The 115343-nt window shown below is 35.5% G+C and carries 116 protein-coding genes and 3 tRNA genes (2 of these 119 running past the window's edge); 50 read left to right on the top strand and 69 right to left on the bottom strand.

Annotated features, from left to right (window positions below; all coding sequences use genetic code 11):
• The 5 genes in view from QWY91_RS10820 to QWY91_RS10800 are tightly spaced (at most 18 nt apart) and all read right to left on the bottom strand, a layout consistent with a single transcriptional unit that may run on beyond the window.
• Window positions 1-286: the 5' portion of a TPM domain-containing protein gene (locus tag QWY91_RS10820; RefSeq protein ID WP_290234854.1), read on the bottom strand. Its footprint begins 521 nt before the window's first position; only the first 286 of its 807 coding nucleotides appear in the window; it begins with the start codon at window positions 284-286; the stop codon falls past the left edge of the window.
• Window positions 287-727 (bottom strand): TPM domain-containing protein, encoded by a 441-nt coding sequence (locus QWY91_RS10815; protein WP_290234851.1) that lies wholly within the window; start codon window positions 725-727, stop codon window positions 287-289.
• An 18-nt stretch (window positions 728-745) separates the two neighbouring features.
• A complete protein-coding gene (locus QWY91_RS10810; RefSeq protein ID WP_290234849.1) occupies window positions 746-1345 on the bottom strand; it encodes a LemA family protein in 600 nt (199 codons plus the stop codon).
• A gap of 3 nt (window positions 1346-1348) precedes the next feature.
• The gene (locus tag QWY91_RS10805; RefSeq protein ID WP_290234846.1) at window positions 1349-1678 is read right to left on the bottom strand and encodes a MerR family transcriptional regulator; all 330 of its coding nucleotides are present in this window, start codon (window positions 1676-1678) and stop codon (window positions 1349-1351) included.
• Window positions 1678-2655, bottom strand: a complete 978-nt coding sequence (locus tag QWY91_RS10800) for a M23 family metallopeptidase (protein WP_290234844.1) — start codon at window positions 2653-2655, stop codon at window positions 1678-1680. Before QWY91_RS10800 ends, QWY91_RS10805 begins: the two co-directional genes overlap by 1 nt.
• Window positions 2656-2786: 131 nt before the next feature.
• Here QWY91_RS10800 and alaS point away from each other — a divergent pair, with 131 nt between their 5' ends.
• The 3 genes from alaS to QWY91_RS10785 all read left to right on the top strand — a co-directional run bounded on the left by alaS (window position 2787) and on the right by QWY91_RS10785 (window position 7359).
• Window positions 2787-5396 (top strand): alanine--tRNA ligase, encoded by a 2610-nt coding sequence (gene alaS / locus QWY91_RS10795; RefSeq protein WP_290234840.1) that lies wholly within the window; start codon window positions 2787-2789, stop codon window positions 5394-5396.
• 92 nt (window positions 5397-5488) lie between these two features.
• Window positions 5489-6451 (top strand): GSCFA domain-containing protein, encoded by a 963-nt coding sequence (locus tag QWY91_RS10790; protein ID WP_290234837.1) that lies wholly within the window; start codon window positions 5489-5491, stop codon window positions 6449-6451.
• Between the two features lie 293 nt (window positions 6452-6744).
• The gene (locus QWY91_RS10785) at window positions 6745-7359 is read left to right on the top strand and encodes a DUF4230 domain-containing protein (protein WP_290234835.1); all 615 of its coding nucleotides are present in this window, start codon (window positions 6745-6747) and stop codon (window positions 7357-7359) included.
• Here QWY91_RS10785 and QWY91_RS10780 read toward each other — a convergent pair.
• The 3 genes from QWY91_RS10780 to QWY91_RS10770 form a co-directional block, all read right to left on the bottom strand.
• Window positions 7356-9116: an aromatic amino acid hydroxylase gene (locus QWY91_RS10780; protein ID WP_290234832.1), complete on the bottom strand. Its 1761-nt coding sequence runs from the start codon at window positions 9114-9116 to the stop codon at window positions 7356-7358. The two genes, QWY91_RS10785 and QWY91_RS10780, sit on opposite strands and share 4 nt — an antisense overlap.
• A 110-nt stretch (window positions 9117-9226) precedes the next feature.
• Window positions 9227-9766 carry a DUF4136 domain-containing protein gene (locus QWY91_RS10775; RefSeq protein ID WP_290234829.1) on the bottom strand — a complete coding sequence of 180 codons (540 nt, stop codon included), beginning with the start codon at window positions 9764-9766 and terminating at the stop codon, window positions 9227-9229.
• Window positions 9767-9945: 179 nt separating this feature from the next.
• Window positions 9946-10113 carry a C1orf53 family protein gene (locus tag QWY91_RS10770; protein WP_290234828.1) on the bottom strand — a complete coding sequence of 56 codons (168 nt, stop codon included), beginning with the start codon at window positions 10111-10113 and terminating at the stop codon, window positions 9946-9948.
• A 33-nt stretch (window positions 10114-10146) separates the two neighbouring features.
• Between QWY91_RS10770 and QWY91_RS10765 the strand changes: the two genes are divergently transcribed.
• From QWY91_RS10765 to hemL, 4 genes are read left to right on the top strand one after another with little or no spacing between them, the layout of a single operon-like run.
• The gene (locus QWY91_RS10765; protein WP_290234825.1) at window positions 10147-10473 is read left to right on the top strand and encodes a hypothetical protein; all 327 of its coding nucleotides are present in this window, start codon (window positions 10147-10149) and stop codon (window positions 10471-10473) included.
• A gap of 38 nt (window positions 10474-10511) precedes the next feature.
• Window positions 10512-11471, top strand: a complete 960-nt coding sequence (locus QWY91_RS10760) for a 1-aminocyclopropane-1-carboxylate deaminase/D-cysteine desulfhydrase (RefSeq protein WP_290234823.1) — start codon at window positions 10512-10514, stop codon at window positions 11469-11471.
• A gap of 1 nt (window position 11472) precedes the next feature.
• Window positions 11473-12306: a glucosaminidase domain-containing protein gene (locus QWY91_RS10755; RefSeq protein ID WP_290234821.1), complete on the top strand. Its 834-nt coding sequence runs from the start codon at window positions 11473-11475 to the stop codon at window positions 12304-12306.
• 15 nt (window positions 12307-12321) lie between these two features.
• Window positions 12322-13614 carry a glutamate-1-semialdehyde 2,1-aminomutase gene (hemL, locus tag QWY91_RS10750; RefSeq protein ID WP_290234818.1) on the top strand — a complete coding sequence of 431 codons (1293 nt, stop codon included), beginning with the start codon at window positions 12322-12324 and terminating at the stop codon, window positions 13612-13614.
• 76 nt (window positions 13615-13690) lie between these two features.
• Here hemL and QWY91_RS10745 read toward each other — a convergent pair whose 3' ends face one another.
• Together QWY91_RS10745 and QWY91_RS10740 are read right to left on the bottom strand one after the other, a co-directional pair.
• A complete protein-coding gene (locus tag QWY91_RS10745) occupies window positions 13691-14182 on the bottom strand; it encodes a PLDc N-terminal domain-containing protein (RefSeq protein ID WP_290234815.1) in 492 nt (163 codons plus the stop codon).
• Window positions 14183-14685: 503 nt separating this feature from the next.
• The gene (locus tag QWY91_RS10740) at window positions 14686-16197 is read right to left on the bottom strand and encodes a GH3 auxin-responsive promoter family protein (protein WP_290234813.1); all 1512 of its coding nucleotides are present in this window, start codon (window positions 16195-16197) and stop codon (window positions 14686-14688) included.
• A 112-nt stretch (window positions 16198-16309) separates the two neighbouring features.
• Between QWY91_RS10740 and QWY91_RS10735 the strand changes: the two genes are divergently transcribed.
• From QWY91_RS10735 to QWY91_RS10725, 3 genes are read left to right on the top strand one after another with little or no spacing between them, the layout of a single operon-like run.
• Window positions 16310-17104 (top strand): DUF2797 domain-containing protein, encoded by a 795-nt coding sequence (locus QWY91_RS10735; protein WP_290234810.1) that lies wholly within the window; start codon window positions 16310-16312, stop codon window positions 17102-17104.
• A 9-nt stretch (window positions 17105-17113) separates the two neighbouring features.
• The gene (locus QWY91_RS10730) at window positions 17114-17674 is read left to right on the top strand and encodes a sugar O-acetyltransferase (RefSeq protein ID WP_290234807.1); all 561 of its coding nucleotides are present in this window, start codon (window positions 17114-17116) and stop codon (window positions 17672-17674) included.
• Between the two features lie 31 nt (window positions 17675-17705).
• Window positions 17706-18263, top strand: coding sequence for a hypothetical protein (locus tag QWY91_RS10725; RefSeq protein WP_290234805.1), 558 nt, complete (start codon window positions 17706-17708; stop codon window positions 18261-18263).
• An 88-nt stretch (window positions 18264-18351) separates the two neighbouring features.
• Here the strand turns inward: QWY91_RS10725 and QWY91_RS10720 are convergent, their stop codons facing one another.
• Together QWY91_RS10720 and QWY91_RS10715 are read right to left on the bottom strand one after the other, a co-directional pair.
• Complete coding sequence (locus tag QWY91_RS10720) at window positions 18352-21054, bottom strand: AsmA family protein (RefSeq protein WP_290234803.1); 2703 nt, start codon at window positions 21052-21054, stop codon at window positions 18352-18354.
• A gap of 52 nt (window positions 21055-21106) precedes the next feature.
• Window positions 21107-21811 (bottom strand): queuosine precursor transporter, encoded by a 705-nt coding sequence (locus QWY91_RS10715; protein WP_290234801.1) that lies wholly within the window; start codon window positions 21809-21811, stop codon window positions 21107-21109.
• A gap of 110 nt (window positions 21812-21921) precedes the next feature.
• Between QWY91_RS10715 and folK the strand changes: the two genes are divergently transcribed.
• A complete protein-coding gene (folK, locus tag QWY91_RS10710) occupies window positions 21922-23049 on the top strand; it encodes a 2-amino-4-hydroxy-6-hydroxymethyldihydropteridine diphosphokinase (protein WP_290234798.1) in 1128 nt (375 codons plus the stop codon).
• Between the two features lie 407 nt (window positions 23050-23456).
• On the opposite strand, the gene QWY91_RS10705 is transcribed toward folK, so the two are convergent.
• Complete coding sequence (locus QWY91_RS10705) at window positions 23457-23999, bottom strand: RNA methyltransferase (RefSeq protein WP_290234794.1); 543 nt, start codon at window positions 23997-23999, stop codon at window positions 23457-23459.
• Between the two features lie 254 nt (window positions 24000-24253).
• On the opposite strand from QWY91_RS10705, the gene QWY91_RS10700 reads away from it, so the two are divergent.
• From QWY91_RS10700 to QWY91_RS10665, 8 genes are all read left to right on the top strand, one after another.
• A complete protein-coding gene (locus QWY91_RS10700; protein WP_290234791.1) occupies window positions 24254-27496 on the top strand; it encodes a S41 family peptidase in 3243 nt (1080 codons plus the stop codon).
• A gap of 125 nt (window positions 27497-27621) precedes the next feature.
• Window positions 27622-29451, top strand: a complete 1830-nt coding sequence (locus QWY91_RS10695; RefSeq protein ID WP_290234788.1) for an ABC transporter ATP-binding protein — start codon at window positions 27622-27624, stop codon at window positions 29449-29451.
• An 896-nt stretch (window positions 29452-30347) separates the two neighbouring features.
• Window positions 30348-31259, top strand: a complete 912-nt coding sequence (locus tag QWY91_RS10690) for an alpha/beta hydrolase (RefSeq protein ID WP_290234786.1) — start codon at window positions 30348-30350, stop codon at window positions 31257-31259.
• A 3-nt stretch (window positions 31260-31262) separates the two neighbouring features.
• Complete coding sequence (locus QWY91_RS10685) at window positions 31263-32501, top strand: ATP-binding cassette domain-containing protein (protein WP_290234782.1); 1239 nt, start codon at window positions 31263-31265, stop codon at window positions 32499-32501.
• A gap of 268 nt (window positions 32502-32769) precedes the next feature.
• The gene (gene mutS / locus QWY91_RS10680) at window positions 32770-35370 is read left to right on the top strand and encodes a DNA mismatch repair protein MutS (RefSeq protein WP_290237087.1); all 2601 of its coding nucleotides are present in this window, start codon (window positions 32770-32772) and stop codon (window positions 35368-35370) included.
• A gap of 90 nt (window positions 35371-35460) precedes the next feature.
• A tRNA-Gly gene (locus QWY91_RS10675) sits at window positions 35461-35533 on the top strand.
• Window positions 35534-35551: 18 nt separating this feature from the next.
• Window positions 35552-35637, top strand: a tRNA-Leu gene (locus tag QWY91_RS10670).
• A gap of 58 nt (window positions 35638-35695) precedes the next feature.
• Window positions 35696-37003 (top strand): tyrosine-type recombinase/integrase, encoded by a 1308-nt coding sequence (locus tag QWY91_RS10665; protein WP_290234779.1) that lies wholly within the window; start codon window positions 35696-35698, stop codon window positions 37001-37003.
• A 1-nt stretch (window position 37004) separates the two neighbouring features.
• Here the strand turns inward: QWY91_RS10665 and QWY91_RS10660 are convergent, their stop codons facing one another.
• The 20 genes from QWY91_RS10660 to QWY91_RS10565 all read right to left on the bottom strand — a co-directional run bounded on the left by QWY91_RS10660 (window position 37005) and on the right by QWY91_RS10565 (window position 54579).
• The gene (locus tag QWY91_RS10660; protein ID WP_290234776.1) at window positions 37005-37544 is read right to left on the bottom strand and encodes a hypothetical protein; all 540 of its coding nucleotides are present in this window, start codon (window positions 37542-37544) and stop codon (window positions 37005-37007) included.
• Complete coding sequence (locus QWY91_RS10655; protein WP_290234773.1) at window positions 37522-38268, bottom strand: ImmA/IrrE family metallo-endopeptidase; 747 nt, start codon at window positions 38266-38268, stop codon at window positions 37522-37524. The genes QWY91_RS10660 and QWY91_RS10655 overlap by 23 nt, the downstream gene beginning before the upstream one ends.
• Window positions 38261-38602: a helix-turn-helix domain-containing protein gene (locus QWY91_RS10650; protein WP_290234771.1), complete on the bottom strand. Its 342-nt coding sequence runs from the start codon at window positions 38600-38602 to the stop codon at window positions 38261-38263. Before QWY91_RS10650 ends, QWY91_RS10655 begins: the two co-directional genes overlap by 8 nt.
• 111 nt (window positions 38603-38713) lie before the next feature.
• Window positions 38714-40498, bottom strand: coding sequence for a hypothetical protein (locus QWY91_RS10645; protein ID WP_290234768.1), 1785 nt, complete (start codon window positions 40496-40498; stop codon window positions 38714-38716).
• Window positions 40495-42435 carry a BACON domain-containing protein gene (locus QWY91_RS10640; protein ID WP_290234765.1) on the bottom strand — a complete coding sequence of 647 codons (1941 nt, stop codon included), beginning with the start codon at window positions 42433-42435 and terminating at the stop codon, window positions 40495-40497. The genes QWY91_RS10645 and QWY91_RS10640 overlap by 4 nt, the downstream gene beginning before the upstream one ends.
• A 2-nt stretch (window positions 42436-42437) precedes the next feature.
• Window positions 42438-44954 (bottom strand): phage tail tape measure protein, encoded by a 2517-nt coding sequence (locus tag QWY91_RS10635; RefSeq protein WP_290234763.1) that lies wholly within the window; start codon window positions 44952-44954, stop codon window positions 42438-42440.
• Window positions 44954-45421, bottom strand: coding sequence for a hypothetical protein (locus tag QWY91_RS10630; RefSeq protein WP_290234760.1), 468 nt, complete (start codon window positions 45419-45421; stop codon window positions 44954-44956). Before QWY91_RS10630 ends, QWY91_RS10635 begins: the two co-directional genes overlap by 1 nt.
• A 45-nt stretch (window positions 45422-45466) precedes the next feature.
• Window positions 45467-45976, bottom strand: a complete 510-nt coding sequence (locus QWY91_RS10625) for a hypothetical protein (protein ID WP_290234758.1) — start codon at window positions 45974-45976, stop codon at window positions 45467-45469.
• Window positions 45957-46787: a hypothetical protein gene (locus QWY91_RS10620; protein ID WP_290234755.1), complete on the bottom strand. Its 831-nt coding sequence runs from the start codon at window positions 46785-46787 to the stop codon at window positions 45957-45959. The genes QWY91_RS10625 and QWY91_RS10620 overlap by 20 nt, the downstream gene beginning before the upstream one ends.
• 92 nt (window positions 46788-46879) lie before the next feature.
• Entirely contained in the window at window positions 46880-47305 is a 426-nt protein-coding gene (locus tag QWY91_RS10615; RefSeq protein ID WP_290234753.1) for a hypothetical protein, read from the bottom strand.
• Window positions 47306-47349: 44 nt separating this feature from the next.
• Window positions 47350-48006 (bottom strand): glycoside hydrolase family 19 protein, encoded by a 657-nt coding sequence (locus tag QWY91_RS10610; RefSeq protein ID WP_290234751.1) that lies wholly within the window; start codon window positions 48004-48006, stop codon window positions 47350-47352.
• Window positions 48003-48362 carry a hypothetical protein gene (locus tag QWY91_RS10605; RefSeq protein WP_290234748.1) on the bottom strand — a complete coding sequence of 120 codons (360 nt, stop codon included), beginning with the start codon at window positions 48360-48362 and terminating at the stop codon, window positions 48003-48005. Before QWY91_RS10605 ends, QWY91_RS10610 begins: the two co-directional genes overlap by 4 nt.
• Window positions 48363-48374: 12 nt before the next feature.
• Complete coding sequence (locus QWY91_RS10600) at window positions 48375-48776, bottom strand: hypothetical protein (RefSeq protein WP_290234746.1); 402 nt, start codon at window positions 48774-48776, stop codon at window positions 48375-48377.
• Window positions 48776-49291, bottom strand: coding sequence for a hypothetical protein (locus QWY91_RS10595; RefSeq protein ID WP_290234743.1), 516 nt, complete (start codon window positions 49289-49291; stop codon window positions 48776-48778). The genes QWY91_RS10600 and QWY91_RS10595 overlap by 1 nt, the downstream gene beginning before the upstream one ends.
• Before the next feature lie 61 nt (window positions 49292-49352).
• Window positions 49353-49913 carry a hypothetical protein gene (locus tag QWY91_RS10590; RefSeq protein WP_290234741.1) on the bottom strand — a complete coding sequence of 187 codons (561 nt, stop codon included), beginning with the start codon at window positions 49911-49913 and terminating at the stop codon, window positions 49353-49355.
• A gap of 2 nt (window positions 49914-49915) precedes the next feature.
• Complete coding sequence (locus QWY91_RS10585) at window positions 49916-50734, bottom strand: IPT/TIG domain-containing protein (protein ID WP_290234738.1); 819 nt, start codon at window positions 50732-50734, stop codon at window positions 49916-49918.
• 2 nt (window positions 50735-50736) lie between these two features.
• Window positions 50737-51942 (bottom strand): hypothetical protein, encoded by a 1206-nt coding sequence (locus tag QWY91_RS10580; RefSeq protein WP_290234736.1) that lies wholly within the window; start codon window positions 51940-51942, stop codon window positions 50737-50739.
• Window positions 51943-51944: 2 nt separating this feature from the next.
• Window positions 51945-52880, bottom strand: a complete 936-nt coding sequence (locus tag QWY91_RS10575) for a DUF6712 family protein (protein WP_290234734.1) — start codon at window positions 52878-52880, stop codon at window positions 51945-51947.
• A gap of 2 nt (window positions 52881-52882) precedes the next feature.
• Complete coding sequence (locus QWY91_RS10570; RefSeq protein ID WP_290234731.1) at window positions 52883-54226, bottom strand: hypothetical protein; 1344 nt, start codon at window positions 54224-54226, stop codon at window positions 52883-52885.
• Window positions 54226-54579: a hypothetical protein gene (locus QWY91_RS10565; RefSeq protein ID WP_290234728.1), complete on the bottom strand. Its 354-nt coding sequence runs from the start codon at window positions 54577-54579 to the stop codon at window positions 54226-54228. Before QWY91_RS10565 ends, QWY91_RS10570 begins: the two co-directional genes overlap by 1 nt.
• 104 nt (window positions 54580-54683) lie before the next feature.
• Between QWY91_RS10565 and QWY91_RS10560 the strand changes: the two genes are divergently transcribed.
• From QWY91_RS10560 to QWY91_RS10550, 3 genes are all read left to right on the top strand, one after another.
• Window positions 54684-55244, top strand: coding sequence for a hypothetical protein (locus QWY91_RS10560; protein ID WP_290234725.1), 561 nt, complete (start codon window positions 54684-54686; stop codon window positions 55242-55244).
• Window positions 55234-56736, top strand: a complete 1503-nt coding sequence (locus QWY91_RS10555) for a terminase large subunit domain-containing protein (protein ID WP_290234722.1) — start codon at window positions 55234-55236, stop codon at window positions 56734-56736. The genes QWY91_RS10560 and QWY91_RS10555 overlap by 11 nt, the downstream gene beginning before the upstream one ends.
• A 161-nt stretch (window positions 56737-56897) precedes the next feature.
• Window positions 56898-57200: a hypothetical protein gene (locus QWY91_RS10550; protein WP_290234721.1), complete on the top strand. Its 303-nt coding sequence runs from the start codon at window positions 56898-56900 to the stop codon at window positions 57198-57200.
• 15 nt (window positions 57201-57215) lie between these two features.
• Here QWY91_RS10550 and QWY91_RS10545 read toward each other — a convergent pair whose 3' ends face one another.
• The 9 genes from QWY91_RS10545 to QWY91_RS10505 form a co-directional block, all read right to left on the bottom strand.
• A complete protein-coding gene (locus tag QWY91_RS10545) occupies window positions 57216-58070 on the bottom strand; it encodes a DNA adenine methylase (protein ID WP_290234717.1) in 855 nt (284 codons plus the stop codon).
• A gap of 125 nt (window positions 58071-58195) precedes the next feature.
• Window positions 58196-58951, bottom strand: coding sequence for a hypothetical protein (locus QWY91_RS10540; protein WP_290234716.1), 756 nt, complete (start codon window positions 58949-58951; stop codon window positions 58196-58198).
• Between the two features lie 107 nt (window positions 58952-59058).
• On the bottom strand, window positions 59059-59382 hold the full coding sequence (locus tag QWY91_RS10535; RefSeq protein ID WP_290234713.1) for a hypothetical protein: 324 nt from the start codon (window positions 59380-59382) through the stop codon (window positions 59059-59061).
• A complete protein-coding gene (locus QWY91_RS10530) occupies window positions 59382-59963 on the bottom strand; it encodes a hypothetical protein (protein WP_290234712.1) in 582 nt (193 codons plus the stop codon). Before QWY91_RS10530 ends, QWY91_RS10535 begins: the two co-directional genes overlap by 1 nt.
• Window position 59964: 1 nt before the next feature.
• The gene (locus tag QWY91_RS10525) at window positions 59965-60447 is read right to left on the bottom strand and encodes a hypothetical protein (RefSeq protein WP_290234709.1); all 483 of its coding nucleotides are present in this window, start codon (window positions 60445-60447) and stop codon (window positions 59965-59967) included.
• 10 nt (window positions 60448-60457) lie between these two features.
• Window positions 60458-61480, bottom strand: a complete 1023-nt coding sequence (locus tag QWY91_RS10520) for a hypothetical protein (RefSeq protein WP_290234708.1) — start codon at window positions 61478-61480, stop codon at window positions 60458-60460.
• Between the two features lie 6 nt (window positions 61481-61486).
• Window positions 61487-62632, bottom strand: coding sequence for a head maturation protease, ClpP-related (locus QWY91_RS10515; RefSeq protein WP_290234705.1), 1146 nt, complete (start codon window positions 62630-62632; stop codon window positions 61487-61489).
• 71 nt (window positions 62633-62703) lie between these two features.
• Window positions 62704-63246 (bottom strand): hypothetical protein, encoded by a 543-nt coding sequence (locus QWY91_RS10510; protein WP_290234702.1) that lies wholly within the window; start codon window positions 63244-63246, stop codon window positions 62704-62706.
• Between the two features lie 11 nt (window positions 63247-63257).
• A complete protein-coding gene (locus tag QWY91_RS10505) occupies window positions 63258-63779 on the bottom strand; it encodes a hypothetical protein (RefSeq protein WP_290234699.1) in 522 nt (173 codons plus the stop codon).
• Between the two features lie 101 nt (window positions 63780-63880).
• Here QWY91_RS10505 and QWY91_RS10500 point away from each other — a divergent pair, with 101 nt between their 5' ends.
• Window positions 63881-64966, top strand: a complete 1086-nt coding sequence (locus tag QWY91_RS10500; protein ID WP_290234698.1) for an AbiH family protein — start codon at window positions 63881-63883, stop codon at window positions 64964-64966.
• A gap of 8 nt (window positions 64967-64974) precedes the next feature.
• Here the strand turns inward: QWY91_RS10500 and QWY91_RS10495 are convergent, their stop codons facing one another.
• On the bottom strand, window positions 64975-65703 hold the full coding sequence (locus QWY91_RS10495) for an SOS response-associated peptidase (RefSeq protein WP_290234694.1): 729 nt from the start codon (window positions 65701-65703) through the stop codon (window positions 64975-64977).
• Window positions 65704-65792: 89 nt separating this feature from the next.
• On the opposite strand from QWY91_RS10495, the gene QWY91_RS10490 reads away from it, so the two are divergent.
• The 6 genes from QWY91_RS10490 to QWY91_RS10465 all read left to right on the top strand — a co-directional run bounded on the left by QWY91_RS10490 (window position 65793) and on the right by QWY91_RS10465 (window position 69430).
• Window positions 65793-66227 carry a hypothetical protein gene (locus QWY91_RS10490; RefSeq protein WP_290234691.1) on the top strand — a complete coding sequence of 145 codons (435 nt, stop codon included), beginning with the start codon at window positions 65793-65795 and terminating at the stop codon, window positions 66225-66227.
• On the top strand, window positions 66224-66607 hold the full coding sequence (locus QWY91_RS10485; RefSeq protein WP_290234689.1) for a hypothetical protein: 384 nt from the start codon (window positions 66224-66226) through the stop codon (window positions 66605-66607). The genes QWY91_RS10490 and QWY91_RS10485 overlap by 4 nt, the downstream gene beginning before the upstream one ends.
• 106 nt (window positions 66608-66713) lie before the next feature.
• The gene (locus QWY91_RS10480) at window positions 66714-66905 is read left to right on the top strand and encodes a hypothetical protein (protein ID WP_290234686.1); all 192 of its coding nucleotides are present in this window, start codon (window positions 66714-66716) and stop codon (window positions 66903-66905) included.
• Window positions 66906-66910: 5 nt separating this feature from the next.
• Window positions 66911-67444: a hypothetical protein gene (locus tag QWY91_RS10475; RefSeq protein ID WP_290234684.1), complete on the top strand. Its 534-nt coding sequence runs from the start codon at window positions 66911-66913 to the stop codon at window positions 67442-67444.
• Window positions 67441-67674: an ABC-three component system middle component 6 gene (locus QWY91_RS10470; protein ID WP_290234681.1), complete on the top strand. Its 234-nt coding sequence runs from the start codon at window positions 67441-67443 to the stop codon at window positions 67672-67674. The genes QWY91_RS10475 and QWY91_RS10470 overlap by 4 nt, the downstream gene beginning before the upstream one ends.
• Window positions 67664-69430 carry a DUF2326 domain-containing protein gene (locus QWY91_RS10465; RefSeq protein ID WP_290234678.1) on the top strand — a complete coding sequence of 589 codons (1767 nt, stop codon included), beginning with the start codon at window positions 67664-67666 and terminating at the stop codon, window positions 69428-69430. The genes QWY91_RS10470 and QWY91_RS10465 overlap by 11 nt, the downstream gene beginning before the upstream one ends.
• 20 nt (window positions 69431-69450) lie before the next feature.
• On the opposite strand, the gene QWY91_RS10460 is transcribed toward QWY91_RS10465, so the two are convergent.
• From QWY91_RS10460 to QWY91_RS10415, 10 genes are all read right to left on the bottom strand, one after another.
• Window positions 69451-69954 carry a hypothetical protein gene (locus QWY91_RS10460; protein WP_290234675.1) on the bottom strand — a complete coding sequence of 168 codons (504 nt, stop codon included), beginning with the start codon at window positions 69952-69954 and terminating at the stop codon, window positions 69451-69453.
• 69 nt (window positions 69955-70023) lie between these two features.
• Window positions 70024-70416, bottom strand: coding sequence for a hypothetical protein (locus QWY91_RS10455; RefSeq protein WP_290234672.1), 393 nt, complete (start codon window positions 70414-70416; stop codon window positions 70024-70026).
• A complete protein-coding gene (locus tag QWY91_RS10450; RefSeq protein WP_290234668.1) occupies window positions 70413-70718 on the bottom strand; it encodes a hypothetical protein in 306 nt (101 codons plus the stop codon). Before QWY91_RS10450 ends, QWY91_RS10455 begins: the two co-directional genes overlap by 4 nt.
• On the bottom strand, window positions 70715-70909 hold the full coding sequence (locus QWY91_RS10445; RefSeq protein WP_290234665.1) for a hypothetical protein: 195 nt from the start codon (window positions 70907-70909) through the stop codon (window positions 70715-70717). The genes QWY91_RS10450 and QWY91_RS10445 overlap by 4 nt, the downstream gene beginning before the upstream one ends.
• 27 nt (window positions 70910-70936) lie before the next feature.
• Window positions 70937-72634 (bottom strand): hypothetical protein, encoded by a 1698-nt coding sequence (locus tag QWY91_RS10440; protein ID WP_290234662.1) that lies wholly within the window; start codon window positions 72632-72634, stop codon window positions 70937-70939.
• 214 nt (window positions 72635-72848) lie between these two features.
• Window positions 72849-72922, bottom strand: a tRNA-OTHER gene (locus QWY91_RS10435).
• 12 nt (window positions 72923-72934) lie between these two features.
• The gene (locus tag QWY91_RS10430) at window positions 72935-73165 is read right to left on the bottom strand and encodes a hypothetical protein (protein ID WP_290234661.1); all 231 of its coding nucleotides are present in this window, start codon (window positions 73163-73165) and stop codon (window positions 72935-72937) included.
• Window positions 73166-73167: 2 nt separating this feature from the next.
• Window positions 73168-73365 carry a hypothetical protein gene (locus QWY91_RS10425; protein ID WP_290234659.1) on the bottom strand — a complete coding sequence of 66 codons (198 nt, stop codon included), beginning with the start codon at window positions 73363-73365 and terminating at the stop codon, window positions 73168-73170.
• Between the two features lie 2 nt (window positions 73366-73367).
• Entirely contained in the window at window positions 73368-74183 is an 816-nt protein-coding gene (locus tag QWY91_RS10420) for a helix-turn-helix transcriptional regulator (protein WP_290234656.1), read from the bottom strand.
• Window positions 74173-74457, bottom strand: a complete 285-nt coding sequence (locus QWY91_RS10415) for a hypothetical protein (protein WP_290234654.1) — start codon at window positions 74455-74457, stop codon at window positions 74173-74175. Before QWY91_RS10415 ends, QWY91_RS10420 begins: the two co-directional genes overlap by 11 nt.
• A 125-nt stretch (window positions 74458-74582) precedes the next feature.
• Here QWY91_RS10415 and QWY91_RS10410 point away from each other — a divergent pair, with 125 nt between their 5' ends.
• The 5 genes from QWY91_RS10410 (at window position 74583) to QWY91_RS10390 (ending at window position 77984) form a co-directional block, all read left to right on the top strand.
• On the top strand, window positions 74583-75050 hold the full coding sequence (locus tag QWY91_RS10410) for a hypothetical protein (RefSeq protein WP_290234652.1): 468 nt from the start codon (window positions 74583-74585) through the stop codon (window positions 75048-75050).
• Window positions 75051-75105: 55 nt separating this feature from the next.
• The gene (locus QWY91_RS10405) at window positions 75106-75522 is read left to right on the top strand and encodes a hypothetical protein (RefSeq protein WP_290234649.1); all 417 of its coding nucleotides are present in this window, start codon (window positions 75106-75108) and stop codon (window positions 75520-75522) included.
• 18 nt (window positions 75523-75540) lie between these two features.
• The gene (locus tag QWY91_RS10400) at window positions 75541-76368 is read left to right on the top strand and encodes a hypothetical protein (protein WP_290234646.1); all 828 of its coding nucleotides are present in this window, start codon (window positions 75541-75543) and stop codon (window positions 76366-76368) included.
• Between the two features lie 212 nt (window positions 76369-76580).
• Complete coding sequence (locus tag QWY91_RS10395) at window positions 76581-77219, top strand: hypothetical protein (protein WP_290234643.1); 639 nt, start codon at window positions 76581-76583, stop codon at window positions 77217-77219.
• A 15-nt stretch (window positions 77220-77234) separates the two neighbouring features.
• Window positions 77235-77984 (top strand): hypothetical protein, encoded by a 750-nt coding sequence (locus QWY91_RS10390; RefSeq protein ID WP_290234640.1) that lies wholly within the window; start codon window positions 77235-77237, stop codon window positions 77982-77984.
• Window positions 77985-78230: 246 nt separating this feature from the next.
• Here the strand turns inward: QWY91_RS10390 and QWY91_RS10385 are convergent, their stop codons facing one another.
• Genes QWY91_RS10385 through QWY91_RS10375 form a run of 3 tightly spaced genes read right to left on the bottom strand, consistent with a single transcriptional unit; the run spans window position 78231 to window position 80687 of the window.
• Window positions 78231-79244 (bottom strand): type II CBASS E2 protein, encoded by a 1014-nt coding sequence (locus QWY91_RS10385; protein ID WP_290234638.1) that lies wholly within the window; start codon window positions 79242-79244, stop codon window positions 78231-78233.
• Entirely contained in the window at window positions 79186-79860 is a 675-nt protein-coding gene (locus tag QWY91_RS10380) for a nucleotidyltransferase domain-containing protein (protein WP_290234636.1), read from the bottom strand. The genes QWY91_RS10385 and QWY91_RS10380 overlap by 59 nt, the downstream gene beginning before the upstream one ends.
• Window positions 79860-80687, bottom strand: coding sequence for an SMODS-associated NUDIX domain-containing protein (locus tag QWY91_RS10375; RefSeq protein WP_290234633.1), 828 nt, complete (start codon window positions 80685-80687; stop codon window positions 79860-79862). The genes QWY91_RS10380 and QWY91_RS10375 overlap by 1 nt, the downstream gene beginning before the upstream one ends.
• Before the next feature lie 160 nt (window positions 80688-80847).
• Between QWY91_RS10375 and QWY91_RS10370 the strand changes: the two genes are divergently transcribed.
• The 3 genes from QWY91_RS10370 to QWY91_RS10360 are packed head-to-tail and all read left to right on the top strand — an operon-like array spanning window position 80848 to window position 82634.
• Window positions 80848-81441 carry a sigma-70 RNA polymerase sigma factor region 4 domain-containing protein gene (locus QWY91_RS10370; protein WP_290234630.1) on the top strand — a complete coding sequence of 198 codons (594 nt, stop codon included), beginning with the start codon at window positions 80848-80850 and terminating at the stop codon, window positions 81439-81441.
• Complete coding sequence (locus QWY91_RS10365; RefSeq protein WP_290234626.1) at window positions 81434-81844, top strand: hypothetical protein; 411 nt, start codon at window positions 81434-81436, stop codon at window positions 81842-81844. Before QWY91_RS10370 ends, QWY91_RS10365 begins: the two co-directional genes overlap by 8 nt.
• Entirely contained in the window at window positions 81822-82634 is an 813-nt protein-coding gene (locus tag QWY91_RS10360) for an ImmA/IrrE family metallo-endopeptidase (protein ID WP_290234623.1), read from the top strand. The genes QWY91_RS10365 and QWY91_RS10360 overlap by 23 nt, the downstream gene beginning before the upstream one ends.
• Before the next feature lie 176 nt (window positions 82635-82810).
• Here QWY91_RS10360 and katG read toward each other — a convergent pair whose 3' ends face one another.
• Window positions 82811-85063 carry a catalase/peroxidase HPI gene (gene katG / locus QWY91_RS10355; protein WP_290234619.1) on the bottom strand — a complete coding sequence of 751 codons (2253 nt, stop codon included), beginning with the start codon at window positions 85061-85063 and terminating at the stop codon, window positions 82811-82813.
• 303 nt (window positions 85064-85366) lie between these two features.
• On the opposite strand from katG, the gene QWY91_RS10350 reads away from it, so the two are divergent.
• The 3 genes from QWY91_RS10350 (at window position 85367) to QWY91_RS10340 (ending at window position 89858) form a co-directional block, all read left to right on the top strand.
• A complete protein-coding gene (locus QWY91_RS10350; RefSeq protein ID WP_290234617.1) occupies window positions 85367-86524 on the top strand; it encodes a peptidase associated/transthyretin-like domain-containing protein in 1158 nt (385 codons plus the stop codon).
• Window positions 86525-86630: 106 nt separating this feature from the next.
• Window positions 86631-89054, top strand: a complete 2424-nt coding sequence (locus QWY91_RS10345) for a zinc-dependent metalloprotease (protein WP_290234615.1) — start codon at window positions 86631-86633, stop codon at window positions 89052-89054.
• A gap of 321 nt (window positions 89055-89375) precedes the next feature.
• Window positions 89376-89858, top strand: a complete 483-nt coding sequence (locus tag QWY91_RS10340; protein ID WP_290234612.1) for a hypothetical protein — start codon at window positions 89376-89378, stop codon at window positions 89856-89858.
• 65 nt (window positions 89859-89923) lie between these two features.
• Here QWY91_RS10340 and QWY91_RS10335 read toward each other — a convergent pair whose 3' ends face one another.
• The 3 genes from QWY91_RS10335 to QWY91_RS10325 form a co-directional block, all read right to left on the bottom strand.
• Entirely contained in the window at window positions 89924-91039 is a 1116-nt protein-coding gene (locus tag QWY91_RS10335) for a GAF domain-containing protein (RefSeq protein WP_290234609.1), read from the bottom strand.
• Window positions 91040-91150: 111 nt separating this feature from the next.
• A complete protein-coding gene (locus tag QWY91_RS10330) occupies window positions 91151-91477 on the bottom strand; it encodes a hypothetical protein (protein WP_290234606.1) in 327 nt (108 codons plus the stop codon).
• Between the two features lie 108 nt (window positions 91478-91585).
• Window positions 91586-92257 carry a M15 family metallopeptidase gene (locus tag QWY91_RS10325; RefSeq protein ID WP_290234603.1) on the bottom strand — a complete coding sequence of 224 codons (672 nt, stop codon included), beginning with the start codon at window positions 92255-92257 and terminating at the stop codon, window positions 91586-91588.
• A 75-nt stretch (window positions 92258-92332) separates the two neighbouring features.
• On the opposite strand from QWY91_RS10325, the gene QWY91_RS10320 reads away from it, so the two are divergent.
• The 8 genes from QWY91_RS10320 (at window position 92333) to QWY91_RS10285 (ending at window position 107153) form a co-directional block, all read left to right on the top strand.
• Window positions 92333-93118 carry an XRE family transcriptional regulator gene (locus QWY91_RS10320; RefSeq protein WP_290234600.1) on the top strand — a complete coding sequence of 262 codons (786 nt, stop codon included), beginning with the start codon at window positions 92333-92335 and terminating at the stop codon, window positions 93116-93118.
• A 169-nt stretch (window positions 93119-93287) separates the two neighbouring features.
• A complete protein-coding gene (locus QWY91_RS10315) occupies window positions 93288-95945 on the top strand; it encodes a helix-turn-helix and ligand-binding sensor domain-containing protein (protein WP_290234597.1) in 2658 nt (885 codons plus the stop codon).
• A gap of 240 nt (window positions 95946-96185) precedes the next feature.
• Entirely contained in the window at window positions 96186-99224 is a 3039-nt protein-coding gene (locus QWY91_RS10310) for a SusC/RagA family TonB-linked outer membrane protein (RefSeq protein ID WP_290234594.1), read from the top strand.
• A gap of 4 nt (window positions 99225-99228) precedes the next feature.
• Window positions 99229-100731: a RagB/SusD family nutrient uptake outer membrane protein gene (locus QWY91_RS10305; RefSeq protein ID WP_290234591.1), complete on the top strand. Its 1503-nt coding sequence runs from the start codon at window positions 99229-99231 to the stop codon at window positions 100729-100731.
• Window positions 100732-100741: 10 nt separating this feature from the next.
• Window positions 100742-102373 carry a hypothetical protein gene (locus tag QWY91_RS10300; protein ID WP_290234589.1) on the top strand — a complete coding sequence of 544 codons (1632 nt, stop codon included), beginning with the start codon at window positions 100742-100744 and terminating at the stop codon, window positions 102371-102373.
• 3 nt (window positions 102374-102376) lie between these two features.
• On the top strand, window positions 102377-104023 hold the full coding sequence (locus QWY91_RS10295; RefSeq protein WP_290234587.1) for a family 16 glycosylhydrolase: 1647 nt from the start codon (window positions 102377-102379) through the stop codon (window positions 104021-104023).
• Between the two features lie 75 nt (window positions 104024-104098).
• The gene (bglX, locus tag QWY91_RS10290) at window positions 104099-106387 is read left to right on the top strand and encodes a beta-glucosidase BglX (protein ID WP_290234585.1); all 2289 of its coding nucleotides are present in this window, start codon (window positions 104099-104101) and stop codon (window positions 106385-106387) included.
• Window position 106388: 1 nt separating this feature from the next.
• The gene (locus tag QWY91_RS10285; protein ID WP_290234584.1) at window positions 106389-107153 is read left to right on the top strand and encodes a glycoside hydrolase family 16 protein; all 765 of its coding nucleotides are present in this window, start codon (window positions 106389-106391) and stop codon (window positions 107151-107153) included.
• Between the two features lie 71 nt (window positions 107154-107224).
• On the opposite strand, the gene QWY91_RS10280 is transcribed toward QWY91_RS10285, so the two are convergent.
• The 4 genes from QWY91_RS10280 to QWY91_RS10265 form a co-directional block, all read right to left on the bottom strand.
• Window positions 107225-107377, bottom strand: a complete 153-nt coding sequence (locus QWY91_RS10280; RefSeq protein ID WP_290234582.1) for a hypothetical protein — start codon at window positions 107375-107377, stop codon at window positions 107225-107227.
• A gap of 23 nt (window positions 107378-107400) precedes the next feature.
• Window positions 107401-107754 (bottom strand): hypothetical protein, encoded by a 354-nt coding sequence (locus QWY91_RS10275; RefSeq protein WP_290234580.1) that lies wholly within the window; start codon window positions 107752-107754, stop codon window positions 107401-107403.
• Window positions 107755-107880: 126 nt separating this feature from the next.
• Window positions 107881-108093: a hypothetical protein gene (locus tag QWY91_RS10270; RefSeq protein WP_290234579.1), complete on the bottom strand. Its 213-nt coding sequence runs from the start codon at window positions 108091-108093 to the stop codon at window positions 107881-107883.
• Between the two features lie 97 nt (window positions 108094-108190).
• Complete coding sequence (locus QWY91_RS10265) at window positions 108191-109429, bottom strand: 3-deoxy-D-manno-octulosonic acid transferase (protein WP_290234577.1); 1239 nt, start codon at window positions 109427-109429, stop codon at window positions 108191-108193.
• A 95-nt stretch (window positions 109430-109524) separates the two neighbouring features.
• On the opposite strand from QWY91_RS10265, the gene QWY91_RS10260 reads away from it, so the two are divergent.
• The gene (locus QWY91_RS10260; protein ID WP_290234575.1) at window positions 109525-110658 is read left to right on the top strand and encodes a DegT/DnrJ/EryC1/StrS family aminotransferase; all 1134 of its coding nucleotides are present in this window, start codon (window positions 109525-109527) and stop codon (window positions 110656-110658) included.
• Between the two features lie 102 nt (window positions 110659-110760).
• Here QWY91_RS10260 and fabD read toward each other — a convergent pair whose 3' ends face one another.
• The 5 genes from fabD to QWY91_RS10235 all read right to left on the bottom strand — a co-directional run bounded on the left by fabD (window position 110761) and on the right by QWY91_RS10235 (window position 114244).
• A complete protein-coding gene (gene fabD, locus QWY91_RS10255) occupies window positions 110761-111642 on the bottom strand; it encodes an ACP S-malonyltransferase (RefSeq protein WP_290234573.1) in 882 nt (293 codons plus the stop codon).
• A gap of 189 nt (window positions 111643-111831) precedes the next feature.
• Window positions 111832-112332, bottom strand: coding sequence for a pyridoxamine 5'-phosphate oxidase family protein (locus QWY91_RS10250; RefSeq protein WP_290234571.1), 501 nt, complete (start codon window positions 112330-112332; stop codon window positions 111832-111834).
• 93 nt (window positions 112333-112425) lie between these two features.
• Complete coding sequence (locus QWY91_RS10245; RefSeq protein WP_290234569.1) at window positions 112426-113325, bottom strand: fructosamine kinase family protein; 900 nt, start codon at window positions 113323-113325, stop codon at window positions 112426-112428.
• Window positions 113276-113767 (bottom strand): dihydrofolate reductase, encoded by a 492-nt coding sequence (locus QWY91_RS10240; protein ID WP_290234567.1) that lies wholly within the window; start codon window positions 113765-113767, stop codon window positions 113276-113278. The genes QWY91_RS10245 and QWY91_RS10240 overlap by 50 nt, the downstream gene beginning before the upstream one ends.
• 3 nt (window positions 113768-113770) lie before the next feature.
• The gene (locus QWY91_RS10235) at window positions 113771-114244 is read right to left on the bottom strand and encodes a 2TM domain-containing protein (protein WP_290234565.1); all 474 of its coding nucleotides are present in this window, start codon (window positions 114242-114244) and stop codon (window positions 113771-113773) included.
• Between the two features lie 63 nt (window positions 114245-114307).
• On the opposite strand from QWY91_RS10235, the gene QWY91_RS10230 reads away from it, so the two are divergent.
• On the top strand, window positions 114308-115343 hold the 5' portion of the coding sequence (locus tag QWY91_RS10230) for an aminotransferase class V-fold PLP-dependent enzyme (protein WP_290234563.1). 50 nt of this gene lie beyond the right edge of the window; 1036 of the gene's 1086 nt are visible here — the first part of the coding sequence; its start codon is at window positions 114308-114310; its stop codon lies off the right edge, out of view.

Here is a 115343-nt window from a genome sequence, read left to right as displayed (position 1 = left end):
TTCCGATTCCCCATTCTTCAGCCCAGTGTGTTGCATAGGTTCCTGCGTATTCTCCCTGAAGAGAAGCAATGGTTGCAACTACAATCTGCGTCGAAGTTGTATCGGCATAATTAATAAGCTTTTGGGTAAGACGTTGTTCTTCCGAAGTATTTAAAAGATCAGCTTCGTCGTAAACTGCTGTTTGTTTACTTGGTTTTGGTGGTATATCACGCTGTGCGAATCCAACAAAACTAATAAGTAACAATAACAGGCTTAATAGGCCAATCTTTTTATTGAGTTGTAACATTTATCCTCTTGAAATTTGATCTGAAAGTTCATTTTCGTCATCTTCCTGCCATGGAAAATGTCTTTTCAATTGTTCACCGGCTTTTAATATGCCGTCAACAAGACCTTGTTTAAAGTTTCCTTTTTTGAAGTGTTCCAGGATTACATCTTTTGTGCTTTCCCAAAAATCATCTTCTACTTTATCGTTAATCCCTTTGTCTCCGTAGATCACAAAATTACGATCCTCTACAGCAACGTAGATTAGCACACCATTTTCTTCCTTAGTATTGTCCATCTTTAATTTGTGGAAAACATCCATCGCACGTTCAAAAATATCCTGTGCGCCAGAAGATTTTTCAAGATGAACCCGAATTTCACCAGAAGTGCTTTTTTCGGCAATTCTAATCGCCTCTACGATCTCATTTTCATCTTCGGTCTTTAGTGAAAATTCTTTGCGGCTCATAGTTTATATTTTAAAGGTTTACTTAAAGTCGAAATCTACTTCCGGAGCATTTTCAGCACCAGCATCGGCCTGGTAGCGCTCCATACGCTCAAAGCCAAACATTCCCGCAAATATATTATTCGGGAATTTTCTAATGAAGGTATTAAAGTCGGTTACCGCAGCATTGTAGCGGTCACGCGCTACATTGATACGATTCTCTGTACCTTCAATTTGTGCTTGTAATTGCAGAAAGTTTTGATTTGCTTTAATATCCGGATATCGCTCTACACTTACTAATAATTTGGATAATGCAGAAGATAAACCAGTTTGTGCTTGTTGAAATTGCTGAATTTGAGAGGCGCTTAAATTTGAAGCGTCCACGTTTACAGAAGTTGCTTTTGCACGAGCTTCTATCACATCCGTTAAAGTTCCTCTTTCAAAATCGGCAGCACCTTGTACAGTTTTAACCAGATTTCCAATAAGGTCGCTTCTTCGCTGATACGAACTTTCTACGTTAGACCATGCTTCTTTTGCGTTTTCTTCAAGTTCTACTCCCGTGTTGTTTACTCCGGCAGTCATACTATAAACTATTATTCCAAGAACAACTAGGACTATTACGGGGATTAACCATTTTTTCATTTTCTATAATTGATTTTTAATATTGATTAGGCTTGATTTAATTTTTTCTAATTTACGAACAATATCAAAATTGCTCAGTGTTTTTTGCTTTTCTTCTTTAAGATGAGTTTTGGCTCCTTCAAGCGTAAAACCGCGTTCTTTTACAAGATGATATATAAGTTCCAGGTTCTTAATGTCTTCTGGGGTAAATTTGCGATTTCCTTTCGCATTTTTCTTCGGCTGAATAACATCAAACTCCTTTTCCCAAAATCGTATTAGGGAAGTATTTACTTTAAAAGCCGTGGCTACTTCGCCAATGCTATAATATCTTTTTTCAGGTAGGTCAACTTGCATTAATCCAGAGATTGGTTTTCCTGTTGTGATTTTCTAAGTACTTCGTCAAATTCTTCAGGAGATAGATTTCCGTAGTAAAAATTGATAGGATTTATATGCTCATCATCTTTGTAAACTTCATAATGTAAATGTGGCGCTTCAGATCTACCCGTGCTTCCCACAAATCCTATGACATCACCACGCTTCACCTTTTGCCCTCTTCTTATATTGTATTTGTATAAGTGGGCGTAAAGGCTGGTATAGCCATAGCCATGATCGATTCTTATATGGTTTCCGTAACCTGTGCTATGATTATCGGCCCTTGTTACACGGCCGTCACCTGTAGCATAAACCGGTGTTCCTCTTGGCGAAGTAAAATCCATCCCATAATGAAATTTTCTCACCTTGGTAAAAGGGTCGGTTCTCCAACCATAACCTGATGCGATTCTGGTTAGATTTTCATTTTTTACAGGTTGGATGGCGGGAATTGCTGCTAGTAGATCTTCTTTTTCTTTTGCTAAATCAGCAATTTCATCTAAAGATTTAGATTGTACTACCAGTTGTTTGGTAAGCACATCCATTCTTTTTGTGGTTTCCAAAATTAGCTTCGAGTTGTCGAAACCTTCTAGATCTTTATATCGATTAATCCCTCCAAAACCGGCTTTACGTGTTTCTTCAGGGATAGGATTTGCTTCAAAATATAAACGGTAAATGTTGTTGTCACGATCTTCAATATTGCCAAGCACGTTTTGGATTTGATCCATTTTTTTATTCAGCAAGCCATATTGCAACTGCATATTTTGCAGTTCTCGCTTAAGTGCCTTTTCTTTGGGCGTTTCGATCTGCGGAATATTCAGGTAGACTAATAATAGAAGAAAACCGGCAAGAAAACTTCCGAAGATGCTAAGCAAAACAATCCCAAATCGACGACCTTTTTTTCGTTCGATTTTTTGGTAGGAAAGAGTATCGCTATCGTAATAATATTTAACCTTCGACATGAGGTAAATTTATAGTATTTTTGTTGCCGTTGTATGCACAAAAAGCGTGCAAGTTTATACGGTAACGAACAAAGATAGCAATTGTTTTATAGCCTGCATAATTTAATAATTTTTAGAAGAAATTACAGTACATGAAATCTCAGGAAATTCGCAAAAGCTTTTTAGAATTTTTTAAAGCAAAATCGCATAGCATTGTCCCTTCAGCACCAATGGTGCTTAAGAATGATCCAAGCCTGATGTTTACCAACGCCGGGATGGTTCAGTTTAAAGAATTTTTTCTTGGGAATTCGGTACCAAAAAATACTCGGGTAACCGATTCACAAAAATGTCTTCGTGTTAGCGGTAAGCATAATGATTTGGAAGAAGTAGGTCACGATACTTATCATCACACCATGTTCGAAATGCTAGGGAACTGGAGTTTTGGAGACTATTTTAAAGAAGAGGCCATTAATTGGTCCTGGGAATTATTAACCCAGAAGTTCAATATCGATAAAGAAAGTCTATACGTTTCTGTTTTCGAGGGCAGTAAAGAAGACGGTGTTGGTTTAGATACCGAAGCTTTAGAATTTTGGAAAAAAATTGTTCCTGAAGACCGAATTATCTACGGAAATAAAAAAGATAACTTTTGGGAAATGGGCGATCAGGGGCCATGTGGGCCTTGTTCAGAAATTCATGTAGATATACGTTCTGCTGAAGAGAAAGCCAAAAAATCGGGTAGAGAATTGGTAAATGCCGATCATCCGCAGGTTGTAGAAATATGGAACCTGGTTTTTATGCAATTTAACCGAAAAGCAGATGGTTCTTTAGAAGAATTACCTGCTAAGCATATCGATACCGGTATGGGATTCGAGCGTCTTTGTATGGTCATGCAAGGAAAACAATCCAACTACGATACCGATGTTTTTACACCACTTATCGCCGAGATAGAAAAGATCACTAATTCAACTTACGGTAAATCTGAAGAAATTAATATCGCCATTCGTGTGATTGCTGATCACGTTCGTGCCGTAGCTTTTAGTATAGCAGATGGGCAATTGCCAAGTAATACGGGAGCCGGTTATGTGATTCGTAGAATTTTGCGTCGTGCGATTCGGTACGGTTTCACCTTTTTAAATACTAAAGAACCTTTTATCTACAAATTAGTAGATAGACTTAAAACTCAAATGGGAGAAGCTTTCCCAGAGTTGGTAAAACAAGAACAGCTTATCCAAAATGTGATTAAAGAAGAAGAGCTTTCTTTTCTTCGAACTTTAGAACAGGGATTGGTGATGTTAGACAATATTGTAACCGAATCTAAAGGCAAAGAAATTTCAGGAGTGAAAGCTTTTGAATTATATGATACTTTTGGATTTCCGATCGACTTGACTGCGCTTATTTTAAAAGAAAAAGGACTTAGTTTAAATATTGCTGAATTTGAAGCAGAACTTAAAAAGCAAAAAGAACGCTCTAGAGCTGCAACCCAGGTAACCTCTGGAGATTGGGAAGAAATTACTGAGGTAGATGAAGATGCTTTTGTAGGTTATGATGAATTAGAAACTAAGGTCAAAATCGCCAAATACCGTAAAGTAGAAACGAAAAAGCAAGGAGCGCTTTATCAAATAGTATTTACTAAAACACCTTTTTATCCAGAAGGTGGTGGGCAGGTTGGCGATAAAGGATATTTGAAACTTGGTGAGGAAAAAATAAGCATTCTCGATACTAAGAAAGAAAGTAACCAGATTATCCATTTTGCTAAGAAATTGCCTAAAGATGTTTCAGCAGAGTTTACCGCAATAGTAGATGCAGCTGCTCGTGCAAAAACAGCGGCAAATCATACCGCCACACACTTACTGCATCAGGCGTTACGACAAATACTGGGAGCGCACGTAGAGCAAAAAGGTTCTATGGTGCAACCTAATTATTTGCGTTTCGATTTTAGTCATTTTAGCAAACTTTCTTCCGAAGAAATAGAGCATGTAGAGCAGTTTGTAAACGAGCGTATTCAGCAACACTTAAAACTTGAAGAACAACGAAATATCGCTCACCAAGAAGCTTTAGATCAAGGTGCGATTGCACTTTTTGGAGAGAAGTATGGCGATAGTGTTCGTGCGATTCGTTTTGGAGAATCTATGGAACTTTGTGGTGGTACGCACGTAAATAATACCGCCGATATCTGGTATTTTAAAATTACCGGAGAAAGTGCAGTAGCTTCAGGGATTCGTAGGATCGAAGCGATCACCGGGGAAGCAGTAAGAGACTATTTTAATACTAAAACTGAAATATTAGAAGAGGTTCAGGGATTGTTGAAAAATGCCAAAGATCCAGTAAAAGCAATTTCAGTATTACAAGATGAAAATGCTGAGCTTAAAAAGCAAGTAGAAGCTTTACTGAAAGAAAAAGCCAAAAACCTAAAATCTGAGATCAAAAATGAGATTCAGGAAATAAACGGAGTTCACTTTTTAGCAAAACAAGTAGATTTAGATGCCGGCGGAATTAAAGATCTAGCCTTTCAATTGGGTGGAGAGATCGATAATTTATTCCTTCTTTTTGGAACCGAGCAAAAAGGAAAAGCATTACTTTCTTGCTATGTTTCTAAAGAGTTAGTTGCTAGCAAAGACTTAAATGCGGGAACAATTGTTCGTGAGCTTGGTAAGCATATCCAGGGAGGTGGCGGTGGCCAGCCTTTCTTTGCAACTGCAGGTGGTAAAAAACCTGCAGGAATACCAGAAGCTTTAGCTGAAGCTAAAAAATATATCGAATAACAAGATTCTAAGAAATTTAGTATCTTTCTTTTATGAAAAAGATAGGCGTACGGAAGGATTAATTCTGTACGCCTTTATTATTTACAATAGTTATGGATTTTAGGACAATTGTACCGATTAAAAATCAGTCTCCAAAGATCGATTACGAAGCTAAAATATCTTTATTTGGTTCTTGTTTTGTAGAAAATATTGGAGATAAACTTCAGTATTATAAGTTTCGTGTCATTCAGAATCCGTTTGGGATCATTTTTAATCCTTTAGCATTACTTCAGCTCTTCCAAAGAATAGATGAAAATTATGAATATTCAGAGAAAGACATTTTTCAGCTAAATAATCAATGTTCGTGTTTTGATGTTCACTCTCAAATGAATCATTCTGATCGTTCAGAGATGATTTATAATTTGAATAATACCTTAGCATCCACTCGAGCTTTTCTGCAAGAAAGTTCACATGTGATAATTACTTTAGGGACGTCTTGGGGCTATATTTTAAACTCTGATAATCGTTTGGTCGCGAATTGCCATAAAGTAGCGCAATCTAATTTCAGTAAAAAGATTTTTTCTGCGGAAGAAATTAAAGAAAGTCTTACTGAAATTTCGAAAATCATCTGGAAGCTTAATCCTAAAGCTAAAGTGATCTTTACCGTTTCACCGGTCCGGCATTTGAAGGATGGTTTTGTAGAAAATCAGCGTAGCAAGGCGAATCTTATTTCGGGTTTGCATTCATATCGCGAAGAAATGAAATTGAAATTCGATAAAAAAACGACATATTTTCCGAGTTACGAGATTGTAATGGACGAGTTGCGGGATTATCGTTTTTATGGAAAAGACATGATTCATCTTTCTGAAATAGCAATAGATTATGTTTGGGATAAATTCAAAGAAGCGTGGATAGATGCGAAAGTTTATCCAATAATGAAAGAAATAAATACTATTCAGAAAGGTTTAAGTCATCGCCCGTTTGATGAAACTAGCCCGAAACATCGCGAATTTCTTGACAAACTTCAGCTAAAAATTAAAAAATTACAGGATAAAAATCCAACTATTAAATTCTGAATTTATTATTTTAAAAGCCAATTATACTGCTATGTAATAAAATTAAACGATATATATTTTGAATATTACAAAATAATCGTAAATTACGCACTGTAAATTAATTCTAATTTATTGATTGAAGTATTCGCCATAAAGAATACGATGATTAATTAAACTTTCTTTTCTAAAATTTGTTTGGGGTAGATTTTAGAAATTTTACTCTTATGGACGGGTGGGGCCGTCCATAAGTTTTTTATAACACTTTCCTATTTTTAAATCCTTATCTTTAATTTCCTAATTCTAACTTTTATTAAATGAAAAAGTTCTTAATCGCTGTTGTAGTGATTGTGCTTATATTCTTTGGTTATCGATCTTACAAAGATTATCAAGATGAAAAAGCGCAGTTAACCCAAAACTCACAGTTAATACAGGAACAGATTAAGAATGTGGGAAAACTGGTCGTTACCGAAGGTGATTTCTCTCAGGTTTGGTCATATAAAGATTCCAAAAAGTTTTATTTAGATGTCTTTTCGGCAAGAAAGAAAGCGCTAATTGTAGTTAATGCGAAAGTAACGGTAAGCTATGATCTAAGTCAGCTTGAAACTGAAATCGATGAGGAAAACAAGCGTGTCATTATAAAGAGTATCCCAAAAGAAGAGCTTAATATTTATCCGGATATTCAATATTACGATGTTACCCAGGATTATCTAAATCAATTTGAAGCTTCAGATCACAATAAGATCAAAAAGAAAGTGACCGCTTCTTTAAAGAAAAAAATAGAGGCTTCCAGTATTAAAACGAACGCTCAAAACAGGTTGGTAAGCGAATTGTCAAAAATCTATATCCTAACAAGTACCATGGGCTGGACCTTAGAATATAATGACATGCCGGTAACCTCTCAAAACGATCTACAGGATATCAAACTTTAGATTTTAGGAGCCAGTTTATGCCTAGCCATAGCGAATCCGTCTTCGATTAGATGCGCTATTTTTGGTCTTTTTTGCTGAAGGTCTTTTAGATGCTCTTTTGTTCTTTCAGCCAAATCTTCATCATGTTCTAAAGCAAGTTCATAAATTTCAGTGCTTAGTAACCAATCTTCCTGATGATCTTTTTTCAGAATATCAAAAACTGCCTGAATACTGAATTTTGTATTTTTTCCTTCTCTAACATTACGAACGGCTTCATATAAATCTTCTAACTCTTTGCGTTCCGATGTTTTCTCAGATTTAATTGCACTAGAACTTGTTTTGTGGGTAACTAAATCGAACGAGTGATGATCTGCAGGTCCTGCAAATGCAGAGACTACTTCTTTACCTACGGCCATATCGTATCGCCCCCATTCCGGTTTAAATAAAACTTGATCTTCGTATTTTACAGTGCAATTTTTAAAGCTTATGAGTACTATTTTTCCTTGTAGGTTTCTGGTTCCGGTAATTATTTCGCCGTTTACGTTGACGCCACCTTCAAATTCTAGCTCAATATTTTCTCCTTCGTAAATTTTATAGGCCTTTAAGTCACGCGGACTCATATCTTCAATGGCTAAATTGATCCCTTTTAATTTTCCGATGGGCGAGCCAAGACCTTTGGGATGTGATTTTGTTCCATGTCCTACCAATTCTTTTTCTCTGGAAGCAAGTGCTGTTTTTCCTTTCGTTTGAATATAAATCGGTTTTCCTTCAAATTCGATCACATTTTCAAAATTCCCAGAAACCTGCAAACCGGTACTAAATTCGATTGTGCCTAAACCTTTAGAATCAATCAATTTTTTAATTCCGCTTAAACCACCTTTTCTAAGCGCCATTTTATTGGCGAATTCCTCTAAAACCAAACTCAAATGTGCAAAATCTGGAGTTACATACAATTGAGGTTGAGGTTTTGTAATATCAAACTCCTGATGCATAGCTTCGATAGAATAAGGTATTTTCTTTACATTATCGGTCATGCAAGATTTACTTTCGCCAATAGAAGATAACAAACCGGCGCCATAAATCTTAGGATTTTCGGGAGTTCCTATCAATCCGTATTCTACCGTCCACCAATGTAAATTTCTTATGAGCGCCATTTCACTAGGCTTAACATTTTTATCTTGCAGTTCTCCAACAAGTTTTTCAATAGCAGCAATTTCTTTTAGCGGCGTTCCTTCAGCTTCTTTTAAGATAGAAAGTTTTCGAATAGCTTCGTAAACCTCATAGTCGTGCGAGCTGGAAATCGCTTTGCAGCCAATTTCCCCGAATCTACGCAGGTATTCCGCATACTCAGGATTTGCGATAATTGGTGCATGGCCGGCGCCTTCATGAATAATATCTGGTGCCGGTGTATATTCAATATTTTCAAGTTGTCTGATATCGCTCGCGATCACCAAAACATTAAACGCCTGAAATTCCATAAAAGCAGCCGGCGGAATAAAACCATCTACAGCCACCGCCGCCCATCCAATAGATTTTAAAATGCGGTTCATCCCGTACATATTAGGAATATGATCTATAGAAATCCCCGTTTGCTTGAGTCCGTCTAAATATGAATTGTGCGCAACCTTGCTAAGATAAGCCACATTCTTCTGCATTACATATCGCCATACGGCTTGATTGATAGGCGTGTAATCTTCGTAGTTTTGTGGTTTAATATATTGCTGAAGATGCGCAGGTAAGCGTTCTAAAATTTCGTTAGACTCAATTGAATTAAGCATAAAGTTGTGGCTTATTTGAGTACTGAATATACGAAATTTTAAAAGAAATAAGCGAAGTGTAAAAAATATGGCAATAAAAAAGCCTCTCGAGAGAGAGGCTTAGAAATCTTTTAATCTTCAGATCCCGGAGGATATTTTTCTAATATTTTGGATACAATTTCATTAATGCGTTCTTGTTTTTTACTCACTTTTTCAGCAAGAGCAGCAGTACCCATTCCCTGCCATACTAATTCTTTAGTTTCTGCATCAATAAGATCGATATATAAAGTTCCGTCGCTAGTTCTATTCACTGTATTGAATCCTGTATTCCAATACCATGGTGACCAACCCCAACCATAACCCCATCCTGGGTTATTCTGGTAAATATTTATATTCTCGTGTGTTTTGGTGAAAATGCTTACTAAAAGATCTGGACTTTGGGATTTCTCGAATCCTTTTTCCTTCATAGAAGCTTCAATAGCTCGCATGATTCGTTTCTTATCAAGATCAGATATTTCAGCTTTATCAACTCCCGGCTTAAAAAAAGCGAAAGAGCTGTAAGAATTAAAATTGGCTTCACGATCATAATCAGAGGCTACTCTCACACTGCTACAAGAAGTGACGAAAATGGCCAAAAGCAACAACACAGGAGTAAATTTTAGAACTTTCATAGGTGTTATATTTTATAATTTATAAAATCCTAAGCAAGGATGCTAATCACTTGTTAGACTGTTTGATAATCTCAAATATCATGCCGAATTAAACTATTTTAACTATTCTGAAAAGCACTATTTCTATACGAATAACCTTAAATCTCCTATAATTACAGCAAATAGCCATCACTTATGTATTATTGAGAATTCGTCTTTTTATCATAACCGTAGGGGCAATGTCTACAACCGCTTTCGCAGCAATAGCCACGTTTAAGATGATATTGCTCTGTAAAACATTTATAACCTTCTGGCGTTAAATAATAGTCGCCGTCTTCTAAAGGTATTTTTTTTCTTGGAAAACTCATGAAAACAAAATTACAATTCTTAACTTGAAGAAAATGATTTTGGTCAACAAACATATTCTAGGTAAAAACTTTATTGCGGTCACAATTTGGCCGGTGATTTTTGTGAAAACGGCCGAATACAAAGAGGATGAGCTTTTAGTGAATCACGAGAAGATCCATCTGAAGCAGCAATTGGAGCTTTTGGTTGTTTTCTTCTATATTTTTTATGTAGCTGAATTTCTCTTTCGCTGGATAAAATATCGAGATTCTATGAAAGCCTACCAAAATATTAGTTTTGAGGTTGAAGCCTACACTAAGGAAAAAGATGAAGACTACTTAACTAACAGAAAAGCTTATTCCTTCCTAAAATATTTTCTTTAATTCTTTGTTCCAATTTTCGCCTTTCTCATCTTTGCAAAATGAATGCAGAGCGCAACTTCGATTTGATTTTCAATAAAAATGAGGCAGTTTTTTCTCGAAATGACTTTATCAAGAAATTTGAAAAGCAGAATATTGAAGTTTGGTTAAAGCGAGAAGATTTACTGCATGCTGAAGTTTCCGGGAATAAATTCAGGAAGCTTAAATACAATGTTTTAAAAGCCAAAGCGCTCCAAAAAAGTCAAATTTTGACTTTTGGAGGTGCTTTTTCTAATCATATTGCGGCGACTGCCGCGGCAGGAAGAATTCATAATATTCCCACAATCGGAGTAATTCGTGGGGAAGAGCTGAAAAAAGACCTTCAGAAAACGCTAAAATCAAATCCTACCTTAAAGTTTGCTTCGGAGAATGGGATGCAATTTCACTTTATTTCAAGAGAAGATTTCCGAAGAAAAAATGATTCCGATTTTGTCGAATCTTTACATCATGAATTTGGCGATTTTTATTTAATTCCCGAAGGCGGAACAAATGAGCTTGCTATTAGAGGCTGCGAAGAGATTTTAAGTGAATCTGATAAAGAATTCGATGTGATTTGCGTCGCTTCCGGAACTGGCGGTACAGCTTCAGGTTTGATAAATGCTTCAGCTGAAAATCAAAAGGTTTTGGCTTTTTCAGCATTAAAAGGGGAGTTTTTAAAAGAAGAAATTAGTCATTTCAGCAATAAAAAAAACTGGACACTCGTTAGCGATGAGCATTTTGGTGGTTATGCTAAAATAAATGAAGAACTCGTTAGTTTTATAAATGACTTTAAAACGGAGTTTGGGATTCAGCTAGATCCAATTTATACAGGGAAGATGATGTTTGGTATTTTTGATTTAATTGAAAAAAATCACTTTCCTGAAAATTCACGTATTTTAGCCATCCATACAGGAGGATTGCAGGGAATAGCTGGTATGAACCGTTATTTAGAGAAAAAGAAAATGAGCTTAATAATTGAATAATATGAGGTTGAAGCCTTACATCATACTAATTTTATTATCACTAGTTGTCGCTTCCTGCGGAAGTAAGAAAAAAGTGACTACTCGTAAAAATAGAAAGCATAGAAACGAAGCGGTAATCAATAATCGTAATCAGGGAAACAGGAATACCAATACTCCTGCTGAAATTGCTGATGCTGAAACTATGCCGGTAAGAACCTACGATTTTACCGTAGAAAACTATATCGCCGATTATGCGCCAATTGCGCAGCAGGAAATGCAATTGTACAAAGTGCCTGCAAGCATAACTTTGGCACAGGGAATTCTCGAATCTGGTTCGGGAAAAGGAAGATTGGCGCAAGAGGCTAATAATCACTTTGGGATTAAATGTCACGATTGGCAGGGCGATAAGATTTATCACGACGATGATCGCAATCAGGAGTGTTTTAGAAAATATCGCCATCCAAAATATTCTTTTAGAGATCATTCTTTATTCCTGGCAGAAAGACGTCGCTATGCAGCGCTTTTTGATTTGGATACCGATGATTACAAAGGTTGGGCAAAAGGATTAAGGGATGCAGGTTATGCTACCGATCGTCGCTATCCACAGAAGTTGATGGACTTGATTGAGCGTTACGAACTATATCGCTATGATGCTGAAGTTTTAGATCGTCCTTCGCCAAATTACACGACCGAGTTTAAAGCAAAAGGCGACAGTTATATTGTTAAAAAAGGAGATACTTTGTATTCTATCGCCAAACGATACGACACAACTGTAGAAGAGATTAAAAGATTAAACCGATTAGTTGGAAATACTATTGATATAGGACAAACCTTATTAGTAAAAGAACGACCATAAGAAAATTGCAATTATATGATTTATCAAAGAAGTAGTGCCTTATTTGCTGAAGCTAAAAAAGTAATTCCGGGTGGAGTAAATTCACCGGTTAGAGCTTTTAAAGCGGTAGGAGGAGATCCTATTTTTATTGAAAGAGCCGAAGGTGCTTATATTTATGATGAAGACGGAAATAAGCTTGTCGATTATATTAATTCCTGGGGGCCAATGATACTTGGTCATGCTCATAAACCGGTAGTAGATGCGGTAATTGAAAGAGCTAAAAAAGGAACTTCGTTTGGTACGCCTACAGAGATTGAAACCAAAATAGCCGAATTAGCGGTAAAAATGGTTCCGAATATCGATAAGATTAGAATGGTAAACTCAGGAACCGAAGCTTGTATGAGTGCAGTTCGACTAGCCAGAGGTTTTACCGGAAAAGAGAAAATTATCAAATTTGCAGGTTGTTATCACGGGCATAGTGATTCATTTTTAATTCAGGCTGGGAGTGGAGCGATGACTTTTGGAACGCCTAACAGCCCGGGTGTTACGCAGGGAACGGCAAAAGATACTTTGCTTGCCGCTTATAATGATTTAGAGGAAGTGAAGCAGATTGCTGAACAAAATAAGGATGAAATTGCCTGTATTATTGTAGAACCTGTGCCGGGAAATATGGGATGTATTCCTCCAACTGAAGGATTTTTGGAAGGTTTGAGAAAGCTTTGTGATGAAACCGGAATCTTACTGATTTTCGATGAGGTGATGACAGGTTTTAGATTGGCAGCAGGTGGTGTACAGGAACGATTAGGAATCAATGCTGATATTGTTTGCTTTGGAAAAGTAATTGGTGGAGGTTTGCCGGTTGGTGCTTTTGCTGCCCGAAATGAAATTATGGATTATTTGGCTCCTGTTGGGCCGGTATATCAGGCAGGAACCTTAAGTGGAAATCCACTGGCGATGGCAGCCGGATTAGCGATGCTTACTGAACTATCTGGAAATCCTGAGATTTTTAAAAGTATCGATAAAAAGACCGAATATCTTCATGAAGGTATGGAGAAAGTTTTAAATGCAAATGGAGTAAAACATACGATTAACCGAGTAGGTTCGATGATTTCTGTACATTTTTCTGAAGATGCAGTAACTGATTTTGCTTCTTCTGCGGAAGCTGCAAAAAATGGAAAGTTCAATACTTTTTTCCACGGAATGTTAGAAAACGGAATTTATATTGCACCAAGTGCTTTTGAAACCTGGTTTATTAGTGATGCGTTAAGTTACGATGATTTAGATGCAACGATTGCAGCTGTAGATAAAGTAACTAAAGATTTTGACTAATAATAACTAGTTGAAACTAAAAAAAGCCCTCATATTCTAAAGTGAAAATGAGGGTTTTTCTTTTAATAATCTTTCGTTATGATTTTGGTTTTGTGGTTAAATAAATAATCGGGCCAAAGAATGGAACGAATATTGAAATCATAGCGTATAGGATTTTCTCTAGATCTCCAGCTGTAGATTTAATGACCTTTCTTAATGCAATCCATAATAATATGATGTGAGTAAGTAAAAGGATGGGAACAAGGAGATTAAAAAGTTGCCATAATAAAAGTCCTGTATTATTAACATTCGCATTATAGGTGATATCTATATTTTCTTGCTGAGAGTATAAATGATCTATAAATTCTTCGATATCACCAATTTCGCTAGCCTTAAGTCTATAAGGTACCTTTTCTGAAGTATAAATGAATATATCTTCGCGATCTTCGATTACCACTTTCTTGATTTCTTCGGAAGGTAAAATTTCTTCGTTAAATTCGTTAAGTGATATTTCTTTAGAATCGCTACCGCATCCAATTGATATTAGACAAATTAAAAGTGGAATAAGAAATAGTAAGGCTTTTCGCATATTTTGTTGTTTAAGATAATTCACGGTTAGAGCTGATATTTAAAAGCTAAAATATAGAAAATGGATGAGTTTTAAAGCTTTTTATTACTGAATTACTTAAAGGGTTTCATTCGAAATTCATCGTTTTGAATTATAGCAAGCGATTATCAGAGAGAAAACCTAGAATGTTATATTAGAATTTTCTGATAGTATTTATTCTTTCCTTCAACTTGTAAATCCAAAATTGAATGCCTGCAATAAATCATAATGAGGTGTGCTCACTATGAGCTTGATTCAGAGTCTTATCACTATAATTTGCTTTACAATATAATATGAGATCCCGGATCAAGTCCGGAATCACGATAATTTAAAATTAGTTGAAGGCCGCTCTCTGAGAACTAAAAGCTAAAAGCTGACTGTTAATTGCTGACAGCTGGAAACTAAAAGCCTTCCTGTTAATTGATTACTGTTAATTGAGCTTTGTAAACTTGTTTAATGATAACTATAAACCGTTAACTAATCATCTACATCATCCCTAGTAATTCTTCCACATAATCTCTAGAATTCGATAATCTTGGTATTTTATGCTGCCCGCCTAGTTTACCATTTTTCTGAAGCCAATCATGAAATAACTTTTCCCGTGCTACGTGAATTTTAGGCGCATTCAGAGTCATATTTAAATAGCGCTTCGCTTCGTAATCACTATTTACTTGCTGCAGGGCCTTGTCTAAATCTTCATTAAATTCTGACATAGATTTTGGCGGATTCTTAAATTCAATAATCCACTCGTGCGCTCCTTTTTCTTTCCCATCCATAAAAACCGGGGCAGCTGTATAATCGACAATCTCGCAATTGTTGGTAAGCGATGCTTTTTTTAATGCAGTTTCTGCGTTTTCTATAATCAACTCTTCGCCAAAAACGTTAATGTGATGTTTTGTTCTTCCAGATACTTTTATACGATAGGGACTAGTTGAGGTAAATCGAACCGTATCGCCAATTTTATAACGCCATAAACCTGCATTGGTCGTAATAACGATGGCGTAATTTTTACCAATTTCAACTTCAGAAAGGGGGATGATCTCTTCCTCATTACTTCCGTAGGTATGCATCGGAATAAACTCATAGAAAATTCCGTAGTCTAACATTAAGAGCAAATCTTTATTGTCATTTTGATCCTGACAGGCAAAAAAACCTTCCGAAGCGTTATAAATTTCGTAATATCTAAAATCTTCGTTAGGTAAGATCTTTTGATATTGAGCGGCATAAGGATCGAAGCTTACACCACCGTGAAAATAAACTTCAATATTTCGCCAAACTTCGAAAATACTTTCTTTACCGGTATGTTCTAAAACGTTATTCAGCAAAACCAACATCCAGGAAGGAACGCCGGCAAGACTGGTTACATTTTCTTTTATGGTTTCTTCAACAATGGCTTGCATTTTTACTTCCCAATCATGCATCAAAGAAACTTCATTACTTGGCGTGCTACTAAACTCGGCCCAAAAAGGCATATTATCAATTAAAATAGCCGATAAATCACCGTAGCTAGTCCCTTTATCTTTGTATATTTCTTTACTTCCGCCTAAGCGTAAACTTTTACCTGTAAAAAACTGAGAGCCTGGGTTATTATTTAAATACACGCAAAGCAGATCTTTCCCGGCAGCATAATGACAATGCTCCAGAGAATCCTCACTTACTGGTATAAATTTACTTTTCGCATTAGTAGTTCCGCTAGATTTTGCGAACCATTTTATAGGTGTAGGCCAAAAGATATTATTTTCTCCTAAACGGCTTCTTTCGATCGCTTCGTAATAATTTTCGTAAGAATGTAATGGGACACGAGAAGCGAAATCCTTATAGGATTTGATTTCAGAAAATGCATATTTTCTACCAATTTCTGTGTTTTTAGCTTTATGAATTAGTCCTTTTAGAAGCTCATCCTGTACATCGTGAGGATACTTTATAAATAATTCCATTTGGTGAATACGCTTCTTTAGAAACCATGAAGCAATGGAATTTACTAATGGAATTGGCATTTATTTATTATATATTTATCAACTCTTTACAGAGCTTTTTGGTTGGTAGGTTAAAAATAACCGAATCTTTGAAGCCTGCAAAAACGCATCAGTTAAAAATAATGAAAAAGATATGAGATACGAAGGTGTGCTCACCAAAATGAAAACAGAACTGTTGGAAAATGTAGAGTATTATCTGGAATTTGAGAACGATTTTTTAAATCTTAATCAGCTTCTAGAGAAAAACTTAAGTCTGAATTTTCTACGTTTTCAATGCCTTAATTGTGGACAACAAAAGAAAATTTTTAGACAGGGTTTTTGTTACGATTGTTTTACCTCGATACCGCAGGCGGGAGAATGGATTATGAAGCCAGAACTCAGTAAAGCACATTTAGATCAGGAAGATCGAGATTTAGAATACGAAAAAAGAGTGCAGCTAACACCGCATATCGTTTATTTAGCAAATTCAAGTAATGTAAAAGTTGGTGTGACTCGTAAAACTCAGGTGCCTACAAGATGGATCGATCAGGGAGCACACGAAGCAATTGAAATTGTAGAAGTTCCCAATAGATATTTGGCCGGAATTACAGAAATTGCTTTAAAGGCTCATGTTTCTGATAAAACAAACTGGCGGAAAATGTTAACCAATGATATTTTAGATTTAAACCTGGAAGAAGAGCGAGAAAAATTAAAAGATTTTATTCCTGAAGAAGCCAAAGCGTACTATTTACCGGATAATAAAGAAACTGAAATTAAGTTTCCTGTAAAGGAATTTTCATCAAAAATTAAAACGCTGAATCTTACAAAATCACCATTTTATCAGGGAAAATTAATGGGTGTAAAAGGCCAATATCTATTATTTGAAGATGGAACTGCTTTTAATGTTAGAGCTCATGAAGGTTTTGTGGTAGAACTTAAGATCGCTTAAAACCAACGTATGAAATCACAAAAAGAAAAAATGCTTTCTGGTGAATTATATTTTGCTGGTGATGAAGAGCTGACTAAAGAGCGTTTGAAAGCGAGGGAACTTATAAAAAAGTATAATTCTATTCCCGAAGAACAGCCGGAAAAGTTAACTGCTACTTTGAAAGATTTGATTCCGAATGGTGGAAAAGAATTAGTTGTTCAGCCACCTTTCTTTTGTGATTACGGGTATAACATCAAAACTGGAGACGGTGTTTACTTCAATTTTAATTGTGTCATTTTGGATGGCATGGAAGTTAGCATAGGTTCTCGAAGTATGTTTGGTCCTAATGTGCAAATTTATACTGCTTCGCATCCTCTAAATGCAAAGGAAAGGGCTTCACTTTTAGAATTTTCTAAAGCGATAGAAATAGGAGAAGATGTTTGGGTTGGTGGGAATGTTACCATCTGTCCCGGTGTCAAAATTGGAAATCGAGCAGTTATAGGAGCAGGAAGTGTAGTGACCAAAGACATTCCTGATGATGTTTTCGCTGCCGGAAATCCTTGTAAAGTAATTAAAAAAATAGAGAAATAGTGTTTCCTGTTTGTACTAAAAAATAAGATTTATGTTGAAATTATCGAATTTTGTCTTATTATTTTTTACAACTTCTTTGCTTTTTGGACAAGAAATAGAACATCCCCAAAAAAAGTATTCAGAAGATTCTGAAATGGAGGTCGTTAATCTATTGAATAGTGCTAATGCTGAAGATCAGATCGCTCTTTTTATAGAAGATCAATTTATAGCGAATCAGGTTTTGTATCCAACCCTAAACCCCGATAATATTAAAAGTCTTGAAGTCGAGAAAGAGCCTTTTATTCTAGATAGCGCTCATTTTGATGGTAAAATAATTATTACCTATAAAGACGAATATCAACCTGAGTATGTGTCTATAAAAGATCTCATTTTAGAACATGCAGATATTGATTTGCCTATCGTAGTTCAAATAGATAAAGAAGTGCTAGATCTTGATTGTGCTTTATATAAGGTGGATACAAATTTTATGCTGAAACTAACTTTAGAAGAAATACCGACTTCCAAGAAAGGTCATCATATTGTATTGGCAAAGTTTATCACAAAGACACCAGCTAATATTGCGGAGGCAAACAACATAAATATTAAATAAAAACCCGCTTAGATTTTTAGAATCCAAGCGGGTCTTCTTTTTTACGCACTACGCACTACGCACTACGCACTACGCACTACTCATTGAACTATTGCACAGTATCTTTCTTCTTTTTATTCTTAGTCAAAAGCCCGCCAAGAATAGATTTAGCCGCATCTTCGATTTTCTTCTCCTGAGTTTTTGTAGAATCTGGAGCTTTTGTTGGTTTTGCAGTACCCGTGCTGTCGGTCGTTGTAGGATTACCTTTGTTATTTTTCCCTAATTGTTTATTAATAAGGTCATTTAGAGCATTAGTTCCTTTTTCTTTTAATTTATCCTTTTGTTCTTCAGCAATTTTCTGAGTTAAACTAGTAATTGCTCGTTGCATATTCAGGTTAATCTTAGGGCTTTGGAAGGTTCCGTTTAATCCCACTGGGATTTCAACTTTCGTATTTTCAAGACTAGATCCGCTAAGTTTGCTTAAGGTGCCACTTATCTGATTGCCCAAATATTTTGCAGGAACATCCAAATTCAGCTTATAATTCATATTCATATCAAAACCATGACTTCCTGAAATCTGCACTAAAACATCTTTAATTTTAAAATCGAATGGCTGAATATTAACCGCGCCGTTATCAAAGTTCAATTTTGTCTTTAAATTATTTAGATTGATATCATCAAGATCTATAAAATTCAGCTGATCATCTAATTTTGCTAAAAGCGGCATTTTTTTGGTATCCACATCTGCAGTTAAAATTTCGGCTAAAGCATCTCCGGCTAAAGTGGTAAGAATAGGAGTAAGGTCATTATTTAGGTCACCTTTAAGTTTAAGATTAGTCTGAATTTTTCCCTGTAGCGCATTTGCGATAGGAGCAAGACCTCGCATTAATTCCAAATCATTAAAAGACTCCGCTATGCTTATCGCATTCAGGTCTAAAGACATATCGAAAGTAGGCGTAGGATTTTTGGTAGAAACATTTCCGTTTAATGCGATATTTCCGCCAAATATATCTGAAGTGATATTTTGTAATGTAGCAGTTTCATCACGTATAATCACTTTCCCTTTGGCATTGGTCAACTGAAGATTATCGTATAAAATTTTATTTGCATTAAAGCTAAGCGCGACATCTAAGAATGAAGGAATTTTTATAGCCTCTTCACCCGTAGTCACTTTTTCTGTTTTTGTTTCTTCTGAAGAATTTTCTTCTGAAGTTGTAGCTGGTTTTTCTTCAGTTTGTGCAACCATAAAATCGCTAACTGCAAAAGTATTTGATTTTACGTTGAAGTCTCCTTTTAGCACCTGATCGGTAAATAAGAATCCCATCAAATTCTGTATAGTTCCTGATGCTTGCAAATCGGTTTGTCCCGTCGTTAAATTTAGTTCCGGAACTGAAACATTCCCCTGGTTAAGGTTTACTTTCGCGCTGGATATTTTAACCTCATTCGGGATTTCTGGAGATTTATAACTGAAATTTTTAATACTTGCCGTACCGCTGCTTTTTACGTTTTGATATTGCTCTTTTTCTATACTAGCCATATCAAAATTAGCAGAAGCATCTACCGTTAAAATACCATTTAAGTCTAAATCCATATCCAGCGGATAAGCCTGATCGAGATTCGCTAAATTTAGGGTTCCATCTAAATCCAGATCCACTAGCATATTTCCCATTAGGTTTTTTACGCTACCATTAGCAGCAAAGCGATCTTGATCGATTCTAAACTTTACGTTGTTAAAGGTTAAGTAGGTATCTTCTACAATTCCGGATTCGTTTAACACACGAAGATCCAGATTAATATCATCTACACTTTTTGGCAAATCTGGATATTTAAAAGAAGCATTACTAGAGCTTACTTTAATATCTAATTTTGGAATATAAGTATCGTTAGCTGTTCCTTTAATTATTCCGTTCACTACAAAATCTCCTGTAGTTTCTACATTTTCGATGTTTTTGGCGTAGACTTCAGGAATTACTGCTAAGAAGTTTTTAAAATCAGATGAAGGTGTTTTAAAAGTAAGATCGATGTTCGTATCGTTACCCTCCATTTGGACAAAACCATCAAAAGTTAAAGGTAATTGGTTTATAGTAGCTTCATTCTCTAGAAACGTATATTTCATATTTTCCAGATCCATTTGAAGCACGGCATCTAAAGCTATTTTATTTCGGCTTAAATAGTTAATACTATCAAATTCGAAAGAAACGATAGCTTCGGTATCAGTATCTAATTCGGTTTGATCGAGTGAAAAATCTCCGGTTCCCTGGTGATTTAATTCCTCTAAAATCAACGCCATTTTTGCACCTTTATCAACGTAATTCAATTTCGAATTATTGATCTCGTAATGCTGCACATCTAAACTGAATCCGCCACTAGTATTCGATGAGGTTTGCGTCTCTGCCGTAGCTGTAGTATCTGCAATGGCAATATCATAATTTGCCTGGCCTAAAGAATCTACAAGGATATTGATATACGCATTGTTTACTTTAAACTCATCGATCTTTTTGGCTTCTTCACTTCCTTTAAACAATTCTTTGATGCTCATTTCAAGCGTTAATTCTTCTACATTAGCAAGAGTATCACCTTCAAAAGGAGCATTGTTAATTACGCTAATCTCACTTAGTACAACTGTAGCTTGCGGGAAACTTCTTAGAAAACTAAGGTCGATATCGGCAAATTCAACCTTTGCATTAACATTATCATTAATCGTTTTTTTCACGAAATCTTCGATCTGTGATGAAAATATAAATGGCGCTGCAATAAGTAATACAATGATCACCAACAGCGTAATCCCTATAATTTTTAAAACTTTTTTCATAATGAGACTAGTTTAGTAAGTCGTTAATTAATGCCAGGTAAGTTATTGCGAATTATTCTTGTTCTAATATAACTTCTTCTCCCTGTGCTAGTTTAAATCGCTTTCTTATAGCAAAAACGGATAAATAAAGAAACGGAGTATCGCAAATTGCGACGAGCACTTTAAATAGAAAACCACTAAGTAAAAGCGTTTCAAATTTATCCCATTCTATTTTACCAAAGCTACAAAGCAAAATTAGTACCGAGAATGTATCCACAAATTGGGATAGAAATGTTGAAAAGTTGTTTCGTATCCATAAATGCTTTCCTTTGGTAAGTTTTTTCCAAAAATGAAAAAGCTGGATATCAATATACTGTGCTAGTAAGTAAGCAAGCATCGATGCGATCACAGCAATTGCGGTTGCACCAAATACTTTTTGAAAGAGCTCATTTCCTATGGGCGACCAATCGGTTGCCGGTACAGCATCTGCGGTATAAATAATTAGTAAAGAAAAAAGCGAGGCAAAAATCCCTGCGGTTACAACCTGATTCGCTTTCTTCTTTCCGTAAACTTCACTAATAATGTCGGTGATTAAGAAAGTAACCGGATAGGGTAAAATGCCAACCGAGATCTCAAAGGTGTAAATTCCGAAAAAATCCCAGCTAAAAAATTTTTGGAAAATCAAGTTCGAAACGACCAGAGAAGCGATAAATAAAGCCGCTAAAATTAGATAAAATCTATAGGCAGTTAGTTTATCTTTTAAGTTCAGTTGAGCCAAATTATTTTTTTGAAATACTTAGTCGCAAAATTAAGGGTATGTGCATTTGTTTTGCTTAATTTGCTGTGAAATTATAGCAGATCCCTTATTAAAATTTTCTTAAATAAAGTTTGAAAGCCCCTAAGATAGTACATATAGCGCTGGGAAGCAATGAAGGCGAACGTTTTAATATTTTGCAAAAAGCCATCGATAGGATTTTTGAGGAAATCGGTAGCGTTTTGCAGGTTTCATCGGTTTATGAAACTCCGGCTTGGGGCTTTAGTGGGAATGCTTTTTTGAATGCATGTATTTCAGTTAACACACGTTTTACTTCGGAAGATGTGCTGCGTAAATTATTGGCGATCGAAGCCGATTTTGGACGAAAAAGAAACGATACTGGAAATTACCAAAATCGATGTTTAGATTTAGATGTGTTGTTGTTTGAAGATGAAGTGGTGGAGACAGAAATTTTAACCTTACCGCATCCACAAATTCAAAATCGACGATTTGTGTTGCAGCCTTTAAACGATATTGCTTCAGCTGAAGTGCATCCAGTTCTGAAAAAGAAAATTCAGCAATTGCTTTTAGAAGTAAATGATGCTTCTGAAATTTCTAAGATTGATAAAAAATTGCAAGTACCAACAATGAATTTGAAATTCAATGCTTGTAACTATATCGCTGTTGAAGGAAATATTGGTGCCGGAAAGACCAGTTTTTCGACCATGGTTTCTCAGGATTTTAATGCGAAATTAATTTTAGAACGTTTTAAAGACAATCCTTTTTTACCAAAATTCTACGAAGATCAGGAGCGTTATGCATTTTCGTTGGAAATGTCTTTTTTAGCCGATCGTTATCAACAATTATCAGACGATTTAGCGCAGTATGATTTGTTTAAAGACTTTGTGATTTCAGACTACGATGTATTTAAATCGCTTATTTTTGCTAAAATAACTCTGGCAGAAGATGAATATTCGCTTTATCAAAAGCTATTTCATTTGATGTACAAAGAACTCGTAAAACCAGATTTGTACATTTATCTTTATCAAAATACCGAGCGTTTACTTCAGAATATAAAAAAAAGAGGCCGGGAATACGAGCAGAATATTCAGCCCGATTATTTAATGAATATCAATAAAAGTTATTTGTCTTTCATGAAATCTCAAACGAATATGAAAGTACAGATCATCGATATTTCTGAACTGGATTTTGTAAACAATCGCAAAGATTATTTGAAGTTATTAGCGGAGATTGATTTGTAGATTTTAATTTACAATGTATTGATCGTCATTCCGTGCTTGACACGGAATCTCATCGTGTTGGATAAGATTCTGAATCAAATTTGTCATGACGAAAAAAGAAGTTTATTTGGACTCATTCATTTTCTTTTTTCCATTGCCGAAAAAAGAAACAAAAAAGTCTAGGCTTACTAAACTTACTCTAAATTGTACGTTCGGAAGCTGAATTTTAGAAACTCGCTATCGCTCAGACAGCCTAAAATTAAGACGCTTCTCTTACTTCCAATTTTACGAGTAATTTTCGATAGGCCGTTTTATATTTGTAATTCAACATTCAAAATTTAAAATTTTCATCCTGATTCTTGCATCTCGACTCTCTCGTCTCTTCTAAAATCTCACGTCTAATATCTAAGCTCCAAAAACGAAGCGATCTAATCCTGAAATTTCAGTTTAGAATATAAATCCCAAAGAATAACTCCTGTGCTTACTGAGATGTTCAAAGAATGTTTGCTTCCGGCTTGCGGAATTTCGATTACACCATCACTAGCTGAGACTACTTTTTGCTGTACACCTTTTACTTCATTCCCAAAAACTATAGCTATTTTTTCGCTAATTTCAGGATTAAAATCATTAAGCATAACCGCACCTTCAGCTTGTTCTATTGCAAAAACTTTTACGTGATCTTCTTTAAGTTTTTCAACTAGTTCTAAAGTATCTTCAACATGTTCCCAAATTACTGTTTCGGTAGCGCCAAGAGCGGTTTTCTGGATATCTTTATGTGGTGGTTTCGCCGTAATTCCGCATAAATAGATTTTTTCAATCAAAAACGCATCAGAAGTTCTAAAAACCGAACCAATATTATTAAGACTTCGAATATTATCTAAAATAACGATAATAGGTGTTTTTTCGGCTTCTTTAAATTCTTCAACCGACTTTCGATTTAACTCGCTGTTTTTGATTTTTCTATTCTTCATGCTGCAAAAATAAAAATAAATGCTTTTTTTTCGCTTTTTGAATTCACTAAGGATAATTTAATTTTTGCTGTTTTCGCAATTGATTTTATTTTAAATAAAGATTTAAAAAATCAAATTTTAGCAATTCTGAAATAGAATAGAAATATCAGGTTTTGCAGAGCATCTTTAGGAATGATCTGTAATTTTAAACCTCATCTTTTTTTATCATCTTTGAGAGAATATTTAATTTTCTTGAAAACATTCACATAAAATTTATGAAGAAAACGCTCTTTTCGCTAGTCGCAGTACTATTTATTAATATGATTAGTATTGCTCAGGTTAGTCCACAATGGATTCGTTATCAAAGTATTTCTCCCGACGGAAAAACCATCGCTTTTACCTATAAAGGGAATTTATATAGCGTTGCTGCCAGCGGTGGTGATGCCAAACAATTAACTTATCATAAAGCGCATGATTATATGCCGGTGTGGAGTAAGGATAGCAAGCAATTGGCTTTTGCATCCGACCGTTATGGCAACTTCGATGTTTTTGTAATGGATGCTTTAGGCGGTCCCGCTACACGGCTAACTTTCCATAGTAACGATGAGCATCCGTATTCTTTTTCCGCAGATAATAAGTCGGTTATATTTGGTGCAGTTCGCCAGGATTTGGCAGAACATCGTCAATTTCCTACCGGTTCGCAACCAGAACTTTATAAAGTGCCGGTTTCAGGAGGACGTGTAGATCAAATTTTTACCATCCCGGCAGAATATGTTCAGGTAAGTGAAGATGGAAAAACATTGGTATATCACGATAAACCGGGAGGAGAAAATGAATGGCGTAAACATCATGTATCTTCGGTGACTCGCGATCTATGGAAATATTATGTGGAAGAAGATAAGCATACAATGATTACTTCTTTTAAAGGGGAAGACCGCCAACCGATTTTTGATAAATCTGAAGAGAATTTATATTATTTAAGTGAAGAAAGCGGAAATTTCAATATTCATAAATTGTCTTTAGCGAATCCTGAAGAAAACGTACAATTAACCGATTTTACAGATTTTCCGGTACGTTTTTTAAGTTTTGGGAATGGTACTTTGTCTTTTGGATATGATGGCGAATTGTATACCATGAAAGAAGGTGAGTCACCTAAAAAAGTACAGGTAAATATTAGAACACAATCGGGAGACAATAGCGATAATTACATCAATATTAATGACGGAGTAGAAGAAATGGCAATCGCTCCTAATGGAAAAGAAATCGCTTTTATTGCGCGAGGAGAAGTATTTGTTACTTCTACCGATGGTTCACTTACTAAACGAATAACCAACACGCCCAACCGCGAACGCTTTCTTTCTTTTGCGCCAGATGGCAAATCTGTAGTATATTCTAGTGAACGAGATGGAATATGGAATGTATATAAAACTGAAATTGTACGAAAAGAAGAACCTTTTTTCTATGCTTCAACTTTACTAAAAGAAGAAACGCTTATCAAAAACGAGGATGATAGCTATCTGGCAGAATATTCTCCCGATGGTAAAAAGCTGGCTTATATTTCAGGTAGAAGAACTTTAAAGGTGAAAGATGTTGCTACAGGAAAGGAGATTGAGCTGTTAACTCCAAAGGATTTATTTACAATGGGCGATGGCGATCAATATTTTACCTGGAGTCCCGATAGTAAATGGTTGTTGGTAGATTGGGGTAAATTACTTAGCAATAATGAAGTGCTGCTTTTAGCAGCCGATGGTAGTAAGCGTGAGAATTTAACCGAAAGTGGTTATCAGGATTACGAACCAAAATGGGCGAATGAAGGAAAGCAGATGATTTGGTTTAGTAACAGAAACGGACTAAAAAGTTACGCCACCAGTGGAAGAACCGAAACCGATGTGTATTCGATGTTCTTTACGCAAGATGCTTATGATAAATTCAAAATGTCTGAAGAAGATTATAAGCTGATGAAAGCCGTAGAAGAGGCGTTAAAAGAAGATAAGGACGAGGACGAAAAAGACAAAAATAAATCTAAAAAGGATAAAAAGAAGGCAGAAGAAACCAAAGCTTTGGAGTTTGATTGGGATGGATTAAAAGAGCGCAAAGAACGACTGACGACTCATTCCAGTAGCTTAAGTGATGCCGTGCTATCTAAGGATGGAGAGAAAATTTATTATCTGTCTAGTTTCGAAGACAAAAATAACCTTTGGGAAACCAATTTGCGTACGGGTGAAACCAATATGGCGGTAAAACTGAATTCTAGAGGTGGAAGCTTAGTTTGGGATGAAAAACAGGAAAATCTTTATTTATTAAGCGGCGGAAATATATCTAAAATAGATGTTGAAAAAGAGAAATCTGAAGGTATTAAAATTTCAGGAGATATGTATTATGATGAAGTTGCTGAAAGAGAAAAGATGTTCGACCATGTGTATATCAGAACCAAAAATGTATTTTACGAGCCTACTTTCCACGGAAAAAACTGGGATTCGTTATATGTTCAGTATAAAAAATATCTTCCGCATATTGGAAATTCCTACGAGTTTGCAGAGATGCTTGCAGAAATGTTAGGAGAACTTAATGTTTCTCATTCTGGTGCTCGATATAGTAATCGAAGTGATGAAGGAGACGAAACAGCTTCTTTAGGAATTTTTACCGATTACGATTTTAAAGAAGACGGAATCAAAATTACTGAAGTCATTAAAGGCGGGCCTTTAGATAAAGCAGCTTATGACATTAAAGCAGGAATGATCATTACTGCAATAGATGGCGAAAAGATAGAAAGCGATCAGGATATTGCAAAATACCTGAATCATAAAGCCGATAAATTTGTTTTGTTAGAGTTCAATGATCCTGAGGCTAAAAAGCCGAAACAAATTACCATGAAGCCAATTTCTTTAGGAGAAGAACGCAATTTACTTTACAATCGTTTTGTACGCATCAACCGTAAGGAAGTTGAAGAAAAGAGTGGTGGTAAATTAGGTTATGTTCATATCCCGGGAATGAGTGACGAGCCTTATCGATCGATCTACGAAGATATGATGGGGAAATATTTTGAAACAAAAGGAGTAATTGTAGATACTCGTTTTAACGGAGGTGGAGATTTGGTAGCCGATTTAGCCGCATTTTTTACCGGAACTCCATTTATAACTTACGAAACTGAAGCTAAAGTAGTGGGTGGCGAACCGACGTCCAGATGGACCAAGCCTACGCTTTCTTTGTTTAATGAAAGTATGTATTCGGACGGGCATTGTTATGCTAGTGGATATACCGATTTAAACATCGGAACCACTGTTGGAATGCCGGTACCAGGAACCTGTAGTTTCGCGGGCTGGGAGCGTTTAGCCGATGGTACAGTTTGGGGAGTTGTTCCTGTTAGCGCAAAGAATAAAGCCGGAGAATGGATGGAAAATAACCAAACCGAACCCGATATAATTGTGAAAAATATGCCAGGCGTAATTAGCGAAGGTCGCGATCAACAATTAGAAAAGGGAATCGAAGTTTTACTCGATCAGGTTTCTGAAGAATAAATTTCTTTAAAACTGAAAATATAAAAGCTCCGGATTCATTTTCGGAGCTTTTATATTTTTAGCTAGGAAGTAAGGATTTTGTATTTTCAAAGACCATATAAAAGAACTTTTTTAAACCAAAGCATTTGCCAAGACCTAAAAAATCATTAGAACCCAATAAAATAAATCTTAAAGATAGTTTTGCTTCTTTAAAATTTGTGCCTCGCTTTTTTAAAGAAATCAGAAAAGTAAATCCGTTGCTCTTTTATGCTAATGTGGGAAGCCGAATTTTAAGTGCAATTATTCCGTTAGCCTTATTGTGGATTGGGAAAATTATTATTGATGAGGTTGTGGTACAAATCGATGCTGAAGTAAAAGATTTTTCAAGATTATGGATATTTGTAGCGGCTGAATTTGGTTTAGCGATTCTTTCGGATTTATTGAATAGAGCGGTTTCGCTCACCGATGCCTTATTGGGCGATCAATATTCTATAGATACTTCAGTAAAAATTATTGAAAAAACAGCCGAGCTGAATCTCGATCAGTTAGAAGATTCTGAATTTTACGATAAACTTGAAAGAGCAAGGCGGCAAACAACCGGAAGAGTTGGTTTAATGTCGAATATCCTAACTCAGGGCGAAGATGTAATTGTTATTATTTCGCTACTGGTTGGGGTAGTAGCTTTCGAACCCTGGTTGTTGGTTTTACTGGTGGTTTCTATCGTACCCACAATTTTAAATGAAATTAAATTTAGTGGTACCAGTTACTCGCTGGCAAGAAGCTGGACGCAAGAACGCCGGGAGCTTGATTATTTACGTTATGCCGGGGCGAGCGATGTTACTGCCAAAGAGGTCAAATTGTTTGGTTTGTCCAATTATCTGGCGAATCGTTTTAAAAGTTTGTCCGATCAATATTATCTGGCTAATAAAATTTTGGTAAAAAAACGGGCCGGTTGGGGTTCTGTTTTTAATGTAATTGGAACTTCCGCTTATTATGGAGCATATGCGTTAATTGTTTTTAGAACGGTTTTAGGTGTATTTACGCTTGGTGATCTTACTTTTCTTTCGGGATCGTTTAATCGCTTACGTTCAAAATTACAAGGCTTTTTTACGCGCTTCACCCAAATTACAGAAAGTGCTTTATACCTTCAGGATTATTTTGAATTTCTAGATCTAAAGTATGAAGATGATGTAGAAACCGGACTTCCACTTCCGAAGGAAATAAAAATAGGTTTCAGTTTTAAAAATGTAGGCTTCAAATATCCAAAATCAGAGCAATGGGTGGTTCGAAATATTAATTTTGAATTACGAGCGGGAGAAAAGTTAGCTTTTGTAGGAGAAAATGGTGCAGGGAAAACTACCTTGATAAAATTATTACTTCGATTTTATGAACCTACAGAAGGCGAAATTTTATTAGAAGGAATACCGGTGAAGCAGTATGATAAAACCCAATATCAGCAATATTTCGGAGTAATTTTTCAGGATTTTGTAAAGTTTGAATTGACGCTGAGAGAGAACATTGCGATGGGCGATATTAAGGAAATTGAAAATCAAGAGAAATTAGATGCTGCTGCAGAAAAAAGTTTAGCGAATCAAGTAATATCAGATCTTCCAAAAGGTTTCGACCAACAATTAGGAAAACGCTTTAAACAAGGAAAAGATCTTTCTGGTGGACAATGGCAGAAAATTGCAATTGCAAGAGCGTATATGAAAAATGCTGAGGTTTTGATTTTAGATGAACCAACATCAGCTTTAGATGCGCGTGCCGAAACTGAAGCTTTCGATCGTTTTATAAATCTTACTCAGGGCAAAACTGCCGTAATTATTTCGCACCGTTTTAGCACCGTTCGAATTGCCGACCGAATTATGGTTTTAAAAAACGGCTCGGTTTTAGAAATTGGTACTCATGAAGAATTAATGCAAAATGATAAGCTGTATGCCGAATTATTTAATCTTCAAGCTGCAGGATATCAGTAAAAGATCCCCCTAACCCCCGAATGGGGATTGTTCCATTCTGTTTTCTGTTTAGCGTCTTCCGTCGGAAAATTTCCCATCAAAGGATTCTTGATTTTTTGGTTCGTTTTATCTAAAAGTGGTTAGTTATTAGACCTTAGTTGATAGAAAAATCTAAAAAATTTCGTCATCCCGTTCCGATAACTGTAGGGAGACCCGGTATCTCATTGTGCTTGGCTTTAAAGAAAATCAATTCAAATTCAACAATTTCGATTTTAAAAGGTCAATGAGATACTGAATCAATTTCAGCATGACGTACTGCTGAAAAAACGCTCGAAAAATTTTGTCATCCCGTCCCGATAGCTTTCGGGAGACCCGGGATCTCATCCTGATTGGTTTTTGAGAAAAATTCACTTCAAATTCAATAATTTGGATTTTAAAAGCGTAACGAGATGCTGTATCAAGTTCAGCATGACGTACTGTTGAAAAAAACGCTCGAAAAGTTTCGTCATCCTGTCCCGATAGCTATCGGTAGACCCGAGATCTCATTGTGCTTGGATTTTAAAAAAAAAATCAATTCGAATTCGATAATATCGATTTTAGAAGGTCAATGAGATGCTGAATCAAGTTCAGCATGACGTACTGCTGAAAAAACGCTCGGAAAGTTCCGTCATCCCGTCCCGATAGCTATCGGTAGACCCGGGATCTCATCCTGATTAGTTTTGCGTTTGAAAAAGTCTGTATTCCTTAGACTTTAATCGATCGCAGGCATTAAAATTCAGCATTCAAAATTCAACATTTTGAATACTGATTTTTGTCTTTTTTATAACTTCAAAATTCGTACTTCTAACTTCCGTTTTTAGATTCTTCTTACGTTATCCTCGAAGAATTAATTATTTTTATGCTAAACTTAATTTCTAATGAAGACGTTCAGCATAATTTTTCTATTTCTTGGTTTATCAGTTTCAGCACAGGTTAAAACATTGCCTTTATGGCCTGAAGACAAAATACCTAATCATCAACAATCTACCGAAAAGGAAGAAATAAATGATGATGATGTCGTTTGGATTTCAAAAGTGCAAAAACCAACTCTGGAAGTTTATCTACCGGTGAAGCAATCGGCAACCGGCCAGGCAGTGCTTATTTGTCCCGGTGGAGGATATGCAGGTTTGGCGTACGATTGGGAAGGCACGCAGATTGCCAAATTTTTAAATTCAAAAGGAATTGCTGCCGGCGTGCTGAAGTACCGTTTACCATTATCAGCTTCCATAAAAGAAAGTTTTAAAGCACCGCTTCAAGATGCACAGCGTGGTATCAGATTGTTGCGGGCGAATGCTTCAGCATGGCATATTGATAAAAATAAAGTTGGTGTAATGGGCTTTTCTGCCGGTGGCCATTTAGCTTCAACATTAGGAACGCATTTTCAGGAAGCTATGTACTCAGGAATAGATATTACAGATTCCGAAGAAATGCGTCCAGATTTTATGGTTTTAATTTATCCGGTAATCAGTATGGATTCAGCAATAACGCATCAAGGATCTCATGATAATCTTTTGGGTAAAAACCCAAGTGCGGCATTAGAAGAACAATTTTCTAACGAGTTACAAGTGACTAAGAATACTCCAGAGACTTTTATATTACATGCCGGTGATGATGGTGCAGTTCCAGTAGAAAACAGTCTGCGTATGTATGCTGCTTTACAAAAAAATGGAATAAAAACTGAAATGCATATTTATCCTGAAGGAGAGCATGGATTTGCTTTAGCAAACGGGAAGTATTATTTAGAAAATTGGAGTACCCGGCTAATCGATTGGCTTAAGAATTTAAAATAGAATATGACACATATTGCGATTTACGCAGAGAATTACCGAGCAGTTGCTAAACTTATCGCTGATATCAACAACGATAAAAAAGTAGCTGGTTTCGAGGAATTCCAGTATAAAAAAGGCTTAGAACATTCAGAAGCAGTTTTACAAAATTTTATAAAAGAAGACCAAAAACACGGAAATTCTATTTTAGTTAAAGAAGAAAATCGAAGTTTGCGCACATTTTCTAGTGGTGAAAAACGAAAAGCTTTATTAGAGTATTTGTTGAAAAAGGAACCGGATTATTTAATTTTAGACGATCCTTTCGATTGTTTAGATGTACAGTCGGTAGCAAGTTTTAAGCAGCGCTTAACCGAGTTAGAATCTGATTTTAGTATGCTGCAAATTTTCCGAAGAAAAGAAGATATTCTAGATTTTATAGATACCGTATTAACCTTTGATACAGAAGAGAATATTGTGCTGAAAGATAAAATTGATTTTAGCGAAAATGACAATCAATTTTTAGAGCAAGAAAGCACTATTCCGCCTGCTCCAAAAGTATTCGAGAATATTCCTGAAGTTTTACTGAGATTAGAAAACGTAACTGTTTCTTACAAAGAGCGGCGTATTTTAAATAATATCAGCTGGGAAGTGAAACGTGGTGAATTCTGGAAACTTACGGGGCCAAATGGTTCAGGTAAAACTACGATTTTAAGCATGGTTTATGGCGATAATCCTAAAGCTTACGGAGTCGATTTATTTCTCTTCGGAAATAAAAAAGGTAGTGGCGAATCGGTTTGGGATATCAAAAAGAAAATTGGCTATTTTTCCCCGGCAATTACAGAATTATTTAATCGAAGAAACACGGTTGAAGACATGGTAATTTCAGGTTTATTAGATAGCGTAGGTTTATATCAAAAACCGTCGGATAAACAAAAAGCTTTAGCACAGCAATGGCTCGAAACTTTAGGATTTCAGAATAAAGCCAAAAAAGTGTTTAACGATTTACCGAATCTCGAAAAGCGAATGATCCTAATTGCCAGGGCAATGATAAAACATCCACCATTATTAATTTTAGACGAGCCTTCTACAGGATTAGATGATAAAAGTGCTTTAAAAATAACAAATCTGATCAATCAAATAGCAGCGCAAAGCGAAACCGCAATTATTTATGTTTCTCACCGAAAAGAAAAAGGCCTACATCCCGATTTTGAATACGAGTTATTTCCTTCGGTAGGAGGATCGGAAGGAAAAGAGATTAGTGTTTAGTCGTTAGAATTTAGACATGAGATCGCTTCGCTTTTAGAAAATAGATTTAAAACTATTTTAAATTTTAAATGCTGAATTTTGATTTTAATATTAGCTGACTGCTCAAAGCTAATTCTTAAAACTCAATTCTCATATCTCACATCTAATCAAAAAAATGTGAATAAAAGCAGGCTTCAAATTTTCGGATAGCAAAGCGGTTTCTTTATTTTAGCCAATTCTAAATACTAAGATTTTGGCAGCAAAGAAAGAAGCAAAAGTGACTCCGTTAATGAAGCAATATTCGGCTATTAAAGCTAAATATCCCGATGCAATGTTGTTGTTTCGGGTGGGAGATTTCTACGAAACTTTTGGAGCAGATGCTGTTGTGGCTGCCCGAATTTTAAATATTGTACTTACAAAACGTAACAATGGTAGTGAGCGAAGTGAGCTTGCTGGTTTTCCGCATCATTCGCTAAATACGTATCTACCTAAATTAGTAAAAGCGGGACAACGGGTAGCGATTTGCGATCAGTTAGAAGATCCCAAAATGACTAAAAAGATCGTGAAGCGCGGCGTAACCGAATTGGTGACTCCCGGTGTTGCGCTAAGCGACGAGGTTTTAAATAGCAAATCGAATAACTTCCTATGTGCTATTCATTACGGAAAAAGAAATCTGGGGATATCCTTTTTGGATGTTTCAACAGGAGAATTTTTAACCGCGCAGGGAACTCAGGAATATATCGATAAGTTGCTTCAGAATTTTAGTCCGAGTGAAGTTTTAATTCAGAAGAAATATAAAAAGAATTTTGCATCAGATTTTGGGGAAGATTACCATATTTTCTACTTAGAAGATTGGGTTTTTAAAAACGATTTTGCTTCAGAAACTTTAAATAGTCATTTTGAAACTGCTTCTTTAAAAGGATTTGGGGTTTCGCATTTGGAAGAAGGTATTATTGCTTCCGGAGCGATTCTTCATTATCTAGCCGAAACTCAGCATAACAAACTGCAGCATATCACGGCGATTAGCCGAATTGCTGAAGAAGAATATGTTTGGATGGATCGATTTACCATCCGTAATCTGGAATTATATCACAGCAATGCTGCCAATGCGGTAACACTTTTAGATGTGATCGATAAGACGATTTCTCCAATGGGCGGGCGACTGCTTAAACGCTGGTTGGCGCTTCCTTTAAAGAATTCAGAAAAAATAAAAAAGCGTCACGAAGTTGTTGGTTATCTTTTAGAGCATCCCGAGATTTTATATAAAATCCAGGAACAGGTTAAAGAAATGAGCGATTTAGAACGCTTAATTTCAAAAGTAGCCACTGGAAAGGTAAGTCCGCGTGAAGTTATTCAGCTTAAAAATTCTTTAGAAGCCATTATTCCGGTAAAAGAGACCGCTTTAAACTGCGAGAATGAAGCTTTAAAAGTTATTGGTGATAATTTACATGCCTGCGAATTACTTCGGTCTAAAATAACCGAAAGTATTAATGAGGAGGCGCCGGTTTTAGTTCAGAAAGGGAATGTAATTGCTAAAGGTTTCCATAAAGAATTAGATGAGCTTCGCGATATTGCATTTTCCGGCAAGGATTATCTAAACAATATGTTGGAGCGCGAAAGTGCAGCAACCGGAATTTCTTCGTTAAAAATCGGTAACAATAATGTGTACGGTTATTATATAGAAGTTAGAAATACGCATAAAGATAAAGTGCCTGCTGAATGGGTTAGAAAGCAAACTTTAGTAAACGCTGAAAGATATATTACTGAAGAATTGAAAGAATACGAATCTAAAATTTTAGGAGCTGAAGAAAAGATACTTCAACTCGAACAGCAATTATTTTCGAAATTGGTGCTTTGGATGAATGATTATATTCAGCCAGTACAACAAAATGCGCAACTTATCGCGCAAATGGATTGTTTATGCTCTTTTGCGCAGCAAGCCAAAATAGAACAATATTGTAAGCCTGAAATAGAGGAAGGTTTTGAATTGCAAATCGAAGAAGGTCGCCATCCGGTAATCGAAAAACAGTTGCCAATTGGCGAATCTTATGTAACAAACAGTGTTTTCTTAGATCGCGAGGAGCAGCAGGTGATTATGATCACCGGGCCTAATATGAGTGGTAAGTCGGCTATTTTACGACAAACGGCTCTAATTGTACTAATGGCACAAATGGGGAGTTTTGTGCCCGCAAAAGCCGCAAATATTGGTTTGGTAGATAAAATTTTTACCAGGGTAGGAGCTAGCGATAATATTTCGATGGGAGAATCTACTTTTATGGTAGAAATGAATGAAACTGCAAATATTCTTAATAATATTTCTGAAAGGAGTTTAGTGCTTTTAGATGAAATTGGTCGTGGTACTAGTACTTACGATGGGATTTCTATTGCGTGGGCAATTAGCGAGTATTTACACGAACATCCATCACGTCCAAAAACGCTATTTGCGACGCATTATCATGAGTTAAATGAAATGTGTGATACATTTACCCGAATTAAAAATTATAACGTCTCTGTAAAGGAATTAAAGGACAACGTACTTTTCCTTCGAAAACTTATTCCAGGTGGTAGTGAACATAGCTTTGGGATTCATGTCGCTAAAATGGCAGGAATGCCGCAACAAGTTTTACACCGCGCGAATAAGATTCTAAAAAAGCTCGAGCAAAGCCATAATATGGAAGAAAGTGGAGATGTTTTAAAAAAATCTGCAGAAGAAGAAATGCAACTTAGTTTTTTTCATCTCGACGATCCATTATTAGAAGATTTGCGAGACGAATTGATAAGTATTGATATTGATACACTTACGCCGGTGGAGGCTTTAATGAAGCTGAATGAGATAAAGCGAATGCTATCGGTAAAACAAAAAAATAAGGCTGAAATCGTAAAAAAATAAAAAAAAGCTTGGTCGTTTTAAGAAATGTGCTAAATTTGCATCCGCAATAAGCAATTGCGCATCGGTTAAACCGAAAGTTCTTTTAAATACGCGAAAATAGCTCAGCTGGTAGAGCGCCACCTTGCCAAGGTGGAGGTCGCGGGTTCGAATCCCGTTTTTCGCTCAGTATATATAATATTATGCTCGGATGGTGGAATTGGTAGACACGTTGGACTTAAAATCCAATGAACAGCAACGTTCGTGCGGGTTCAAGTCCCGCTCCGAGTACAGAGAAAACCCCTGCAAACACAGGGGTTTTCGCGTTTTTAGACCCTTCGTTTTAGCTATGAAAAAGAAACTAAAAAACGAAAACGTCCCTAGAAACGTCCCTAGAAATACTACCATTTCTTTAGAGATTTCTATGAGTCAAAAGCGATATTCACAACCCAAACTTTATATTCCCAAGACTAACGGAAAACCAACTGTTGGTCCTGGTAAAAGATGGAATGTGAATTTCTACTGGCGTACTAATCCAGACGGACCTTTAGATCGAAAATTTACTTTCACTAAAAAAATAAATCGTTTAAAGACGGTCAAAGAAAGAAAGATTGCTGGTAAGCATTTAGTTTCTATTCTTACCACTGCTTTAGAGCGCGGATGGATCCCTGATAACGAAGAACGCAATAAGAAATCCAAAAAACGTGGACCACAAATGACGCTGGCCACTGCAATGGAATATGCTTATAAGATCAAATTGAAATCCGGAAAAAAGGAATCTACACTTAATGGTTACGACTTTCATAAAAATAGGTTTCTAGATTGGGCAAAAAGTAACGGCTACTATGGTTTAGATCCGGCACGCTTTAGTATCGATCATTTTTATGAATTCCTTGATTGGCTGCGGTTTGATTATGTAAATGAGCAAACAGGGAAAGAAGTTTCCGGCAGTTCGGTTAATAATCATAAGTCGAGTCTTTCTGCATTGTTTACCACGATGAAGAATGAACGGCATATTCCATATAATTTCATTAAGGATATTCCGAATGTAGAATCGGATCCTGTTAATAATAAAGCTTTTACCGTAGAAGAGCTCAAGGTGATCAGGGAGGAACTGGAGAAAACAGATCCGTATTTAATACACTATGTATCGTTTGTAATTTATTCACTATTAAGGCCTCTTGAAATTTGCCGACTGAAGGTTAAAGATATCAATACCAAAAACTGGTTACTCCAGGTCGAAACCAAAACTGATGATTTAAGTGTTCGGCGTGTTATCGAAAAATTGAAGCCGACCATCAAAGAAATGGAGCTCCAGAACAGCCTACCTTCTTACACTTTATTTACGAATCAAAATAAGCCTGCAGATTGGGATGTTTCCTTGAAAAGTAAAGCAGATCATTTTGGTAAAAGATTTAGAGAAGTAAAGACCAGATTGGGCTTTGGCAGGGAATACGGAATTTACAGCTGCAGACACACGGCGATTATGAACTTATATAATAGTCTTATTGATGAAGGATTGGGAGAGCAGGAAATTTTGTTTAAATTAATGCCTATCACTCAACATAAAAGTGTTGCAGGTATTAAGAATTATCTTAGAAAACATAAAAAATCGATCCCGCCAGATCACTCGAATATATTCACCTTGGAATTTTAATTTACAGGCTTTTTAAATAATCTTGAAGGTTTTTATAAGGAATTTTATGTTTGCCAACCAATTTATTTATAAAATTATTGCACTGATCTTCAGTCCATTTCCCTGTATGATAAGCTAAACCTATGAAATCAAAAGTTGTGAGAAATTGCATATTATGTAAGTTGCAGTAATTTTTTATATCTTTTAAATTACTGCTTGCAATTATATCATCGGAATATCTGCAGTATGCCATACATGCACTTTCACCAGCACCCCTTAACTGAACTGAAGTAATATGGGCATATTCTCTTATCATATCATAGTTTCTTCCAAAATTTATTAGACTAAAGAAACCAAGACTTTTTAAATTATCTAATGTTTTTTTGGTATTCCTATTGGCACATAATTCATCATGAACTTTTTCATGAATTACGCTATCATTAGGCATTATATTGAATAGATCTAACAACCTATCCCCAGTAATAAAGTGAATTATAACATCAGCATCAAATAAAATTAATTTTGAACTGTCTATCGAATCATATAGATCTTTGATCATCATCTAAGTATTTATTCGACAAAACATCAATACCAATTCTTCTCATTAAAGAATAATAATCACCTTCACTGATTTTTTCGGATTCAAGTAATTTGTTAGCTAAATCTCCATAATCACTTATTAACTCATTTTTAAAATTAGGCTTATATAATTCCTCGGAATAACCTCGCTTAATTGCACTGATGATTACTCCTGTTGAGAATTCACTGAGTTGTTTATTGTTTATCAGACCTAAACCTAATAACCTGTACAGCATCGCGATCCTAGAGACTTTGAAGTATTGTTCTAGGTTAACAATTGTATCCAAAGTTACATTTGAATAAATAATCTCTTCATTAGGGATTAGCGAAAAAACGCCTTGTTCAGGCATAAGCAGAAACGAAGCGAAACAATCAGCTTTAAATTCATTAATATCTTTACGATTAAATTTTCCGACTTGATACGTGGTCTCAATGTTAAAATCTTCTTGTATGAAAAGGTGGTAAAGTTCGTGACAAATAGTAAAGTTTTGTCTGCCTATGTTCTGAGAAGTATTTATTAGTATAAAAAGAGAATCAGACTTAATCGCCATTCCAGAAAAATTATTTGAAAGTGGCTTAAACAAGGTATTAACCTTTAATTTTCTAAGAAGATTATTTAGATCTAATGCAGAAAATGGACTAATACCATTAATATTTCTAAAATCATTAGCGTTTTTTTCAATTAAATTTTTGTTGATTTTAGCCACGATTCATTAATTGTTTCATTCGACCATAATTCTTCATTATTTCTTTGAAATCAGCTATTGATTTTAAATCTTCTTTTTCCAGATCATCGGCTCGGAATGCAAAATGAATATTGGTCTTTACTTTGGCTTCATTCTCTTCAAATAATTCTATTAATTCAACGCCAAATAGGTTGCAACATTTTTCTAAAATATCTAATGGGATATCTCTATCTCCATTTTCATAATAGCTTATAACTTCTCTTGAAGATAAATCAAGGTACTCAGCCATTTCGATTTGAGTTATACCCAATTTATTTCGTAAAAGTTTAAAATTACGTGCAATGATTTCTTTCATAATCGTATATGCTAATTTTCGCTCTTGAAAAGCGGTGCAAATATATATTTAAATATAATATTTTTGTTACATTTTTCAAAATTAAATTCCCGAATCAATATTTATGTAACATTAAAAGCTCTCACTCTCCACTTCAACCTTCATCACTTTCTCCGATTGATATTTTTTCGATAGCTTTTTGATTAAGTGTAGCTCGTTGTACTTATAGCTTAATTCCTTTAACTCGTAAATTTCCTGTGGGGAGCATTCAAAACTATCTTTAAAGCTTTTTGAGTGAATCCGAAACCATAACCAGTTTACCCAAAAATTATTTCCTACATTATCTAGTGATAAAGTTCGGCTAATATTTTCTGCACATGTTGGCAAGCCATTTACATTTACGCCATCATATAGACAAAAATCGAGATCGCTAGTTTCTTTTGGAGCTATGGCTGTGGTAACTCCTTTGTTTGGTTCTACCAATGCCGGTTGTAAATCTAATTCGATTTCAATTTCCTCGGTTCCTTCTTCGATCTGGTCTGAATATACCCGGCCGTTTTTGTTATAAAAATAAGTTTCTCCGTTCGCATAACTAATCTTATAAAAACGATTAGAATTATGCGTAAATTTCTTTTTAGGATCATCAAGATGAGAGTGGTCTCTAGATGTTCTTTCTAATACCGATTTTTGAGCGAAATTAATAATTACAAAGCGTTCCTGTATATCAATATCCAAATTAAGCCAGTTCTTAATCAAATTAATATATTCCCCGGCCGTCATATCTGGTACAAAATTAGCAAGGCTAAATGCCGTAGGGAATTGATTTAAGCGGCCTCCCTTAAAACTATATTCAAAGTTATTAAAATTTGCTATAGATTGATTTTGGTTTTCCAAAATCAGCTCTACAACAATTTTATCAAATTGTGTTTTTTCTTCTATAGTAATAGAAAATTTATCATCTAATTTTACTCGATTGCTTGTTGATCGCGCTTCTTTTAAAAGCGTTCGCTCGTTAGAAATTGAATCCTGGCGATATATATTAAATTCAAAATAACGTGCCTGTACAGGATCTAAACTTATAGAAAAATCAATTTCAAAACTCCCAATTTCGGTAGGGGATAATATTCGCTCGTATACGCTATACGATTTTAAATTTTCATTTTTCTGTCTGGATGGTTCCACAAACGACCAGCTTTGATATTCACTACCGCGAAATTTTTCAAGATAAGTTTCGGGTATATAGAGCGCACGTTTCAAATCTGGATGATCGATTGCTTTGCCAAAGACTGTTTTACCTTCTTGTGCAAAAATGAATCTTACAATTTCAAGAAGGTAGGGCATTGGTGCCATCACATTTTTGTTTAAATAACGCGTTTCCTCTCCGCTAGTATCTATTACATTCTCTACATAACCGTAATCTTTATAATTATTAATATACCCTTCAAAAGCCTCGTAATTATCATCCTCTGCGATTTTGGGTTTCCAAACCATAGGAAAATTAAATGCGGTATCTGGCCATTTTTTTCTGTTAGTAGATCTGGCATATTGTCGAAGATCTGGAGTTACGATTTGTGGCCAGGGCAAGTTTTTCAATTCTACATCATAAACAGTAAGATCTTCATCACCATAGGTGATTGTACACTCTATCCTATAACCTTCTATCTCGCCAATAAAAAGATTTGCTTTATAATGCCTGGTAGGAAGTATTAATCGACATGGTATCTGCACATCGATTTCGGTAACATTCTCTAAATGTGCCAGACCTAATTTTGCCAGTAATTCTGCGTCACCTTCTACAGTAAAGGGCAAAGAATAATTTTTATTTACACTATCTGTAAATAAATCACTCTCTTCATTAAGGCTAACTCCAAAACGACTAATATCGATTTGGAAGGTTTCTGTTTGTAGATAGATCATTTAGTAGCTAGATTGAATTTTAGATTAAAATTTCTGTTATGCCTCCTGGTTTCAGAAGTTACCAGGTTTCGAAAATCTCTTAGAACTTCCCAGCGCTTCTGGCCATGCTGAATCCAAACCCGCTTTGATCGAAGTATAGTGGCTAGATGTTGTACTTCTTCTTCGCTGTAGATATTCCCGGTACCAACTTCAAAATCCTGTGGCTCTTGTACTTCAACTATAGTGCTATATTCTTTACCGTCTCTATTACGTGTAGCTATGGTACTTTCTTCTTCATCGATAATTTTGAAGATGCCGTCGCAATTAAAAATTTCCGGACAATCCCATTCATTCAACCATATTAAGTGTGTTGTAGGTAAATCTGCTGGTTTAATTATTACTTGAATGGAGAGCTGCCCACATTTAATTTGAAAACTTTGTCCTGTAGAAAGTGAAAAATCACTGGCATTAAAAATAAAACTCTGTACTTTCCCGGTTACTGTTACCGGCAATAGACTTTGAATATCACCAGCTATTTCTATAACATCGATCATTTCTCCTGCTACCCATGAAAGTGCTAAAATTCCATCATTTGGAATTGTAAGAATCTCAGGTATGTAACAAAGGCTATTGCTTAACGGACGATTGCCATTAAGAAAAAGTATATTAGAATAATCGGCCCGTTCTTTTCTCAATTGTTGTCCCATTTGCTTATCAAATACCTTAAAGTCATAGCGAATAGGAATTACTGGTATATAATTTTGTGTATTGAGCGTTGGCAAGTTTTGAGGACGTAAAAGAGTTTCGGTTTCTTGGCCGATTATTATACTGGCGGTATTGCGAAAATACGGTGTCCGCCTTGTATATCTTTGTGTTTGAAGAGTTCCGGAGGTAATAAAATTTAAGTAGATCTCTGCATTTTGCTGTGCATTGCCAAGCTGTATTTTATTTCGATCTCCCGCATAATATAATTTACCTGATTCTAATCCTTGAGTAATCTGTTCTACAATGTCTAAAACGACATCTATAAATACAGAACCAAAATTAGAACCCTCAATTTCTATTACGGCATTATAGCTGCCTATTTCAAGTAACTCAGTATTTATTGTTGTTACTTCGATTTCTCTAACACCACTCATATTGTTTACCGGATTAACCTCTAACCAGGATACGCTCGTAGAAATTTGGGTATTCATCGAAGAATCTATTTGAAATCTTTGTGATAGTGATACTGTTTCCTGATAGTTTGCAGCGAAAGTGATAAGTTCTTTACTCGCATTGATATAATCCTGTCCTGTGCTTCCAAAAATATAGAGAAATGAAACTCCTTGTATCTGTACATCACCATCGCTTACCACGTAATTAGCCCGGTTTGTAGTAGTCGTAATTCCTGCCGGATCTGCCGTTACCGTGACCAAAGTATTTCCCTGGCCTGTTTCAGGGGAGAATCTAAGCCATTGTTGATCGGATACGATCTGCCAGTTTTTTTCGCTTGTTACACGAAGAAATTGAGATGCGGGTGGGTTCTGTCCTCGCCTATATTCAAATTTAAAACTTCTGTTATCGATATCTAATCGAGTACCTTCTAGAATCGTTAAATTTATCTGAAGTGTATATGTTAAAGGCCTACCTCCTAAGATTAAATTGCTGGAGACTGTTCCTCTTATTTTGATATCAGCGGAATAATTTCCCGGTGCCAGATTGTTAGCTATATTTTCATTTATAGCAATCTTATAATCGGATCTTCCTACTTTACCACTGTCTAATCTCCAAATCTCTTCGAGTATAACAAAGAGCCATTGAGGCGCATCCAGAATTTCTACATTATCCTCGACTGTGTACCGCCATAATAAGGCCACCATCTCATTTGGAATTACTCCCGAAAACTTTTTATACTTAATAGAAAGGCTTCTTGGGTTTAGTCCTAATTCGTAGCCTTCATGTGGGTTATCTGGCATTTCTATGAATTTTTAATTTTAGATTTACTTTTAATCTTATCTAGTTTTTTTTGGGCAGCCTGGCGTTTTTGTTCGGTTTCGTAGTCCCATGTCACAATTGCCTTTAGCGGTATTTCTAAACGTTCTAATAGACGATCAATCGCGGCGATAAAGGTGGTGGCATAGTCGGCACCAGTATTAACAGGGTTCGTTTCTTCTGGAGAAGTAGGACCGCCATTATAGAAAAGACCAAGTTTCTTTCTTCGTTTATTCTCAATATATTTCTCGATCTGCGGCATTTCGGGATCTTTCCTCACAATTTCAGGAATCACATATTCATTTTTATGTACATAACCTACAGGCTCATGGCCAGAATCATCGATAAACCCTAGACCACTATATCCAGTATGCCCGCCATTGAAGAATCCAGTTGTTTTTGCATCTTTTTTTGCTTTCGCAGCATTTCTAATAGCGCCCACAATACCAACAACCTGAGCTGCAAAACCAATTAATAAGGGTATGTTTTGAGGGAAACCTACTGCTGCAGTCTTTGCGGTACCAGCTGCAATATCTCCGGTCGCTTCGGCTGCTTTTAAGCTCATTTTAGATTGAAACAAACCGAGTTCAACCGCCATTTCTTTGGCTGCTATCAACTGTTTCGCGATTAATAATGCTTGTCCGATCTTCGTCTCCTGCCCTGCAATATTAATCGCTGCGTTTAAAGAGTCACTCCATAATTGCCTTTTTGCCTGGGCAATTTCTTCCTCTTTTTTTAGTTCCTTATTTTTCCACTTTTCATGGATGCCATTAATTGTAGCTTCGTGAGATTCTTTGATAGCTTGTTCAACTTTGGCTTTCTCCTCCTCAGTCATTTGTAGGAATTCCATTTCTTTTTGAAATTCCTCCAGCTTTTTCTCCCACGCCAGTTCTTCTTTTTCTAATTCCTGGGCAAGACGGATCTCTTCTTTTTCAGCTTCAGTTTCTGCTTTTTGAAGCTCCAGCTCATTTTCCAATTCTCGGCGCTTTTCATCGAAAGTGCGCATACGCTCTAGTTCCTTGGCTTCTTCTTCAGCTTTGGCTTCATCGATCTTTATCTGGTGCTCTGCCCGAATCTGATCAATTAGCTCCTGTTCAGCTCCTAATGCCTGCGCTTTTTCTAAGGCTCTTTTTTGTTCTAGTTCTGCTTGTTTAAGGGCAGAATCTGCCAGGCGATCTTCTTTTTTCTTATTGTATTCGGTTTCTAATTTTGCAAGTTCATCAAGTCTTTTCTGGTCTGCTTTAGCTAAGTCCTTAGAAGCTTTTAGTAATTCGTTATTAATCCTTAGCTCATCACGCATTAAATTTCTTCCGGCATCTGCTTTTTGCCTTCTTAGTTGATCTACTTTTGCAGTAAGCTCGGCTTCTTCGGTAAGATCTTCTTTAGTAGAATTTGAAAATTGATTTTCTTCTGCCTTAATCTGGCGCCGGATTTCAGCTGCTTTAATTTCTCGCTCGTAAAGATCGTCTTGAGCAGCTTTTGCCTCATTCAGTAATTTTTGGCGTTCTTCCGCAGAGAGGTTTTCTTCGTCCCTGGCTTTTCTTCTAGCTTCTGCAACTTGTGCTTCAACCTTGCCTTTATCAACAATTAACTGGCGTTCAATTTTATCAGCTTCAGCGGCCATGTCACTCAGCTCCATTTGGCGCTTCACTTCACTGGCCATTTCGTTGCCGTAATCATTTAATGCATCCTTAGCGCTATTAAAACCATCTACCGCTTTATCGCTAAAATTTTCTACTCCCGTTGTAATTTGTGTAACGGCATCGAATGCAACTTTTCCAGCTTCTTTAAAATTCCCGCTAAGCGCTAGATCAATTGCTTCTCCTAGTTTCGGGAAGAACTTAATTAAACCTGTAATTCGATTTTCTATATTCGTTTTTATGAAACTACCCAAAGCTTCGATGGTCTCTTTGGGATTCGAAAACACATCAACTATAATTTTCCCTAAAAAGGAAAGTAAATCGGTTAGGTTTCCCACAACCACGCCAGTAACCGCACTTACTTTATTCCAGGCATTCTGGCCTTCTTCGGAATCTCTAAAATATTGAGTTACGGCACCAATGGCGACTGCTAAACCAGCAAGCACCATCCCTAAAGGCGTGGCGATAAAAGCGACCGCTGCTTTAGTTGCTCCAATAATACTGGTTCGCATTCCTTTAAGTCCTTCTTGAACCATCATAAGGTCTCCAGTAACAATACCACCTGTTACCTGTCCAAAGGCCTCACCAAATTGATTAATTGCTTTTCGATTATTCTGAAGGGATTTTTCTCCTTCTTTGGTTTGGTTGATAAACTCACGTTGGCGCGTTTTCATGCCATCGTAAGTTTTCTCCATCTTAGCTAACTTCGCATTTTCCTCATTCCACTTCTTTGTTCCTTCTTCAAGATTTCGAACATAGCCACGCTGCGCTCGCAGTTCTTTACCTACAGAGTTCATCGTGGTTTTGACTTCTTTGTCATTTACACGAATAGCGAGGTTAAATACTTTAGTTTGTGCACCCATTATTTATCCTCTGTATTAAGTTGCAATACCAGGTTGGAGATTTTGGCCATTACATCGTCAGTTCTGGTTTCGCCAAGTGCATCGATTAGATAATCGAGTGCATCTGATTTTTTATAGATATCATCGAATAATTGAAATTGCGGAAGTTTAACCTGGTGCGGTTTTCTAAGCGTTTCACCTTTATGGTACCGCGAAGCTCTTAGGTAAACATTACCGCCTTCACGAACACCTGCAGCACCATAATGGAGCATAAAACCTACTTTGCTCGAAGTAAAGTTTAAACCAAGTAGTCGATGCGTACCCATTTTAGCAGTAATCCTGGTAGCTTCAAGAATAGGAACCGTATTAGCATCACCCTTATTATGAATATTAAGCTTGCTCTTTAGGATGGAGTGAACATAGTTCTCGGCTATCCTTGCAGCACGTTTTCCAATTGCTTTTTCTTTTGATTTTATATCTCCTGGCATAATTCAAAATTGGCAGCTATAGGGCCGTTAAAAAAGGACAGCGATTTAAGGGCAGGCAATGCTAAGATCTTCCCAATCTTCAGGATTCACTTTCAAAGGTTCGTTACCTTCAAAAGTGCCTTGAAATCTATATCCGTATAGTTGTTCGTTAAAGACAGGTCCATATTGTTTCCAGCTTACGGTTGAAGTTTTGAATTTGTTGTAAAGAATAGAATTGGGTTTCTTAGATTCTAAACGCATACGTGCGATGATCTTAAGACCTATACGCTCACATTCATCCAGCATATCGTTTTGTGCTTCAAAGTTACCACGTTGTGGATTTTGCCAAATCGTGAATGCGAAGAACCGACCAATAATACTATTTTCAGGAATAGATTTAGAGCCATCACCTTCTGGAGATTCCACGCTCATTGCCGGAAAGTTTATCCCGGTTCTAAAAGCACCGAAAAGTTCCTCCAGATCCATCCTGAAAAATGATTTTTCCGGAAAATCCTTTAATTGAAGATTTATATTTTCAAAATAATCAACAGTGATTTTATGGGTTAGTTCTGGCATTTTTCTTTGCTTTTTTATCGTTTACTAATTCATTTTCGTAGGTGCTTAAAAACTTGTGCATGTTCATGCGCTCGGTTTGCTCGAGCTTAGATGGATCAAAATTTATTTTGAAGTTGAGCAGCTGACCGAAAGGAGTGTATTGGGGCTTTTGCTGAATTTTAGTATTCTTCGTTTCCTTTGGGGATTTCGGGAATGTATTAGGATATAATTTTACCATTTGATTTCGACAGCCTTCAAAAGTATAAGCAATGGCCAGTTTTTTTTCGTCGGAAACATTTAGCCACTTTGTAAGAGATTTTTCTAAAATGATTTTATTAAATGGTCGCCTAATGTCGTAATCTGGATTTTGAGATCCGGCAGCTCGGTAGAGCGTTGCACAAATCAAATCGAGATATCTCGCATCGTTTTTTAATCTCCAGTTAAAAAACAATGCATCTACAAAGCTGAACTCTTCCATCGATAGGTTTTGTATCCTATTTGCCGGAGGGTGGTGCACTTCATTACCAATCTCGAAAGCTGAGGGAAATACAGTCCTATTGTTTTCCTTATTTATAAATGCAACATGATCTGCATATTCCTCCGGAGGAATTTGCACCAGGGCAATATATTGTACCAGGAAATTATTGGAGCTAAGCAGTATTTTACAAATTCTCGAGTAAAGCCTATTTATCGCTGTGTTAGCCTTTTTAGGATAAAGCTCATAGAATTTTCTAAAATGCTCTATGACCACAGCAATTTTACCCAGCTGCTTTTCGCTTAGTTCGTTCCAGAATTTTGGAAGCTTCACAATTAATGAAATGTTGATCCCCATGCTTATATTTTAGGCTAAATTCGATAGCTAGAAACCTTAAAAAAAGGACAGCAAAATTGCTGTCCTTTCAAAGCATGGATATTTTGAGAAAATTAGGGTTTGGGAGTTTTTGTTTTGAAGTAAAGGGATATCAAAATAATTGACAAGATGATCCCAAAAATAAGTCCAATATTTAATCCCCAGCTTGGAGACTGTCGATCGGTTGATTTTCCTTTTTCAGAGGAACCTTTTTCTTTTTCTGATTTAGATTGATCTAATTTTTCAGTTTTCTTATCGGTCACCGATTGAGCATTTTCAGTTTCTTTATTTTTGCTTAGTGATACATTTGCGTTGGTAGAATTAAGAGTGTCATTACCATAAATAACCTGCATTGGTTTATTGGGATCTTCAGGTTTTAGATTGAGATCCCAATTTTCCGAAATTCGAAGGATATCACTTTTTATTTTTTCAGTTTGCAGTTCCTGGATATCATTTTGACGTAGTTCAGAAACTGACTCCAGTTTTTTGTGCGTTTCCACTTTTCTCGAACTACATCCAAATAGCGATATGACAATTATTAAAATTAAGCAGCGCGTAACCATCCTTCGAAATTTATAGTTTTATTAATACGATCCTGAAGCCCATGATATCCTCCATTCACTCGTTTGGTAAGATTTTTAATAGCTACTCGATTTGTTTTCTTCGCAATACTCCAGAGATTATTACTTTCGAAATACCATAATGCACTTTCAAAATAATATTTAGTAACCACGAGATCTGGATTGCACATGATTTCCTGATCATTCATCGCAGCAGCGAATAATTGGTAATTTCTTCTACCGGTTAATTGCAGAGGACCACGCCCACGAAATAGCCAGCCATCTCCAGAAGCTTCATCACCATTTCCATTTTGGTTGGCGTAAACGAAATTTGCAATTTGCTGCGGTTTTCTTTCCAGGATCCTGGCCACTTGTTTTTCTTCGTCAGAAAGGATCCGGTTTCGATCGGTATCAAAATCGTGGGAGAAGATCTGCAATAATCTTTCGTAAGAATAATTTAAGTTTTCAAACTGGCGCTTAAAATAATTTGATTCATGCGCACATTGCCCAGCGAAATTAGCTGTTTGCTCAATGCTCAATGAAAATGCAAAACGCATTGCTTTAATCGTCAATGGCCCAAAATCATTATCTGGATCTAAGCATTGCGAATTCTGAAATTTCTGAAGGGGAGTTAAGTTCATGGTGCAGGTGTAGTATTTGAGGAATTTTGTGACTTCTGTAAGTTTCTATATTCAAATTCCTTGAGGATCTTAGCAGGCATTTCTTCGAGTCTTCTGGTGGTATCTTGATGATATACCTTATTCTGATCGGCCATCTTCTCAGTAACTTCAACGATTTTTCGATTAGTCTCATTTTGATCCCCTGATATTTTCATAAAGGCTTCTCCAAAATGATCGGCCCGCTTCCTATCTTGTTTGCTATAGTCATGAACAACCTTGAAGAGATAGCCAACAGCTATGATAAGCGTAAGGATTATAAGTCCGGGCAGGCCATATTCGGAAAATTTAGAAAGAGATTCTGTTTGAAGAGCTAGCATAAATTATTTTTACTATTGGTATCTGGGGCTTTTATCGTATCCTTTATTACGCAATGCATCCCTTATTCGTGCCTGATCCAGTTTTGCTTGATAGGGAGTAATTGTAAAGTCTATTAAAGTGGCCGGCAAAATTCCGGTGCAGCCGATACAATGATTTTTTTGCCGATCGGAAATTTTGAACTGGAGAATAAATTCATATTCTTTTCCCTGGGAAATTTCTCTGGTCGATTCGATCTCGAAGTGCCTCTTGTTATATCGATCAGTAATAAGCATTTTGCCTTCGTGGTTTAGAACCACAGTAGCCGGAATGCTAATAGTGACCGAATCTTCAACAGGTTCTTTTTCGGATTTCTGCGCAAAGGTGTTGGTAGTGATTAGGAAGAACCCAATCAAAAGTGTAAGAATTGTTTTCATTATTGAGGTTTTGAGTTTACTTGATAATCCTGAACATCCTTCCAATGTTCAGTTTTGAATTGTGCCGTTTGAATACCGGATCTCATGGCTTTGATACAATGATCTTTTTCGATCCAGTTAAGAAGAGCAACCATATATTTACCTTTTTGGTTTAAATGCTCCAGATAAAGATTCCATCCCAAAACTTCGCTTACAGTTTCATGGGCTGAGCCGAAATTATAAAGACCATACTCATTCTTCAGAAAGAACCAATTGAAAAAACCGCCAAAGGCAACATTGCCAAGTTGATCTAAAGCGATAGCAATTGCCAAAAAGAATTGCTTTGTACCGGAAATAATATCTCGAGCTTTTCGATTCTCTTTGGTAATGGAAACAATTACTTTCCAAATAAGAGAAGCAACTAAGCAGGGAATGAATAGCGCAAAGGCTACGAGAATAAGAAAAAAAGCTAGGAGCAACTGGCCAATATTACTGAAGAATTCAGATAGCCAGGATTTGAAATTTGAGAGATTCATTGGGTTCAGATTTATAATGTAAAAGTCTGAACCCAGTGATTTTAAAAAAAGGACAGGAGGATTATGATAAGAAAATAAACTGGTCCCCTACAATTTCTCCATTTATGGATAGTTTGTTAAGCAGAAAACCCTGAGCAAATTCATTATTTATTTGAACTTCTGGATCATCTAATGTACCTCCTTCAAAATATTGTAGAACCACTTCGAATGTTGGGTATCCGTACTCTGTAATGATTGCTCCGTACGGTAGTTTATTGTTGTTTAAAGCTAAATATTCCATCAACTTCACATTTTCAATCCATTCAATAGTCTTTTTGTAGTCTTCATCCGATTTTGATTCCGCTATATCAAAATTTGGATCATAATCAGGATTAGGATATTTGAAGATGCTTGCGATATTTGTAGAATTTGCGTAATCATTTTCAAGACCACAAAACTCCATAGTTTTAGATCCTAGAATAATTTCTTTCTCGTCTTTTAAATAAAACATGACAAATTTTACTGATAGAAAATTTTCGTTTCTTTTGATAGTTATTTCTCGGTCTTCAATGAAAACATTCTCAAATTTTCCTTGAACTGCCATAGGCGAATTATATACACCATTTTTAGGTAATAATTTCATCTTTAGTGTTTTATAAGTTTTATTTGTTTAAGTCCTGAATTATATGCTGAAACTCTGACTAATAATGCTCCTGTATATCCTGCACTATTATAAATATGTTCTTGTATGTCATTTACGTAAAAAATCCAGGACTCTCCTATTCTTGATAACCTTCCAACATCGTTAAATATATCGCCTCCGTCTCCATCTCCTGAACTCGAACCATCAGCTAAATAGGATCTAATTTGCTTAAAAGTGAAAGACGAATTAAATCTCCATACCATTCTAGACACTTCATTTAAAGTATCTGCATTCAACAGCTGTATTTGTGTTACATTACCTGAAGTTGCTGTTGATCCCCCTAAAGTAAAATCCTCTAATTTTCCATATATACTAAAATCTTGATTTGCATCAATATTTACCCAGTCTGCGCTCACTAGACTGTTTTCGATATCTTTTTTGATACCGCCTATACTCAAAATTGGGTTATTAATTAAGTTAGTCCAATCATCTACTTGCGGTACTAAAACTTCTCCTAAGCTTACAACCCAGTAATTTGTCAAAGTTAGGATACGCCCATTATTTAATATAATATTGAAAGCACCTTCTTGATTACCTGATCTTACCTTAAAACTAATTTCTTTACTGCTAATAAATCTAAAATCACTAACTGTATTGTCTAGAATATTAACTGTCATATTTGGTGTGAAATAGTCACCGTAAACTGTGATATCTTTTGTTAAATCTGGAATTGAAGATGTTTCAGATAAAGAAGTCACATATGGTTCTGGATAACTTGGAATATCTTTTAATTGATTTGGATGTATTTTTGTAATTGACATAATTAATAGATTGCGATAATTTTTGATTTTGTACCGTCTGAAAAAACAGGTGGAGCTTCAACGAACTCAATTATTTGTGTCGTGCTTTCAAAGTAATCATCTCCAAGAGTTTGAAGTAATCCGTTTAGATAGACCAATATTTTACTAGGCTGAAATTCTTCTGAAGTTTGAAATATTTTATTTTGGCCATCGATTTCTCCAATTAATCCAAATTCAATGTTTGTTCCTAAACTATTAGAGCTTCCTGTATGACTATTCTGATCGTGATATGCTTTCGCTTCATTGATTGCTTCCTGTTTTGCACTTTCTAGTTGTGCTGCAGTTACATCCCCAGCAGGACCTTTAAGAGTTTCTAGGAATTCTTCAAAGGTTCCCTGGTTATCTCTAGATAGCCAATCTTCATAAGCTGATAAGCCGGGATCTCCTTTACCTCCAATTAAAGATATTAGCCACTCTGACTCTGTTCCAGTAAAGCCATTATCCAAAGCAGATTGATAAGCTGATTTTCCTTTTGGTCCTAATAGTGATTGCAACCACTCTGATTCTGTTCCCGTAAAACCATTATCCAAAGCAGATTGATAAGCTGATTTTCCTTGAATACCACCTAGGCTTTCGATCCATTCAGATTGGGTTCCTTCGAATCCTTCATCTTTTGCTAATTGATAAGCTGATTTCCCTTCTAAAGTTCCTAACCATTCGTCGATAGTTCCTTGATAACCTCGAGCAACTGCAACCTGGTAAGCGGAAAGGCCGTTATTACCGTCCTTTCCAAATGCATTCCATTTATTGTTATACCACAGATAAATTATCTTTTCATCCTTTACGATGTAGAAAATACCTTCCTGGCCTTCTTCAGGCCGATCGGCAATGGTATTAAATAATTGAACTGGAGCTTCATTTTCTGAAGCTCTCCATTGCCCATTTTCGAAAGTGGCCACAAACTGTGTGTTCCCATTGGCAGGAATTATTACTGCCCATGCATTTTCTTCTGCTTCTGGATGAGCAGCTTTTAAGGCAGGTAGTGAAGTGTGAAATTTATAAAACTTCTCAGGATTCAAATTAGCTTGATCAATCAATTCGGCATGATCGCTCAAAATCGTAGCTATTTCCTCAAAGTCTTCTGCAGCAACTTCAGTTCGCCGGTTGATTGAGGGATTTACATTTCTTTTTGCAGAAATATTTATCGATGGTCTTTTTGCCTTTCCCATAACTACAAGCTTACAATGGATTTACCGTTTAAAACCGGATTAATTAATTTCTGATTTTCACGTTGATCGTATTTTTTAAAGATGCCTGGGAACTTCTTAAGATGGCGAATCAGATCTTTTAAGATTTCGTTTCCTTCGTGCGATTTGGATTGCTCGATCTTTAGAAGCTCGACCTGATCTGCTTTGGTTCTATTCATTCCCGGTATTTCTTCGAACACCGTAAAAAGACCTCGAGAGGATAACTCAAAAATGCCTTCTTTAGCAATTTCAGCAATGGCCAGACATACTTGAGCCCATCTGGAGATTTCAAGAGCTTTCCTTTCTTCAGGGCTATTTCCCTCTTTAATTTGTAAAAGCGTCTCAGCTCCCAACAGACCTTCAAAAAATTGTTTTTCTACTTTTCGTAAGTATGGGCGTAAGGCGAGGAAAGTGAGACGACTTTTTGATATGTTATATATTTTTTGAAAATGTGCTGTTTGGCTACATAGTAATTCTTTAAAAATGGTGTATTGATCGGAATTAACCCAGCTCTCAAATTTATCCTGGTTAGCCTCCATGATTTCGAGCGCCTGATCGATAGCTTCCATGCCGGAATTCAATAATTCTACTCGTAGATCTTTTATCTGCCACCACTGTGCTGGTTCTGAATTTGAAGATGTAGAAATATATAGTCCGCCATTACTAGAGGAGACTATTCCTACTTTGGTGTAACTTAATAATGATAAATTTGAGGAAGCTTCCTCAAGTAAATCAAAAACTTCTTTTTCAATTTCGTCTTCTGGAGCAGCATCGCTCCACGAATTATAAAGCTCTCTTCCAATTACGGAAAGGATATGTTTCCGCTCTTGTTTTCTTACCTGGCTTTCGATTATTTCGAATGTGAAATTGTAATTAACAATTGCGTATTTCTGTATAGTTGCTATATTCTTAACTAGCATAATTAGATCTCGTTTTGGGTTCCGGTTGGGTTTTTGTCTAGCGTAGTAAGATTGGTCACAGCAAAGTCACCTTCCAGATCTTCGTCCCATTTGTTATAATCGCGCAGAAGTCGCCAGATATCAAGAGTGGTCTCACGTTTCGTTTTGAAAAGGCTGTTTAGGATGCTCATGGCTTCACGCTTATCAGATCCGGATCCTCCGTTTAATTTTCCTCCAGGAATACCAACTCCCATAAGGTTGGGATCCACTCCAATCGCAGACATAATTTCTGAGTTACCTGCAGAAGAATCTAATAGGCCTTTTCCCTCGCTGCTGTTTTCATCTTTTAAAGGCACAACCTCGATACCTTTAATCCATTTCCCTTCACGATCCTTAAAAACTGTCGTTTGAATGGATTTCCCGGCATTTTTATTTCCGGCTAAATGCGCATCAATAGCATCTTTTAAATTTTTACGAATCTCCAGTTTTTTATTGGTGTCGAATTTCTCCCATTCATCAGCATAGGTGCGAGTGAAATACTCATCAGAGATATACACCATGTATTTTACGTTTAACTGATTTTCTGAGAAGTGTTTTTTATATTCAGGAATGGCATTTACTACTTCCATCCATCCATTGCGGAAAACGGAATGATGTGAAGGTTCAGGATAGTAAGTTTCATCAATAAGGGGATAGTAAATGGGCATAGTGAATTTGTGGATTTTATTCCGCTTACAATGTTCCTTCACTTCTTCAGCGCTGCAATAATTATCTACCACCGCAATTTTACTCACATATTCACTATCTACTGTGGTATGAGGTTTCCAATTATGACAGAAATAAGAGTTTTCAATTATGCCGGTCTTTGGATTGATTTCTTCAAATCTCATTTTTGCAGTTTGCAGCCTGCGGAGTGAGTAAATCTTCGAGTAGTCATTGGTAAGAATATACTCTGGCCACCCAATATCAAAAGTCTCTAGATCTGTAATAATTTCGGTAAATACACGGTGAATTTTATTTCTTCGGAAAAATTTTCTGATGTCCGGTACCGAGTTTAACGATACGATTTGAAGATCTTCCTTTCCATTATTAGCTTCCTTAGGTTTCATTAATCGAAATCCCTGCCCATAATGAGCCGCGCGGTTAAATCGATAACTCGATCCAGCGGCCCCATTTTTCTTAACAACTTCTAGAAATCTATTAGGATATTGATTATCATCACCCCACTTTACGATTTTCCCTGTTGTGCTAACTCCAGTTTTTTCAATTGGAGCGCTGGTATGATTTCCTTTCCCTTTTCCGGAGAATACAAATGCTGCCTCGGTACCGGTCCCGAAATGAATATGGTTATGTTCGTATAGACTCATTAATAAATGACTTTTTTGCCGTTGAATGAAATGATGTAGCGAATATGGATCTTCTTAACCTCGCCGTTCTCCAGACGAATATTACGCGTCTTATTAGAGAAGTGCTGCGGGTTCTTTCTAATCTTTGGAATTTTTGATTTTTTGAAGTGCTGTAAGGCATAGATACTATTCTTATCCATTCCTGCTTCTTTCATCACTTGTTTGGCATTCTCATAACTATTTAAAGTGCCACCACTTTTAGAATTTCTATTAAAAGTGCGCACGGCAATATCGAATTTGACCGCTTTACCATCAGAGTCAGGTTTGCGCATTATCTCGAGCACTTGATTTAAATAGATAGTTTCTTCTGCCATACTCCAAAAGTGCGAATGACTTGTGCCTTAAAAAAGGACAAGAATTAAGTGTCCTTTTTTAAGGTGCTTTGATAGGTCAATTTTGAAGTAAAACCTCAGATAAATTGGCAAACATCACCACAAAAGACACTCATTTCGATAAGGTTTATGGATCCTTTCTCGATAACACTATTCAGCTAAGTGATTTTCAGGAAAAAATGAAAAACCGCGTTAAAACGGCATTCACATTAATGTTGGATCGGAAAACTAGAGACCAGGTATCGAAAATCCTTCAGGATCAATTTGAAGTTTCTCAGGCTACAGCCTATCGCGATATAGGGAACGCTCTAAAAATTTATGGAGATGTAGGCAAGGCAGATAAAGAGGGAATGCGATTTCTAATTTTCGAATACAACCAGCAAGCTCTTGATATCGCATTTAAAGAGAAAAATCTGGCAGAAATCGGGAAAGGTTTAGACCGCATGATCAAACTAGCGGATTTTGATGGAGATGATAAGTTGGTTAATCTCGATAAGATTAAAAACATGGATATCACTATCACTTTGGATACTCAAAGTAAAAAAGGTATTGATAAAATAGTATCTGGAGGAGTTGTAGATCTTAATGATTTTGAAGCGGAGGATACTGATTTTGAAGAACTCAAAGAAGAAGAAGATGAAGAGTAAAAGAGTTCGTCTGAATGCTGCTCAGGTTATTGCTGCTACTGCAAAACAAAAACAGAAATTTTTGGAGTGGGGCAGGGGATCTGGAAAGACTACCTATTTAGGGTATGATTCTCTACAATTAGTGAAGCAAATGCCAAGAGGATCTTTTGCCATGGTTGGCTCTACTTACAGCCAAATTCTTTCTCGATTTATGCCAGCTATCAAAGAAGGTCTTGAACTATTTGGAATCTATGAGGGCATTGATTACGTCGTCGGATCTATGGCAGGGAAAAAGATGGGGTTCCAGATGCCTTTTCAGTCACCTGAAGCATTTAATAATATTTGGCATTGGTCTAATGGTGCAATTTTTCAATTTGTAAGTCTAGATCATAAGGATAGTGGACGTGGTCTTAATTCTTATGCTATTCGTGGGGATGAAGCTGCACTATTCGACGATGAAAAGTTAGCTATTAATGTAACAAACACTAACCGAGCTAAAAAAGCACAATTTAAAAACTCACCACTTTTGCATTCTGAAGTTTACACCTCTTCAACACCTTTAACTAAGAAGGGGAAGTGGTTTACTGATATGGAAGAAGAGGCTAGAAAAGATCCTTCTGGTATATTATTTCTGAAAGCTACGGCTAAGGTAAACATGGCCAACATTCGTTCTGACTATTTTGAGCATATGCGTAAGTCGTATAGGGATGATATCATCTACAACGCTGAAATGTTAAACATTCGACCGAAAGAGATCACGGACGGCTTTTATCCACAACTTACAGAAGATAATTATTATACAAATTTTGATAACGGCTATCTAGAGGGAATACCTATTACAGACCTTAATGGAAATTCTCTTAATTGCAGACAGGATCTAGACGTTAAAAAGAATGAACCACTTATTATTAGCGTGGATTGGGGAGCGAATATTAATAGTATGACTGTAAGTCAATTACAAGATGATACCTATCGAGTGCTCAAAGAGTTCTATGTCAAGTCACCAAAGATGCTGGACCATTTATTTCTAGAAGAGTTTCTTCCGTACTACTTACCACATCCAACCAAAGAAGTTTATTTCTATTATGACAGGACCGGAAACAATAGAATGGCCAATAGTAAAATGACAATGGCAGACCAGGCAAAGGAAATCTTAACTAAATCAGGGTGGACAGTATATAAAATGACCACAGGTGCGAACCCATCATACACAGAAAAGTTTAGGCTTATCAATGTGGCGCTTCGTGAGGATGGAAGGCGCAGAGGATTACCTAAGATTAGAATTAATAAAGCGAACTGTCCAAGCCTTATTGTTTCGATGGAGAACGCTGAAGTATATGATCGAGGGAAAGGTCTTGAAAAGGATAAGCGGTCGGAAAGAAGAAAGGGTATTGATCAGGAACATGCAACACACCTAAGTGATACGTTTGATTATCCATTCTATTCAATGTTCGAAGGAAAACTAGACGCTTCTCGAGCTGGAACTGAAGATCTACCACTCACAACTTTCTAAGCTACGTATACTTTCATATTTGCATGACTTTTTGCTATGGCACAAGTCATTTCGCTACAGGCTACGGCGTTTGTAAACACGTCGATTTTTGATAAAAAAATACAGTCTTTAAGTATTTAACTAATTGATAATTAATATTATAAACTTTTATTTTTGAGAAAATGAAAACAGATTACACAAAAGAGATTAAAAATTTGATTCAGGATAACTATACTCCCGTAGATTCTCAATTTTCAGGAGGCGATTATCTTGAAAGAAAAACACTTTCTAATATTTATAAATTAGTAACAAATGTGCTTCCGGAACGTTGGATCTATGAAAGTGATATACAAGAGATATTGTTGGAACTTGGTTTTAAAACTTTTCTTCACACTTATCCAGAAGTTGAGAAAGATGGTGAAGTGATCAGAGAAGAATACTCTGATTTATTTTATTTTATGGAAAGAAAAACAGCGGCTATTTAGCCGCTGTTAGATTACTTAAATAGTTTTGTATAGCATTATATCGGTATAACTGGAATTTTTATTGAGTTGATTACTAGTTGTGGACCTTGTGGAACCTGAGAAAGGATTCTGGGTTAAGGATCGAGTCTCAATCCAATCACACAGTTCTATGATCTGACTTTTGTTACTAGTAAAGTAGAAATAGGAAGAGTTGTCCAGCAGGTTTAAAACATCCAGATAATCACGAAGTCTCCAGTAATTTTCATTTGTATAAGAAGAGGTGTCTGTTGATAGATAAGGAGGATCAACAAGAAAGATAACATTATCATTTTGATAGGATTCGAAAATATTCTTATAGTCATCCGATAATCTTTCTACTTCATCCAAATATCCATTACAAGAATAATCATTCAAACGAATCCTATTGTATAAAGTGGATTTTTCGAATTCAATATAGTTGTTAGCATATTTCCCACCAAAAAGTAATGATACCGATAAGGTTACATAATCAACATATCCAAATTTCGCTTCATGATTCCTAATGAATTCCATAACCTGATCTTTTTGCAAACCAAGTATTTTTTTATCTCTAGGATAATTTTCCAGGTTATTTCTCAGCTTAGCCAACAAAGTGTTTGTGCTGGGAATTTCTTCCAATCTCTTTTTAAAATTGTCATAGTCATTCCATATTACCCTGGCTTCGGGATATTTCTGTTTGACAGAGTGAGCGAGTAATCCAGATCCTCCAAATATATCAATGTAAATACCATCGCTTGGGAAACATTCTAGAGCTTCATCAAACTTTTTTAGAAATCTTCTTTTTTGTCCTTGAAATGGTAAAGGAGCCTGTTTGAAATTCTTCTTTTTTAGATTTTTGTTTACTTTTGTCATTCTCACAATCATTATTAATAATTAAATAATTAATACTCCCACAAGGTGGAAGGCCTTATGTCCTCCAGTACCTTGTTGGGTTTAATTATTAATGATTGTGAGAGATCTTAGTAAACTGGGGGACTTTATAACATCCCTTCGATTTTATGCAGATCGAGTTTGTGTTGGTGCACCGCTTTTTGTGTTCGGTTAATCTGCTGGCCAATTTTTAAGCGCTCCTCTTTACTACTTTCTTTCTCCAGAGCTTCTTCCCAATTTTCAATTCGCTTCGATTTCTTATTGATATAGTTAACCAGGTTTGCTTTTTTAAGGAATAGATCTTTCTGGCTCAATTCTGAAAAATCGGTTTCCGTTTTCGTTGGGAGTAAGGTTTTGTGATCTTGCCAGTGATCTAATTCTCTCCAGATCATTTCTCTTTGCTCATCTAATGCTTCAATCTTTAGGATGATTTTTAAGGCCTTATTTACTTCCTTGGTAGGTAGATCATTTAAAACAAACTTTAAGTCGCTCATGTCGTAGAAGAGATCCTTCAATTGACGATATCTTACTTTTAACACAGCTGGCAATTCGTTGTATTTAATTTTTTGGAAATAAGCAGAAGCACTTTGCTCAATCTGGTTTTTACGTTCCATCTCGACCTGTACCGGTTTCGGAGTTTTCGCGACTACTTTTTCAATCGCTGGCTTAGGTTGTGGTTTGGAATAAGATCTTGTTTTGGATAGTTGGCGAAGCTCTTTAATGAGTACAGCCATATTGCGTGGATTCTGCCCGCGTTTTAAATTGGCCAGCGTGCGGGATTTCACAATATTGGATCCTGCATAAAGATCGATGCCTATATTGTAATCTTTAGACTTACTATTTAACCATTCACTTATTTCCATGATCCAAAGTTGCGGATGGCACAAGTGATTAAAAAGGACATAAAAAAAAACCGCCAGGAATTGCACTGGCGGTTTTTAGCAAACTAAATTAAAGTAAAGAAACAGATTTATTTTTCAGCTATATTTTCTAAAGCCTGAAGCTTAACTTCAGCAATACGATCGATTGTTTTGGTAGCACTTAACCTGGCTAAAAGTTCAATTTCATTTTTAGTCCTGGCATTATTCACAAGCTTCGCAAAATCTTTTACATTGAGTTTTTGCTTTTTAATGAAGGCTTCAGCATCGGGACCAAGTTGGATCCAGGGAAAGACCCGGCGTGGAAGTTTGTAGATTTCAAAAAGTACATTATTACTAACTTCTTTTTGAGCATCTACGCTTCCAATGTTTGGGATCACATAACGGCCGGGTGCTATCTTAAATGCTTTTTTCATTATACATCAGGTTCTGGAGCCGGTGCAGGAAATTGAGTAATTGTTCCTTCGTAGTCTGGTGCGAAATATGGCTGAGCATCTCTTATAATAACCTGGATATTTTTTGCGTCTCCAGGAGCTGCACCAGTATTTCCAGTAAACTCTACGATATATGCAGGACAGTTTTGACTTCCGATCTGTACAAGGTTTCCAGTTTTTTCTCTAACAATAAAGATCATTGGCGTATTCTTATAATATCTAAGATAACCTTTGGTCTTTTTGTTATTTCTCATTGCTCCGGTTAACGAATTCTGCACGCCAAGATTAGATTTTTCTCCTAATTGCGTGTTTTCTACACTTCCGGAATCTGCCTGAATTTGAATTTTATGGAAACCACGACTTTCTTTGAAAGTGTGAGTTTCAGCTATTGCTCCAGCTTCTTCGAAATTTGTAGCTACATCCAATTTTGGGGGGGCAGCTATCACTTTAAAATCTGAAATAGCAGCACCATAAACTTCAAGATCACTAATTCCAGAAATAATTTCATCGGTTGCACAGAACTCGATATTTTCTAATTTAATTGGATCACAGTTTTCAGACATCTTATTCGATTATTTGGGTTAGGAATGAACAGTTCCCAAGAACAAGCTCAGAAATTACTTCTTCTGTTCCCAGAATTTCTTCCTGGCTCATTGGATGTCCATCAATTCTCAATTTCTTAGGCGTGTTCGCTTTGAACTTCCATTTTCTTCCACGATCATCTTCATAGTGATCGGGTGCAGAATCCTCATTTAAATCTTCTCCAGATTTTGTAGATTCTTTCTGAGTTTCCGGATAATCTTCAGAAGTTTCAGATTCTGTATTATCGGGTACGGCTTCAGTCGATTTTGTATCGTTTTCACCTGTTTTTGCATCAGATTCTTCAGAATCCAAATCAAGCTTATCCGACTTCTCTTCAGCTTCTGCTTTCGCTGCTAATTCAGCCTCTTTGTCTTGAATAGCTTCTTCTAGTTTGGCATTAGTGTCAAGGCCCTCGGTTGAAATACCGAGTTCCTTGCACCTTGCCTTAAGTTCTTTTTTGTTCATGCTTTAGATTTTATGCTGTTGCTGGGGATACACCATTAATACCGAAGTATTTTTGGTTAAGTTCAGAAGATCCAAGGCCGTATCTATCATCGCTAAAATTGGATACTACAACCATCTGGTTAATTAAGAAGTCATAACCTCTCCACCATTCCATAAAGATTTTTACTTTGTAGTTTTCTTTCTGAACATCGGTTACTCGTGGTTCATCGAAAACATCTATTAACTTTCTGAAATTATTTTCTGTAGTACCGAAAATTACATCACTTTCCATTCCATCAAGAATTACGATTTCTCGTTTTCCTAAACGGGTTTTCATAACATCCCCTTGGAATTTATTTTGTCCGAATTTATTTTCATAATCCAATACATAGCGCTCAAAGTTATTTTCGGACATAAAAACTTTTTTGATCTTTCTCTTCAGCTTTCTTGGTAATTTTCTTTCCCATGCTGTAATTTCATCTACTATATTAACATCAGTAAATACATTTACTGGAATTTCAAAAGCCGGATGTTTTGGCGGAGTATCACGGCTAACCATTTTCGATAATATGGTCTCAATACCATCCATAGAATATCCAAACTCATTTTTTCTTTCAGGATCATAAGTTCCAGAAATTGAAAGCGTTTGAATGTTATCGATAACCTTTGGAAGAAGCTCATTTTCGATAATATATTTCGAAATAGGCATCTCCTCTTTTTTCTTATTTTCAGCGTATAACTCTGCAAAATACGAGTGTAGTATATCCGCAGGAATTATTGGATAGTTAACCTTCTGGTGAAAATCTGTTAAGATTTTGTGCTCGATCTGTAGTTTACCCATTTCTTCCCATTCAGTACTAAAGCCTTGAACAACATCAGTCATTAAGGTATGAGCCTGAGGGAATTTACCTTTAATTTTAGTTAGAGGTTTTGTATGCTTGTCTAGTGTAATTTCTGATCTATTTAGTGATGCAGAAATGAGCTTTGGATTGTTCGCTAAGAATGTTTTTAATTCTTTAACTACATCATCAATTTCTATAGTTGGGATTTCCATTGTAGATTATTTTATTTGAGAGTAAATTGAATTGTCAAAGTCGATGTAATCGAATTCACCGTCTTTTTTATCTGGATCATTAGCTCCTCCAGTGTGGGAAGCACCTGGTTTACCGTTTAACACAGCGATTTGAGCAGCAAGTGCTGTATTGATGTCTTCCATCGTTGCATTTTCGATGATGTTTTCAACACCTGCAGCGGTTGCAGCTGTACGCATCGCTGTTAAAGCAGCGTTTGTGTTCGCTTTTTCGGCATCGATCGCCTGTTGCCTAGAGTCTTTTTCCGCCTGTAAATCCTGTTCCGCTTTATCTTTCGCAGAATTTGCGGTTTGGAGAGCTAAGGCATCGGCAGCAAATTTATTGTCGATAGCTTTTTTCTGTTCATCATTGATATAGCTGCCTTTGTCGGTGGACGCCAAAGGCGCTCCAAGTACAGCTACCAAATTCGGGAACGAGTTTGGTTTGTTCATGGTATTTGTAATTTTAGATTTAGTGTTTGGGATAGAAAAAGTCATGGCCGCATATTTGCTAACCATATCCTTCGGTTTCAATTGCATGATATCTTCAGGTATCTGGGCTTTCTCTTTTTTAATGACATGATCATAAAAGCCAAGAGATGAAGCTTCATCTGTTGTAAACCAATTGTCTTTATAGTTTAAATATTCTTTTTCAACATCTTCAGCAGTGATACCAAGTCGATCTTCGATTGCAGTACCTAATGCTTTGTCAATTTTTTCTGCAGCTTCAAGTTGTTCTTCGACCTCTTTTTTATTTCCCCAGTAAGAAGAACTAGAGTTATGGATCATTAAGAGGGAATTTTTAAACGCGTGTATCTCATCTCCAGAAAGAAGAATTAAAGCAGCCATACTCGCGCAAATACCGTCGTTATAAGTAACGATTCGCTTTTTGGAAGCAAATATTGCGTTATAAATAGCCTGTCCCTCGAAAACGGCACCACCTGGGGAGTTGATTCTTATATGGATAGTATCCGCATCTTTCTCCAGTTCATTGAATGCAACTGTAAATTTAGAAGCGGTGTTAATCGTTTCATAAGTATCCCAATCTATACCGCCAATTGCTCCATATATAAATATGGTAGCTTCTCTGTCGGCTTCATTTTTTACAATATTGTAATAAGGTGTAGTTTGTGGCAAATCTTTAATTGTTAATCCGTACTATTATGGAAGAACAATATTATAGCGCCACTAGCCTGTAAAAAAGGACATTACAAGCTTCCAGCTAATTGGAAAGCAAGACCACGATTAACCACCGGAAATTCTGCTTCATTTCCTGCAAAATATAATGCAGCTCCATAGCTCTCGTTATTCATACTTAAAGTATAACCTTTTAATCCTGATGGTGCGGGATTATGCAACTCCTCGTAAGTAAATAATAATGGCTGTTCACTGGTACCGTATAAATAAGAGTGCGAATGCCTTGTAATTAAAACAACAACTTCTTTATTATTGTAGGTCTCTAACAAACTTTGAATATTTGCATCTTGTGGAGATAGTGGAAGCGAAAAATCGGTTTTATATATTCGGCTTCCTTTTTGGATTTTAGTCTTATTGGAAAGATTAAAACGTTCCGGCATAAATCGAATGATCATCGCCTGGAATTCTTCTGGAAGATTATTGATAATCGTTAAAACATCCTGTGCCTTAGTAAGATGATTAAATTTAGGGAGTTTCGAAGCTTCGATAATAGTAGCTTTGTGAAAAGTATCAAAATTATCTTCCTGTACGATATTGCAAAGATTCTGGATCATGACTAAGAAAATTACGAAGGGACAACTTGTGAAACTTCACATTTTGTCCCTGCCGGTGTATTAAGGCTAAAATTTGATAATAGGTCTTCTTTTTTGCGCTTAAAATCCCTGTATAAGCTTTCTGTTTTAATATCATCCTCTGTAATATCGTAGAAATCCAAATAGGTACGCATTGATTGTAAAAATAGCTTTTCTTCGAGGTGTCGATTCATGAGCATCATGCGGTAAAGTTCGTCTCTAAACTTTTTGTCGATTTGATCATTAAAAAGCTCTGCATTTTCCCGAGTTATAAAAAGACCATTTTTATCATAGTAGGTTTCGGTGATTTCTACCTCGAAAATTTTAGTGTATTTGCTACGAGTTACTCTTACATCATAATTACGTCCCTGAAGGGACAATACTAAGCTGCCTACGTATGAATTGCGACCTGCAACTATATGATCGCTGCCACAAAGCTTTAGTAGGTATTTATAGACATGATCGGCAACAGGAATTTTTTGAACGATGGAATACTGAGAATAATTTTGGGACATGGATGTAGGATCTTTTCCCAAATATAGGAGTTAATCCAATGTTAAAAAAAGGACAGTAATTTATATATTTACTCTGAACCGTAAAAGTTTCTTTTAAGAACATGTTTGAACATAAAAATATTTTGATTTTGATTGGGAATGGCTTTGATATCGCAAATGGTATGGAAACCAAATTTTCAGATTTTGCTAATAATTATCTAGATAAAATTATTATACCTGAATTAATAAGAGTGCGTAAAGGAGATTGCGATAAATCTCTTATTTTGAGTGATCCTTTTTTTAAGAATTGGAATGCAAAAGGGACTTATAATCTTCCAAATAAAAGTTATTTGTCCTTATGGAATAGCTATGATAATCATGATATGATAAGAAATGAAATACTGAATGATTATAAGAAGTTAAATTTAATTTTAAGAAATAAATTTTTGGCTAAGCTCTATTCTACAGAAAGCAAAAATTGGTTTGATATTGAAAATCTTTATTTTAAAAATTTAATAGGATTAAAGAAATCAGTTAGCGTGCCAGGAAGTAGTATCAAGCCGTTACAGAATTTGAATGTAAATTTTAACGAAGTAAAAACTGCTGTAATAGATTATTTAGCAAATATTGAAGTGGAACTTGATAGATCAATCGCAGGTTTTATACAGCACCATTTAGAAGACTTAGAAAATCTTTATTTTTTAAACTTTAATTACACTAGTACGGTATTAAATTATAAGCATCATATTAGAACCCTTCAGGGTTGCGTGATTAATCATATCCATGGAGATTTTTCAAGACGAGAGGATATAGTTTTTGGTTATGGGAATGATCAAAATTCAGAATACCAAGAAATTAAGTCTTTAGAAATAGACGAGTTTTTGAGATATTTTAAAACTTTTGATTATTTAAATAATTCACATTATGATCATCTACATAATGAGTTTTTGAACAAGTATGAAAATTTTGAAGTTGTAGTTTTAGGACATTCTTTGGGTCAAACCGATAAAACCTTGCTTTCAGAGATATTTAACTCTGCCAGTTGTAAAAAGATTCACTTTTTTAAAAGAAGTGATTTGGCTCATGAACCATCTTTAGTAAGACAAAATTTTAGGGAATTAGGATATGCGGCAAGCAGAATAATTAATAGTGAGGCAGATCTTAGAAATAAAGTAGTCAATTTTGAAGATTCAAAATATTTTCCTTAAGATTCTTTTTAAAATAAACTCCCCTGTTCTCCTTCTTGATCTTCTACTGGTTTAAGGAATTCTGGAGTATTAGTATTTAAATCTCTTTTGTATAAATTGGCTACCGAGTGTGCTTTAAAATTTTCTTTGATAAAGCCATGGTCTACTAATTCTAGGATATTATTATCATTAAGATCTTCACGCAACCATTCGCCTTCAAAATCTGGATCTAAAACCAAGGGCATTCGTTTTTTCTTATTATGAACCTTCGAAAAGAAATCATTAGCTTCAGTAGTGACCAGGCTAACATTCCAATAGTCTGATTTGTATTCATTATATATTCCTGCAAACGTAAATAACTTGCGATTTTCCAAATAGCAGTATTTGGGAACTGCACCGCCTTTAAAATCATCACCTGGGTAATGTGGTTCAAAAAATCCATCTGCTAAAATTAAGCATCTGCGCTCTCGAGCTGCAGATTTGTAAGTATTAGATTTTAGCATTGTTTCTCCACGGGCATTAAGGGTATTATACTTTTTTCGAAATGCACTAACATCATTTTCTCCCCAAGGAGCAATAAGTCCCCATTCCATGGGAAATATTTGTGTGGGATCTTCTATAGGTATGCAATATAAATTGGGGTGAACAAAGCCAGAAATATGATAGTAGGGCTTATATTCCATAGGAACGCTAAATTTTGCACCGGTTATGTTCTTTATTTCTTTAGTCGTTTTTGTAAGTGAAGTTTCGTAGCACATAGGATCATCATTAAAAGAATAGGTAATATAAAATAAAATCGCCAGATAAAAATAATGGAAAAATTCCTAAATTTGGAAAAATTCCAACAATGATACTTGATCTACATGATAATAATAGTAATACACTTACCAGATACCCTATAAACAGGCCATTTATTCAGAATTCTAAATATATAGATTTTGATTTCTATTTTATGGCAACACGGTTTATTGATCATACTGATCAGATATCACTTAAAATTTGGACTATAATTTTAGATGATCAGCAAGGTATTTATTGTTTGCGGACATCACATCTTGGTCATTTTGAACCATGGAAAGAAGTTATTAAAGACAGAATAATAAAACATCTTCACCGAGTTCGTCTTTCCGATATAATACCAACAGTTTTAAAAACTGTTTCTATCAATAAGAAGGATCATATAATTAATTATAATCGCATGCTGGGAGGAAATATGGTTGGTATTGACGGAACTGACCAGATTTACATTAGAGAGAATAATCTAATACGTTTTGAGCTATGAAACCTCACATAAAAATATGGGATGTTCCGCAAAACGGCCATATAGAAGATGATCATTATGGAGTAACTTTCGATTATTTTTATATGGGGCAAAGAGTGGCCGGTGGGCAAATCCATAATAGGAAAAAGCAACCTAAATCTAAACTCGTTGAGCTCTTAATTTATATTGAAGTTATTGATCATCTGGATAAGCAATTTATCCGTAAAGAAAAATCGATAGTATTAAGATCTACCGTGAAATTTCATATTGAGGAACGAATCAAAAACTTTATGCGCGATCTTGATGTTTCTCCGGTCTTTATTCGAGGACTAATGCGCGATTTTGGGGTGTCAACTGATAAATGTAAAGAGTGGGATCAGTTTGAATTTGATCGATTCTGATTATTTAATATTTTTCCATTATCAAATTTATTCTATATTTACTTATCCACTTTTGGAAAATGCCCTACACAATTTAGTTCTTATAATAACTTTTATAAATTTTGTAATGCAAATTTTTAATATTATTGCAGGTATTTCTTCTATTATTTCCTTAGGTATTTCCATATTCGTAGCTAATAAGGTTTTAACTATTAACCAAGAAATTAAATCTATTAATAAAAACAAACAGAAAAATAAAGGTAATAAGCAGAATGTTGAGGGGAATAATAATAAGATGGCTGGAGGTAATTTAGAGTAGTTGTTATGAGCAAAAAGATTAAAGGTGATAATAATTTAATGGCAGGTCGTGATATATACCAAAATTTTCCTGAAGAAGATTATGGTGTTATTGATACAATATTTAATTATGTACTTGATAAAATTAAAGAAGGTAAGTCGGATAAACCTTCCCTGACGAAGGATAAGCTAATTCATATCAATGAAAAAATAAAACTGAATTTTATCAACAAATCTGAAAGGGACGAAGTAAGATTCTATTTTACACAACTTTATTTAAAGATAAATTTTGTTGAAAAAGCTTTCAGCACACTAAATAGTCAAGACCAAGCAAGTATTCATTACTATATACATTCCAATTATAAAAAATTAAAAAGGCAATCTTTAAGGCCAATAAACATTCTAATAGATTTGCCTGAGATATTTGTTCCGAAAAAATATTCTAAGAATCCAAGCTTTAAAAGTATTGCTCAAGGGATTGTATTATTCTTTTTTGATGACTGTACCATTTTCGAAAAAACTAGTTCTGAAGGACAAAACGATTTATTTTCGGAACTATGATTTTACCAACTAAACATGAAAATTTAGAAAGTAATGTGCTTGTTATAGGAGCTGATATTTTATTCCATTTAAGAAAGGATAATTTAGCTATTGAAGAACTTTATCAAAAAATAAGGTTGGAGAAAAGTTTAAACTTAGATGCGTATTATGATATCTTGACATTTCTATGGATGATTCGAGCAATTAAAATTCATAAGGGTATAATTATAAAACAAAACGATGTTTCTTAAAAGATTATTTTCTGAACCAGCAGGACTTTTTAAACCTGTAGCTTTTAGCAATGGCCTAAACTTTATCTACGGGATTAAGGACTTAGATAATCCAAAAGCTTCTTTAAATAGTATTGGGAAATCCACTTTTTTAGATTTAATTGATTTCACTCTATTAGCTTCTTATAATAAAAATCATAATCAAAGACTATTTAAGGCTAAAGAAATTATGACCGGTTATGATATAGTTTTAGAATTTTCTATAGACGGGGTGGACTATCTTATTAAAAGGAACGTAGTTGAGCCAAATTATATAGAGTTTGGTGAGAGTAATGAAGAAACCAAACTTTTTCCAATTAAGACATTAAAAAAAAAGCTCTGTATATTAATTTTTAGCCGTGAAAATTATGATGGATCTTTCGTCTCAGAAAAATGGTTTAGAAGCCTAGTAAGTTTTTATATTAAGATACAAAAATTTAAAAAAGCTAAATTTTTAGATCCAATTAAGTTTATTCAAGAATTAACCGAACCAGAACTAAACGTATATCATTTCTATCTTTTGGGGCTAGATAATCAGATTCCATTTAGGATTTGGGAAAAACGTGTACACCAAAAGAATATAAGCTCTACTATTAAGGAAGTATCAGAATATGTGGATCAAAAGTATGGTTTGCCAGATTTGAAGCAGGCTCAATTAGAGACGAATAGACTAAGGTTAGAAATTAAAAAGCTGTCTAATGCTATTGACAAATTCGAGCTAGGTGAACAATACGAAGATGCTGAAAAGGAAGCTAATAAACTAACAGAAAAAATTAAATCTAATTTATATCAAAATTATGTTGATCACGATAAACTAAAATCCTATCGTGAGAGTTTTGCTCTTCCAAGTAAATTAAATACTAGAAGAATTAAATCGATGTATAGTGAAATTTCCGAAGATTTGGGTTTGAAGATTAAGGAAACCCTCGCTGAAGCAATTGCATTCCGCAAAAAATTAAGTCAGTCTCGCCAGGAGTTTTTAGAAGCGGAAATTGTAAAAATTCAGGAGCATATAAAAACCCGAGATAAAATTATTTCAGATTTAGAAAAGGAGAGAGCAAAAATCTTTTATTTTTTATCTGCTCAAGAAGCTATTACGGATTTAACTGAAGCATTTTATAATTTAAGTGAAAAAAAGAATCAATTAAGTGATTTAGATAGTAATACTAAGTTGCTTCTGGATTTACAAAAAGAATTGAATGAAATAAATGGTGAGTTAGAAAATCTAAAGAATCAGTCAATTGATTATGTCAATCGATTTTCTGAGAGAATTATGCAATTTGCAGAGAATTTTGATAACGTCTATCAAGAGATATATATCAACCAGAATGAAGAATCCCAATTTTCCTTGTTCGGAGGGACTAGGAAGAAAGGTATTTTTGAACTAGATATTTCTTTACCTGACATGTTTGGAAAAGGAAAAAATCAAGGGAGAACTTTAGTATATGATTTGTCGATTTTAATTGAAAATATAGTCAACACTTCAAATTTTCCAAATTTTTTAGTTCATGATGGTATCTTTGATGGGGTTGATAAAGCCCACTTCATTTCCGTTTGCAAGTTTGTTCAAAACCTTGCTAATTCTGGTACCAAAATTCAATACATAACAACAATTAATGAAGAAGGAACTCTTGATGAAAAGTTTGGAGAGAAGGATTTTGTTAATTCCGATTTTATTGAGAAAAATTCAATTTTAACTTTATCTCCGAAAGATAAATTATTTCGTCAAAATTTTTAAACAAAAAACTTATTTAAAGTTTAGTAGTTTTTTCGTAATTCTTCTCCTATTCTATCAAATGCAATTTCGTATCTGTAATTAACTTCTGATATTCGGTTGAAACCTTCCGTTGTGTCATCGGTTAAAAGAAATTCACCGCATAACGATCTGAATTCTATAATCTGTTCTGCTAATTTTCTATTAGAAAGTCTTTGAGTTATTAAATTCAATTTTCTTATATTCTCACTACATTTTTCATTCACTTTTTCATCGAAAGAGACGGGAGAATTATTATTCTTTTCTGCATTTATAATATCTAATAGGTGCAGATTTGTGAATCTAAGCAGATTTAGCATTGTTTCTTGAGCTTGCATGCAATTTTCTCTTTCTAGTTCTTTTACGATTAGATTGTTTTTAAAATTTTCAATTCTTATTTGATTCCTAGAGTTACCTTTATTTGTGATTAGGGTAGCAATAATACTTGAAGAGGCCCCGACAATAGTACCAACTAATGTCCATATAAATCCATATAGTTCAGAATTCATTAGATTTAAATTTTAATATGTGAATACTTTTTTTCAATAATGTTAAATAATATTCACATATCAAAAATATTATTTAATCATATGCGAATTAATACTAAGCCAATTCAGATCCTTTGCTTGTGGAAGTTCCTCGTAGATCTCATTCGATATTTTATTTGCTTTTACTTTTTTAAGTTGATTGTCAGTTTTATCTTGGAATAGCATCAATGAATCAAATGCTACAAAAGCCTGGTAAACTTCCAGATTTAACGTATTACGTATCGGGATATTCCTACGGGTAAAACGCTGCGCGATCATCCGGCGATAGCCATATAAAATGGAGTGGTGAATATGCTGCTGGCTTTGATTGTTGGTATGACACAAATGCTCTAAAATAGCATTATACACCTGTGCAGCTTCATTCATCACTTTTAAATCATCCTGGCTTAGATTTTTTATTGGGATCTGGCTTGTGATAATCATAATAGCACCTTTTTAAAATGATGTGAACGCTGGCCGTTGATGTAAAATAAAAGCACCTGTGTAGCTTGTTGGATGGGATGCTGCTTTACTCGGTTCTCCATGGCTTCAGCAATTTTGTAGATGTCCTGATAATTATTGAACTTTAGAAAAGAATACCAAACCGGGTTATTTCCGTTGAGTTTTAGATTTTCATGGCCATTTTTTAAGCAAATAACCATTCTCACTTTACTGCAGCGCTTGCAATAGGTTTTATTGGCGGCACCACAACGGCATTTTATACTTTCTTTTACGGCGGTTTTCATATTGCAAATACTATTTTAGAATTAATTCCTTCAGTTAATAAGATCTTTTGATTGCTAGAAAGAACTTTCAAAAGTTCTCTCGTGCGGGGTAAGGAAATACTGGCAGCTTGTGCCAGGCGTACTTCAGAAATTCCGCTGAAGTTTCCCGTCTTCCTCGAATTTTCTTTTACTAGTTTGAGTAACTGTTTCATTTCATTATTCATTTTAAGCGTTATTATTTAAGCGAAATATTTTTCCATATTTTCTAGTTCAGTTTTGATCAGCGCATTTATATTGCTGTACACTTCGCGATTGCAATTGTATTTTGCGTAATCGTAAACTTGTTGTAATTCGATACGACCATTGATAAATTTTCGAATCTGTTCTCGTGCCTTTTCGGTATCTGTCTTATGGCGAAGACTTTTTTCTGCCTGTATTCTTCGTTTTTTGTAGCTATCTACTTTTTCCTGATCTAGTTTAAAGAATCGATAGGCGTACTCGAAGCTGTTATTTTCTTTGTAAGTAAATGCAGGATCAAAATATCGGCTAGGGTAGAGTGGTTGCCAATCTTTGTGATTTTGGCTGTATTTTCTTACCTGGCGTAACACTTCGATTGCTTTTTGCCATTGGCTGAACATGTTCGGTTTACTAAGAGTTTGGCCATTGAAGTTTTGAAATTTCTCTTTTAGCCAGATCTTATAGGCATTTACCCAACTCCCGGGATGCACATCTAAACTCGAGAATAATACTTCAGCATATTTAAAAATATCCTGTATCGCCAATTCCTTAAAATCTTCAGGATGCATTGCACCGTAATAGGCCTCTTGCTTTGCAATTTTAGCGGCCAGCGGTTTGTATTTTTTGTAATTCCCGGCAGTAAGATCTTGCGCCAGTTCGGTTTTATCGAGCAAAGAAGCAGTTAATACAGCCGAAAGTTCATTTTTTTCGAGCGCGTCGGTGAATTTTTTTTGTGGATTCACGGTGCGATTGTCTGGAGCATCGCAAATTTTTCCATCTTGCCTTCTCGGTGTTCCAGTAGATTTTTTAGTACAATGTTTATTCGCTGGCGCGCTAGCGACAGCACCTTTATCCCTATACTTATTCTTTTCTAAAGACTGTATTCTACTAGATACATTGTTATGGCGAACTTTCTTCGTTTGTATCTCCTTAAAGGATTGATTTCCATTCGCAGCAGATTTTGGTTTTCCATTGTCGGTAAGGCTCAAAACTTCCTCAGAAAAAGCGATTTTAAGGGGCCTGTTTGATCCATGATATTCATAACCGTTAAGTACTCCAGCTTCTTCTAATCGTTCTCTGTGGGCTCTTATAGTCTCTACAGTAACGGGCAGGTTCTTCGCTCCATCACGTTCAGCATCGATAATTTTATTTGGATAAAGCTCTAGCTTCGGTAAGTCTCCAGGAACATGCACTTGTAAGTTGTTCCTAAGTTTTTTACGGTTAAAAAGCTGCATGTTGTATTGATGTAAGAACGCCACGAAGTACTGCTTGCTCTCTGGTCTTACCTCTTGCAAAAGTTTTATTTTCCTTATTTGTGGCCCATGCTTAAGATTATAGCGTTCAACTGCCTCGTTGTATTTTTCAGCAGGTAAGGATTTGTGCTGTTGCTTCCAGATACTTTCTTCCAATCGCTGCTCTAAAGAAACCATCGCTTTTCGACGGTGGCTTATTATACGGCTATTGTAGTGTTTAACTTCTAAATTAAGTTTACGCACTTTAGCGTTGTATTTTTCAATACGTCTGGAATAAAGCGCGATAGATTCGCGAATATTTTGAGTGGTAAGAATCGGGTGTATGTACTGCTTTGTATCTGTATCCAAAGCGGCCTGTGTATTTTTTTGGCTATTTTGGTTGAGAAGCCCATTGAGCTTCAGTACATTATTATTGAGTAAATTTCCTATGGATTTAGGGTTGCTCATAACATAACTCTTAAGTTTAAAAATAAGGGTGAGTTATCCCACCCCGATTTTTTCGGGTTTTTAAAAAATCCAAATGCAAGCCGGGTTTCAGAGTCAACTGTCCCGGCGGCATCTGGAGAGGGCAAAAAAGCCTCTTTAATAATTCCGATCGGCATTTTTTGCCTATGACTGCCGATCGGGTTGAAGTCAAGTTATTACACTTGCCTCCTCGGTGTGGAGAAGACAGGATTCGAACCTGTGTGGATTCCAAACAAAATGCTTAACCTATTAGACATCTTCCTCTTCTCCTTTTTTGGAACCTTAAATTCCGTTCATTATTTGTGAGATCATCATCTCTTCGTTGCCTTCGGCCCATTCAGGACCAAGTTGCTCGGCAATGAGCTCTTGGGTTGTTTTCCTTTTTTTCTGGGGCGTAATTGGTTTATTATATTTTGCTAGTTTTTCACCAATCTCAGCATATAGCACACGCAACTGCTCCTCGGGTAGGGCCGAGAGCAGGGGAGTGATGCTATGTGCTGTTAATTGGCTCATGGTTAATTATTGAAATAATGGTTGTGATCTGGTTTAAAGAATGACGCCAGTTTCAAAGCATAGTCTCTCTTCTGCTTTTTAAAAGATGCTACTACATCTTTTTGTTCTTGCTCATTAAAATCATCGTTCAGCATTGTGGCGTTGATCTGGAGATCGCAGCGCTTCATCATACTTCGATAATATCTGGCGTCATTTCTCATCTTTAACTAAAACTAACCTTATGAAAAAATCCTGTTGCACGTTGCTTTATAGCAGCGATCATCAAACTGGTTCTGCTGTGTGTTCCAGTTTTTATAAAAAGTTCTTTTTTATGTTGGTTGTAAGTGCTAACCTGTATGCCCATTTTAAAGGCAATTGCAGTATCCTTGTAATCTCTTAGCATCATATCAAGCATTCTAATTTCCCGATCTTTTAAAGGAGATCCGTTTAGATGGATTTTTTTAAACTGGAGGGAAATACAATTTTCTTCGTGCCTGTAATTTTCTGGTGGTTGTAAAACCTCTCCAATCAAATCTGGCTTATTATCTAGGCCTCCATACATAAAGTAGGTGTAAAGCTCTACTCGTCTTTTAAAGGGTAGGTGGATCCCAAAATATTTATTAATTACTTCTCTAGCCTCGTTATTGCTATTAAAGGCATTGGCAAGAATCATAAATTTGTCACGGGGTAAGTTTTGGAAATTTTGAGAGTGGCCATTTTGCAACCATTCTACTCTCTTACTTTGTGGGATACCATAGAACTCGATCCCATCATCTTTTTGTAATAAACCGGCAATTAAATGTTGCGCGTTTTCATTGGGTTTTGTAGTTTTGACTTTCATTTGATATTTATTTAAGCGTAAATATTTATGTGAAAAGCCCGTAGTTCCCGCTTCGGGCTTTTTATTTATGTCGTATATCATGACTGTGGCAATGGTAGTTAAGATCACAAAAGCGATAACGGCCAGTATCATAAGCCTATCGGCATAACTAAGCCGATCTTTAAGGATCACTTTTATTTTCACCCATTTACGACGCATGCGAAGCTTGTTTTTTGGCAGTTGCTAAAACATCTGCTCGTTCTTCGTTTTCTGCAGCTCGCTTTTGTGTGAGGTAAGGCACATAAGCGAAAATGGCATCTTCTACTTTTTTATTTGTCACCTTGCCATTAAAAACCATGCTTATATAATCTACGGAGTAAGATTCCCGATAACGGTTTTTAATACCCTGCTGCGTGAAATAATCCTGAAGCTTTTGGATATGCTTCGAGCCAATTATTTCTTTCAATTCTATGGTTTGTTTTGGCGTTATCATATAATTCTACTATTGCCAAAAACCTTCTACTTGTGTATATTTGGTTTTTGGTTCGTGTTATTGTTTGAACAAATATAGGTGATAATTTTCAACAATTACAAGGAATAGGTTGAAAATTTTCAATAATGGAAAATATTTTAGACATATTTACAGCAGTTGCAGAAGCTGAAGGGTTGAAAATTGGTTCCTTGGAAAAGTCCATTGGTGCCAGTAAAGGCGTGCTTTCAAGGGCAATCAATAAAGGAACGGATGTTCAATCTAAATGGCTATTTGCTTTAGTTGAAAAATATCCCCAATATGATTATCAGCAAATGCTGAAGGGAGAATTTTCAACCCATACGAAAACTGAAACCGAATCTGAAAAAAATTTGCCCGTACCCTACCAGGGCAAAAATGATATAAGCAATCTAGAGCTTAGAAAAGATCTTCATGCGATTAGCCAGGGAATGATCAAAAATTTTGAGACCATAAGCGAAGGCGTTTTTGAAACTCTAAAAGGGCAACAAAAGATCCTTGGTTTTATTAAAGAACTTGAAGCTGCAGATATCGCTAGTGCTACCAAAAATCTAAGTGAATTTTTGGCTAAGAAATAATACAATATTTACAATATGCACAAGGATTAAGCTTGTGTTTTAATTTAGGTAGGGAATGGATAGACAATACTTCGATTTTTTAATTCAAAATCCACAATTTGATTATGTGGATTTTGATCCAAATATGAAATGTCCATATGTTTTTATTAATAGTTTAGAGAAGAGGTATAATGCGATAGTTCGAATTGATAGTGAAAGAACCTTATTTAGAATAAATGATCCAAAAGGATTGCCATTGTTTATAGAAAACGGTCGCGATGGATATTCTTATAGGACAAATGTAAAATGTGGAGACGTTATTTTTCATGATGACAGCTTACCAGAAATTAACAATTTATCAGAAGAAACTTACTTGGCTAGTCTTAATAGTTTTGAAACTGTAGATGAAAAAGGCTTTAAGATTCTAGTTATGCGTAATTATGATAATTGTAAAATTTATAGGAGTGATAGCAATAAAATCGAAACGCTATAATAGGGCAATTCTTAGCAGATGAGCAATTCCATAGAAATTAATGCATTGGTAGACCAAACGCTAGTTAGTTTATATAATGTATCTCATCCAGATGCATATATAGATTTAAGAGAATTGATCCCACATAAATTTAAAGTACAGGAAAGGAATAAAATCGATGCGGTACTGCAAATATTGATTAATGAAGGATGGATCAATACCGCAAACGATACTGAATATCGGGTTAATTTGAATGCTGAAGGGCGTAGAATATTCAAAGAATATGGATCCTATTCGTCCTTTCTTAATTCCAGGATTAAAAGCCAGACATTTAAAAGAACAACTACAAAGTTCAAAGAAATAATTAAGATGTTAGCTACCATAGTTTTTGGTGTTTCTACTTTGGTTTTAGGATGGCTAAATTATAACAACGATAATACCATCGATGAACAAAAAGATAAAATAACCGAATTGGAATTGGTTATTGACTCACTACAGACAAATAGACCAATATTAATCAATCAAAAAAAGGACAGTTTATTAATGAGTTCCTACCATGATCCAAAAGTTGAAATGATTGAGCTTTACAAGAAGGGAGAGGAGTTTAAATCTATCTCGAGCAGACAAATTCGCAATATTGTAAATAAAGCTCACGTAATTGTAGAAAACTATCCTAGAAGTGAAAAGTCAGTTAGATATATAAATAATGCATTGGAAAGTCTAAACCAGTATGATAAAGAGGAAGGTTACGATGAAGAGGACTGGAATATTTATGTTGCAGATGTGAAATTTGCTTTTACGAAAGGAGTAGCAATGTGGTTGAATGCTACACCGGGTTTTAATTTAGAGTTGCCAAAGATAGATTAGGGTATTTTATCTCTTGGAAAATAGTTGCTTTTAGTTACCAACACTTAGAACTTCTATTTTTCAAATTGTTTTTCGATTTGCTCCTGTTCTTGTTGGGTGTACAAATGTTTGTTTTTAAGGTAAATTAAATAGGCCTTTAGCCTTTGCTGTTGTTTCAAATCTCATAGCAGGGTTGATTAATACAAAAGGAGTAGGGCCAAATCCAAAATACTATGAGGAGAATTTTACTCGTTTTTTCGATTGTTATTTTTTTACCAAAGTTTTCCGTGGCGCAATTCGAGATGCGGGGAGATGATAATGGCTATGTGTATTTTATGCATGAAAAGGAAATTGATGGAAGCCAGAATGCTTTGCGTAAAACTTTGTTACAATGGTTTGTAAGTAACCACGATCCAGATGAAACCTTAAAAATAATAGAGAACGATTTTATTATTGGCGTCATTGAAAAACCTGTAACCGAAGTTTATGGCGATGTTCGCTTAAGTGGTGTAATAAAGTACAATATCATACTTAACCTTAAAAAGAAGGATAAGGTTAGGATCTGGATGAATAACGTACAGTTTAGGTCACCCTATGGAGGGGAATATGTAAAGGTCTATTATGCAGCGGAAGATATGCCGATTAAAGATTTCACTGTGAATTTTTACAAAATGATAGGAGATCTGGAGAATCAACAAGAGCGGGTAGCAGCATTAAATTTAATAGATTCTGTAGATGCTTTTGAAAACCATTATAGAAAAGTGATGAAGCTAAGGCGAGAAGTTTTTAATCCAGTTTCTATGGCACTAATCGAAACGGCACAAAGCATAGATGAATTTTTAGAAAATAATACGAGTAAAAATGAGTGGTAGTAAAAATAGAATCTCATGTTGAACAATACCATAGTTTCCTTAAAGGATAACTTATATGAAAAAACTAAAAATCCATTCTTAGGAACCTATATCTTAGTTTGGTTGGTTAGAAATTGGGAGTTGGTTTTTACGATTCTCAATTTTGATGATGATTATAAGCTAAGTGATAAAGTTGAATTTGTCAAGTTGTATTATTTTGACCATGGATTTTTATTGGGATTACTCATTAATATTGGTTGGACTTTTTTGGTTTTAATAATAACATATTTACTGCTAGCATCATCCAAACTTATTTCAAACGCTTATGAAAATATTATATCGCCCTGGCTTTCTAAAAAAATAGATTCAAAATTAGTAGTGCCAAAAGAGAAGTTTGAAAATCTAAGAGAGGAAAGAAATGACCTACTAAGTTATCTACGAAGAGAAAGAGACACTAGGAAAGTTCTTGAAGACCAAATTACACTTCTAGAAATTAAAATTAAAGATGATAAAATTCTTAAAGAAGAAAGAGTTTTTAAAACTTTCCATAGACTGGAAATAATGGAAAGATTTAATCACTTTTTAAGTATAGCCGCTAAAATACACAATCAGCAATATTTGGATGATGAAAGTGATTTGAGTGTATATTTAGCATTCGATTTACTACAGCATGTAAAAAGTGATAATATCAATAAAAAATATAGCTATAGTTTGACTGAATTAGGAAAAAGGGTTTGGAATGAAATTATGTTTAAAGAGACTAATTACTATGAAGAAAAATTATAAGCCGAACCTAAAATCGTACCTAGAAAAGTAAATAAATATAGAATTTAGAACACGTAAATTACTGATAATCAAAAAATATTAAGGGTTGAACACAGTGTTGTAGTACTTAAAATCCAATGAACAGCAACGTTCGTGCGGGTTCAAGTCCCGCTCCGAGTACAAAGACCCTCTTTATCTTATTGATTTAGAGGGTTTTTTGTTTTTAGGAGGTTTATTTTGTCAGACATATATCAAATGCTTATGGATTTAATGCTTTATTTCATCATGTAACCAAACTCCATATTTAATCCAAACTTCATACATGACAAGCCACTCGGACACCCAAGGAAAAATATCAATAAAATTGAAATCCTGAAATAAAACAATATCTAAAGGATAATAGAGACAAAGACTGTCATCCGGATATAAGTGAGGTGTTTCACCAAATTTAATTTTAGAATTATTCTTAATATACACGCGTTCCTTTCTTCCCCTCGCTTTAGGGTCAAAGATCATTATCAGTTGATATTTAGATTTGCAGCCATCAGGTCTCAATGTGCCGCTGCAATAAAGTTTTTCATCTGATATGAATGTATTAAGCCATGAAAAGTTCTTCTGTATATAATATTCCTGGATTTGAAGGCTTATTAATGACTTTTTCTGAGAAAAATATTCACGATTAAAAGTTCTTATTTCCTTTAATCCGTAATTTCTATGGGGCTTGCTTGGGTAACTGTTTTTGTTTTTTTCAACCAAATTACCAGAATCGTCAACTCTACCTTTTCCAGAAAATGCTGTCAAGGCTACTTTTTCTAACCCACTGTTTGAGCTTAATTTTTCAAATTGTTCGGAAAGTACTTTTTTGGCTCTAGAAGATCCGAACAGGGTCTCAGCTGAAGCTAAATTTCCGTTTTTTAATCTCTCCCATTCGTATTTGAAACTTTTAATGAAATTAATAAATGAGTGATAATACTGCTTGTTTTTGTCCCATTTTTCAGTAAAATCTTCTTCAGGATTTACTGGGTTGAAGACTTTAATCCTCTTATAAATATGCCGGCTCGCATACAAATGTTGATATTCAGTATATTTTTTGATTACTCTATCCAATATTCCATCAATCGTTTCATAGATTGAAGACTCTCCGTTGTATAGCTCTCCGAATAGTGTTGTTAATATAATGCTTGAAGTTCTATATTTAGGTTTATCTTCAAAAAATATATCTCTATAACGTTTCGTAAGCTGGATAGCTCTTTTTAGAGGCTTTTTTATATAGACTCTCATTTGGTAAGTCCTCTTGCTCAGATTTAGCCTCAGTTGGAGAGTAGCTATTAAACGCTTTTTCAAGAAGAGTTACCTTAACCATGTTAGCTCTCTCGTCAAACCAACTAATATACCCTTTCGGAAATGATGATGACCATCCCTTAAGTAGTATATCTGGAATCTTCAACCTCTGTTCGTTGTATGCAATAATGCACCCCGGTAGAATGTCCATATGGAAATCACCTTCATAATTGATCCTAGCACAACGATTCTTTTTTTCTAATTTCTGTTTATATGTTTCATTGTTGGAAAGAACTCGGATTAAGTGATTGTATATTTCATAGGCTGAGTAATTGTAGTATGGGTCTTCAATATGAACAACTATATCTAAATCAAACTCATCTTTTCCTCTTGGCTTAGTAGTGGTTCCAATAGCTACAGAACCCTGAGGGTAGACTTTAAAGTCTACTTTTGAAAAAAACTCTTCATCTGATTCTAGAACTTTATATATCGCCTTATATGCCGATTCCATCCTTTTAGCTCTGGTTTCATCTAATTCAAGGGATAATGCCATTCTGGCAAGTAGGTCTTCTCTTCTATGACCTGATCTGTTGAGGTAATCTTGAAAATTCATCATTATAGTATATATTTAGTGTGTTGTCCAATTCTTTTCTTATGCTCATCAAAGCACTCTGATTCTATGTCTTTTCTTTTTACGAATGCATAATCTTCAGTAAATTTTTTATTATTTTTTAGTTTGTTGAATTCATTTTCCTGTTCCGGTGTTAATTCAATTCTGAACACCTTGTAAATGAGAGTATGATATTTTTCGTTGTCGAATCGAGTTTCTTTTTTAAGAATACATTCTTCAGTTCTAAGAAATTCAACATTAGTGGTCTTGAAAATTTCTTCTGAAACAACTCCAGTATCAATGAGCTCTTCTCTAAATTCTCTCCAAACACCAGTTTCTCTGTCTTTTTCTGACTTAAACCACTGGATTATCTCAGGTATTTTCGATGCTTGAACATAGAATCTTAAATCTCTGGGGTTAGTTTTGTCAGTTTTTAACTGGGCGTTCCAGTCCTTCTCAATATTTTTTGATCCAACGATCTGAAAAACACCTCCTACTGGTTGATATTGATCGATTTTATTTCCTTTAACTAGAAAATAAAAGTTATCACCGGAGGTTTTTATTTGTAGTAAATAACTCAGAGAAACATAGACTTTTGACGTAGGATGGAAAATGCTGCATCTTATAGCAGTCCAAAAATATTTTCCGTGACATTTTGCCAATTCGTGAATGGAAGCTATAGAGTAAAAAATAACTGAAAATGCTGCGGGGACTAATCCTTCTATATGAAAATCGCTTGGGGCGGTCATCACAAAGTATCTAAAGATTAGATAGCTAACAGCAAGAACTGTTAGAGTGAAATAAATGATAGTTCTAAGAATTTCTTTTTTCATATATGCCTGATTTTTTGCATTTTTTGTTAATTTTTCTAAGGTCTTTAATCTTAAAAACGTAAATTCATGACCTTCTACTAATACATGCTCATAAACTTTGAAAATTTTCCATGATGGCAAATTTTTTTTATAAGCGAGCATAATAATATGAACGGGGGGTATGAAAAAAAAGGACAACGATGTCTCAGAGGTTCTATCGCAATATTCTCATGAAGAATTGGAGAATCTAATCTTCCGTATGCGAGAATATGTAGAGAATAAAATTGATTTTAAAAATAAACATATCGACGGACTTGAAGCATTAGACTTTGTGATGTCAGTTTTCGAGAAATCTTTATCTGGGATAAGGAATTGGGAGCCTGAAAAATGTGATTTTGAATATTTTGTTTTCGGAGTTTTAAAAAGCGAAGTCAGTTCAGTTTTGAGAAAACGGAAACGAAGATTACATAATAATGATGACTATGAGAAGGATGAAGATTACATCTTGGATATGCCAGTAGTTGGAGCTGAATTATTGGAAAATGACACAGGTTTTCAGAAGATGGATTATGAACAACAGAAAAAACTGTTTATTAAATTGCTAAGTGATGCCGGGTCAGATACAATGGAACTTATGATTTTTGAATGTTGGTGTGACAATATTTATAAACCTAACGAAATTGCAGAATTGCTAGATTCAGATGTTGCAACGATCTACGTAGCACAAAAAAGGCTTCAAAGAAGAAAGAAAAAAATTATACAAATCGATGAGTAAGTTAAAGGATATTATTGAAGAGGGTAGTATAGAAATGTATCTGAATACAGATATTTCAATAGTTAAATGGTCTCTACAAGAAGAAGGTGTTGATATTGAGAAAGAAGGTAAGCAGATCGAACAATTTGTAAAAAGAATAAAGTTTACAAATAAAGCTCAAGCACATTCAAAAAATACAACAGAACTTATAAATAAACTTGTTTTACAGTTTTCTGAGGGGATCGAGAAGAATTTGGAAAAACCGATATCTACTATAAAGAGGTTAATCGCCGAAAAAGAAATGCAAGTCCAATTTAGAAATCTTGATAATTTGACTCCAGAAGAAATTAAAGAAATCATTAAAGGTAAAAATCTTGTCGATTTAATGGATGAATTAGATAATGATGATTCAGATAAAATATAACAAAGGATCATTAAAAGCTAAGGAAATATTAGATGATTGTGGATTTGAACATTTATTAGATTTTCCTTTGGAACTATTTGCTTCTGGGCTTGGAGCTACGGTAATTGAAAAACCTTTGATTAACTCTGATGGACGAATCATTTTTGGAAAGAAACACACTTTAATTGAGATTAATCAAAATATTCCATTTGAAACTAGAAAGCGATTCACTGTTGCCCATGAACTAGGTCATTATATTTTGCATCCCGGTTTAGAATTGCATAATGATAATGAATCAACTACATCATGGTTTAATAACAAAGAAAACCAAGCTAAACACGGCAAGGTAGAATATGAAGCGAATCAATTTGCTTCTGAGTTATTGGTTCCTAGTCAAATGTTCTATGAGGAACAGAAAAATGAAAAATTTTCACCTGATTTATTACGATCATTAGCATACAAATTTAAGGTTAGCATAACGGCTATAGCTTTCAAATATTTTGAGTTAGGAAGTCATCCCATTTCTTTAATACACACCCATAACAATAGAGTAACATATTGGAAAAGACCTCCTAGCTATCCTCATTTTATGAAGAATATGATTAAACTGCGTCCACCAGGAGATTCAGTCGCAACAGAATTTTTTGAGAAAGGGAAAGTGTATCCTGAAAAATTTTCTAAGCAAGAAATCTGGAAATCCACATGGTTTGAATTAAAAGATTGGGAGAATGATAACGGTTTTGATTTCTATGAATATTGTGTTGTATCACAACATTACAATATGACCCTAAGTATAGTTTGGGAGGAATAACCTATCTATTTTTATTACAAAGCAGATTTTTAATTCTGATTCCTAAAATTTTTAAAGATTTATTTTTTATGGGTAAATATTTTTGGAAAGATAAGTAAATTGTAAATTCAATTTTAGATAAAACTAAAAAAGCAGCTCCATCTAGAAGCTGCTTTTCGATATTTTAGATCAATATTTTATTTTAAATCAAAGCGATCTAAGTTCATTACTTTGGTCCAGGCTTTAGCGAAATCTTTTAAGAATTTCTCCTGGCTATCAGCACAAGCGTAAACTTCAGCTTGGGCGCGTAGTTCAGAGTTTGAACCGAATATTAGATCGGCACGACTGGCTGTCCATTTAGTTTCTCCAGTTTTTCGATTTTTACCAACAAACACTGTTTGTGCATCGTTGGTAGCACTCCAAGTTGTACTCATATCCAACAGGTTGATAAAATAATCGTTACTTAAAACGCCAGGTTTTTGAGTGAATACTCCGTTTTTAGAACCATCGTAATTAATGTCTAAAACTTTTAGTCCGCCAAAAAGTACGGTTAATTCAGGAACATTAAGCGTTAGCAATTGCGCTCTATCGATTAACATGGTTTCAGCAGAAGTACTTACATTCTCATTACCTCTAATGTAATTTCTAAATCCGTCAGATTCTGGTTCTAACGCATTAAAGGCATCAGCATCGGTTTGTTCTTCAGTCGCATCTGTGCGTCCTGGGGTAAATTCAAGATCAATAGAACTTTCGGCGTCTTTAGCAGCTTTTTCGATAGCTGCATTTCCGGCAAGAACAATTAGGTCTGCTAATGATATTTTTCTTTCCGAAGAAGAATTAAAATGAGCTTGAATTTCTTCTAATTTTGAGATGATCTTTTGAAGTTGTTGCGGATTATTTACTTCCCAATTGCGTTGTGGCTCTAAACGAATTCTCGCGCCATTGGCACCACCGCGTTTATCTGAACCTCTAAAAGTTGAAGCTGAAGCCCATGCCGTAGCAACAAGTTCTGAAACTGATAATCCTGAGTTCAAAATTTTATCCTTTAAAGCTGCAATATCTTCTTTATTTATCAATTCGTGATCTACAGCCGGTACGGGATCCTGCCAGATTAATTCTTCGTTAGGAACCTCTGATCCTAAATATCTGGAAAGCGGCCCCATATCACGATGCGTTAATTTAAACCATGCTTTAGAAAAAGCTTTGGCAAATTCATCTGGATTTTCGTAGAAATGTTTTGAGATTTTTTCGTATTCTGGATCCATTTTTAAAGCAAGATCGGTAGTAAGCATAAATGGTGCGTGCTTTTTATTAGGATCGTGTGCGTCTGGAACCGTACCTGCACCGGCATTATCTTTAGGTTTCCATTGGTGAGCACCAGCAGGACTTTTGCTTAGTTCCCATTCAAAACCAAAAAGATTTTCAAAGAAATTATGGCTCCATTTTGTTGGGGTAGTAGTCCATGCACCTTCAAGTCCGCTTGTAATCGTATCCCCGGCATTTCCTGTTCCGAAGGTATTTTTCCAACCTAAATTCATTTCTTCGATGGTTGCACCTGCCGGTTCTTCAGCAACATATTTTTCAGGATCGGCAGCACCGTGCGTTTTTCCGAAGCTATGTCCGCCAGCGATTAGAGCGACGGTTTCATAATCGTTCATTGCCATTCGGCCAAAAGTCTCCCTAATGTCTTTTGCGGCACCCAATGGATCTGGATTTCCGTTAGGACCTTCGGGATTTACGTAAATTAGTCCCATATGCGAAGCGCCTAAAGGATTTTCTAGGGTGTTGCCTTCCTCATAACGTTCTTTGTTTCCTAACCATTCGCCTTCAGATCCCCAATAAATATCTTGTTCGGGTTCCCAAATATCTTCACGACCACCGGCAAAACCAAAAGTGTCAAATCCCATCGATTCTAAAGCGCAGTTACCTGCCAGGATCATTAGATCTGCCCAGCTAATTTTTTTACCATATTTTTGTTTGATTGGCCATAAAAGCAGGCGTGCTTTATCGAGATTGGCATTATCTGGCCAGCTATTTAGAGGCGCAAAACGTTGTGATCCAGAGCTTGCCCCGCCGCGACCATCGGCAATACGATACGTCCCAGCGCTATGCCACGCCATTCTTATAAAAAATGGTCCGTAATGCCCATAATCTGCCGGCCACCAATCCTGTGAATCGGTCATCAATTCAAAAAGATCCTGTTTTACCGCTTTTAGGTCTAGTTTTTTAAATGCTGAAGCATAATTAAAATCCTCGTCCATCGGATTGGTTTTTGAAGAATGCTGACTTAATATTTTTAGATTCAGCTGGTTGGGCCACCAGTCTTTATTTGTAGTTCCGGTTCCGGCTGTAAATTTTTTTGAACCGCCTAAAAAAGGACATTTACTGGAGTCATTTACTTCCCAAACTTTATGATTATCTGAGCTTTCTTGATGATTATTGTTTGCCATAATTTAAGATTTTAATAATTACCGGGTAAAAATAGATAACGAAGCTTTATGTTTTTATAAATTACAATAGTAAAAAACTATTGTTTTAAATTTGAAATTTATAGGTGTTCATTCAATATCTATAAAATAGTTAGAAAATTCATTTAAAAATAACGAATTCTAAGTTTTAAAGATATAATTATTACTAATATGTAATAATTTTAATACTTGTTTCTTGTAATACGAATGGATTTGTAAAATGATCGTATAAATTATAAAAGGAGAAGTGAAAATCCATTAATTTTATAGATAAACGTTATTTTAATGAATTGGAAATTTACTTTTGTGATGCATTGTATCACTTTCTTTCTATTAGTTTGGTCTTTTCAAATTCATGCTCAATCTCAAACTGAAGCAATTATTCTAGATGCTGAAACTAGGATGCCATTAGAGTTTGTGGATGTTTATAATAGCAGTAATTATACTTCAACCAACAGTGATGGTAGATTCCAGTTTACCACAAGCGCGGACTCTATAAAATTCAATAGACTTGGGTATCACAGTAAAGCTTTTGTTATTTCAGCATTTAAAAAAGATACCGTATATCTATCACCGGCTTCAGAAAGTTTAGCCGAGGTTCATGTGATCGAGCAGAGCATTTATAAAAAAATGATAGCACATCTGGAAGAAAATTATCCAATTACTCCATATAAAGAGCGCTTCTTTTTAAGGGCAACGGTAAAAAATGATGGTCATATCACCAAATTAGCAGATCTTAACGGAAAACTGGAAAGAAAGCGATTAATTGGGGATATGAAAACCAATGAGCGGCCCAATAAAAATTATACTATAGAAATTGAAAATCTTAGAAAAGCTGCAATTATGGAAGATGATATTGATTTTGTATTTCCTTCATTTGAACGTTATTTAGATTTAGCCAGCACTTTGATAAGTTTTTCAGATTCAACAAAAGTAGAGTTATCTAATTATGGGGATCATTTGGTGAAACTTCAGGCTAAATCAACTAAAAATGATTCTGAAGCCTATCTTATCATCAATACAAAGGATTATGCTGTGGAAGAAAGTTTTATAAAAATGAGTTATCCTGATGCTGAATTTGAGAAAGGCAAAGGAACAGAGTCTCGTGATAGGTACAATATTTTTCATTCATTTTATAAGGCGCTACCTAACGGGAAGTATGTTTTGACTAAAAATATGCATAAAGCAGCTATTGAATGTAGGTATAAAGACAAGCTATATACATACGTTCAGAATATTCAATATCGAAGCAGCGATCATTTTGCAGATTTTGATATAAAAAGAAATGTGAGGGCGCATAAAGATATCTTTAAAGTTAAAACCTCCTATGCGGCCGGATTTTGGAATGATCAAAATCAACTGCTGCTTACAGATGCTATGAAAGCTTTTATTGAAAAGGTAAAAGTGGGAGATAGCGACTTCAAGATTAAATCGAATTTTTAAAATTCTTGATTTTAATTTATCAATCCTTCAATTATTTCTATTAGTGGTTTCAGGCTTCTTCTAAATTTAGCGGCATTCCTTATCTTGGGGCAAAATTATATTTTTCATGATAAAAAAAGTTTTAGTACTCGGGTTATGCTCTGCCTTAGCTTTAGGCTGCAAAACCTCAAAAACTGTAACCGAGAATGCGCAGCAGGAGGACAAAAAAGGCGACTTTAAATCTTATGCTAAAGTAATTACTAAAGATGCTATTACAGATAGCGGTTTATTTACCACGCATAAAGTAGATGATAAGGTCTATTTCGAAATTCCAGATTCACTCTTTAATAAAGATATGCTTTGGGTAAGCAGGATTGCTAAAGCACCTTCGGGTTACGGCGGCGGTTATGTAAATGCAGGTTCCAAAGTAAACGAGCAAGTAGTACGTTGGAGTAAGCGCGGAAAAAACATCGATGTAAAAGTGATGAGCTTTGAAAATAAGAGCGACGAAGAATCACCTATAAATAAGTCGGTTAAAGCAAATAATTTTGAGCCCATTCTTTATAGCGCGGCTATTGAAACGATGAAGCCAGACAGCAGTGCCTACGTTATAGATGTGACAAATCTTTTTGAAGATGAAGTTGCTGCTATTAACGCGATGGACGCATCTGCCAGAAAAAGATACAAAGTAAAGCGATTAGATAAGAGTAGATCTTATATTGAAGAAGTACATGCTTTTCCAGAAAATGTAGAAGTAAGACACGTAATGACTTACGATGCGGAAGAACCACCAGAACGCGGGCAGGCCAGTACCATTTCTATGTTAATGAACCAGTCTATGATTCTTCTTCCTGAAGATAAAATGATGCCAAGAATTGCAGATTATCGAGTTGGTTGGTTTACCGTTGGCAAATACGATTACGATTCAGAAGCGCTAAAATCTTATGATTACGAAATTATTAGAAGATGGCGATTAGAGCCTAAAGATGTTGAAGCTTACAAGAATGGAGAACTTGTAGAGCCTGTAAAACCAATTGTTTATTATCTTGATCCTGCTACACCTATGCGGTGGAGGCCTTATTTTAAGAAAGGGATAGAAGACTGGAATAAAGCTTTTGAAGCAGCTGGATTTAAAAATGCAATTATAGCAAAGAATCCACCTACTAAAGAAGAAGATCCAGATTTTAGTCCGGAGGATGTAAGATATTCTGTGGTTCGTTATGTAGCTAGTACAACTAGAAATGCCGTAGGACCTTCAGTAACCGATCCCAGAACAGGGGAAATTATAGAAAGTGATATTATTTGGTACCATAATCACTTACGTTCTTACAGGAACAGGTTTATGATCGAAGCTGGAGCTCAGAATCCGAAAGCTCGAACTCTAGAAACTCCTGAAGAGGAAATTGGGGAAATGATGCGTATGGTGATTGCACACGAGGTAGGGCATGCTTTAGGTCTTCCGCATAACATGAAAGCTAGTGCAGCTTATCCTACAGATTCTTTACGTTCGGCAGCTTTTACCCAAAAATATGGTCTAACTCCGTCTATTATGGATTACGCTCGTGTAAATTACGTAGCGCAACCAGAGGATAAAGGTGTTCGTTATATAAGAATGATGGGACCATACGATATTTATGCCATTAACTGGGGATATCGTTATTTACCAGAAGCTGAATCTTCTAAAGACGAAAAAGAGAGTCTAGATCGATGGATCTTAGAAAAAGCTGGAGATCCTATATATGAGTTTGGTAGTGGTTATGGTGGTCGTGATCCACAGTCGCAAAGAGAAAGTTTAGGTAAAGATCAGGTAAAGGCAAGTGAATATGGATTAGCTAATATGAAAAAGGTTGTCCCTAATTTGATCGATTGGACTACTAAAGACGGCTATGGTTATGATGATCTAGAAGAAGTATACGGTGAACTAATAAAACTTTGGAGAGGATACTTATACCACGTAGTGACTAATGTAGGTGGAGTGTATGAAACTAGAAAAACTGCAGATCAAGAAGGAGTAATGTATTCTCCTGTTTCAGATGATATTCAAAAAGAAGCAGTTGCTTTTTTGAACAAGAATGCTTTTACAACCCCAAATTGGTTATTAGATAGTGAGATTTTAGATCGGATTCAGTCTACAGGTGCGGTAGAACGTATCAAACAACTTCAGACAAGAGTGTTGAGTAATTTATTGGATGAAGATCGTTTAATGAGAATGATAGAGAATAAGCAATTGCACGGCAATAACTATTCAGTAATAGCACTTTTAGAAGACTTAAGGAGTGGGATCTTTACTGAACTTTATAGCGGTGAAAAGGTAGATGTATACCGAAGAAATTTGCAACGCGCTTATGTAGATATGAGTATAGGTTACATTAATGAGCTTGAAGAAAGAAACGATATTGCAGGAACAGATATAATTCCTTTGATGCGTGGCGAATTGGCAACACTGAAGTCTCAGATCAATCGCATGCAATATTCCACTTCAGACCGATTAAGTAGATACCATTATAAAGATTTAATTGCAAGAATCGATAAGGCTTTTTCGAATAAATGATATTTTAAATGAAAATTTAATCGATGAAAAACCTCCTATTGGAGGTTTTTTTATGCTTTTAATCCATTCTAGCTGTCTAAAATCGTGTTTTTCATCCTGTATAAACGGTTTAGCAGCTTATTTCTTGAGAGTAAATTCTTACATTTTATTCGCTCAAAGTAGCTCTAAAGATTAAAATTGTAGCTTATATCCTACAAAATAGAGTTAAAAATGGTGTTTTTAGTGAAAAGAGTGTATTTTGTCGAGTATTAGGTGTTTTTCATGTCTATTATTTTTTAATTTTACCAAACGAAATAATTGTAAAACAAATCTTAGTACAGAATGAAATCAAAATTACTTTTAGGACTTATAGTAGCTTTTTTAGCAATAGGATGTAGTCAGGATAGACCAGGTGCAGACACTTTTAATTTAGATGTAGCAGTTGAGATTACGGTTGAGGATCAACGTGGAGAAAATCTTTTAGATCCTAGTCATCCCAATGCAATCAATGCAGACGAAATAAAACTTTATTACGTCGAGAATGGTAAAGCGCAGGAAGTTTATGATGAAACAAGTGATCTACCTAGAAGTTTTGTTGTTTTTAAATCAGGAGACGAATATAGAATGAGAATCCTACAAAATTATTCTGACGAAGATGAACCACTTACATTAGTGCAGTGGAATGAGAGAGATATAGATACCATTAAAAGCGAGTACTTAAAAGGTGATCGATATATAATTCAAGATAAAATATATTACAACGGAAAATTAAGCTGGTCTAGTAACGATAGTTTCGAGCCTCATTTCGAAGTTGTGAAAAATTAAATATTTCGTTATTTCTTTAAGATTAGTTTTGAAAAGTGCCCTAAGAAATTAGGGCACTTTTTATTTCAATATAATTTACTGAAGCTTTTCTTTATTTTTTGATAGTTTTCATTCAGTCCTTTGATCTCCTCATCTATTTCTTCAGAAACTACTTTTATATACTTGATAATTTCGCGGTTATTGAGCATATCCTCATCATTAGAGGAAACTTCTAATAAGTGAATCAATCCAAGCATATTTGCGATAGGTCTTCGCATAATATGTGAAATATCAAAAATAATTTGCTCAAGTAAATCTATATAATTCTTTCTATCGGTTACGTCTCTAAAACTTCCGTACCAGATCGTTCTTCTTCCAACCTGGATATCTGGGAAAGCACGAGATTGATGCCATGCATACTCACCGTTGGGCTTGCTAACTCTATAGGTGATATCCCATTCTACTCTGTTTTTTATAGATTCTACAAAGGTATTTTCTAATTTTAATCGATCATCTGCGTGTATAAATGGTAAAGCCTTAAAAGGATTTTTTTTGAATTCTTCTGGTTTTAGCTGAGGTAAAAGCTTTTTTATGGTGTCATTTATATAGGTAAAATGAATATTGCGCTCTTCATTTACCTCTAACTGAAACAAAGCATCTAAAGAATGATTACTAAGCTTATTGAATTTTAGGATGCTTTTTCTTAGAAGATCGGTTTGATTTCGATGTTCTTTCTTATGCTCCAGATAGTCAATCGTTTGATTAGCTAAAATCTGAAGTGCTTTAATTTGAGTTGATGTTAATTCACGTTTTTTTCTGTCTATGACGCATAAAGTTCCTAAGGCAATCCCATCACCACTAATTAAGGGAGCACCGGCGTAAAATCTTATGTAGGGCTCTCCTAATACTAAAGGATTGTTTTTAAAACGGACGTCATTAAGAGGATCTTCAACAATTAAAACTTCTTTCGGGTTTTCGATGGCATATCTACAGAAGGAACTTTCAATAGGAGTTTCCTTAATATCAAGTCCGATTTTAGATTTGAAGAATTGTTTCTCCTTGCCTACAAGGCTAATTAATGAAATAGGAGTATCGCAAATAGCAGAAGCCATTTGAGTTAATTCGTCTAGAATTTTTTCTGAAGTTTTATCCTGAAATTTAAAACCACTGAACAGCTCCTGCCTAATTTTTTCTTTTTCCATTTCTCAGGTAACTAATTTCTACTGAAAAAATAGGGAAAATATGTATTACTAAAAAATCAGGGGTGTTATTTAAAATAAATCTAAAAAATAACGGTTTTGTTTAGGAATATACTATACTGCTTTATTCAATTTTACCGTCTTTTTAGGGAATTTGAAGAAATCTTCATGTTCTGCTTCTTCAGCTTTTAAGAGTACAATGTCAAGTTTAGAGTTTGGTTCTTTTTGATAAACAATCTTTACCTTATAGTTTAGTGTTCTTTCTTCAGTATAAAATTCACCAGTTTCTTTATCAAATCCTCCATCTGTTGTGCAGCAAATACTTTTAATTTGATATTTCTGAACCTTTCTAAGAACCTCAAGGTCTAGCGCACTTAAATCATATCTATCCTTTAGTTGCTGTAGTCTATTTCTAAGGCCTAGCGATTTAACTTTTCTCATTATTGATTGGTTTTCATCAAAAATAGTTTAACTAAAATTTAAATTGTTATAATTATTTTTGAACAGAAAGTTAAAAATCGTTATTTTTGATGATCAACATGTTAAAGTTTATTTTACTGGAAAATTAAAATAAGTTTCAGGAAAAGGCTCATTTCTAAAGGTGTAATGCCACCATTCTTCGCTATATGATCTAAATCCATATTTATTCATAATAGACTTTAGATATTCTCGATTTTCACGTTGCTTTTTAGTGATATCTTCAAAATTATGATGAGAGCGCTCTCCAAAATAATCATAGTTCCCACCCATGTCTAGTTCTTTAAGCGTATTGGCATTTATAAGCGTTAAATCTACTGTGCTTCCCCTGGAATGTCCTGATTTTGTAGCGATATATCCCAAGCTAAATAGATTTCTTTTCTTTTTATTCGGATAAAATTCAGTTTTAGTCAAAGTATCTTCTGCATTTTTAGACCAGCTTATAAAACTATCTACTGCTTGTTGCGGTCGATAAGCATCGAATATCTTTAGGCAATAACCTTCGTTCTCCAATTCTTGTTGAATTTTTCTAAGAGCTTCAGCTGCATTTTCACTTAAAATTATTTTTTCATTTTCATAGCCTGGAACTGGCCTTCCGGTAAAGTTATGGCTTCCTAAATACCGAAGTTCAATTTCGATATCCGGAATAACTTCAGATAAATAAACGAAGCCCTCGGGTAAACTTTGAGAAAAACTGAAATTAGATAATAATATTACTAAGATGACAACAACTTTCTTAAACATAAAAACAAATTTATAAAATTGGATTTAATCCAAATATTTTGCATATTGCATGGAATAATTCCTAATACTAAATCAATGGCTGTACCATCAATCGAAATTAAGCATTTTAAAGAAGTCAGAGAAGAAAACAATTTCACGCAGTCAGAATTTGCTGAAGTTTTAGGAATTAAAAACTCTACGGCAGATATAGAACGTGGAAGAACCAAGCTTTCAGGAAAAGTTGTTGCTGAGCTTTTAAGACAATTTGGTATAAATCCTCTTTGGCTTTTTGGCGATAGCGGTCAAAAATATCTGAAGATTTCTAAAGGCGATGTAAGCCCGAAGGTTGTTACGGTAGATCGCGTTGGCGATAACGAAAATATCGTCATGGTAAATCAAAAAGCTGCAGCCGGTTATCCTCATAATGTGCAGGATGTAGAATGGTATACTCAATTACCGGCTTTCGATATTCCTTTGCCTGAATTTAGAAACGCAAGTTATCGGGGTTTTCAGGTTGAAGGAGATAGTATGTTGCCAAATTATCGACCGGGAGAGTGGGTAATGGCTAAAGGCGTTGGAGGTATGGACGAGGTAAACAATAATCGTGTTTATGTGGTCGTAATGTATGATTCGGTTTTGATCAAGAAAATCCAGCGGCTTCCAGATCCTTCTAAGCTTTTGTTAATTTCTCTGAATGAAGAATATTTACCTATAGAGGTAAAACTTGGTGATATTCAGGAATTATGGCAAGTTAACAGTAAGCTTACTTTTAATATTGATAATCCTTCAGAAAATGGATTATTTCAACAACTTCAGCAATCTATGGAAGACCTGAGGAGAGAATTGCGACAGTTTAAAAGTAGTTCTCAAAAGCCTTCCTAGGCTAAATTGGCTTTTTTGTTTAGTTTGCAGTAAATCTTTTACCTAAAGCCTGATGATTATTTGCTGGTTAATTCTCTTCTTGCTCATTCCTGGGTTTTGTAATAGCCAGGAACTTCCGCCTATTTCTAATTTTGATACGAAAACTTATAATGCAGGCAATCAAAATTGGATGATTAATCAATCTGATGATCATTGGATGTACTTTGCCAATAACGAAGGTCTTCTAAGTTATAACGGCGAGCAATGGAATATCAATAAATTGCCTAATGGTGAGCCTGTACGAGCTGTGAAGTTTATTGATGGTCTTATTTACACCGGTTCCTATATGGATTTTGGCTATTGGCGATACAATAGTTTAGGGAATTTAGTGTATACCTCCTTGGTAAATAAGTTGTCCTCTAGTATAAGGGAAGGCGAACAAATTTGGCATATCGAAGAATTTGGAGATTACATTATATTCCAGAGTCTTAGTCGATTACTCAGCTATCATAAAACCAAAAAAACCATAAGTGTTACAAACTTCGATAGCACAATTTCTAATCTTTTTAAATCTGGAGAATCAGTTTATTTTCAAGTGGCTGAAGATGGTCTTTACTCAATTCAGTCTGGAGGAATTAAAAAAGAAGTGGGTTTCGACCAAATTGGCATAAATGCTATTATTGAAATATTTCAATGGAATAACCAAAGTATAGCAATTACTCGCGATAACGGTCTTTTTACATTCAATAATGGCGATTGGAAATCTTTTACTCTGCAAAATTATCCTATCAATTCGAGTTTTTTTACTGCGGAGTTTACCGAAGATGAAAAATTAGTCTTGGGTAGTATAGGGGATGGATTATTTACTCTTGATATTTCTAAACAAACTATTCGGCAGTTCGTTCAACCCGATATTGTTAATAATACCGTTTTGTCTTTGTTTGAGGATGAAGCAGGAAACATTTGGTGTGGTTTGGATAACGGCATAAGTTTAATTGAAAAAGATAGTCAGTTATCTATATTTTCAGATATTACAGGGATACTGGGTACGGTTTATTGCAGCGTTAAATATCAGGATCAATTATATTTAGGAACGAATCAAGGACTTTATAAAAGAAATAGAGATTCAAATAGTTTCAGTTTAATAGAAGGGACCAGCGGCCAGATTTGGAGCTTAAATGTATATCAAAACAAATTATTTATAGGTCACGATCGTGGTACTTTTATACTTAATAGTAATTCAATCCAACAAATCTTTGATGGTGGAGGAACCTGGATGGTTCTTCCTTTTAAAGATGGTTTTATACAAGGACATTACAATGGCTTAAGTTTTTTTAGGATTGGTGATGGCTTTAAAAGAATTATTCCTTTGGAAGGATTCGATTTGTCAGCTCGTAATATTATTATAGGACAAAATGATGAATTATGGGTTGGTCACGACCATAAAGGCATTTTTAAACTGAATATTGATATTGAAGAACAAAAAGTAAAAACTTTAAAAAATTATGAGGTAGAAGATCAGGTAAGTTCTGGCCTATATGTTTTTCATTTTAATGACGACATTTATTATTCTACTGCAACTACAATTCAGCAGTATGATCGAAAAAATGATAGCTTTAGTGCTGATAATAAATTAAATCGCTCTTTTCAGGATATAAAGAGGAGCTCAGGAAATTCTAAACTTACGTCAGATGATAAATGGTGGGCTTATACGGAAGATGAGATTTATTATACTTCAAAAGATGCTTTTCAGGAGGGGATAAATGTAAAATCTGTACCGATATCGTATGAATTTAGGAACATTTCTAGCGGTTTTGAAAATATTTCTAGAATTGATGAAAATCGATATTTAGTAGGTAGCAATAATGGGTATACTATTTTTGAGATTCCTTTTAAGACAGCTGATTTGTTCGATCTTGAAATTAACGGTATTCAACTTGCAAATAAAGATCAAAGCTATAAACTCTTAAGTAAAGATCTTGAAAATCCTGAATTTGAAAATCAACAAAATTATCTGAATTTTTATTTTAATGTGCCTGTTTATAAAAAATTCGGCAAAGTAAAGTATAGTTATAGGTTGAAAGGCTTTAGTGAAGAGTGGACAACCTATCGGGCGGAGAGTAAAGCAAGTTTTGAAAATTTACCATACGGGGATTATGAGTTTCAGGTAAAAGCAAGGTATGATAGTCAAGACACAAATACGGTCGTTTTTTCTTTCTCAATTGCCAAGCCATGGTTTATATCTAAGTTTGCAGTTTTCGCCTATATAGTTTTATTGGTCTTAATTATAGTTATAACCCATCATTTTTATACGAGATATTATAGGAGGCGACACGAAAAGATGATCGAGATAGAGCAGGAAAAAGCAGAGTTGCAACAGCTTGAGGCTCAGCAAGAAATAATGAAGCTTAAGAATGAGCAATTAGAAACAGATGTAATTTCGAAAAATAGAGAACTTGCAGCATCGACGATGAATATTATTCGTAAAAATGAAGTGCTGAATAAGATTAAGAAAGAGCTTTCTGAAGTTTCGCAGCTTAAAGATATAGCTTCGGTTTTAAAAACAATTGATGCCAATATTAAAGAAGAGGATAATTGGAAATTCTTTAAAGAAGCTTTCGATAATGCAGACAAAGATTTTCTACAGATGGTAAAGTCGAAGCATCCTAATTTAACTTCAAACGATCTAAAGCTTTGTGCTTATTTAAGGCTTAATTTATCTTCTAAAGAAATAGCACCATTATTGAACATTTCGGTTAGGAGTGTGGAAATAAAACGATATCGTTTGCGTAAAAAGATGGAATTAGATCATGAACAAAGTTTAGTGAACTACATCTTAGAATTTTAATTCCTCTACAAATACAATATATACCTCAACATTACCACAACATATAGCTATTTTATTCATTTATAGTTAATTATATTTCATTTTACAAATACCCTCTGTGCCTTGCTTTTAGGCGTAACCTTTAAGGAATTCTCAATTTTTACGATAATTTTTCAGAATGTATACTTTTTGTAAGGGTGTTATTTTAGTTTTTTATTTGCCATTCATCTTAAATTGCGAACTAAACAAAATAAATCACAAATGAATAGAGTACTATTACTTATTTTATTTTGTATGCTTTCATTTGGCATGCACGCTCAAACGTTTTCGGTTAGTGGTACAGTTTCAGAAAATGAAACGCAAATGCCTTTACCTGGAGTTAACGTTTTGCTTAAGGGAACTACGAATGGAGTAATTACCGATTTTGACGGTAATTATGAAATTGATAATGTTTCCGTAGGAGATGTACTTGTATATTCTTATATCGGATATACCAGTAAAGAAATTGTAATAAGCAGTCAGGAATCAATTGACGTAGCTTTAGCTGTAGATTCTCAAGCTTTAGATGAAGTGTTAGTTATTGGTTATGGTGAACAACGAAAAAGAGACATTACAGGAGCTGTTTCTAATGTGGGAGCAGAAACCATCGAAAAACTAGAGCCAGTAAATGCAGCACAAGCATTGCAGGGAACAACTTCTGGTGTTAATGTGACTCCTACAGGCGGTTCTCCCGGAGCCGAATCCAATATCAGGATTCGAGGAATATCTACCAACGGTAACAACAAACCACTTATCATTCTGGATGGCTTTCAATATGAAGGGGGATTAAATAGTATTAACCCTCAGGATATTGAGAATATAACGGTTTTAAAGGATGCCCAGGCCGCGATTTATGGAACGATTGGTGCCAATGGTGTGATCTTGGTAACCACCAAATCTGGTAAGAAAAATCAGAAAACAAAAGTATCTTACGAAGGGTATACCGGTATTCAGGAAACCACTAGGAAGCTACCGGTTCTAAACGCTACAGAATATGCGTTGCTATTAAATGAAAGCTACGCCAATGCTGGCCAATCTTTGCCATTTTCTAATATTAGCGATCTTGGTTCTGGTACAGATTGGCAGGAAGAAGTTTTTCAGGAAGCGACGGTAACTAGTCATAACTTATCCATTACAGGTGGAGAAGAGAAGATTACTTATTCTATTGGCGCCTCAAATTTGAAGCAGGAGGGAATTATTTCTCCAGAAAAGTCTCAATTTGAGCGTAGCACGGCGAAGGTTACTTTAAATGCCGATATTACCGATAAGCTTAACGTTCAAACTAAACTATTTTATAATAGTACAGAGAGCAGTACAGTGAATAGCTTTAGTTTAGGCTCTGTTTTATTTAATGCGGCGAATATTGCCCCTACTATAGATCCTTCAGTAAATAATCTAGATGGTCAGATTAATCTCGGTAATGAGGTTGTAAATCCGTTAACACAATTAGATAATACCTACAACAAGTTTATTACTAATCGTTTAAGTGGTACGGTACAGGCAAGTTTAGATTATGCGACTAATCTGAACTTACAAGCTCGTATAGGTTTTAATACTAGTAATACTAAAAATAGAGAGTTTATACCGCAATTTAATTATGGTACAGGTAAGATCTATACCAACACAAATAGCTCGGTAACCTTAGGAAAGATTAATGACAATGATTATACATTCGACCTCTTTAATACTTACGAAAATACATTTAGAGACGATCACGATGTAACTTTTTTGGTCGGTATGACGGCTTACGAAACCAATGGTGAAGGTCTGTATGGATCTAGAACTGGTGTACAGGCCAATAGTTGGGAGTTTGCAGATCTAAGTAGTGCCAATGGTACGGGTGAAGAGCAAACTAACTCTTCGTATGCTTATAAGCTTAGAAGATTATCTTATTTTGGGCGTCTTCAGTATGCATTTCAAGATAAATATTTGTTATCGGTTATGCTACGTAGAGATAGCTCTACGCGATTTGCGCCAAATAATCGTATAGCATATTTTCCTTCTGCGACTGCAGGTTGGGTAATTTCAGATGAGAATTTCTTTAATGAAGACGGATTCCTTAATTTCTTGAAGCTACGTGCTAGTTACGGTATTTTAGGTAATGATCGAATTCCAGATTTTGGATATTTAGCTTTATTGGGAGGAGAAGCGACTTATGTACTTGGGCAGGAACAATTATTAGTAAATGGTCGTGCTTTAGGGCAATTGGCGAATCCAGATCTACAATGGGAAGAAGCCAAAAAATTTGATGTCGGTTTAGATGCGAACTTTTTCGACAGAAAATTTGAACTTACTGTAGATTATTTTATTAACAACCGTGATAATCTGTTAATTCCTAATATTCCTGTTTCAGGTATTTACGGGGTAGGTGCTCCGGCATCTGGAAGTCCTACTATTAATGCAGGATCGGTAAGAAATGCGGGTTGGGAGTTTGCTCTTAGCTACAGTGATAATTTTAGCGATGACTTTTCTTTTAATGCATCCTTTAATGTAAGTACGCTGGATAATGAAGTTACTCAAGTAAATGGTACCGATTTTATTGAAGGAGGTAATTTTGGGGTAGGCCAACCTTTAATTTCTAGAATGGAAGAAGGAAAACCAATTGGATATTTTTATGGATATCAAACCGATGGAATTTTCCAAAATCAGGCTGAAGTTGATGCTCATCCATCACAATTATCGCTTGGAGCCAATGCAAAGCCTGGGGATATTCGTTATAAAGACCTTAATGGTGATGGCGTGATAAACAGCGACGACCGTACAGATCTTGGTAACCCTATTCCAAAAGTATCTTTAGGATTTAATTTCGGTTTTAATTTTAAGAATTTTGATTTTGCTACTTATATGTTCTCTAACCTTGGGAACGATATTGTTCGCAATTACGAAAGGGACCAGCCCAATGTAAATAGAATGAGTTATGTGCTAGATCGCTGGACGGGTGCAGGAACAAGCAACGAAGTGCCAAGAGTTACTACCGCAGCAACTTCAAATAAAGTGTTTTCAGATTTTTATATAGAAGACGGTTCTTTTGCCAGAGTTCAGACGGTAAGTCTTGGATATACTATTCCTTCAGAATTTACTCAGAAAGTATCGATCGATAAATTCAGAATTTATGGTAAAGTAGATAACGTATATACGTTTACCGAATATTCTGGTTACGATCCAACTGCCTCAACAGGTGAACCAATTGGTGGAGGTATCGATATAGGTTTTTATCCTTTACCAAGAACTTATATGCTAGGTGTAAATCTTGAATTTTAAAAAAATGATGATGAAGATAAATATCAAAAAAAATATAATGTTGGCAGCAATCGCTGTTTCACTTGGAGTGACTTCCTGTGGTGATGATTATGTAGAAGTAGATCCACCATTCGGCATTAACTCCGATTCTTACTTTACTTCAGAAGATGATTATTATAACGCACTTATAGGTGCCTACGATATTTTGCAAAGTACATATGTAAATATTCTGTTGTCAGAAATAGCTTCAGATAATGCCAATGCTGGTGGAGAAAGTGCAACAGATGTGATTGGCTGGCAACAAGTAGATCGTATGCAACATAACCCTGTAAACGATAATCTTGATGATATCTGGGATTGGAATTTTGCCGGTGTGTATCGTGCTAGTTTTATTTTAGAGAATGCTGATAATATTGAATTTGATGGCAAATCTCAAATATTAGCAGAAGCATACTTTTTAAGAGCTTATTTTAATTTTGAATTGCTGAAGTTTTTTGGGCCTATCCCAATTAAACCGGAAGGTCGATTTACACTTGGTGAGGCGCAAACTATACCAAGAGCTTCTAAAGCTGAAGTGTATGCACTTATCGAGCAGGATTTGGCATACGCCGAGGAAAATTTAGCTGAAAATGCTCCTGAAGTTGGTAGAGTAACCAAAGGTGCTGCACAGGCATTGCTAGGGAAAGTTTATTTATATCAAGACAAATTCTCTGAAGCTGCAACAGAACTTCAAAAAGTGATCAATTCTGGCAAATATCATCTTTACGGAACCCAAGGTGGAGAAGATTATGCCAATCTTTTTGAATATTCAGCAGAAAATAGTGCAGAATCTGTTTTTGAAATTCAATACACCGGTACAGAAGGGGCAGGTTTTGATTGCTTGCAATGTAGTGAAGGTAATGTGATGGTAGGATTTAGCGGAATTCGTGGTTATGCCGGTCCTGTTTTCGAATCTGGATATGGCTTTAATTTACCTACAGAAGATGCTTATAATTCTTTTGAAGAGGGAGATTTAAGACAAGATGTAAGCATTTTGGATATTGAAGAATGGGCTTCAGAAACCGGGGCATCTTATAATATCGGAAATCAAGATGATGTTACCGGGCATACCGGATATTACAATCGTAAATATTTACCACGCCAAAACGATAATCTTGGAGACGCCAACTTAACGCAGCCCAATAATTATAGAGCAATTCGCTATGCTGATGTATTATTGATGGCCGCTGAAGCTTTAAATCGCGGCGGTATTGATGATACACAGGCAAGAGCTTACTTAAATACGGTACGAGATCGTGCTGGGTTAGAGTCTGTAGATATTAGTGGTTCTGGGCTTACCGAGCAAATTTATCAAGATAGAAGATCTGAATTAGTAGGTGAAGGTCATCGATTCTTTGATTTAGTAAGAACAGGTAGAGCCGAACAGTTCATCAATGGTTTTACAACAGGCAAGAACGAGGTTTTTCCTATTCCATTAGAAGAAATACAATTTGCTCAGGGGAATTGGGATCAAAATTCAGGTTATTAAAATTTAGAATATGAAGAATTATACAAAATCAATAATAGCGTGTTTTTCCATTCTTTTCTTTTTATCATGTTCAGATGATGATAGTTTGGAAAATGTAGAGATTGCAATGCCATCAGATATTGCAGCTAAGTTTACCGTAAAGCAGGATAATTCTGGTGAGGTAAGTGTAGTGCCTTCAGCTACTGGAGCCAATATGTTTAGTGTAGATTTTGGAGATGGAAGTGAAATTTCAGAAACATTTGCTCCTGGAAACCAGGTAGAACATACCTATGCTGAAGGGCAATACGATGTTACCATTTACGCGATGAATCTAAATGGTGAAGTTGCTGAAGCCACTCAATCTCTCAACGTTTCGTTCTTAGCTCCAGAGAATTTGGAAGTAACGATCACACCAGCTCAAACAAATCCTTACGAAATTTCTGTAAGCGCTACTGCAGATAATGCTTCTGGCTATCAGGTATACTTTGGAGAATCGGAAGAGGAAACTCCAGTGTTACTTATGGAAGGAGAAACTGCATCTTACGAATATAATGATATAGGGACGTACACTGTAAGAGTCGTAGCTTTAAGTGGAGGAGCAGCAACTACAGAGTATACTGAGGAAGTTATGATCGATGGCGCAAGCGGAGCGATTACATTCCCTGTAACTTTTGATGATGCAACTGTAGATTATCAATTTGTAACCTTCAACGGAGCAAGTTTTGAAGTAGTTAGCAATCCCCAATTATCAGGAATTCATAATGTAGAAACCAATGTAGGTGCGATCACTAATTCGGGCAACGGATACGAAGGTGGATCGTTTAACTTAGGAGAAGCTCTTGATTTTAGTGGTGATAATAAACTAATCAAGCTTAAATTATATTCCGAAGTATCGGTTCCAATTCTAATAAAACTGGAAGGAGGCGTTGATGGAGAACGTCAAAATGAGGTTTCTGTTACTCACGGTGGTACAGGATGGGAAGAACTTACTTTCGATTTTAATACAGCAACTAAAAGTTATATCGACGGAAGCCAGGGAGTAGGCGAAGCTTTTGTGCCAACAGGTCAATACGGTACGGTAACTATGTTTATTGATGGTCCTGGTGAAACTAGTGGGACATTCTATATTGATGATCTTATGCAAACTAATGGAGTGCAGACAGCAGAACCAGAATTTCCTTTAACTTTCGATTCAGCTTTAGTAGACTATAGCTGGTCTGGGTTTGGAGGAGCAAATGCAGCGGTTATAGAAAATCCTGATGCTTCAGGAATTAATACCAGTACAAATGTAACCGAGCTGGTGAAGAACGACGGTGCAGAAACCTGGGCTGGTGCATCACAACTTTTAGATGGCGCTATCGATTTTAGCCAGAGTACAATAATCTCTATGAAAACCTGGTCTCCTAAAACGGGAGCACCAATCCTTTTGAAATTAGAAAACTCTACTTCAGCGCCAGATGCCAATGGAAATCCGTCAGTTATAGTAGAGGTTCAGCAAACAACTACTGTAGCAAACGAGTGGGAAGAGCTTAATTTTGATCTAACAAGTTTTGCTGCCTTCGATGCTAATGCCGGATATGATACTGTAGTTGTTTTTTATGACTATGGAAACACCGAAGGTGGTACGTTCTACTTTGATGATGTTCAAATTAAAAATGACTAAAAAATGAAGAATTTTAAATATATATTAGGCTTGATGATCATTTTTGGTAGCTTTTTACAAAGCTGCCAGGACGACGATCAGGAATTTGGAGAAGTTATGGCGCCTTCAAATCTTTCTATAGAAGCAACGGTCGTAAATGCCGATGCAGAAAATCCTTATGGGGATGGTAGCGGGCAGGTGCAATTTGAAGCATCAGCAGATAATGCGATAAACTATAAATTTACTTTTGGAGATAATACTACTACAAATGTCTCTAATGGTAATGTAGTCCATTCATTTACTTCAACAGGAATAAATGAATATGTTGTGACAGTAATCGCAACCGGTACAGCGGGGACAGCAAGTTCTATGACGACTTCAGTTACAGTTTTTAGTGAATTTGATGATCCAGAAACTAAATCGCTATTAACTGGTGATGATACTAAAACATGGTATGTGGCAGCTGGTCTCAATGCACATTTAGGTGTAGGGCCGGTAGAAACTGCCACTCCAGATTACTATACTGCAGCACCTTTCGAAAAATCGGGAAATCCTTGTTTCTACAACGAGATGATTACGCTAAGTCTGGATGAAAATAATAGTATTGTTTTTAATCATGATAACAATGGAGCAACTTTCTTCAATGCAGATTTCTTAAGCGTTGGCGGCGGCGGAGGTTCAGAAGATCAATGCCTTCCTTTTGATACTTCCGGAGAAAAATTTTTAAACCTTGCTTCAGCACAATCGGGCTTTGGAGAAGATGTTTCTACCGGTACACAGATGATGATCTCAGATGGTGGATTTATGTCTTATTACATAGGAACCAGTACGTATGAGATTTTAGAGATTACAGATGATTTTTTATATGTGCGAGGAATTCCTAGCTCTAATCCTGCTTTAGCTTGGTATGTGAAATTCACTACAGACCCTCGTGGTGGCGGTAGCGGAAATGATTCTGCTGAAGGAAAAGAATTAGTCAGCGAATTTGGAAATCTGGTTTGGGAAGAAGAATTTGATGGCGATGCTTTAGATACCGATAGTTGGAATTTTGAAACCGGTAATGGTGATAATGGTTGGGGAAATAACGAAAGCCAATATTACATAGCAGATAATGCCGTAGTAAATGATGGGACATTAAAGATCAATGCAATTGCAGAAAGTACTAATGGGTTTGATTATTCTTCGGCAAGACTTACTACAAAGGATAAACAAGAGTTTGAATACGGTAGAATAGAGGTAAGAGCACAATTACCATCTGCAGGAGGAACCTGGCCTGCTATATGGATGCTAGGATCTAATTTTGCTGAAGTAGGATGGCCTGCAAGTGGGGAAATTGATATTATGGAGCATGTAGGTAATGATCTTGGTGAAGTTTTAGGAACTTTACACTATCCCGGAAATTCTGGAGGAGAAGGAGTATCCAAGGGAACAGAAGTTGAAAATGTAGCTTCTGAATTTCATACCTATACTTTAGAATGGAATGCAGACCATATACTTTTTGCTGTAGATAACGTAATATTTCATGAATTTGAAAATAATGCGAGTACACCATTTAATCAACCTTTCTTTCTAATTCTAAATGTTGCTATGGGTGGTAATTTAGGAGGAACTATAGATCCTAATTTTACGCAGGATACGATGGAAGTTGAGTTTGTGAAAGTTTATCAATAAGATTTAGAAGATTAAAAATAAAGGGCTGCCGGGAAACTGAAATATTCTTCCCAGTGGCTCATTTTTAAGTTAGATATGAAAAAAAGACTAGCAATAATTGGAGTATTTCTGTCGCTTGGTTTAGTGGCATTCTCCACCTATAAAAAGCCTGTGGTAAAATCTCAGGATCCAAAGGATATAGAGCAAAAAGTAGATTCGGTTTTGGCTTTAATGACACTCGAAGAAAAGATCGGGCAAATGGTACAGTATAACGGAAGTTGGGATGTTACCGGTCCTGCCACGGGAACCGATAATGAAAAGAAACTCGAGAATCTTAAAAATGGTTTGGTAGGTTCGATGCTTAATGTGACTTCCGTAGAACATACTCGCGAGGCGCAAAAGCTGGTCATGGAAAATAGCCGACTTAAAATTCCGTTGATTTTTGGCTATGATGTGATTCATGGGTATCAAACCATGTTTCCGGTTCCACTAGGAGAAAGTGCCAGCTGGGATTTAGAATTGATGGAAAAAACGGCAAGAGTAGCCGGTAGAGAAACCGCAGCAGCGGGTATTCACTGGACATTTGCACCAATGATGGATATCTCTAGAGATGCTCGTTGGGGTAGAATTATGGAAGGCGCCGGGGAAGATCCTTACCTGAATTCTAAAATTGCGGTGGCTAGAATTAAAGGTTTGCAAGGTGATGATCTCTCAGATGCTAAAACCATCGCTGCCTGTGCCAAGCATTTTGCAGGTTATGGTTTTGCTGAAGCGGGTAGAGATTACAATACTGTAAATGTTGGGATTTACGAATTAAACAATACGATTTTACCTCCGTTTAAAGCGGCTGCAGATGCAGGTGTGGCGACTTTTATGAATTCTTTTAACGAAATAGACGGAGTTCCGGCTACGGCAAGTACTTATTTACAAAGAGATTTGCTGAAAGGCGATTGGGGTTGGGATGGATTTGTAGTTTCAGATTGGGGATCGATAACAGAGCTTATTCCGCACGGTGTTGCAAAGGATAAAAAAGCAGCTGCTGCATTAGCCGTAAAAGCTGGTAGTGATATGGATATGGAAGGTGGCGCCTACGAATCTTCCTTAAAAGAATTGATCGGAGAAGGAAAAGTTGACGAATCTTTGATCGATGACGCGGTAAAAAGAATTCTTCGTGTAAAATTCAGATTGGGGCTTTTTAATGATCCTTATAAATATTGTGATGAAGCTTTTGAGAAATCAGAGTTGTATTCTGAAGCAAATCAGAAAGTAGCTTTAGAAGCCGGTAAGAAATCGATCGTACTTTTAAAAAATGAGAATGAAATATTACCAATCTCAAATTCGATAAAAAACATCGCAGTTATTGGGCCATTGGCAAACGATAAAGATTCACCGTTAGGAAATTGGAGAGCGCATGCAGTAGAGAATTCGGCAGTTTCGGTTTTCGAAGGAATCAAAAATCATGCGCCAAAAGGATTAAAAGTTTCTTATGCGGAAGGGGCTAAACTTTCAACCGGAGATCGTTCATTTTTAAATCCTATGACTTTCAACGAAGATGATAAAAGTGGTTTTGCTGAAGCTGAAAAATTAGCGAAATCCGCAGATTTAGTTGTTTTGGTAGTTGGTGAAGATGCTTTTCAAACTGGGGAAGGTCGTAGCCAGGCAAATATTGGTTTTGCCGGAGTGCAGGATGATCTAATTAAAGCAATTCAAAAGGCGAATAAGAATGTAGTGATGGTTCTAATGAATGGGCGCCCAATGGATTTAAGTTGGAGTGATAAAAATGTTCCTGCAATTGTAGAATCTTGGTTTTTAGGTTCGCAGCATGGTAACGCGGTTGCTGAGGTTCTTTTTGGAAAGTACAATCCTTCCGGAAAATTACCGGTGTCTTTTCCGCATAATTCAGGAATGGAACCTTTGTATTATAATGTAAAAAGTACAGGACGACCAGATGGTGGCGCGCAGGTAACTTATTCCCATTATACCGATTCGCCAAGGGAAGCTTTATATCCTTTTGGATTCGGACTTAGTTTTACTGATTTTGAATATGGTGATATCAACTTAAGCGCTAATTCATTTTCTGAAAATGGAGAAATAGAAGCTTCAATTTCAGTAAAGAATACCGGAGAAATGGCCGGAGAAGAAACTGTTCAGTTGTATTTGCATGATCTGGTAGGTAGCATTACAAGACCAAATTTAGAATTAAAAGCTTTTGAAAAAGTTTCACTACAGCCAGGTGAAAGTAAGACGGTGAAATTTACTATCGATAAGAAAATGATCACCTATTTTACGGCTAACAAAAAATGGGAAGCTGAAGCTGGTGATTTTGAAGTGATGATTGGTGGAAACTCTGTAGATCTTAAAAAAGCTAATTTTGAATTCAAATAGTATGAAGACAAGATTCGCAATTTTAGGGATAGTTTTTTTGAGTCTACAAAGTTGTGGTGCTCAGGAAAAAGAAATGATCTGGGAAGAAAATTTTGATGGAAATAGCTTAAATATGGATTATTGGAGCTACGAGAATGGTAATGGTTGTCCTGATATTTGTGGATGGGGAAATAACGAGCGCCAGGTTTATCGTCCAGAAAATATTGAAATTAAAGACGGGATGGCGATAATTACTGCTGAAAAAGATGGCGACGATTATTTCAGTTCTCGGATAAACACTAAGGAAAAGTTCGAATTTAAATACGGCACTATAGAAACCCGTGCAAAAGTACCTGGCGGACATGGTATTTGGCCGGCGATCTGGATGTTGGGAAATAATATAAGCGAAGTGGGTTGGCCTGCTTCCGGAGAAATCGATATTATGGAATATGTTGGCCGTATGAAAGATACCCTACATACAACTTTACATACGCCTGCAAATCATGGCAATAATGCCAGTACAAAAGTGACGAAAATCGATAACGTAGAGGACGATTTTCATATATACAAAGTAGAATGGTCTAAAGATGAAATTGTTTATTTTATCGACGGAAAAAAAGTGTATACTTTTTCACCTAAAGTAAAAGATGATGAGCATTATCCATTTCGACATAAGTTCTATTTTTTACTGAATATGGCAATTGGTGGAAACTTTGGTGGGCCTGAAGTAGATGACAATATTCTTCCTACTAAATTCTATATCGACTATATTAAAGTTTATCAATAATATACCATTGCATGACAAAAAAAAGCCCTTTCACATTTGAAAGGGCTTTTCTATGAATTGCTCAGTTATTTTTAATCAACTGCATCTTCCACTGCATCACCAACATCGTCGGCTGCATCTTCAACGCTATCTGCTGCTTTTTCAACATCCGATTTATCTTCTCGGCATGAAGTTAAAACTAGTGTCGCAACTAGTGCAGCTAAAATAATAATACCTCTAGACATAATTTTTTCTTTGTTTATCTTAATTAATAATCGTCTGATCCATCAATCTCATCGGCAGCATCATTCACAGCATTTTCTGTTTCGTTGGCTGCGTCGTCGATAGCATTACCAGTTTCATTTGCGGCATTTTCAACAGCATCTCCGGTTTCATTGGCAGCATTCTCGATAGCATTTCCTGTATCATCGGCAGCTTGCTCTAAGTCTTCTTCAACACTATTATCATCATCGTCCATGTCATCATAATCATCAGACTGGTCTTTTACCATACCATCATTTAATTCAGTATCGTCGGTATCTTCATCCGTAGTTTCTCTACAAGAATTCATTGTAAGAGAAATAGTAAGGAATGAAGCTAAAATTAAAAAGTAACGCTTCATAAAATATTAATTTTTTGGTTAGGATAAATGTAAGCTGTAGAAAGACAGACTGATAAAAAATTATTCTAAAATTTTATTAAGGATTTTCTAAATCTTTCCCATCATCAGAAATTTTCTTAATACGTCTTAATTATCATCACCAATCTTATCAATTTCTTCATCTATTTCTTTGTTAACTTTTTTATCTACTTTTTTTGCTGTACGCTCTAGAATTCCTTCATCATCTTGCTTCTCAACTTGTTTTTCCTTTACGACAGTTTTTTGCGGTTCTTCACGGCAAGACCAAAAAGAACCCGCTGTTATAGCTAAAAATCCGCTTATGACAATTAATCTTTTCATATCTAAATATTGTTGAATAGACCGAAATTACGATTAATACTATCTAGAGGATGTATTTTTAATCAATTTTAGTAACAAGTGTTAAAATCGACTAAATTCAGGAATCATGATTTTTTAGATAAGAAATAACAGCAGCAGTAGCCCCGGTATTGCTATTTATAAAGTGCCCACTTATCATTCCTGTTTTTTCTCGGAATGTTTTATCATCAACAAGTTTAGTGGTAGCATCTTTAAATTCTTCTGCGGAAGCAACCGAAAATAATCCGGCTAACTTCTGAAGTTGTCTGGCTTCTGGGAATTTTTCGAAGTTTTTACCGATAATTATCGGAACACCAAATGTTGCTGGTTCTAAAATATTATGCAAACCGCTGGTACCGGCAGCACCGCCAACATAAGCAACGTCGGCATAATTATAGATTTTGGTCAATAAGCCGATCGTATCTATAATTAATACTTGATATTGCTGAATTTCAGCATTATTTTTTTCGGAAAAAAGTATCGTATTTTTTGAAATTTGAGCTTTTAGACGAGCAATTTTCTCAGGTTTAATTTCATGCGGAGCGATAATAAATTTCACTTCTTCTGGGGCCGTATTAATATAATCTAACAAAATCGCATCATCTTCTGGCCAGGTGCTTCCCGCGACAATACAGGTCTTGTTTTGTTTAAATTCAGCTACAAAATTAAGTGTGTTGTCATATTCTAGTTGCCTTGCGACACGATCAAAACGGGTGTCACCACTTACCGTGGTATTTTCAATAGTAATTGTTTCTAAAAGCGCTTTAGAAGATTCATTCTGAAGAAAAATATGTTCAAAAACATGCAAAGCTTCTCTAAATAAACTTCCGTAGGGTTTAAAATAAATCTGGTCTTTACGAAAAGCTCCTGAAATAAGGAAGGTCCTAATTTGGTGATCTTTTAATTCTTTCAGGAAATTAGGCCAGATATCATATTTAATAAAAAAGGCGAGTTTTGGTTGAAGTGTAGTTACAAAACGCTTAGCATTACTTGGCGTATCGATGGGTAAATACACAATTGCATCAGCTAGCGGATGACTTTTCTTGTTTTCGTATCCCGAAGGGGAATAAAAGCTTACCAAAATTCTATAATTTGGATAGTTTTTCTTCATCGCCTCCATAATAGGGACAGCCTGCTCAAACTCTCCCAGGGATGCAGCATGAAACCAAATCCATTCTTCCGAAAGATCTAATGTTTCCAGTTTTTGAAAAACCGATTTTCTACCTTCTACAAACAGTTTTAATTTTGGGTTAAACTGTGCTGGTAGCGGAAGAGCCGCTTTAGTTAAATTAGTAAGTAAATTATAAATACCTCGCAAAACAAAGAATTTGAATTGCAAAAGTAGGGGTTTCCATAAAAATGTATGGCAATAGCTGCTATATTTCGTAATTTTGAATTCACAAGAAAAAACAAATGAGAAAGATACAGATGGTTGACCTTAAGGGTCAATACGAAGGAATAAAAGATCAAATTAATACTTCTTTTGATGAGGTTATTTCCTCAACTGCGTTTATAAACGGACCTGAAGTTCAGAATTTCCAGAAAGAACTGGAAGAATATCTTGGTGCAAAGCATGTAATCCCTTGTGGTAACGGAACTGATGCTTTACAAATCGCAATGATGGGCTTGGGATTAAAGCCGGGTGACGAGGTAATCACTGCTGATTTTACTTTTGCAGCAACGGTAGAGGTGATCGCATTATTAGGTTTAACTCCGGTTCTTGTAGATGTAGAACCAGATACTTTTAATATTGATCCTGAAAAAATAAAAGCAGCCATTACGCCAAAAACTAAAGCGATTGTCCCTGTGCATTTGTTTGGACAAACCGCAAATTTGGACGCAATTATGGATATCGCATCTGCACATAATCTTTTTGTGATTGAAGATAATGCCCAGGCAATTGGTGCAGTGTATCACGATAAAACCGGGAATTCTTATAAAGCGGGAACAGTTGGGCATATTGGAGCTACTTCTTTCTTCCCTTCTAAAAACCTAGGCTGTTATGGTGATGGTGGAGCGCTTTTTACGAATGATGATGAATTGGCCCATACTATTCGCGGTGTAGTAAATCACGGGATGTACGAGCGTTATCATCACGATGTGGTTGGTGTAAACTCTAGATTAGATAGTTTGCAGGCCGCAGTTTTAAGAGCAAAATTACCGAAACTTGATTCTTATAACGAGGCACGAAGAAAATCGGCAGATCTTTATGATGCAGCTCTAAAAGGTCAGGAAAATATCGAAACTCCGCTAAGAGTAGGAAAAGACGATACGCATGTTTTTCATCAATATACTTTGAAAATCACTAATGGAAAAAGAGATGCTTTGGTAAAGCATTTACAGGAAAATAATATTCCTTGTGGCGTGTATTATCCAATTCCGCTTCATCTACAAAAAGCATATACTGATGAGCGCTATAACGAAGCTGATTTTAAGGTGACCAATCAATTAGTAAAAGAAGTGATCTCTTTACCAATGCATACCGAATTGGATGAAGAGCAAATTAATTTTATTACTAAGACTGTAATTGAATTTGTGAATGCTTAAACCTAGAGTGATCTCAGAATTAATTCTGAATAGCATTTAAAATTTATAACTAAAAACGCCCAAGCTCAGCTTGGGCGTTTTTTGATTACGATACTTTGAAATTTAAACCGCTGCTGAAGAAGTTTCCATTTTGCGATCTACTTTTTTAACAAGTCCCTGTAATACTTTTCCGGGACCTACTTCTGTAAAGCTGGAAGCTCCATCTTTTATCATGTTTTGTACTGATTGTGTCCATTTTACCGGAGCAGTTAATTGAAATACCAGATTTTTCTGAATTTCAACCGGATCGGTAACCGCAGTAGTGCTCACATTTTGGTAGATAGGACAGCTTGGATTCTTGAAGTTTGTAGCTTCAATGGCAGCTGCTAATTCTTTTCTTGCCGGCTCCATTAGCGGCGAATGAAATGCTCCGCCTACAGGTAACATTAAAGCACGTTTTGCGCCTCTTTCTTTTAATTCTTCACATGCTCTTTCCACAGCAGAAGTTTCGCCAGAGATTACTAACTGCCCAGGGCAATTGTAATTTGCAGCAACTACAGTTCCGTCTACTTCAGCGCATACAGCTTCTACTAATTCGTCTTCTAGGCCTAAAACTGCAGCCATTGTAGAAGGAGTGATTTCACAGGCTTTCTGCATAGCCAATGCACGTTGAGCAACTAATTTTAAAGCATCTTCGAACTCCAAAGTATTGTTTGCTACAAGTGCAGAGAATTCACCTAAAGAATGCCCGGCAACCATGTCTGGTTTAAATTCAGCTCCTAAAACTTTACTTAAGATAACACTGTGTAGAAATACTGCTGGCTGTGTCACTTTAGTTTGTTTCAAATCTTCAGCAGAACCACTAAACATAGTCTCGGTTATTGAAAATCCAAGAATTTCGTTAGCTCTTTCAAATAGCTCCTTTGCTTCAGCAGAACTTTCATATAAATCTGCTCCCATTCCTGAAAATTGTGCTCCCTGGCCGGGAAAAACATATGCTTTCATATTTTTCATTTTTTCCCTCGATGAGGGTTTGTTTTCATTTATTCAGAATAATATCTTTAAAATACTTCCAGTTAAGATTGGTATTTTAAAGACTAAAATTTCTTAATCGCCGCAAAAATAGCAAGAATAAAAAAGACCTCATAACAAAAATCTGCTACGAGGCCTTCTTCGACAAATACACATTTAATATTATAAGTCTAGCTTTCCTTTCTCTCCTATGTCTTTTTGATCGCCAGTTAATGCGCCAACTCCCATTTTAAAAAGAGAAACATACTTGTTGGATTTAGTATCCCAAAAATAAGCTTCTTTTGGATCGATCTTAAGTGCACTTAAATTTGGATCGTCTTCTCCTTTAAACCAGGTATCATCTACTTTGCTGTAAAGGTCTTCTAGAATATCTTTTTCGGTTACTATAGATGCTTTTCCGTAGATACTTATAAACTCATAATCCTTAGGATCACTATATAGCAGTTGTACATCTTGGTCTTTAGCAATATTCCCGTTATGATCGCTATTCATACCGCTTAAAAACCAAATATTTCCTTCAGTATCCACTCTTTTAGTAGTCATAGGAATGGCGTCTACCGGCTTAGAACCAATATTCGTAATCATCATGGCAGTTTTAATATCTTCTACCATAGATTTCATTTTTTTTCTTGCTTCGCTATATTCTAAATTCTCAGTGCTCATAGTTTTAATTTTTAATGAAGATACGATTACAATTATCGCTAAGGCGCTAAGAAACTGCTAAAAACAGCAAGATTGCTGTTAAGAATTGTGAAATTAGGTATAGCGTTCTACAATGTTTTTGCAAGAACCCAAATAACCTGTTCCGAATAAATTGAGATGTACCAATAGGTAATAAAGTTGCCAAATGGGTATACGGTTTTCAAAACCTTTTTCTACGGGATATTCTTCAAAATAAGTATTGAATAAATCCTCATCAAATCCGCCAAAAAGCTTCATCATCGACAGATCCATTTCTCTTGGTGCGTAAGCAACTGCAGGATCGATAAGGCAGGGATTTCCATCTTTATTCACCAGGTAATTGCCATTCCATAGATCACCATGAATTAATGCTGGTTTTTCCTGCGGAATGATATTAAATAATTCAGTACAAAATTTATCGATATCACCTAAGCCGTATCCGTTTTCTTTGGCTAGTTTGAATTGTGGCTGAAGTCGTTCGTTTATATAAAAATCAACAATGTTTTCGTGATCCTTATTTTGTTGCGGTAAGCTGCCAATATAATTGTCCTCAGAAAAGCCGAATGTTGATCTACTGTTCTTATGTAAATCGGCCATTTGTTTGCCAAAAAGCGACCAGAAATTCGACGATTTAGATCCCGTTTCTCGATATTCCATAAGAAGGCATGAGTATTCATCTTCAGTGTAAACATCGATCATTTTTGGAACGTCTATAGCTTCCGCATTTTTTAAAGCTTTCATTCCGGCCATTTCAGCTTCAAACATTCCGGGGAAACGCTTCGCGCTATTTAATTTTACTACCTTTTTTCCTTCCGTAGTATTCAGTAAAAAAACATCGTTGATATCACCACCTGCTAAGGCGGTCATATTGGTGATTTCTAGGTTGTTTTTTTCTTCTATAAGTTTAAAAAGTGGTTGGTAGGCTTTATTTACGCTCATAAGTAAGGTAACTAAAAGAGTATTTGTGCTTTTCATCTTTTTCATGAAAAACTTCTTCCGTTAACTTCCATTCTTCCTCATCTAATTCAGGAAAAAAAGTATCGGCATCAGCAAAGCTTTCATGAACACGAGTAAGTTCAATTTTATCGGTTCTTTCTAACCCCATTTTGTAGATTTCACCACCACCAATAATAAAAGGATTTTCATCCAGATCCTGAGCGATTTTTAATGCCAGGGATAGACTTTTAACCACATACACCCCTTTTCCCGGATCGTAATTTTCGTTTCTTGTAATTACAAAATGAGTTCGGTTAGGAAGTAGACCATCAAAACTTTCAAAAGTCTTTCTTCCCATAATAATAGGGTGGTTACTTGTTAATTCTTTAAAACGTTTAAAATCGTCTGGTAAACGCCATAAAAGATCATTTCCTTTTCCAAGAGCATTATTTTCGGCTGCTGCCGCAATCATGGTAATCATATCTTAGTGGTTGTGGGTTTGGTTTGGGTTGTCTGGAGCAATAGGTTTAAACCTTTCGTTAGTCGTATTGTCTCCGATTTTTTGGTTAACGTTTTTCTCTGGCAAAGGATGATCTTCTTCTACCTGTTGTTGTAGTTTAGCGATTTTCTCCTTTTGCTTAGCTACCAGTTTTTCTATTTGTTTGGCCTGCCATTCTTTTCCCATAAATGTGTTTACTAAAAACACATTGAAAAAATGAATTAAGAAAATAAATCCCCAAATAAGAACTATCCAAACAAACCAATTATAGCCGAGGATTAGCAACTCTTCTTTAAAACCAATAACTACATTTAGAACGATCGCTAAAATAGAGACACTAAGAAATACAATAAAATGTTGGAATAATCTTTTTTTCTGAAGTGTTCTTTTTCTGGCATTTTCGTACAACTCGCGCTGTTCGGCATCCATTTTAGAGGTGTTTTTCTTTTTAGAAAACATAAATAAAACTACTTTAGTGATATAACAAATTTACATTTTTTAGAACTGAATTCTTTAAGGCTTATGAGTAATTTAAGAAAAGGCTTTCCCGTTTTAGAGCGATATACGTACCTAAATACCGCAGCATCTGGTTTATTAAACGAAAAAGTTTTAGAGTTTAGACAGGAGCACGATCTTGATTTTCTAATTTCTGCAAGTGTTTTAAAAGAGAATCAGGGTAAGGTTTTAACTGGCGTTAGGGAACAAGTCGGTGAAACTTTTAATTGTGCGCCAAATAGAGTAGGATTGGTGCCTAATTTCTCTTATGGTTTTAATACGCTTTTAGAAGGTCTGGAAAAAACTAAAAAAGTATTGTTACTGAAAAATGATTATCCATCTATCAACTGGCCGGTAGAATCGCGGAATTTTAAAACTTGTTATGCTGAAATAAATGAATTTTTAGAAGAAAATATTGTTGAAGTATTAAAGAAAGAGCAGCCTGATTTCTTTGCATTTAGCATCGTGCAATATATCAACGGAGTGAAATTAAGCATTGCCTTTCTTACACAGTTGAAGAAAGATTTTCCAGACGTTGTTTTTATTGCAGATGGTACGCAATATTTAGGAACTGAAGCTTTCGATTTTGATGCCAGCGGTATTGATGTAGTGATCTCTAGCACATACAAATGGATAAATGCTGGCTACGGAAATGGATTTATGCTTTTTAATAAAGATATTGAAGGAAAAGTAGCACCAAAACACGTAGGTTTTGGGTCACTACAGGGAAAGTATAAAGCTGAAGAAGGTAATTTTTTAGGGAAATTCGAGCCAGGTCATCAAGATACGTTAAACTTCGGTAGTTTGGGCGAAGCTTTGAAATTGATCAAACAAATTGGGATTTCCACAATTGAAAGTCAGGTAAATTTAATGAAATTGAAAGCCAAAGATATTTTTACTGAAATGAATTTACTTGAAGATACGGTCCTAAAAAGAGGAGATCATTCTTCGATTTTCAATATTAAAGGAGGCGATAAATTATTTCAGTATTTGCGATCTAAAGATATTATTGTTTCACAGCGAGGAGAAGGACTGCGTGTAAGCTTTCATTATTTTAATACAG

It is taken from the genome of Zunongwangia endophytica, from assembly GCF_030409505.1.
Taxonomy (GTDB): domain Bacteria; phylum Bacteroidota; class Bacteroidia; order Flavobacteriales; family Flavobacteriaceae; genus Zunongwangia; species Zunongwangia endophytica.
Note: the sequence above shows the minus strand (reverse complement) of the source record. Positions and strands in the feature narration are given on the sequence as shown.

Bases quoted from the DNA above. Each gene is read 5' to 3' on its own strand.
- QWY91_RS10815 (WP_290234851.1), bottom strand. From the start codon at position 727: ATGAGCCGCAAAGAATTTTCACTAAAGACCGAAGATGAAAATGAGATC.
- QWY91_RS10810 (WP_290234849.1), bottom strand. From the start codon at position 1,345: ATGAAAAAATGGTTAATCCCCGTAATAGTCCTAGTTGTTCTTGGAATA.
- QWY91_RS10805 (WP_290234846.1), bottom strand. From the start codon at position 1,678: ATGCAAGTTGACCTACCTGAAAAAAGATATTATAGCATTGGCGAAGTA.
- QWY91_RS10800 (WP_290234844.1), bottom strand. From the start codon at position 2,655: ATGTCGAAGGTTAAATATTATTACGATAGCGATACTCTTTCCTACCAA.
- alaS (WP_290234840.1), top strand. From the start codon at position 2,787: ATGAAATCTCAGGAAATTCGCAAAAGCTTTTTAGAATTTTTTAAAGCA.
- QWY91_RS10790 (WP_290234837.1), top strand. From the start codon at position 5,489: ATGGATTTTAGGACAATTGTACCGATTAAAAATCAGTCTCCAAAGATC.
- QWY91_RS10785 (WP_290234835.1), top strand. From the start codon at position 6,745: ATGAAAAAGTTCTTAATCGCTGTTGTAGTGATTGTGCTTATATTCTTT.
- QWY91_RS10780 (WP_290234832.1), bottom strand. From the start codon at position 9,116: ATGCTTAATTCAATTGAGTCTAACGAAATTTTAGAACGCTTACCTGCG.
- QWY91_RS10775 (WP_290234829.1), bottom strand. From the start codon at position 9,766: ATGAAAGTTCTAAAATTTACTCCTGTGTTGTTGCTTTTGGCCATTTTC.
- QWY91_RS10770 (WP_290234828.1), bottom strand. From the start codon at position 10,113: ATGAGTTTTCCAAGAAAAAAAATACCTTTAGAAGACGGCGACTATTAT.
- QWY91_RS10765 (WP_290234825.1), top strand. From the start codon at position 10,147: ATGATTTTGGTCAACAAACATATTCTAGGTAAAAACTTTATTGCGGTC.
- QWY91_RS10760 (WP_290234823.1), top strand. From the start codon at position 10,512: ATGAATGCAGAGCGCAACTTCGATTTGATTTTCAATAAAAATGAGGCA.
- QWY91_RS10755 (WP_290234821.1), top strand. From the start codon at position 11,473: ATGAGGTTGAAGCCTTACATCATACTAATTTTATTATCACTAGTTGTC.
- hemL (WP_290234818.1), top strand. From the start codon at position 12,322: ATGATTTATCAAAGAAGTAGTGCCTTATTTGCTGAAGCTAAAAAAGTA.
- QWY91_RS10745 (WP_290234815.1), bottom strand. From the start codon at position 14,182: ATGCGAAAAGCCTTACTATTTCTTATTCCACTTTTAATTTGTCTAATA.
- QWY91_RS10740 (WP_290234813.1), bottom strand. From the start codon at position 16,197: ATGCCAATTCCATTAGTAAATTCCATTGCTTCATGGTTTCTAAAGAAG.
- QWY91_RS10735 (WP_290234810.1), top strand. From the start codon at position 16,310: ATGAGATACGAAGGTGTGCTCACCAAAATGAAAACAGAACTGTTGGAA.
- QWY91_RS10730 (WP_290234807.1), top strand. From the start codon at position 17,114: ATGAAATCACAAAAAGAAAAAATGCTTTCTGGTGAATTATATTTTGCT.
- QWY91_RS10725 (WP_290234805.1), top strand. From the start codon at position 17,706: ATGTTGAAATTATCGAATTTTGTCTTATTATTTTTTACAACTTCTTTG.
- QWY91_RS10720 (WP_290234803.1), bottom strand. From the start codon at position 21,054: ATGAAAAAAGTTTTAAAAATTATAGGGATTACGCTGTTGGTGATCATT.
- QWY91_RS10705 (WP_290234794.1), bottom strand. From the start codon at position 23,999: ATGAAGAATAGAAAAATCAAAAACAGCGAGTTAAATCGAAAGTCGGTT.
- QWY91_RS10700 (WP_290234791.1), top strand. From the start codon at position 24,254: ATGAAGAAAACGCTCTTTTCGCTAGTCGCAGTACTATTTATTAATATG.
- QWY91_RS10690 (WP_290234786.1), top strand. From the start codon at position 30,348: ATGAAGACGTTCAGCATAATTTTTCTATTTCTTGGTTTATCAGTTTCA.
- QWY91_RS10685 (WP_290234782.1), top strand. From the start codon at position 31,263: ATGACACATATTGCGATTTACGCAGAGAATTACCGAGCAGTTGCTAAA.
- mutS (WP_290237087.1), top strand. From the start codon at position 32,770: ATGAAGCAATATTCGGCTATTAAAGCTAAATATCCCGATGCAATGTTG.
- QWY91_RS10665 (WP_290234779.1), top strand. From the start codon at position 35,696: ATGAAAAAGAAACTAAAAAACGAAAACGTCCCTAGAAACGTCCCTAGA.
- QWY91_RS10660 (WP_290234776.1), bottom strand. From the start codon at position 37,544: ATGATGATCAAAGATCTATATGATTCGATAGACAGTTCAAAATTAATT.
- QWY91_RS10650 (WP_290234771.1), bottom strand. From the start codon at position 38,602: ATGAAAGAAATCATTGCACGTAATTTTAAACTTTTACGAAATAAATTG.
- QWY91_RS10645 (WP_290234768.1), bottom strand. From the start codon at position 40,498: ATGATCTATCTACAAACAGAAACCTTCCAAATCGATATTAGTCGTTTT.
- QWY91_RS10640 (WP_290234765.1), bottom strand. From the start codon at position 42,435: ATGCCAGATAACCCACATGAAGGCTACGAATTAGGACTAAACCCAAGA.
- QWY91_RS10635 (WP_290234763.1), bottom strand. From the start codon at position 44,954: ATGGGTGCACAAACTAAAGTATTTAACCTCGCTATTCGTGTAAATGAC.
- QWY91_RS10630 (WP_290234760.1), bottom strand. From the start codon at position 45,421: ATGCCAGGAGATATAAAATCAAAAGAAAAAGCAATTGGAAAACGTGCT.
- QWY91_RS10625 (WP_290234758.1), bottom strand. From the start codon at position 45,976: ATGCCAGAACTAACCCATAAAATCACTGTTGATTATTTTGAAAATATA.
- QWY91_RS10620 (WP_290234755.1), bottom strand. From the start codon at position 46,787: ATGGGGATCAACATTTCATTAATTGTGAAGCTTCCAAAATTCTGGAAC.
- QWY91_RS10610 (WP_290234751.1), bottom strand. From the start codon at position 48,006: ATGAACTTAACTCCCCTTCAGAAATTTCAGAATTCGCAATGCTTAGAT.
- QWY91_RS10605 (WP_290234748.1), bottom strand. From the start codon at position 48,362: ATGCTAGCTCTTCAAACAGAATCTCTTTCTAAATTTTCCGAATATGGC.
- QWY91_RS10600 (WP_290234746.1), bottom strand. From the start codon at position 48,776: ATGAAAACAATTCTTACACTTTTGATTGGGTTCTTCCTAATCACTACC.
- QWY91_RS10595 (WP_290234743.1), bottom strand. From the start codon at position 49,291: ATGAATCTCTCAAATTTCAAATCCTGGCTATCTGAATTCTTCAGTAAT.
- QWY91_RS10590 (WP_290234741.1), bottom strand. From the start codon at position 49,913: ATGAAATTATTACCTAAAAATGGTGTATATAATTCGCCTATGGCAGTT.
- QWY91_RS10585 (WP_290234738.1), bottom strand. From the start codon at position 50,734: ATGTCAATTACAAAAATACATCCAAATCAATTAAAAGATATTCCAAGT.
- QWY91_RS10580 (WP_290234736.1), bottom strand. From the start codon at position 51,942: ATGGGAAAGGCAAAAAGACCATCGATAAATATTTCTGCAAAAAGAAAT.
- QWY91_RS10575 (WP_290234734.1), bottom strand. From the start codon at position 52,880: ATGCTAGTTAAGAATATAGCAACTATACAGAAATACGCAATTGTTAAT.
- QWY91_RS10570 (WP_290234731.1), bottom strand. From the start codon at position 54,226: ATGAGTCTATACGAACATAACCATATTCATTTCGGGACCGGTACCGAG.
- QWY91_RS10565 (WP_290234728.1), bottom strand. From the start codon at position 54,579: ATGGCAGAAGAAACTATCTATTTAAATCAAGTGCTCGAGATAATGCGC.
- QWY91_RS10555 (WP_290234722.1), top strand. From the start codon at position 55,234: ATGAAGAGTAAAAGAGTTCGTCTGAATGCTGCTCAGGTTATTGCTGCT.
- QWY91_RS10550 (WP_290234721.1), top strand. From the start codon at position 56,898: ATGAAAACAGATTACACAAAAGAGATTAAAAATTTGATTCAGGATAAC.
- QWY91_RS10545 (WP_290234717.1), bottom strand. From the start codon at position 58,070: ATGACAAAAGTAAACAAAAATCTAAAAAAGAAGAATTTCAAACAGGCT.
- QWY91_RS10540 (WP_290234716.1), bottom strand. From the start codon at position 58,951: ATGGAAATAAGTGAATGGTTAAATAGTAAGTCTAAAGATTACAATATA.
- QWY91_RS10535 (WP_290234713.1), bottom strand. From the start codon at position 59,382: ATGAAAAAAGCATTTAAGATAGCACCCGGCCGTTATGTGATCCCAAAC.
- QWY91_RS10530 (WP_290234712.1), bottom strand. From the start codon at position 59,963: ATGTCTGAAAACTGTGATCCAATTAAATTAGAAAATATCGAGTTCTGT.
- QWY91_RS10525 (WP_290234709.1), bottom strand. From the start codon at position 60,447: ATGAACAAAAAAGAACTTAAGGCAAGGTGCAAGGAACTCGGTATTTCA.
- QWY91_RS10520 (WP_290234708.1), bottom strand. From the start codon at position 61,480: ATGGAAATCCCAACTATAGAAATTGATGATGTAGTTAAAGAATTAAAA.
- QWY91_RS10510 (WP_290234702.1), bottom strand. From the start codon at position 63,246: ATGATCCAGAATCTTTGCAATATCGTACAGGAAGATAATTTTGATACT.
- QWY91_RS10505 (WP_290234699.1), bottom strand. From the start codon at position 63,779: ATGTCCCAAAATTATTCTCAGTATTCCATCGTTCAAAAAATTCCTGTT.
- QWY91_RS10500 (WP_290234698.1), top strand. From the start codon at position 63,881: ATGTTTGAACATAAAAATATTTTGATTTTGATTGGGAATGGCTTTGAT.
- QWY91_RS10495 (WP_290234694.1), bottom strand. From the start codon at position 65,703: ATGTGCTACGAAACTTCACTTACAAAAACGACTAAAGAAATAAAGAAC.
- QWY91_RS10490 (WP_290234691.1), top strand. From the start codon at position 65,793: ATGATACTTGATCTACATGATAATAATAGTAATACACTTACCAGATAC.
- QWY91_RS10485 (WP_290234689.1), top strand. From the start codon at position 66,224: ATGAAACCTCACATAAAAATATGGGATGTTCCGCAAAACGGCCATATA.
- QWY91_RS10480 (WP_290234686.1), top strand. From the start codon at position 66,714: ATGCAAATTTTTAATATTATTGCAGGTATTTCTTCTATTATTTCCTTA.
- QWY91_RS10475 (WP_290234684.1), top strand. From the start codon at position 66,911: ATGAGCAAAAAGATTAAAGGTGATAATAATTTAATGGCAGGTCGTGAT.
- QWY91_RS10470 (WP_290234681.1), top strand. From the start codon at position 67,441: ATGATTTTACCAACTAAACATGAAAATTTAGAAAGTAATGTGCTTGTT.
- QWY91_RS10465 (WP_290234678.1), top strand. From the start codon at position 67,664: ATGTTTCTTAAAAGATTATTTTCTGAACCAGCAGGACTTTTTAAACCT.
- QWY91_RS10460 (WP_290234675.1), bottom strand. From the start codon at position 69,954: ATGAATTCTGAACTATATGGATTTATATGGACATTAGTTGGTACTATT.
- QWY91_RS10455 (WP_290234672.1), bottom strand. From the start codon at position 70,416: ATGATTATCACAAGCCAGATCCCAATAAAAAATCTAAGCCAGGATGAT.
- QWY91_RS10450 (WP_290234668.1), bottom strand. From the start codon at position 70,718: ATGAAAACCGCCGTAAAAGAAAGTATAAAATGCCGTTGTGGTGCCGCC.
- QWY91_RS10445 (WP_290234665.1), bottom strand. From the start codon at position 70,909: ATGAAACAGTTACTCAAACTAGTAAAAGAAAATTCGAGGAAGACGGGA.
- QWY91_RS10440 (WP_290234662.1), bottom strand. From the start codon at position 72,634: ATGAGCAACCCTAAATCCATAGGAAATTTACTCAATAATAATGTACTG.
- QWY91_RS10430 (WP_290234661.1), bottom strand. From the start codon at position 73,165: ATGAGCCAATTAACAGCACATAGCATCACTCCCCTGCTCTCGGCCCTA.
- QWY91_RS10425 (WP_290234659.1), bottom strand. From the start codon at position 73,365: ATGAGAAATGACGCCAGATATTATCGAAGTATGATGAAGCGCTGCGAT.
- QWY91_RS10420 (WP_290234656.1), bottom strand. From the start codon at position 74,183: ATGCGTCGTAAATGGGTGAAAATAAAAGTGATCCTTAAAGATCGGCTT.
- QWY91_RS10415 (WP_290234654.1), bottom strand. From the start codon at position 74,457: ATGATAACGCCAAAACAAACCATAGAATTGAAAGAAATAATTGGCTCG.
- QWY91_RS10410 (WP_290234652.1), top strand. From the start codon at position 74,583: ATGGAAAATATTTTAGACATATTTACAGCAGTTGCAGAAGCTGAAGGG.
- QWY91_RS10405 (WP_290234649.1), top strand. From the start codon at position 75,106: ATGGATAGACAATACTTCGATTTTTTAATTCAAAATCCACAATTTGAT.
- QWY91_RS10400 (WP_290234646.1), top strand. From the start codon at position 75,541: ATGAGCAATTCCATAGAAATTAATGCATTGGTAGACCAAACGCTAGTT.
- QWY91_RS10395 (WP_290234643.1), top strand. From the start codon at position 76,581: ATGAGGAGAATTTTACTCGTTTTTTCGATTGTTATTTTTTTACCAAAG.
- QWY91_RS10390 (WP_290234640.1), top strand. From the start codon at position 77,235: ATGTTGAACAATACCATAGTTTCCTTAAAGGATAACTTATATGAAAAA.
- QWY91_RS10385 (WP_290234638.1), bottom strand. From the start codon at position 79,244: ATGAGAGTCTATATAAAAAAGCCTCTAAAAAGAGCTATCCAGCTTACG.
- QWY91_RS10380 (WP_290234636.1), bottom strand. From the start codon at position 79,860: ATGATGAATTTTCAAGATTACCTCAACAGATCAGGTCATAGAAGAGAA.
- QWY91_RS10375 (WP_290234633.1), bottom strand. From the start codon at position 80,687: ATGAAAAAAGAAATTCTTAGAACTATCATTTATTTCACTCTAACAGTT.
- QWY91_RS10370 (WP_290234630.1), top strand. From the start codon at position 80,848: ATGAAAAAAAAGGACAACGATGTCTCAGAGGTTCTATCGCAATATTCT.
- QWY91_RS10365 (WP_290234626.1), top strand. From the start codon at position 81,434: ATGAGTAAGTTAAAGGATATTATTGAAGAGGGTAGTATAGAAATGTAT.
- QWY91_RS10360 (WP_290234623.1), top strand. From the start codon at position 81,822: ATGATGATTCAGATAAAATATAACAAAGGATCATTAAAAGCTAAGGAA.
- katG (WP_290234619.1), bottom strand. From the start codon at position 85,063: ATGGCAAACAATAATCATCAAGAAAGCTCAGATAATCATAAAGTTTGG.
- QWY91_RS10350 (WP_290234617.1), top strand. From the start codon at position 85,367: ATGAATTGGAAATTTACTTTTGTGATGCATTGTATCACTTTCTTTCTA.
- QWY91_RS10345 (WP_290234615.1), top strand. From the start codon at position 86,631: ATGATAAAAAAAGTTTTAGTACTCGGGTTATGCTCTGCCTTAGCTTTA.
- QWY91_RS10340 (WP_290234612.1), top strand. From the start codon at position 89,376: ATGAAATCAAAATTACTTTTAGGACTTATAGTAGCTTTTTTAGCAATA.
- QWY91_RS10335 (WP_290234609.1), bottom strand. From the start codon at position 91,039: ATGGAAAAAGAAAAAATTAGGCAGGAGCTGTTCAGTGGTTTTAAATTT.
- QWY91_RS10330 (WP_290234606.1), bottom strand. From the start codon at position 91,477: ATGAGAAAAGTTAAATCGCTAGGCCTTAGAAATAGACTACAGCAACTA.
- QWY91_RS10325 (WP_290234603.1), bottom strand. From the start codon at position 92,257: ATGTTTAAGAAAGTTGTTGTCATCTTAGTAATATTATTATCTAATTTC.
- QWY91_RS10320 (WP_290234600.1), top strand. From the start codon at position 92,333: ATGGCTGTACCATCAATCGAAATTAAGCATTTTAAAGAAGTCAGAGAA.
- QWY91_RS10315 (WP_290234597.1), top strand. From the start codon at position 93,288: ATGATTAATCAATCTGATGATCATTGGATGTACTTTGCCAATAACGAA.
- QWY91_RS10310 (WP_290234594.1), top strand. From the start codon at position 96,186: ATGAATAGAGTACTATTACTTATTTTATTTTGTATGCTTTCATTTGGC.
- QWY91_RS10305 (WP_290234591.1), top strand. From the start codon at position 99,229: ATGATGATGAAGATAAATATCAAAAAAAATATAATGTTGGCAGCAATC.
- QWY91_RS10300 (WP_290234589.1), top strand. From the start codon at position 100,742: ATGAAGAATTATACAAAATCAATAATAGCGTGTTTTTCCATTCTTTTC.
- QWY91_RS10295 (WP_290234587.1), top strand. From the start codon at position 102,377: ATGAAGAATTTTAAATATATATTAGGCTTGATGATCATTTTTGGTAGC.
- bglX (WP_290234585.1), top strand. From the start codon at position 104,099: ATGAAAAAAAGACTAGCAATAATTGGAGTATTTCTGTCGCTTGGTTTA.
- QWY91_RS10285 (WP_290234584.1), top strand. From the start codon at position 106,389: ATGAAGACAAGATTCGCAATTTTAGGGATAGTTTTTTTGAGTCTACAA.
- QWY91_RS10280 (WP_290234582.1), bottom strand. From the start codon at position 107,377: ATGTCTAGAGGTATTATTATTTTAGCTGCACTAGTTGCGACACTAGTT.
- QWY91_RS10275 (WP_290234580.1), bottom strand. From the start codon at position 107,754: ATGAAGCGTTACTTTTTAATTTTAGCTTCATTCCTTACTATTTCTCTT.
- QWY91_RS10270 (WP_290234579.1), bottom strand. From the start codon at position 108,093: ATGAAAAGATTAATTGTCATAAGCGGATTTTTAGCTATAACAGCGGGT.
- QWY91_RS10260 (WP_290234575.1), top strand. From the start codon at position 109,525: ATGAGAAAGATACAGATGGTTGACCTTAAGGGTCAATACGAAGGAATA.
- fabD (WP_290234573.1), bottom strand. From the start codon at position 111,642: ATGAAAGCATATGTTTTTCCCGGCCAGGGAGCACAATTTTCAGGAATG.
- QWY91_RS10250 (WP_290234571.1), bottom strand. From the start codon at position 112,332: ATGAGCACTGAGAATTTAGAATATAGCGAAGCAAGAAAAAAAATGAAA.
- QWY91_RS10245 (WP_290234569.1), bottom strand. From the start codon at position 113,325: ATGAAAAGCACAAATACTCTTTTAGTTACCTTACTTATGAGCGTAAAT.
- QWY91_RS10240 (WP_290234567.1), bottom strand. From the start codon at position 113,767: ATGATTACCATGATTGCGGCAGCAGCCGAAAATAATGCTCTTGGAAAA.
- QWY91_RS10235 (WP_290234565.1), bottom strand. From the start codon at position 114,244: ATGTTTTCTAAAAAGAAAAACACCTCTAAAATGGATGCCGAACAGCGC.